This window comes from Brumicola blandensis, assembly GCF_031846165.1.
In the GTDB taxonomy this organism is placed as follows: Bacteria; Pseudomonadota; Gammaproteobacteria; order Enterobacterales; family Alteromonadaceae; genus Glaciecola; species Glaciecola blandensis.
Genome location: NZ_JAVRIE010000007.1, coordinates 173,015 through 288,357 on the forward strand (window position 1 = coordinate 173,015; position 115,343 = coordinate 288,357).

A 115,343-nucleotide genomic window follows, 5' to 3' on the forward strand; every position below is an offset into this window, starting at 1 on the left:
CTTGCGTGAATGAGCTCAACACCATCAACGAAACTAAACTGGCTATTTTAGACACCCGTGTACTTGAACTCATCGCCCTGCCCTCACTAACTTAATTCGAACTTCACTAGATTTTAGAATGAAATTATCTACGCCAGAGTTAAAATCAATCGCCCACGCACTTTGTGAACCTATTTCACTCACACCATCAACATTCGGTAGTGATGTCCAATACCAAAGTAGGTCAAGACTGATTGAACCCATGTCAGGAAAATATTCACTATCAACTAAAGGACCTTGTGACTGGCCAAAGTGAACGAGAGATAGAAGCTCTGTATGAGATGGCAAACGCCAGTCGAAAAACCCACACAAGCCTTGGGCATTTACTTGGTCTATATATGCTTGTGTATTGCAGGTACCTGAAGTGAGGTTGCAAGACAACGAATTCAAATTTTGGAAACCCGCAAAACCGCCATTATCAGCTTCAATAAACCAAGTAAACAGATTGTCTTGATAATGAAGGTCCGTAGGATCACTATTTTTGTTTTCCCATATCAGGCCGGTAGTATTGTCGCGTACACATCGCCAATTCGTGGTTTCTTGGTCAATTTCATCGCCATTTTGGTTCAGGCGAGTAAAGTCAAAACCAACTTCGCCGCGCCCGGCTTTGTCCAACACACCACTTTGTTCCATTCTATCGCGCCCTAGATGAGCATCTTGGCCAGCAAATTCGCCTTGATATGCGTCGCTCAGCTCAATATTTGTTGCATTAACCGTGACACCTGTATCATTTAATTTCGATTGAACAGGTGGCTTCACACGCATTGTTTGCGTTTCGACTTGCTGATTGCCATAGCTATCAGTTACTTGGAACTGATAAATAATCTCTGTTTCCTGGCTGACTAAAGGAGCCACACTGTAGGTGTTGAAGCTGTTAAAATCAGCAATCAAGGGAGCAAGAGATGAATCACTACTCCAAATCACTGAGTATGGAGCAGCCCCTCTTGCAGCGCTTGTTGCGCTTCCCGATAACGCTATGTAGTCGCCAGACGTATGAGTTTGTTGACCTACAATAGTGAGTTCTGGAATGGTTTGCGATTCGCTGAGTAAGAGGATGCTTTTTTCTTGCTGGCCAATAGCACCCTCCTGATCTGTCACGGTCAAAACGATGGTCGCTGTCTCATTAGATGCCAAAATGGGTGTTCGTACAGTTAAGCTAGAAGCTGTCACAATTTTGCCAGTGAGCAGGTCGGGGCCGGCAGTTTGTTGCCACAAATATTCAGTAATTTCTGCGTCATCTGTTTGAGGATCGGCATCAGAACTCTGCGACGCGTCAAAAACTACATCACTATTAATGGGAAAAGTGTCCACTTCATAGATATCGTTTTGCGAAACAACGATGTTAGCAATCGGGGAAATATTTACCGGATTAACGCTTAAAGTAATCGAGTCACTTCCCTGCACACCATTCTCATTGCTGACAGTTAGAGTAAGTATATACTCACTGACTTCGATTGTTACGGGAGTCGTTAGAGTAGCAACTGAGGAAGCGATATCCTCTTGAGTTATCGTCAAACTTGGAGTAGCCGACCAAGTATAAGTAAGCGTTGCTGCAGCATTTCCCGACTCTCTAGCGTCGCCAAGAAGGCTCACAGTGCTCTGTTCATTGGCAACAATATCCGGCCCGGCGTTAACTAGAACCGCGGTGGGTTCGGGTCTATCAGCATCACCTCCACCGCATGCTGAAACCGCAAGAAGGAGGAACGCGACGAGTATTAATAGACGAATGTGAGAAAGACGATTCATTTTTACGAACTGACCATAAAATCCTGCCAATAAAATAACGCTGGCGTAGTTAATTAACTGTTATGGTCTTCATTTAGCAATTATTGCACCAAAGCAGATAAGAATAGCGAATGCGTCTATTTGTTCTTATGCGTTGTGCTTTCTTGTTCGCTTTGTTTTACTTGTAAGGCTAATAGCTGTTTCTTGGCTGAAGCCGCATCGGTCATGTCATACACCATCATACAAATATGATCGACACTCCCCGTTGCTGATACTAGGGCCGAGAGAGCAATATTCTGGTACATAAAAGGCTCACTGCCAGTGATTGGCCTAAAATTTCTAAACTTAAATAAATAAGGTCTTTGTTCCCAAGTAACAAACGCGCGAGTTCTCAACTCAAATACCGCTTTCGCTTTACGTTCAAACCATGCTTCAGAAATATCTGGAAATAGTGAAAACAAACTTTTGTCTCTAGTATCACTGGGCAACAGGCCGCTGTGAGCTTCCATAAAACCGTTCCACACTTTTACTTCGAACTTCCTGTTTAAAACGACAATCCCAACATCCACTGTTTGTAACATATCCATCATCCAGTGGAATTCTAAAATTTCGTCTAATGCGTTGTCTGACATTTTTAGTCCTCCAAAAGGTGAGCAAGTTTTGAATTCAGCATATCCAATGAATCTTCAGTGAATAATAGTAAGAGGTCGCACTGTACGTTATAGCCTTCCAGGCCATAACTGAGTTCAATAGCTAAGGTTTTTCGCCAGTGACTTTTATTGGCTTTGATAAGTTCTTCTACGCTTTGATGCTGGCCTAATACCATTGGATGGCCTTGTCTAAACTGCATGTCTAACTGCTTTGCTAGACCAGATAGACAGGTCCCTATCAAGATACTCGCCACATCCATCAAGATTTCAAGTTGCATTTCATCATCAACGTTTTCGTGTATGTTCATGATTTTCGCGACATCACCAAAGCTAGAATCACTCAAAACACACAGTGCTTCACCACTAATACCGTCGCCTAAGAAGCCTTGACATACGCCAGATGTTTGCTCATGTTGCTCGATATCAGAAAGCATCATATGCAACTCTGACACCTCGATTAAATTGACGTTTGGAATAGGTAATTTCACGAAGACATTCATGATGCGCGCTAAATGATCTCCGGCTTGCCCCATTGCAACATTGGTAACCTCTTGATAGCAGTCGCGCAAATTCTCATCTAAGCCTTCTGGCTCATGGGGCATATCTTCAGCAAGAGCCAGAACGTTGTGTTTGCGAAGCACAGCAGTCAGTTCTTCTGAGTTAACAGGCTTTTGGATAAAGTCGACCGCGCCTAGAGCGAGCACTCTCGCTTTTGCTTCAGGCTGAATATCGCCTGATACCACAATCGTTTTTGTCAGTAGTTGCTGAGCCTGGATGGCTTTTAGTGTTTCGTAACCGTCCATCACTGGCATATTGAGGTCGAGCAGAAGCACTTGGCCTTTGCCTTCGCACAGTGCCTCAATGGCTTCTTCACCGTGTTTTGCAAAATGCACGTTTACTTCCCAGTCTTGGGGAAGACATTTCGCTACTTGTTTTCGAGCTACTAGTGAGTCGTCACATATTAATACTGAAATCATCGGTCAACCAAAAAAAGAAGTTTAAAGCGGTACTTTATTTTCTTACAAGCATCGGAGCTAGTTAAACATAAGTCTATTGACTGATAACGGCAACATCGCCGCTTTCTTGAGCGCTATTAAGCAAATAGTAAAGGCAAAACAATGGCTGTCGCAATACCATTTATACACAAGCCTAAGGTTGCAAAAGCACCACAGGTTTCGCTAATGCTTAACGCCTTGGTGGTTCCGACAACATGCGCGACTGAGCCCAGCGCAAGACCCATTGCATATTCAGAGCGCGTATTTGTGAGCATGATTAGCCAAGGTGCGAACGTTGCTCCGACAATACCGGTTAAAATAACAAACACAGCTGCTAACTCGGGTAAACCGCCAATTAACGCAGTTGTTTCCATCGCCAGAGGTGTCGTTATCGATTTAACGAGCATCGTCATTTGGAGTGTTTCGCTTGTATCAAGAAGATACATTGTGCCCCAACCTAGTATAGGAGCAATGGTACCCGCAATAATTATTGGCGCCAACACTCTGACACCTAAGCGCTGGATCACAGGGATTTGATTATATAGCGGAACAGCCAAGGCCACGGTTGCAGGGCCTAACAACAAATCCAACAAGCTCAGCGATGAAGTGAATTGTGTTACATCAAAGTCTAGTAGATATAAAGCGCTACAAATAATTACTGTGCACGTGACCAACGGATTCAGTAAGGCATTTTGCTTACTAAATGCATAAAGCCTTCTGGCCAAAATATACACTAACAATGTAATACAAAGTACACCGAGTGTTTGCAACAACGGTTCTGCCCATAGTGCGATAAATAGTTGATTAATGTTATCCAAGCCGCTATTCATCCGGATCAGGCACCTGCTTTAATCTCAACTCAACACGTTTGAGTATTTTCTGGCTAAGAAAAAATGCGCAGACCAAGCTAAGTAAGGTGCTCCCAACGATTGCTAATAGCAATACCACGGCGTGTTGATTAAAAACGTCCAAAAACAATAGCACTGAGATCATGGGAGGAAGCAGAAATAAGCCCATATGTGCGAGCAAGGGCCGCGCAGCAATGGTGATGGATAGAGGCACTTTTTTTATTACCAATAACACAAGTAATAGAATGAGAATGCCAACTAGTGCAGGCGGCACTGGCAATGATAAAGCGTGAAAAAGAAAAACGGCGAAGAGATATATGAGCGTAAGAACCAAGAATCCAAAAGCCCCACGAAGCATCGTCGTCATCATGGGAGTGGGAACTTAAAAAGTACTGTCTTGGTGTACTGTAATAAAGAAATCGGTGCCCGCTTTACTGTAGTCGATTTTATACTCTTTGTTGTTTAATGTTTGAATAAACAACATGGGACGATAATCACCGAAATTGTCACCGGAGGCAATATCTACCTTTGCCATATCCATGCGTTTTGCGTCGAGTTTATTTTGCGGGATCTTACCCTCATAAACTTCGATTTCGTTATGCATGACAAGCAATACTGGATCACGGCGACCATTGATGATTAACAAATCTAACTTACGTAATTTGTGAATAATGGTATTTCGACCGCTGATTAAGTATGGTGCATCAGCCATTTACCGCTCCTGACAAGTGAAAATAATGTTTACACGCGAAATATACCAAAGGTATGACATATTTGCACGTTTAGTACTAAGCTTAGTGCATTTTACTGGCTTATATGCCAATTATCGGCTTTTTTAAAAAAATATTTACCGCTTTGATGACATACCCGCAAAAAAAATTTATACTGCACGCCGTTTTTCCGGATGGCCCTTTAGCTCAGTTGGTTAGAGCACCCGACTCATAATCGGTAGGTCCCCAGTTCAAGTCTGGGAGGGGCCACCATCTCCATCCTGCTTATATTGTAGCCACTGCGCACTTACATCCAAGACCGCTTATCACTCACAAGCTTATCTAAGGCCCGATTAATCTGTTGCCTAACCACGTCTTCAGGTAGGTACGGGATGGTTTGTGAACCCGATGCCAAGATCATACGCAAGCTCGCCAGTTTGTATGGTTTGATAAAAGCGTTTTGCTTGAATTGAGCTTGTTGGATTTTGTGGATCGGGAAGCAGTAATAATTTACTCCCAAAAATCCTTTGCGAATATAGATGAATTCATCGTCAAAGCTATATCCCCAGCGCCACCAGCGTAGACTCACTATTGCAAAAAACATCGCTAACAAACCCACACTCATTGCCATTCCGGCCAAGCCATTTTTATCTATCAAGCCAAAGGTAATAGCGCCAAGCGGAATAGCAAACAGCATGGTGTTTTTCAAGATGAGACGCTTTGAAATCGGCGCAAAAACTTGCTCGCTCAAACGCTGGCTTGGCATCGCGTCTAACATTAACGCTTTTGATTCTTCTAATGTCACGGACGGCACCAACAAGGTATTCGACATTTGTTGGCCCGGTTTATTGGCATTCGCAGAGCCTGTCTTGTTTTGCTCAAAGTGCAGATTTACTCGCTTTAGCAGCACATCAAGCCAGTCTTGTGCTTGATACATTATCTGAAGGCGACGTAACTTCATACTCACTTCTTGCTTGGTCAACAGACCTGAGCGACGAATATAACGATTATCTATTTTGCTTAGTGTGTACTTGTAGAACATTAAAATAGAGCCAATCACAGACAAGATAACGACTATCAGCATCAATAACATGGCTACTGACAGTACATGTAAGCCAAACTCCCACCACGCTTGTGTTTCCAAGCTGAAGTATGCTTCCGCATCAAAACCAACGGCTGCAAACACTTCCTGAAGAATATCAGCAAGTGAATTATAAAATGGTGCCAAGGCCCCTAGAAAAATCCAAACTCGGTTATTTGAAATGCCATGAATAACAAGGTCTTTCATACTGCGTCGATTAAGCACAACTTCTTGACTAGCGTCGGCTGCCTCAGAGTCACTTTCCCCAAGCTCTTGATTAATAGCCGCGTGCTGCTTAGTATTTTCAACGACGATTTGCCGCAGCGCTTCTGCTTGCTGCATTTTCAAAGCAACAATTTTAGCTTCCTGCTTTGCACTACCTGCGGTATCTAACTCAACACAAGCGTAATTGTTAAAGCGATAATAAAGTGGCTGCTCAAGTTTCACGTTTTGAATGCGCTCAAAAGGTAAGTCAATGTGGGACTTCTTGAAAATACCTTGTTTAATTTCAACTCGACCGGCTTCTAGCCGAAACCGATAGAAAAAGTAATTCAAAAAACCGATGACGGAAAAGAGCAATAAAAAACCACCTGCAGCAAACGCTAAAATTAAAGGGTTTTCCTTTATTTTGGATAAGTTAAACGCCACTGCTGGTAGCAAATAGAATAGAGTATTGGCCATCGCATAGAACGACTTCACCATGAAGTACAATATACTGATGGGCGATAATCGTTGCCAATCTGTGTAGTCACTGACAACCTGTGCTTCGGCCTTCTTATTGATCACGTTGTTCTGTGCATCATTCGAGTGTTCTAGCTCTTCAAGCGACTTATCCATCCTCTCGAACATCCTTGTGATCTAAGATGAATTGCCGAAGTTCTATGGCTTTTTCATGCACCAAACCAGGGATTTCGAAAGTGTGATTGGCCCCACCGGCACTGAAAACTTGTAAGGTTGCCAAGCCCGCTTTTCGTTCAATTGGTCCACGCTCAATTTCGATATGTTGAATGCGCATAATGGGTTGGCTTGTTCGCTTTTGAAAAATCCAACCGGTTTGAAAGTGGATATCGTGCTCACGGATCGCGTATTTCTTTTTCGGATCGGCGAAATAGTGATAAATCACAGACCAAATCATGAGAAAAAGTAACACACTGATTGCTATCCACGCATGTTCATTGAAGAAAGTAGGTAAATCAAAAAAAGGCTGGAGCAATACCAGAGCGATAATGGCAGCAAAACCTCCCCAAAAAGCAAAGGAAATTTGGATATTAAGGCGCCGATACTTAGGAGAGAGAGCCTTCATATCCATGCTCTCTACCTCTGTTAAGCCATCCAATTCGACTTGTCTATTACTGGTAATTGTTTCCATTACTTACCCTTTTATCGCGAAGATTCTGATGTTCAATTTGTCTGTTTATAAAATACACGATCATGAAATAGCCCTATTTGTCGTATACTGCCAAATACCTTAATACATATAGTGAGCTTGGAACATGTTTATTTGCAGGAATATGTTTCAAACGTTTACGTGTATTTATACTTGTTACTATTTTTTCATACCCTCAGGCGACAGTAAGTCCTTTCAATAGCCGGGGGCATCTTTATAATTAAGTAATATGATTTTTAAAACAATACGCTCAACCCTCACCGTCTTCAACAGCTTGGCGATAGCAGGCTTGTGTGCTGCCGTTTTGGCTTTTTCAATTTTCACTCATGAAGATCTATACCGAGAAGCTGTAACCGGCGATTTAGATGGCCTATCAAACAATTTGTCAGTCGACCTTTTCGCGGTGCTCGCTGAAGAGGGCGATGACCTCGACACTGTGGCTATTCGCACCTTGTTACTTCGCTTAGGCGAATATGAGAATGTTAAGTTTGCAGTAGTATTTGATCGAGACTTTAATCAGATAGACACCTACCGTGGCCCCACTTTGCAAGTCGAAGGCGAACTCGAGATTGTCGTGGACACAGAGCAGCTAAACCAAATCCCTTTAGGTATGTCGAACAAAAATGGCGAACTCTTCGCATACAAAATTGTTGGCGATGAAGAGCTCCCGTTTGGTTACCTTCTGATTGTGAATGATTTAGAAAAGCCACTAACTGGCAGCAAAATGCATTTATTAACGCGTGTTTTGCCATTGACATTTATTATCATTGGTATCGGTATTGCTCTCTCTTTATGGCTTAACAGTCGCATGTTACTGCCTTTACAAAAGCTTGCTCGCTTAGCGCATCAAATTAAAGAAACCAACGATTATTCCATCGATATCAATGTTGAAGGTAAAAAAGAAGTAGTCGATTTAAGTAATGAAATCGGCAGTATGATGGACACCATCCATGAAGAAGAAATAAAGAACAAACGCTACACACAGCAATTAATGCAGCAACGTAAAGATATGGAGCGCTTGGCCAATTTTGATAGTTTGACCGGCCTACCTAACAGACAGTTTTTTATGGAAACCTTACGTAAGTCTCTGAGCACGGCTGAGCGTGAAGGTGATAATTTAGTATTGATGTATTTCGACCTCGATGGCTTTAAAGGCGTCAACGACACCTACGGTCACGAAGTTGGTGATAAGCTGCTTATCGAAGCAAGCAAACGCACTCAACGATTCTTACGCCACGGTGATTTAATTGCTCGCTTGGGCGGCGATGAATTCCTTATTTTGTTGTACAACGATCCAAATGACTTCGTCGTAACTGATATCTCTGAACGTATCATTAAAGAAATAAGCAAACCATTCGACATCAATGACTGGGAAATACTCATTAGTGCTAGCATTGGTATTGCTAGGGCTAAAGATGCGCAATTCAATCTTAGCGACTTCGTTAGCAACGCCGACGTGGCCATGTACAAGTCAAAAGTAGAAGGGAAAAACACCCATACTATTTTTGTCCCTGAAATGATGGAAGACAATAAGCGTAAGCTGTTGTTAGCTAACAAAATTATACCTGGTTTGAAAGACGGTGAATTTAGCTTGTACTATCAACCAAAAGTCAATCCATATGAAGAAATCGTCGGCTTTGAAGCACTCCTGCGTTGGAATAGTCCTGAATTTGGTTTTGTTTCCCCTGTAGAGTTTATTTCTATTGCGGAACAAAGCGGCAAAATAAACGAAATCACATACTGGGTACTAGAAAGTGTGCTGCGCGATTCTGCTACCTTGATTGAGCATTTTGGTTCTAAACTGAGTATTTCCCTCAATTTATCGGTACATGATTTACGTAATCCAAAGCTCTTTGAAGATATCGTTAGGCTATATAAAGAGTTAGATATAGACGCTAGATGCATCGAATATGAGGTAACAGAGTCTACTTATTTAGAAAACTTCGATATGGCAAACGAGTTCTTTGGCAAAATAAAAGACTTAGGCTCATTCATTGCTCTGGATGACTTTGGCACTGGTTACTCAAGCTTAAGCTACTTAACTCAAATTGAGTTGCATACCCTTAAAATTGACAAGCAATTTGTTGACAACCTTGGGGTATCTAAACGAAGCACTCTGGTAACAAAAACAATCATAGAGATGGCAAAACAGTTGAATCTTAATATTTGTGCTGAAGGTGTTGAAACAAGAGAGCAAACCGATTTCTTGATAGCGAACGGATGTCATCAATTACAAGGTTATTTGTTTGGTAAACCTGCTCCCTTGAAAGCAATCTTAAATACCTTCACTAAGCGATAAACTAGTTCACACTATAAATAACCCTCAAGCCATCCGGCAGTTTATCCGCTTTGCTTTCATCCAAATAAGCCGCTGCGCCCTGATTATTCTGTAGATATTCCAATACCGCTTGTTCAGATTCTAACTCTTGTGGGGGCTTACTCTTTCCGGAAAAGCGCATTTGCGCCCAATAACTTTGAACTCTCGATTCAGTTAATCCTAAAACACTCGCATTGAACTGCATTCTCGACTTGTGTTTTGGTTTTAATGCGACCGCTTTCAAATTATAAGAAACTGCACCGCCCATAAACAAGGCCTTCACCTCTTGTCGCGTCAGTTTAATGACTTCATCAGTGTTCGCTACAACAATGACTTTGGCATTTACAGTTGAGCATATCAATGAACTTGCGATAATCGAGGAGTACAGTAGGGATTTTCGAACGAAGCCCATCATTAAAACACCCACTCTATAGCTAATTGATAGAGTGTTGACTGGCGATCGCCACTGTCGTTTGGGAACTCATCAAAGAAACCTCTTTCTCCATCTTCTGCATTCAGGAAAGATAATTCAGCTTTAACTGCTATGTTTGTGGAATAGTCATACCGGGCGCCAACAGTAAGAGAATCTAATGAATCCACGGGTAGAGAATTGACAACTTGCTGGTAACCAAATGCAAGTGCATCTAGTTGAGGGGCAATACCAATAGGTATTTCATCTGGAAATTCGTTATATTCGGCATCACTCGTTGCATAAGTCGCATGCAATAGTACGTTTGATAAATGGTAACCAACACTCACATACGCTGCGCTGACTTTAGGTACAAAGTGAACTTTAGAATCTATTTGCGTCCACTCTGTTCTGAAGTAGTAATCAAACGTTTCATAGGCAAGCCCAAGCTTGGCGAAAGTTGCCTCCCCATCAATTTCGAGAGCCAATGCGCTATTGTTGAAACCGAGTTGGCGAAGCGAGTCGATAAAAGGTTCGAGCCCAGGGTTTTTCACCGCAACTTCTCCCTGATGATATGCAGCTGAGAAGTCAAAGCCAGACCAAGACGCCTCTACTGCCACACCCGCTATATATTTAACATCAGCTTGTCGACGATCATTGGAAACATAAATATCACCATCAAAAGCACCGTAATAAGCGGTAACAGCGCCTGAAGCCGAGTTATTGATAAAATCGTAGCGACTGCTCAAACCTTCAAAATCTGAGAATACATAATTAGTATAAACTTGGGTCGGTGGGCTTATCCAAGGATAAGCAAACCCCACATCAATAACGTCACTGTAATTGAAAAATGGTATGCGCTGGCGACCCAACTTAAGTGACCAATTACTCGTTGCTTGATAATTCAAATATAACCATTGAATGCCGCTATCTCTTGTATCTGCGCTGTGTCCAATGACTTGACCGACAAACGAAATATCGTCAGTAAAAGTATAGTCTGCTCTAAGTGCAATTAAACTTTGTTGATCTAAACTGAGATTCTTGTCATAGCCGTTGAAACTCAGGTCTTTATCTGAAATAGCGCCACCTACAACCCTACCAAACCCAGAAAACTCTATGTCTTGCGTAGCGTTTGCTGCTGTGCAAATAGACAAACTTGACAGCATTAGAAATACACAGTTCAGTCTTTTAACGTTTATCAATTTATTCACTAATTATCCAGATCAATAGTCAACATGACTAACCTATCTCTCAGCGTAGTGAGGTTATCCTCAACGTGCATACCCTCATCGATATGGGATATGATCTTCGCTGCCTTCGTATTAACCAACTCAGAAATCGTATTTTCCTGAGTCTCAATTAACCCCAATTTAAAAAAACTGTCACCCAATTCGTTTTGCATATCTTCGAGTATATGCATACTTTTCTGTTTATGCGTGGTTTGCATTTGAATAATCATCTCCATAGTGGACTGAATATCCTGAAGTTCTTCTCGGAGAGTAGCTAGCCGAGTATCTGGTAATGGAGACTCCATAATTTCGCCTGACGACGTACCCATTTTTTTATTCAATGCATCGGTATCTTCGATGATCATCATGAGATTGTCGCGCAGTTCACCCCGCTCCATTTCATCATCGGGCATATTCTTGATAATCACAGACACACTTTCAAAATTCACAATGTAGCGACTTCCCTTTTCAAGGAATCGCCCTTGCATGTTTGCTGCTCGATACAATAAATCTTGCTCAAGTGGCGTAATCATCATTTGACTGGAACGATTAATGACCCTCTTTTCCATCCGAAGTTGTACGCATGCATCAATATTTAAGCCATCAAATACGTCAAACAAAGCGCTAACAAGCGCCTCGGGCGTTCTAATTTTTAAACCGCTTCGTAAGAAGCCCAAAACAGTCCCTAGATGTCCAGCGCTCGCAATAACCGACATCACCATATCTGTCGTTGACTTATTCTCGTCTGACAACTCTGCTATACGAGCTCTATCTTCAATGACCACCTTTACTTTTCTGGCAACGAGCGTTGCATCGATAGGCTTGGTCAAATAATCTAAACCACCAACATCGAAGCCTCGCAATATTTCTTCAGTGTGAGTGTTTCCAGAAACGAACATAATTGGAATATGAGGAGCGATTTCGAGTATTTTCTGGCAAGTTTCATAACCGTCCATATCTGGCATGACAACATCTAACAAAACCAGCTCAATATCTTGATCATCCTTAATCATTTGTAACGCTTGAAAGCCACTCGTCGCGGCCACTATTGCATATTTATCTTTCAAGACTTCCATCAAAATGCGTAATTCATTTGGTGAATCGTCAACAAGTAGAATTCTGTTCTTAGCCATTATCTATCCTAGTTGCACCAATGCTGCCGCAATCGCTGCCGACACCATTGGTGTATCAAACTGATTCATTGCATTTTGCGCATTTTTTAGCTCTTCTAGCACACCCTCTGAAAGCTCACAATCCAATAAATCTTTCAAAATATCCTCTGCAGCGAACAAGTCTTTATTTACCAAGTTTTGTAAATCTTTTAGCTGTTGCAATACATAGCCTTGCGACTCTTGCCGCAGCGTTGACTTTTGGTTTTCGTTGCTAGGGTTATCGACCGTTTGCATCGATTTATTAAGATTATCGACCATCATTTGTAAGCTTGAAAAAGCAGATTCATCTGGCCAATTCTGCTGCTTTGCTAATAGTGTTTCATAATCGCCCGCTAGCGATGACAATTCGGCAATTCCTAAATTTGCAGCGCCTCCCTTCACTTTATGCAGCAAAATAATCGCGTTAGTTTGATCGTTATCTGCGAGATACCGCTTCAAGGTATTCCCTAGATTTGTGTTTTCAGTCAAAAAGCGTGCGATTAATGAATATAACAAAGGCCAATCTCCGTTCACTCTTTCCAAAGCGCTGGCTAGATCGATACCAGGGATACGTAAACTGTTGTCTACTGCTATTTCGTCTGACTCTTGTATGTCATTGCTCACACTTAAATATTGTAAAACGACTGCCTGCAGACTGTCCCGCTCAATTGGTTTAGAAATATGGTGCTGCATGCCAGCGTCATAACACTCCTGCATATGCTCTTTACTATTGTGGGCTGTCATTGCCACGATAGGTATGTTGGCAAACTTTTCTTTAGAAGCTCGAATGCGTTTTGTCGCCTCGATTCCTCCCATATTCGGCATTTGAAGGTCCATTAACACGAGTTGGTAATCCTTGGTCTCAAGCATTTGTAATGCACAAAGGCCATCGTCTGCCAAATCAACATGACAATCCCACTTCGAAAGCATCTTCATCGCTACCATTTGGTTAACAGGGTTATCCTCAACAAGCAGTATATTACTCTCGGCAAGCGGGTTTTCTCCCGCGTCTATTAAAGGAAGTATATCGCTGTTCTCTTCGCCTTGAGCAAATGAGATATCTACATGGAAGGTTGTTCCTTCGCCTAGTTCGCTTTCAACTAGGATTTGCCCCTTGAACATCTCAACGAGATTCTTAGTAATATTCATTCCTAGGCCTGTGCCGCCAAAGTCTCTAGTAATACTATTGTCCGCCTGTTCAAACGCGGCAAAAACACTATCAATATGTTCCTGACCAATACCAATACCTGAATCGGCTACCGTCAAGCGATAAACGCCTTTTGAATTAAAGGGAGTGAAGGATAAAAACACACCGCCGTTGTCGGTGAATTTAATAGCATTTGAGAGCAAGTTACTGATTATTTGTGTAAAGCGCAGCGGGTCGGTCACCAATGCTTTGGGCACGCCTATATCAATATCGTATCGGAATTCGATGCCTTTTTTCTTGGCATCCAATGCAAAAGGTGCACACACAGAGTGAAAATACGGTTCAATTTGAACTGAGCTTAATTCTAGCTCTAACTTCTTGGCCTCTATTTTTGAGAAATCTAATATGTCATTAATCACGCCAAGTAAGTGCTTACCTGACGACAAGGCAACACGAACCAGCTCTTGCTGTTCTTGACTTAATTTTTCGTCGGACAATAGGGTAAGAACACCTAAAACCCCGTTCATTGGGGTCCTAAGTTCGTGACTCATGTTAGCGATAAAATCAGATTTGACCTGCAAGGCTGTTAACGCTTCGTCCCTCGCTTTTTGCATCTGCGAAGTACGTTTAGCCACCAGCTTTTCTAAACTGTTACTTAATTTTTCAAGCTCTCTGTTTTTTTCAAACAGTTCTCGACTTTTTAACTCAAGTAAATGCTCCGCTTCCTGCCTTGCTTTTTGTTCCCGAGCATGGCGCCTTTCTAGACGCGCCAATTCAGTAGGCACTATACTTCGGTCGCTTCGATCGGCGTAATATAAAAAATGCAGTGGTGTACTTCGCCTTCAACCCAATCTTTACGCTTGAGCTCGAATTTTTCATTGTAATAACTGGAGGTCGATTGTATGAGCCCCTCAGCCAAGTCAGCGAATCCCCGAGTAGAACTGTAGTGAAGTTCGAAAGGTTCGTTTGGAGTGGATGGTTCAGTATAGCTAAAACCGGGCAGCTCAGCATCAGGGTATAACTTACGCACTTCCACATGTATGTGGTTATCGATTTGTTTCAAAAAGGCGAGAGTGTTACCCGCCTCCTCAAAAAAACTAGAGAATTTTTCAGAGAATGTGCGACCGAGATGCTCGCCAAAAGTATAGATGAGTTTTGCAACCGGGACGTCGGTCCGGTTGTGAAGCTCAACCACCATGTCAACCAACTCTTTGTGGTCATAAGTGCCTACACTGGTGTAAGCGCCACCTGAAGCTGGATCCGTTGCGTCGAGCAAATCGTCTAGCATGTCTTCGCCAAAGAGGCTCTCGACCATAGTGGAAAACTCAGTAAAAACAATACCTTTCATGAAATCGCCTTATAAATAATTAGTAGAACGATCCCTGTTGAGCAGCACTCAATGAGTTCCTTACTTCCTAAACAGCATAATACACAAACAAACATCGCAAAAGTAGTTTACTCAGAATTTAAAAATTAGGTAGCAATATAAGTATGACTTTTCACACCTGATTATTGTGACTTAAACGGTATCAACATGGTTATTTGGTATTCTATGTATCCTAATGACTACCAGTAGAGGTTAGATTGCAGACCAGACGACGTTATTCCCATTCTTTTTTCTTTGCGGCTGTCGCGACTTTTTCACTTTTACTAGGCTCTTCAGTATCGCTCGCAAATGAATACGACATCATGGTGGTGGATCAGGCGGGTAAATCAGTACCAAATGCAGTAGTGACATTCCCAGATTTCAAAGCGAAAAAGGATGAGCGAACAGCCGTAATGGACCAGGTAGACCAACAATTTAAACCTGAAGTACTGGCTATCCAAAAGACTCAGAGCGTAGATTTTCCAAATAGTGACAATATTCGACACCACGTATATAGCTTTTCAAGACCAAATCATTTCGAAATAAAACTATTCAGCGGCAGCGAATCTAAGGCTGTCACTTTCGAACATAATGGCGTAGCTGTTCTTGGCTGTAATATTCATGACAATATGATTGGCTTTATTTACATAAGTGATGGGGAAATTCTTGGCGTAACCGATAACAATGGAAAGGTAAGTATCGAATTGCCTAAAGAAGCTGAAACAAGCGAGCAACTGATGCTAAAAGTCTGGCATTCGAAGCTTTCACCATTGAGTAACGAGCATATTGAAGCCAAGGTGAACGGAAAAGAAATGAAACACACCGTGACATTACCGATGACTATTGAAGACAAACCTGAAAATTCAGAGTCGATGCCTCCCGAGTCATCTGGCTTTAAGAAAAAATTCGGTAAATAGAGACACAATGCAAAAGACGCTGAACCAACGTATTAATCGCCTAATCATTCGTATCCTAGTGATAACGATGGTGACTTTGTTGATTTTCATCTGGAAATCGACCAGCGATCAAGCGTCTGCACAATTAAAAAATGACTTAGAAGTCGCGAGAAATGTACTATCCCAAGTGCTCGATACCAGACAGAAACAACTCGCTAACTCTGCCACAGTATTAACAGATGACTTTGGCTTTAAAGGAACTGTTGCTAGTCGAGACAAGCTCACCATTGATAGTGCCCTATCAAACCATGGACAACGCATTAACGCTGATCTAATGGCTCTCTTTTCCTTACGCGGCGATACGATCACTAGCGTCCCAGAAAAGTTCATCCCAGGCGCGAATTTTATCTACCCTAAGCTGATTGAAGAAGCCGTGAACCAAGGCAACTCTGATTCTATTTTGTCGCTTGACGGTGAACTTTATCAAGTTCTGTTTTCAAGTGTAAAAGCACCGCGGCCTATGGCTGTAGCCATGATGGGTTTCAAAATAGATAAGAGCATTGCTGAACAGCTGAAACGTATTACGCAACTAGAGACGAGTATTGTGGTCACACCTGGCGATGCACAAAGTTACCGTGTGAGTACTATCGATAGCGATGCCAACATGATGAATATCCAGATTGAAAATATGGATGCATTGGCCTGGTTTACCTTATCTTTTAATTCCAAGAATAAGCTCATCTCCACATCCTTTACTTTACTCGAAAAAGACGGACTCAAAGTAGAGATCATGTTGTCTAATCAGGTTGAGAGCTTACTGGCAGATTTTATATCCTTACAGATTAGTATTGGCTTGATTGCCTTAGCGGCAGTACTCATCGCGATTATGTTTGGCGCAATGCTTTCTAAAAAACTGGTGAAACCCATTGAAGCGCTTACCGTGCATGCAAAAAAAATTGCTGATGGTGAATACGATGAAGGGGTGAACGTTGATGGACATTCATCTGAACTTACCACCCTTTCTACAGCATTTGAAACAATGCAACGTAATGTTAAAGACAGAGAGCAAAAGGTCATTTATCAGGCACAACATGATGTGCTTACCACGCTTTATAACCGAAACCATGTTGAGAAGTTACTCAGTGAAAAGTTTGAACGACAAGAGTGCTTCCAAGCTATCGGCATTAACATATTTGGATTTAGAGGCGTCAACGATACCTTCGGTTATCACAATGGCGATCTATGCCTGACTGAACTTGCTCGCAGAGTCGATTCTCTTGGCGGCCTCTCTGCGCGTTTAACCGGCGGTGAGCTGTTGTGGGTACCCGAAAAAGAGTTGTCCAAAGATGAGTTAGTACAAATCAAAGGTAAGCTGGACGGCGAAGTTGCCGCTCAAGGTGTTAGTATTCCCATGACAGTCGCAATGGGTGTTATTAATTGTCCCTCGGACACTCATTCGCCTAGCGATCTATTTAGAAAAATGAATATTGTCATCGACGAAGCACAAATAACGCGCCAGTTTATTCTTGAGTTTAGCGACGAGTTAGAAGAAAAGTATACACGTCGCCTTTCAATTATTACCGAGCTGAAGAAGGAACTGCGTGAGAATAACGGCGAACTTGCATTGTTCTATCAGCCAAAGTTAAACCTTATCCAAAATAAAGTCCTATCGGTTGAAGCTCTGATTCGATGGAATAACAAAGAGTTAGGTTTTGTATCACCCGAAGACTTTATTGCTGTTGCGGAACATGCGGGTTTCATTGGTGAAGTGACAACATGGGTATACCAACAGGCTATCAGAGATATTATCAGCTTTAGAGATCACGATATTGATGTCATGGTTGCCATAAATATTTCAGCGCAAGATGTGATGAACCCAGAACTATTGTCGATGGTAATGGCGCTGCTAAGGGTAAATGAGCTACCTCCTAGTGTTCTTTCTTTCGAGATGACCGAAGGCCATTTGGTGAAAGATCTTGGTAAAGCGGTGCAACAACTTGCGATAATGCGCGAGGCTGGATTCAAAATTGCTATTGATGACTTTGGAACCGGCTACTCTTCATTGTCTTACTTAAGCAAGCTTCCCGCTGACATACTAAAAATTGATAAGAGCTTTGTCCTCAAACTTGACCAACAAGAGTCGGATCGCAAAATTGTTCGAACCGTTGCCAAACTCGCACACGATTTCAATATGGAGATTGTTGCAGAAGGTGTAGAAAACCAAGAGTCGCTCGAGATTCTGCGCAATTATGGTTGTGAGTACGCACAAGGCTATCACATCTGTCGTCCTATCGATGCTGCGAAGTATATTGAGTGGCACAAAACATTTTCATTGCCTAACTAACCTTGTTCCTTGGTAATCACTAGGCCAATTACATATAACTTACTCAAGATGACCCACTTTTATGATGAAGATAAAACTAACGAAATACATTTTATTACTTTTTAGCCTGCTGAGTTTTCACAGTGTAGCAAGTGACGGCAAATTGATTGGTACAGCCGGCCTTAGTCAAGTTGAGGGCGCCGGTGGTGGCGGCCTAGTTCCTTGGGCGATTCTATCGGGCTATGACAGCCAAGATGAAATATCCGTTTCAGCAGCTTTATCTCAAGCGGATTTAAAGGATTATCGGCTGAATGTTCAAGCAATTAGTGCTTCATTTTATGACCAAGTAGAACTGAGCATAGCTCAACAGCGCTTCGATTTGTTGAGCTTAGGCGGTGAAATTAAGATGAATATCTTTGGTGCAAAATACAAAGTTTTTGGCGACGCCGTTTATTCCCCTATCGGACAAATTAGTGTCGGCTTGCAACACAAAGCACTTGAAGACAAGGCCGTGGCAAATTTACTCGGCGCGGAAGGAACTTCTGGAACTGATTTTTACGTCGCAATGAGCAAGATACACTTAGGTGCTATTGCCGGTTACAACGCCGTATGGAATGTGACAGCAAGAGCAACAAAAGCAAATGAAATGGGATTGCTAGGTTTTGGTAGTAACAATCAGAACAGCTACGAACTCATGTTAGAAGCCTCTGCTGGCGTTTTATTTTCTCGCCACTTTGCAGTGGGCGTAGAGTATCGACAAAAACCAGATAACTTAGGGCTAGGTGAAGACGATTGGTTTGATTTCTTTGCCACTTATATTCCAAGTAAATCCGTGTCTTTCACCGCTGCGTGGACAGAATTAGGCACTATCGCAGGAGCTGAAGGGCAAAGCGGACTCTATTTATCTATTAATGGGCACTTCTAATGACAAATAAAACTGACTTTTCAATCAATAAAAAGCTAAAAACATTGAGTCTAATTGCCATCATTTTCACGACCCTTAGTCTTGCCTCATGCGCCAACCAACAAAGTACAACGTTATACGAACAGTTAGGTGGAATGGAAAAACTTGAACTCATTGCAAATAACTTTGTGAACGAAATTGCATTTAACGAAGAAATATATAGTTACTTCGAAGAAACAAACATCGAACGTTTTACTGAAAAGCTAGTAGAGCAGCTTTGCGTTATGAGTAATGGCCCGTGCACATACACTGGCGACTCGATGGCGCAAGTTCATGCTGGCATGCAAATCACCGAAAACCACTTTAATCTCACTGTCGATTTATTTGTCGCGGCTATGGATAAGGCTGAAGTGCCTCACCGTTTGCAGAATCAACTGTTGAAAGAGATGGCGAAGACTCGTGATGAAATGCTCTACAAATAAAAAGCAGATTAACGATAGACTCTATGTGTAATATAATGGTGGTATCAAAGGAATTAGCGACTATCAGGGAATAGCGTGATATCTCACCAATACCAATGCATTTTTGTACACATTCCAAAGTGTGCAGGCACTAGCGTAGAAAGTGCACTAGGCCACTTTGATGGTCATCAAGGGCGCAGTGGACAGGATCATCGTAGTATTCGAATGATACAGAAACCATTACCCGTAACCAAAGTATTGCGCTCTCGAGAGAACATTAAAGATCTAGTTAGACGTTTTCGAGAGTACACTCGCCCACATGCAAACCCCAACAACGCCATACAAGTCACACACATCCAATACGAACAATACTTTAAGTTTACGATTGTACGAGACCCGGTGAGCCGCGCTTTTTCTTGGTATAAAAACGCCATGCGCGATCCTATACATCAAAAAAACTATCAAATCCCCAGTGATATTGACTTTGACAATTTCATCCGACGGTTTGCTGGACAAGGTTTTTTGCGTCCGCAAACGTATTGGTTGCAAGAATATTCTGGCCTTATCAACATGGATCTGATTATTAAGTTTGAATCCTTAGAAGATGGATTTAACACTTTGCGGAAACAGCTCGGTGTAGAAGATTTACAGTTTCCTCACAAACTGGAGAGTGCGCCTAGCAGAGACCACCAAATCGATGAAAATACGATAACATTTATTAAAGATTTTTATGCGAGTGACTATGAAGCGTTTGGGTATTGAAAGATGAATAAAAGCATAGAGTAAGCGCGAGACCCAGCATGATATTCACGTCAATAGAGTTTGCTGCTTTTTTTATCGTTGTTTTTATTACGTATTGGACTGTCCAACGCAAAATTAAAGTCAGAAATGCAGTAATACTGGCAGCCAGCTTTTTCTTCTATGGATATTGGGATCCTAGGTTTCTGTTCTTAATTGCTCTATCAATAAGTATCGATTTTTACTGTGGAATGCTTATCGATAAAGGAAAAAGCGAGAAGAATGCTGGACTGCAAAGCCTGACTTTCCTCGCGCTTAGCGCCTTACTATTCTTAGTTTTCCCACAGCTAGATTTTGCACTTAAGATAATTCGAGAGCACATGTTCTTGAGTTTGAGCTCAGTCTTGTTGGCGCTGTTTGGTGTGCCACTCCTGTTTAGGTACTTTGCTAACTTTGAGTTTAGTAAACGTCGCAAAGCTTTCTTAATTTTTAGTATATTTTCTAACTTAACAATCCTCGGATTCTTTAAGTATTTTAATTTTTTTGCAGACTCATTTGCACAATTAAGCGAATCGCTTTTTGATATTACTCCAACAGCACTCACTTTAGACATCATTCTTCCGGTAGGCATTTCCTTTTACACTTTTCAAACTATTAGTTATTCCGTCGATATTTACCGAAAAGAGCTGACACATACAAACAACATCATAGACTTCGGTGCATTCGTTTCATTCTTTCCACAGCTTGTGGCAGGACCAATAGAAAGAGGTAAAAACTTACTCCCTCAATTCCAAACGGTTAAGCAATTCCCAAGAGGAGAGCAATTGAGTAATGCACTTTGGCTGATCACTTGGGGAATTTTCAAAAAAGTAGTTGTTGCCGATAATATGGCGAAGATTGTAGATAGTACTTTTCATCCATTTGATATTGGCAATGCAGCAGCTGGCGCAACTGATGGCTTAACCCTCCTCGTAGGTGTGTATGCCTTTGCCATCCAAATTTACTGTGACTTTTCTGGTTATACCGATATAGCGAGAGGGATAGCAAAGCTATTTGGCTTTGAGCTCATGGTCAATTTTAAGCTTCCATATTTTGCGACAGATCCTTCATCATTTTGGAGAAGGTGGCATATTAGTCTGTCTTCCTGGTTACGAGACTACTTATATATTCCATTGGGAGGCAATAGAGGTGGATCTTTCTTTGTTTACCGAAATTTAAGTATCACAATGCTATTAGGTGGCTTATGGCACGGTGCATCTTGGAACTTTATAATATGGGGAGCCTACCATGGTTTCCTGCTCAGCTTTTACAAAGCATGTAAACTAGAGAGCCCAGAACGAGTTAAAATCTCAGGAAAGGTAATCTTGAAAGTATTTATTTTCTTTCACTTGACCTGTTTAGGATGGTTAATATTTAGAGCTCAGAATGTTGAGACAATCTCGCATTTTATGTATTACATTGTCACATCGCCTACTTACTCTGCAATCACGATAGAAAACTTATCCACTGTTCTTTTTTATTCTTGGTTTTTAGTCGCTTTTCAATGTTGGCAAGCATTGTCAAAAAGCCTGACACCGGTCAGTAAATCGCATTGGTTTGTATCCTTAAATATCTGGCTCTTTGTGTTAATGAGTATTTTGGTATTAGCCTCGAACAAACCTTCGGAGTTTATTTACTTTGCGTTTTAAACTGTTGATTAAAATAATTTTTGTTTGTACTTGGATGGCCGTTTTTTTCGAGGGCTATATACGCCTATTTAAAGTCCAACCAATAAACCCTAGAAATATTACCAAAGGTGAATATGGAATTCGCGTAAACAAAGCCTTGGCGAACTATACGCACAAGACATATGATTACACAGTAAACTTCAAGACTAACGCTAAAGGCTTAAGAGCTGATGATGAAATACCGTATAAAAAATCTGACAACACATTTCGACTTCTGCTTTTAGGTGACTCATTTGGTATGGGATATGGTGCTACTTTAGAAGAATCATTCATACACCAAGCAGCTACTATTGTCTCTAAAAATATTAGTAAAAAAGTTGAAGTCATTAATCTTTCTGTATCAGGTTATAGCACCGCAGAACAACTCATCGCGTTACAGCAGGAAGGCATTAAGTATTCGCCAGATCTGATTGTGTCTACATGGCACCATACCGATCTAGATGAAAATAAGTGGAGTCAACTCTTTCACTTAGAGAATGGCGGTTTGAGCCGTAAGGCAATTAGCTATTTACCTGGAGTTAGGCAACGCGAAATACTCGAACATATCCCGTTTTACACTTTTCTTTCTGAAAATAGTCAAGCATATAGTTTTATTAGGGAAAGATCAGCACTAATGATTAAGTCGTTGCTGCGAAACAAAAACAATACATCAAAGCATTCTGGAGCAGGGCCTGAAAAGGCTAAGCTAGCCTTTGCACTCTACAAGGAGCTCGAGAAGACAGCAGGGCTAAGTGATGTTCCACTTATTGTACTGAACATACCTAAGAAACTTGAAAAACGGGCTTACGAGAATACGATGCCACTAACAATCAAAGAAAACTTCGTTGTTGTTGATCCTACTGGAACTTTTGAACAAAATAGTGAAAAACTGCTTTACTGGGAGCGTTCACAAGGTCACTTTACGCCAGTTGGGAATGCCTTGGTTGGACAATTGCTAGCACGTCGGGTTATCGACGTTATACAAAACGAGAATACGCCAAAATGAAAAAAAACTGGCAGTTTAAAAGAGCAGTCAATATCGCTTTTTATAAGTTACGGAAACTTCCGCGCCTTGCCCGTCTTTTTGTCCGGCTTACATATTTGCTGCGCTACTGTCTTCGAGCAGGAGTGGCGCCGACTGCAGATAACATAGGAACGGTCATCATATGTGATGAACTGAAAGCAATTCACGCAGGAAACCCTAAAGTGGCTTCAAGCAGTGTAAGGAGCTTTTTTCGTACACTCCCTTTTAGCTATCAATTAGAAACCAAACTCTCATATGCTGAAGTATTACAAACCAATGCAAAGCTTTCAGACTATTATCAATTCGCATTTGTGAGAGATCCTTGGAGCAGAGTTTATTCTTGTTGGAATGATAAAATAAGCAACAATGGGAAGTTTGCCGACATTTTCATAATAACTCGCTATCGAGGTTTATACCCAGACATGCCGTTTGCTGAGTTTGTCCATTGGCTAGCTAGTGAGGAAGGCGCAGACCAATTTTCTGATAGGCATTGGATTTCGCAATATCGAATACTTAACAACAATGAAGGCGGACTTCGTTTTGACTCTTTAGGCTATATGTCTTCGTTGACAGAAGACTTTGCAAAGATTCAAAGTGAACTTGGTGTAGAAAGTTTCTCACTGCCGCATTCTAATCAGCAGCAAGACGAAAACTCATTTTTAAACGCATACACAGATAAATTACTAGCGATAGTAAGTGAAAGATATCAAAGGGATATCACAATATTTGGTTTCAAAGTGCCGCAACTTTAGCTTGTGTGTCAGCTTTTTTAACACCTTTTCTAAACTCATTGGACCAACAGTATTTTAACCATAATATTCAACAACTTAAATAAATGGCGCAATTATTGCTTTGTATTGAGACTAACTCGTAACTGAAACATGGTTACACTTTTCGCGCAAATGCGCATTATTATTGAGGTTTTATGAATTCTATTAAGCTGGTTTTCATTTTTATCGCTTTATCCATAAGCACATTGGCTAACGCGTCTTTTATTACCAATGACGATATTGATGTCATTAATGTTTATATTCCAGATGGTTATGTGCTTGATACCACCCCAACTAGCACTACGACTGACTCGACTGTTTTATTGTTCGACAGTGTAGTTCAGAGAAAACTCTCTAAAGGTGGCACTGGCGCTTTTCGAGTAACCCGTGACAAAGACGGTGCAGTTATCTCCGATACTAACGCGGTGTTTATTGAAATTGAATTAAACAGACTAGTCAATATCAAGACATTCTCTATCTTTAATGATGGTTTAGCTAATCCGAATGAGCAAGTTACGGAAATTGGTTTAAAGCTTTTAAAAGACGTTGAAGTTTTATTCATGGACATATTTAACAACTTCTACGTAGCACCTACCCCAGATGGCAGTGGTCCAAACCCTTGGCTTGAGCAAAGCATTGCAAATTTCGGTGACGGCATTAATGGCGTAAACAAAATAATGATTGCACTAACTGACGCTCAAAATGATAGAGAGATTGAGATCCGTGAACTACGCTTCTCTATAGAAGAGTACAAAGCCAGCGCTCCAGCCGCAGTGTTGTTATTCATGGCCTCTTTGTTGTTTATGCTAAGACGTAAGAAATAATAAGTACATCAAAGAAATAACAAAGCCGCCTGATGCAAATCATGGCGGCTTTTTTGTATGCTCACTTTAGCCTCTAGCTACTCAGACACGAATCTTCTTATTCTTTTTATTATGGTTGGATCTAAAGCAAGTACACTGCCTAAATAAACAAAACCACCAATATTAACAATCAAAGTAATATCGATGACGTCTTGTAATGGTAAGTATGTGATATATGCCAATAAACTTCCGCATAAGACGCCACATGCTAATACAGGCTTTAAGAGCACCAGCAAATAGCGTTTGACCGAGAACACACAAATACTAGTGATAACCTGAGTGTTGATAGGCAACATAATTGCCAATTTAATAATAAGTGCCCATACAGCACTCATCAAGCCGTAGTGTTCAGATGTCATAAACACGAAAAGAATAGCCATTATGGTTGTGATAATTTCTGGTATTAACGCTTTCTTCGTCACCTTCTTCGCCACCAGAATGCTTGGTAAGAAAGTTAAAGAAAAACTGATGGCCGCCATGACACTAATAGGCAATATTAAACTAGCCGCGGCGGCCCAACGCTCTGGAAAAATCACGCCGACTAATGCCTCACCAATTATCGCAAACCCAATAAAAATAGGAGCAGCAAGGTAAACCGCTATCTGTGTTGCATCTAAGAAGAAATTTGAAAGCAATTTTTCCGCATCTGGGCTTTCACTTTTCGCTTTCCTACTAAACACAGGATGACCGTAAGTCATTAAAGCGCTGTGAATGGCTTTCTTTGGTAATTGCACCAAGCGATTAGCAAAGTTGAAAAAGCCCACTGCTGCCGAGCCTAGAGTAATATCTAGGGCAAATATCAAACCTTTTTCTACGAAGTTACTGCTTATTGACTTCACAGCAGCAGGCACACCAACTAGACTCAAATCTTTTATCAAATCGATGTCGAAGGTGAAAGGAACTGATCTACGACAAGTTAACATTAGCAAACTTGCAGAAGTAAATGACATCACAATTGCTTGAGTCACTAAACCCCATGCTCCATAGCCAATATAGGCTACGTAGATACCGCAGCACAAGCCCAATAGTTTACCGAGAAGCGTTCGCTGAGCTAATGATTTGAACTCCCCTGCCCGCCTTAAGTGGATAATATGGATACGTGAGAGTGATTGTAAGGGTAAAAATAGTAAAGCCACCATTAATATCGAAGATTCAGCTTCTTGGAAGTAGAAGGTGCTAAGTAATACCCACAAAACACATGCAAGTATCGATGTACTAATAAGGCCGGTCCAAAATACTGTTCCATCGTCAGACTTTGAAATCTTTTTCATTCCTATCATCGAATTATCAATGGTTGATGAAAAGAAGAATGAAAACAACTCAGCAATCGCTAATAAAAGCACAGCTAAGCCCAATTCATTTGGTGTTAGCAGTAAGGCGAACGCAAAGAATGAAAATATTGAAAGGAAAATTAGGCCGAACTTTTCAATAAACAACCAGGCTAACCTTGCCATCCTTTGTCTAGCCGGGGAGACTTGCATGTTACTTACTCACTTTTTTTGAGGGCCGAAATTTTCTAAATAGGGCAGATACCGTACTTTTCCAGCCTATAAACTCAGCACACACTTTGACCCATGATAGCTTGTACTTTTTCCCCATCAAATTAGTTAAGGTTTGCGAAATAATGCGCTCTCTAAATGCTTCTTCACCTAGCCAAGCTCGATGTTTAAGTGCTGCATCAAGTCGATAAAGTGCTTGTGTTGGCTGAATTATTTGCGTGCTTTTAGTAATACCAGAGTTAACTTCTGTACGGTAGAGATATAGAGGTAAAGAAATGTTCTTAACGCACATTCCAGATTGAAAAAAGCGAATGTAGATATCCCAATCTTGTGCGTTTTTTAATTCCTCATCAAAAGGAATCTGTTTTAGGTACTCTTTTTTTGCAGTAAAACCACTGACACCACAGTACGTATTGCCTTTTTGTAACTCTGCTTTAGTAAGGAAGCCTTCGGAGTTCACTTTTTCAATATGTTGACGCTCCATGATCCGCTTACCACAGAGGGTGGCGACCACTTTTCTATCTTCAGCGTATGCTTGAACTACCTTTGATAAATATTCTGGAAGCCAAATGTCATCATCATCTAAAAAAGCGATGACATCGCCACTTGCAACATTCGCGCCTGTGTTCCGGGCGTGATTAGCCCCTTTTGAGCCATCGGTACTGATTAATTTGGCATTACTCAAGTTAACTAATTCATCACAGCTTGTGTAGTCATCGCTAGGACTATCGTTGACCACAATAATCTCCGATGCTTGAGCGGATTGAGCTAAAACGCAAGACAAAGCGCTCTGCAGATACTCTGGCCGTTGATAAGTGGCTATTACGACAGAAATACTCGGTAGGCTATTCATCTTATTATTCATGACTTGTTGTACTCATGAGAACCCACCAAATTAGCCACACAGAAAAAGCAAAGCATAAATAAGAACATATCGAAGCTATTATGATTGAGAATAATATAACCTATATAATTGGTAATAAGCTGTACTGACAGAAGCGTTATCGCGAAAGAAGCAAAGATACGATGTTCGCTACCAATATAGAGTTTAATTGCTCGCGCAGCGTTAACAAAAATAAGGACAAAGAAAAGCCCCATACCAACTACGCCAGCATGCAACATGATCTCAAAGTAGCCGCTATGCGCGTTACCAATAAACCCCCACCTTTCAATAAAATCTGCCACAGCACTACTTGCCCAAAAACTACCAAAGCCATATCCATATAAGTATTTTTCTTCCAAATAGGGCTTTAGTAATTCCCAGATAATTGCACGATTTGTTAAATTAGCGTCACGACCTAAGAGTGAGAGTAGGTATTCGTACAAATTAATAATTACCAATCCGGCGATCATTAAAAGCAAAACTAGCATAATAAAGCGAAGTATACTCTCAGACTTGTTTCTACCTCGAAATATACGAAGTGCAATAGTGAGACCGACACCCACCACCGCTATTACAACAGCTGATGCTGATTGCGAGGCGAAAAGGGCAAGAGTCAATAGTGCTAGGAGCGATCTATCCCATCCTGTTCTGTAACGCCCAAGTGCACAAAAAAGTAAAAGACCATAAGCATATATTCTAGCGGCACTGTTTTTATCAGCAAACATTCCTCTAAAACCTGACTCTCGCTCACCCAGGCCAAAATTAATCGTACTCCCGCTTAAAAAGGTATAAAACAAGCCAACAATAGTAGCCAGAGCAATAGCGTTTGCCAAAAAATACAACAAAGAACGAGGAGAAAAAACTTGAGCCAAAACGAAGGTACTGATTATCAAAGTGAAAAATGCAACACATCGCCTAAACGTTATATTCGGTACATCAGACCAAGTTATGGATAATAAGAAGAAACATACAATCAATAATATGGGCCATGCTGACATCAGGAATGCCTTAATACCTTGAAGCTTGCTAGTCAGAAAGTATGTAAGTGAAAGCAAAAGTAAAAGTATCCCTATTATTTGATTAAGGATATTTCCACCAGCAACAACTTCGAATGAAGCGCTATCACCCGCTCCAGTAATTACTCGCTCAAAAAAGCGAAAGAAACTCAAATAAAAGCCAACGGCAATAAGTAAAAAGACTCTGTAATAATTTGTGGTTGAAATACTCATTTTGCTAACATGAAGTCCAAATATATCTTGGCAGATTCGGCTGCCTCAAAACGAGAAATGATTGCAGGGTAAATATCTATATTAGTTTTTTGTTGCAAAGCCGTCTCCATTCTTGAACTCAAAGCCTTAATGTCAAGGTAAGGAACCAACGCTTCTTTTTCTACCGCTGCAAGGATTTCTTTTGGCCCGTGAGGACAATCAAATGCTACCACAGGTAGTTTAGCCGCCATCGCCTCTACCAAAACATTAGGGCTCCCTTCAAACCTAGAGGGTAGAACGAACAGATCAGCGGCTTGCATTTCAGCGACGGGATTCTCGGCGTATCCAGGCAGTGATACATAAGGACCTAAGTTCAGATCTAGCACCCTTTGCTCTAGTTGAGGTCTTAATTCCCCTTCTCCAAAAATAATCAATCGATACTGCTCTTTGTTCGCCTCTTTGTCCACTAGAATCGAAAACGCTTTTAAAAGCAAGTCGAAACCTTTCTGCTCGCATAAACGACCGATTGCTATGATGACTCGACCTTGTTTATTTAATAGCCATGGGTGAGTTGCGGTTGAATTAAGTTGCAACAAAAAGTCGGTCGCAACGACAGGGTTAGGTGCCACAACAACATCTTTACTTCTAGCAATGCTCGTAGCAACGAGATCGTTTGCCACGCCTTTAGATACTGCAATAACTGGTTTGGATGCAAACCGATAACACCAAGGTGCTAATGCATATGCTAGTTTCATCACAGCACCTTTGTTGACTAACTTGTCATGAGAAAAAGTATTGCGTTCACTCATACTTAATTTGTGTCTCATGCCCAAACTCATGCAAACGAGGAATGTCAAAACGTTAATGTGTGTTAGCGCTGACAGAATTGCATCTGCCTTGAGGGCTTTGAGCTGTATTCGAAGCGGCATAAATGCAGACAATGTGCGATCACAGGCTAATTGGATTACCTTAACTTCTGGCGAAACAATGGCAAGATTAGCACCTCCTTTCGCGACTAAAAGTAAAGTCACAGTATGCCCTCGCATGGACATTGCGTTTGCGAGTCGCACCATCATTTTTTCGGCACCACCGCCTCGTAGGTCATGAATGACAATCACTATCTTAGACATTCGCTTTACCGCCTAATAGCTTCAAATAATGTTGGCAAACACTGCTTTGTGAGAATTCAGCGACACTTTCGACTAGTCCAGTTTTTGGTACAGACTGATAGTTCGATAAGGCATCTGCAAGCGCGTCTATGTCTCCGTTTGCGACTAAAAAGCCATTTTCGTTGTGTCGAATAATTTCGCTCGGGCCCGTTGGGCAATCAAAAGCAATACAAGCAGTACCGAGAGACAAGGCTTCTATCAGAACCGTAGGCATACCCTCATGGCGAGAAGACAAAACAAAACACTCTGCTTGCGCCATAGGATAATATGGATTCCGCAGAAAGCCTGCAAAAGTGACATGCTCTTCCAGCTTGAGCTCAGAAACGAGCGCTTTGAGTTTCGCCTCATCTTCACCTTGCCCCGCAATCACTAACGAGGGTAGATTTTTGTTTTTATTAACAGCTAGGCTGTATGCTGTGATCAACATATCAAAACCTTTCTGTTCGACCAGTCGACCAATGGCTAGGAAATACTGTTTATGAGGCCAGTGTTCTGTATTTTGTTGAGCTAAAGCTTGATTTTCTTGGGTAGCAGCAGCATTTGGTATGTAGTGTAAACGACTTTTATGAATCCAAGTCTGCCTTTTCGTCTGTGTGACTAGCTCCCTTGACACAGCAACGACTGTGCCAAACCAAGGATAGATTGAATACAGTGATTTAATTGCACTTGGCCCTAGTTTCTGACCGCTGACATCAAAAGCACAATGACGAGTAAAAATAATCTTAAGGCTCGGAAACCTTATTTTGCAAAAAATCGCCAGCATGTTGGCAGTTTCAGTGGCAGCAATGACACTGGTAATTTCCTCTTGGCGGATCAGTTTAGATAAGACTGAAAATTTCCGGTTAAGGGAATCATTATCAAACGTAAAGGAAACACTGAAAGACTGAGCAAGTTTTTTAATCCCTTCTGAATGCTCCGCGCTAGCTGAGATGATATGGAAGAAAACATTTTGTTCGCTGGCAACGAAGCCGGCAGCTAGGTTCGAGTGCACCTTTTCAATCCCCCCTCCTAGTTCGAAGGTTTTCTGCAGAAACAACACTTTTTCGTTCATGAGGCCTCTGATGGAAAATACTTATGCTTCAACACGCAGTATATTGCATGCGGATTAGTGGTGAGATAGCGCCAGAACAGTTTTCTTGGCTCACTTAGCATTCTATGTAGCCACTCTAATCCCCAATTTTGCATCCATTGTGGGGCTCTTTTATAGTCACCTGTAATGTAATTAAAACAACCTCCACAGCTAATAATAACGGGGACTCGCAATTTGTGTTTATTTTGCATAATCCAATATTGTTCAATAGGTTTTCCCAAACCTACCCATAAAATATCGGCCTGTGTCGCATTGATCTGCTCAATAATGTCATCGCTATTTTGCTTATCAAAATAACCGTGATGCTTACCCGCAACCAAAAAATTAGGATACTTTTCAGTCATAATGTCTGCGCAAGCATCAACAACTTGAGCTTCGCCACCTAACAGAAAATGTTGTAGCTTTGCGTCGCTCCGATTCGGTATGTCGTGGATAGTATCAGTTGTGGCCGTTCTTTCTGGGATATCTGCGCCCTTTAGCCAGCGAGAAAATGATACAACGCTTTGGCCATCTGCGTGAATTAGATCAGCTTGATTCAAACAATGCATAAAGTCAGCATCTGAATTAGCTAAAGAGATAGCGTGCCCATTAGAATCGAAAATCACCATTGGCGTCGATTGTCTTGTTGCCCTTTCAATTCGACTCACAATGACTGAAACCATTCCTGTGCGGTCGATACAGGCAGTTTTGATACCACCTACATTGATAAGTGGATATTGAGCTAAGCCGTTTTGCAAGAACCTAATACTCCCTATTATGCTAACTTTCCGTAAATGCTTTGGAATTAAGCAGTATTACTGCCAATAAGTAAGTATTAATAGTACCAAAAAGCACAGCTGCGTATAAATAACTAACATCATAAATATGAAACTTTAAGTTATGATGCAAATCTATCGATATAGTAAGTGCAAAAGCATAAACGAGCATTAATGACATCATGAACAGCGCATGCTGGAACAATTACATGTGGCTTATAAAGGTATCGCAATAGAATGAAAAAGGTCATTCTCTATTGCTGCGTTGCCCTGCTTGCTATTCAGCATTCTCCTCTCTATTCAAAAATTGAAATTAATGAAAATTTGCTATCGCGAATAAGCGAACAATATGGTCAAGACGCGTATAAACGAATCATCAAATGGCAAGCCCTACTTGAAGCTCAACAAAGCGAACCTATTGATGAACAATTAAAAGAAATTAATGACTTTTTTAATCGACTAGATTTTATAGATGACAAAAAACACTGGGGAAAAGAAGACTATTGGGCAACACCAATAGAGTTTCTATCCACATCTGGTGGTGACTGCGAAGACTTTACTATCGCCAAATATTTCAGCTTAGTCGAGTTAGGTGTAGATAAGTCTAAACTAAGGCTAATGTACGTTACGGCTACCAAGCCACCACAAGCCCATATGGTGTTAGCCTACTATGAGAATCCAAATTCTATCCCCTTGGTACTAGACAATTTAAATAAACGCATTCTCCCGGCAAGCCAAAGAAAAGATTTACTCCCTATATATAGTTTTAATGGCGATGGCCTATGGCTTGCCAAAACTCAAGGCCGAGGCAGAATGATGCAAAATCGAGGGAACAACAGCTTGTGGGATGAGCTAAATGAGCGAATGAAAAATGGCTTTTAATAAGATACGCCTTATAATCTCAGCTAAGAGTATAAGTCGTGGCTTGTCGACGACATTCAAACGGAGCAGATATGTCACTCTCTAAACAGTTAGGATTAGGGTTTTTCCTAGTGTTGTTTATCGTATTTATGTCATCCATTTGGGTGAATGTCAGCAATACCCGTGAATACATAGAATACCAGCTTTCCTCTCACGCTCAGGATACTGCTACCTCGTTGGGTTTATCGATCATGCCTCACTTAGAGAGCGAAGAAGGCTTACCAATTATCGATACAATGACGAACGCAATTTTCGATCGTGGTTATTATCAAGAGATTACACTATATAACGGTGAAGATGAGGTATTGATTAGAAAAATAAACACGCAAACACTTGATGATGTTCCCGCTTGGTTTGTTGATTTATTTACTATCGAGGCCCCCAAATCAAATACAGAACTAAACACTGGCTGGACTATTGCTGGGCGATTAGAAGTCATTAGTAATCCTGGGTTTGGGTATCAGCAACTATGGTCTAATGCAAAAGCCACATTTTCAGTCATCAGTATTATTTTTGTTTTTGGATTATTTTTTGTCTATGCATTAGTAAAAATGATTACGCGTCCTCTTAAAGATGTTGCTCTGCAAGCTGAAAAAATGAGTGATAAACACTTTGAGAAAGTGAGTAGAGTCCCAAAAACTAAAGAGCTAAAACAGTTTGTTTTAGCCATCAATGTTATGTCTACTAAGCTAGGTAAGTTGTTCATGCAGTTGAACAAACAGTCTGAGCAATATAGACGATTCGCTTATTCCGATGTAGTAACTGAAGTCGGCAATCGTCGCGCTTTCGATTTAGCTTTTGAACAACTGCTGCGAGATGAGCAACATCATTCACAAGGTTTTCTATTAATCATTCGTGGCACGAGCCTACAAAATATCAATGAACATATTGGGATCAACGAAGGCGATTCGTATTTAAAGAAAATCTGTGAGGAAACTAAACAAATTTGCTCTCAGCATTTTAGTCATTTCTCTATCTACCGAATTGCAGGAGCCGATTTTGCAGTGCTTTTAGAGGATATTGAAAAACCTAAATGTGAGAGCTTAGTGGAAGCGCTTGCTGCTAACTTTAAACGCATTGAAAAAAGTGAATACCAACTTGGTACTGCCCACATAGGCGCTACAGAGTTTCAGTATTCAGACAATTATCATGCTGCTATGGAGCGCGCCGATAGTGCCCTAGCCATCGCAGCTACGTTGCCGTCACAATGGCAATTTGCATCTAATATCACAATTAAGCAAAGCAATAGTGAGTGGCGAGGTCAAATCTTACAGCTTATTGATGAAGCAAAAGCAGATTTTGCGGCACAGCCTTTGATAATGCCTAACAGCAAGGTTGAGTATTCTGAGTGGTTTGCACGAATGAAGCGAAAAGATACCGGTGAAATGGTACCGATGTCACAACTGATACCGGCCTCAGTCAGATTAAATTACTCTGAAGAATTGGACAAAATGCTATTCTCTAACGCGTTTGCGTTATTGAAAGCTAAGAATGGACGTGTTGGCCTAAACGTTTCTCGCTTATCCTCACTCTCTCCGAATTTTCAATCTTGGCTGCTTAGCAAGTTAAATGAAGAACCTGACATCGCGAAACGTTTGGTTTTGGAAATACCCGAACGAGCCTTAGTCAATTCTGCGCAAACACTCAATATGTTTGCTCAGCAGTTAAAAGCATTAGGTGTCAGCATCACCTTAGAACATTATGGCGCTCAACTGGCTGGCTTTATTCACTTAAAAGAACTGCAACCAGACTACTTAAAGTTAGATGGTCGCTTCACTGCCAACATCCATGAGCAACAAGATAATCAATTATTTGTGGAGTCTTTGCTTGCGATTGCTCATGGTTTAAATATAAAAATAATTGCAGAAATGGTTGAGAGCTCGGCAGAGTCAGACTGGTTAAAAGACGCCGGCGTTGATTTCCAACAAGGTTACTTCATCGCAGCTCCCAGGTTGGTCCAAGATGAGCAATAAACTACTGTCGCTTATTTGCTAATAAATGAATTACTGAGTAAAATGTAAACAAAGCATGTGTTCGGCGTATGCTAGTAATAAATTGTCACTATTATCAAACGATTTGGAAAATTAAAATGCGCAGACTCGCCACCTTTATCTTTGTTTGTTTTGCTTCATTCGCCTCGGTCGCGGCGCAAGATGTTGCAACAAGGTCTCTATTCGGTGATGAAGTGCAACCAGGAAATCGACTTCATGAGAATGTTATTGAATTAGTGAATAGCGGTAACACCTCTGTTCAAGCTATTGCCATGGCAATAGCTTCATCGATGACAGAAGAAGATACAACGCTTAATCCTGACGCAAAATCCGCCATCGCTTTTAATGTGCCGCTGTCGAATGATTTTTATCGTGAAATGATTGTCGTAAACAGCTTGATTGATGTCACGAAAGTGCTCATTGAAGAATATCCCGCAAAAGTCATTGAGGTCATTACACTTGGTGTTGTGCTTTACCCTGACTTCGCCCAAGAAGTGCTTGATGGCGCAGCCCTTACCGGCGCTATTACCCCAGAGAATGCTTTAGTTGCGGCTTTGCAAGCAGGCGCTGATCCCTCTTTGGTATCAACAGCAACAGCGGCTGGCGTAATTAGCACAGGTCCTATTTCACCTGTTGGTATTGGCATTGGTGCTGGCGGCGCTGGCGGCGGCGATACAACGGTCTCTAGCAATTAAGAAATAATCATAAAAAATTGCCGCTAGCTTAACGCGAACAACCCAACGAGCACTCGTGAATTTAAAACTTCAATCATTACTGTATTATTCACTGTTGTTTGTTATTTTTGCCTTACCTATACCTTTGGGTGCTAACCGCCCTTGGGCTTGGAATTTTTTCCAGATCGCTATTTTTGCTCTCACCTTTGTTGCAGCCCTATCTCACAAAGACAAACCTTGGCTGGGTTTGCTGCCCTACCTGCGAATGATCTACTTATGGTTAGCCTTAATAGTAGTTGCTGCATTGCAACTCGTTCCCCTACCAGCAGTCTTTGTTGAGTTCATTTCGCCAAGCGCTTTTGCTATTCAACAACTAGCCTCTGTGGAAAGTTTTTACTTATCCTTAGATACCGGTCAAAGCGGTATTAGTTTTTACAAGCTCTTGTCTTTTTTCTGTTTATTTTGCTTAATCTTGATGTTGGTAAATACTGAGCAACGGCTCAAACTTCTGCTCATGACCATGTTGGCAGCCGGTACTTTTCAAGCCTTATATGGTGCATTAGAAGTCTTGTTGCAAAGCCATAGAAGTCTAATATTTCAGTTAGAAGTCACTTCAATTGCCACTGGTAGTTTCGTTTATAAGAACCATTTCGCCAACTTCCTTATGTTAACCTTAGCGGCAGGTCTGGGTTTATTGATCACTAGTTTACAGAAAGACCAAATGTCATCACCAAAGGACTTGTTGCGTTCAATAGCAACCACGATGCTGGGAAGTAAAGCACTCATTAGAATTTGTTTAGCCATTATGGTCATTGCCTTGGTGATGAGCAGAAGTCGAATGGGAAACACCGCGTTTTTCTTAGCAATGACCTTGACCGGCATCTTGGCTCTGTTAATCATCAAACAACGTAGTAAAGGTCTGAGCGTCCTAATAATTAGCATATTTATTATTGACCTCTTTATTGTGAGCACCTATTTCGGCCTAGAGAATGTGAAAAATCGACTTGCTGAAACCAGTCTTAGTGAAGAGACGCGTGACGAGGTCATTACTGATGCCATGCCAATGCTTAGCGACTTTGCTATCACTGGATCTGGCGCTGGCAGCTTCTACTCCGTGTTTCCGAAATACCAGAAAACTGACGTCATGTCGTTTTATGATCATGCTCATAATGATTATTTACAATTCGCAATTGAATACGGCTTGCCTGCCTTTACGTTATTAGCGGGGATTGTTGTCTTTGCGTTCTACAAGTCAATAAGAGCAATGCGAAAGCGTCGGAACTCTATATTTAAAGGCGTTTCGTTCGCCTGTTGCATGGCGATCATCGGCATGTGTCTTCACATGGCAGTAGATTTTCCGCTGCAAGCGTATGCAAATGCCTGCTATTTCGTGATATTCATCTCACTTTGTATGCTAAGCAATAATTTGAAAATTCGAGCAAGAGGCCCTCTTTAAGCCATTCTTAGAAAGATGTAGAGTCTACTGCACGCATTTTAAAGCATTCTTGACCACCCAAGGATCCTGTTTGTTCATCCATCGACAAACTGTTTTAAGGCTTTGATAATAATCAATTATAGCAAGCGTTGAGATTCGTGTTTCTTGATTGCGCAATGCCAGTGAAAGATACTTTGGTAAGGCATCTCGTACATGAGCATAGAACGGGTGATTTTCAGCATAAGTTGCTAAACCGAAACGAATAATGATTGCATGTACTTCTGGTTTTTTAGCGCCTAAGGTTTGCACCATTTTAATACTTTCAATCAATTCCTCGTCAAATTCACCCAATCGCCATTTCACTAAGATTAAGGATGCGTAAGTCACTGGCCAGGTTGGTCGTTGTTGTATAGCTGCACTGTAAAGGGCCTTCGCTTGTTGTAGGTCTCCAATTTCATTGCTGCTTCCGGATAAAGCACCCCATTCAAATACCTGACCAAGCATGTCAGTATAAACTGGATGCGCAGGGTGAAGTGCTTTTGCTCTTTCTAAATGAGATTTTGCTCTTGCTATGTCTTCAGTGTTTTTTACTGACTCGGTTTCTTGCCATTGAGAAATGAGATTTTTAACTGCATAGAAGTCTAAACTAGATAGCGCAAAACGTGCGCTATGGAAAATACCCACTAAAGATATAAGCAACACGAGTATTAACATTAGATTTGTTCGAATTAACTCTAAGGCTTTTTGTAACATAGCAATATTCCCTACCGCCACTGCAAATCAGCAGTAATCAGAGCAGGTGTTGTATGCGTTAAACGTTTAACATCTTCAGCACTGAGTAAACTGTCTAGCTCGACTCGAGCTGCTTTCATATCGTTCGGTCGCCGGTGAATGCTATGCATATCTGAAGCAATATAATCAATCAGACCATCGCTTAACATTTTAACAGCTAAATCTTTCACGCGCTCATTAAACCGATTGGTAAATGCGCCGGCAGTAACTTGGAATAAACAGCCTTGTTTCTTCAAGCTTGTTGCTTTTCGGTAATCCGCAATGATATCCCTGTTTCTCTCTGGGTGTGGAATAACAGGCTGTATTCCCGACTTCAACAACCACTTGATCAGATTTTCGACGCCCGGTGGAATATGGCTATGAGGTAGCTCCAGTAATAACACAGAACGCCCTTCCCATGAGCCTAAAAAGGGTAGTTGTTTATTCGCAACCCAAGATACAATTTCTGGGCATATTCTAACTTCACCAGAATACGCTAATTTTATAGGTATTGCTTTGGACTTTACTTCATAGCACAATAGGTCGTATGCATTTAGGATAGTCGATAGGTCATTATCATATACACCTTGATGAATATGTGGCGTACAGACAATATGAGTCACATCAGCAGCAATCGATTGTTCAATAAGCGCAATGGCATCATCCATGGTTTTAGCACCATCATCAATGCCGGGTAGGATGTGGCTGTGTAAATCTATCAACTCTTCGCGTCGTCTGATGGGTAACTGTTGTAACCATATTGGTCATAGAAACCAGAATATTCACCCGTTTTCTTGGCCTTTTTCAAATCAACCTGGTTTAGTACAACACCGTCGACCCGATTTCCAATCTGTAAGAACCGACTTAAACCTGTATTGATCACTTTATGACTAGTGCTGTCCGCTCGAACGACATAAACGACCGAATCACAGAGCTTAGAAACGACCACTGCGTCGCTCACAGCTTGGGTAGGTGCACTATCAACAATAATATAGTCATACATTGTCTTTAAAGCTGACATTAACTCTTTGAATTGATCAGATGCCAGTAACTCTTGAGGGTTTGGGGGCACTGAACCTGAGCATATTAAATCTACCCCAGACTGTTCATCAGTCACAATGCACTCATCTAAACTATGGGTACCCGCTATCAAGTTTGCTAAGCCCGGCTGAAAACCTGGAAGGTCGAACTGTTTAGCAAGCGTTGGGCGTCTCAAATCGGTATCTAACAACAACACTTTATTCAGTTGCCCGATAGCAAATGCGAGATTGATTGATACGGTACTTTTACCCTCTTTGGGCACACTAGAGGTAACCAATATCGTTTGTGAAGGTTTATCTAAATTCAGTAACTGTAAACTCGTACGTAGTGTCCTTACTGCCTCACTGAACATATGATGCTGTTTATCGAAGAAGTGCCTCAGCGCTAAGTTTTCAGACTTTTTGTGGGCTTGCCATGGAATAATCCCTAGCATACGCTGCCCCAACTTTCTTTCCACATCATCTACTGAGCGAATCCCAGCATTCAATGCTTCTAATGCCAACGCAAGAAAAACACCAAAGCCCATACTAAGAACGAACGCAGCAACAATAATAAGGGCTTTTTTTGGTTTAGCAGCTTGTGTTGGCGCAACTGCAGCATCAAGTACACGCGCATTTGCTGACTCAAAGCCACCTAATTGATCAGTTTCTTTTAAACGGGTGAAGAAGGAGTTATACAGCTGTTGGTTAGTATCGACTTCACGCTGTAGCCCTTTTCTCTGATTCTCTAAACTTGAGAGCTTTCTAAACTCAGCCTTTGCTTGCTCAACATCTTGAGTCAATTTCTTCACTTTTGATTGAGCGCTTCGATATTCCGTATTAATGCCAGAAATCAACACCGCAACTTGTTTCTGAATACTTTGCTGAATTGAGTTTAATTCTGCATTGGCGGCTATCATTTTGGGATGCTTTGGACCGTAAACTTCTCTGAGTTCAGAAACCTTACTCTGAGCAACCACTTCTTCTCGTTTGATAGACTGAATAGAGGGATGATTTAATACTTCAGGCAGGCTTGAAAGTTCTTCTATTCCTACGCCAGCCTGATTTACTTGTTCATAAATACTACGAGTTCTTTGAAGTAAAACTTGAGCTTCAATCAGCTGATCACTAAGTTGTTGCAGTTGCTCAGATGCCAAACCAACTACGCCATCGATATCAACAAGTTGTTCTCTTTCGTAAAAGTCAGATAAGTTCTTTTCTGCCTCATTCAGCTTAAGCCTTAAGCCCTGAAGGCTTTCGTTTAACCATGAGGTTGCTTTTGACGTCATATCAAGTTTGGCTTCAAGGTAGCTTTCAATATAAACATCTGCGAAGGTATTTGCGATTTGAGCTGCTAACTGAGCATCCTCACTTTCGAAAGAAATTTCAACGACCTGTGTGTTCTTGAGAGGTTTAATAGTGACGTTATTCATAAGCTGCAAAACAGCATAATTCAAACGTCTGTTAAACGCTTGTTCCTCTGAAACTATACCTTCTTCGGCTTGCGGTAAAAACGGTAACAGTCCCTTGAGAGAGTCTAGAGTATTCGATAAACCAGATTTATTCTGTTGAAGCAGCTCAACGTTAAATAAAGGATTGTCATATAAGCCTAGTTCTCTAGCAACTTTGGTCGCTATTTGTCTAGACCTCAGTATTTCGAACTGTGTCTCAAAGTACTCTTTGCGGCTAGAATCTAAACCATAAACTTCTTCGATCGAGAGCACATTTGCTTGTTCTGCTTCAATGAGCAAGGACGCTGTTGCGATGTACCTTGGGGTAATTGAAAGCACCAGTAAAGCAACTAATATAGTTAAAAAAAAGGCAAGACCCAGAATACGCCACAAATATCTTTTAACAGTGTTCCAATACTGAGCAAAGTCGATAATGTCCGCCCCTATCAACTTTGCTTCAATTTGTTCAACTTTTTCGATTGTCATCTATTACAACTCTGGCTTAAAAGAAGCGTTCTTTAACTGTGACGATGTCACCGGGAAAAATAATATCTATTTCGGTCGCTTCCAATTCAGTCTCGACACCAGAAATATTACGAATTATGAGTACTTTGGATGGGTTTGCACGTTCGGTATAGCCACCAGCAAGAGCGGCAGCTTTGTTAACTGAGAGGGCTGGCTGATAAGGGTAGCCACCAGGCTTATTAACTGCACCGTCGATGAAAAATGGACGATATTCAACGACTGTGACTGAGACCGAGGGATTTACTAAATAATCACCTCGCAAACCTTTATCAATGAGCGCTTCAACTTCATTCGCTGTAAGACCCACAAGGTTTATATCCCCTAAAAACGGGTAATTTATAACGCCAATATTTGATAGCTTAGTTTCTACCATTAGGTCTTGCTGACCAAATACACTTATCTTGATGACGTCGCCCGAACCAAGACGATATTGGTCGAACTGTTGCGCTGAATGCGCCTGAACAGCAATTATCATCGATAATGCGATTAAGAGCTTCGCAAATAAGCTAAAGCTAGTGGATATAGTCATTGCTATACAAAACCCTCTTTATAATCTTTAAATTAAAGCGTAAATAATGCGTTGATCAAAATTTGGTTACGATCATATACAATGGTCGCTCTGTTGCTGTCTCGCTCATCTCGAATATAACCTAACTCAAAATTTATCCAACGTCTGAATTGGTAGTACATAGATGCCCTAAACCGTGCTAAGTCGTCTTGTCTTACGCCAATATTCCCGACAGTTTGACCTTCATAGCGGTCATTGCCCCATGTGTAAGATACACGAGTTCTTAGCCTATCCAACCATTCATGGCGCCATTCAACTTGATAGTCACGACCGCGGATAAAGTTTCCTTCACCATTAGTCTCATTCGTGTTAGCGCCTGTTGTCAGTTCGACTGTAGAATATTCTACAGGTTCCCATAGGACACCCGCTTCCCAATCAACACCGTCAAAGTCTTCACGAAAGGGACTGTCGAAGTCTTTCTCTTGATAACCTATTTTTGCATAACCAGAAGTCTGTGCTGTTGCTTCCCAGTCTAGTCCGATTAAATACGAAACCTGGGTGCTATCCAAGGGAGAGTCTGCATTCAGGTCAAACTTGTAACGCACATCTGTATGGATGATGTCGAACACCAAATCTGTGGTTGCGCCAACACGATAGTAGAACGTACTACCCAGAGTAGAGAATGTGCGATCACGAGCCATGTACTGGGGTGTCGAAATATCGTAGTCTCGGTTAGTCACGTTAAAATTGAGGTCTAGACGACCGTCAGCGTTAAACGCACCGTACGAGTACAAAATATCAAACTCAGCTTGTTTAAATTGATCTGGTTTGTTTAAGTCATTACCACTTCCAATAGAGAAACCGGTACCTCGGTCCTCATGGGTGTCGCTAAAATCAATGCCTATATCTAAGCGATGACGAGAGTTAAGTTCATATTCTACACCTGCTTCAAAGAAGTGGTCGGTATAGTTATCAATTGGACTGCTAAAAAAACGCTCATTACGCAAACGGTAGCCCACCGTCACTTGACTGCTACCAAAGTTGGTAAGCATTACCGCTTGAGGAGAAATGATTTGAGACCAACTGCTCGTTTCATTTTGTGAGGCACGCGTGATATTGTCGTCATAGCGAAATCCAACATCTAGTGTTGGAGTGAGGTCAAAGCCACCAAATTCGATGCTTGAGGCATCTTCAAACTGCTGAGCATGAGCGAGTGCGCATGAACTTGTGAGTGCAACGATAAGTGCCGTTTTTGTGAATTTCATTCCTTTGCCTTTGTTATTCTGCTGGTGTTGACATGGCTATCTTTCCAAACGATTCTCTATCGCTTACGTAAGTAGCTCAACAACGTCACTCTGAGGCCTGATTGTAGCTCATCTTAGCGGTGAAGCACAATGCTCAAGTGCTCAGTTTCACGCTTTTTATTGACGCAGAAATGCGGCACTTCCGAATAAAAAAGAGAATAGTTACAAGTACCTAGTAATCACAAATTTTAGCGCGTACCATTAGCGCATATGTAAACGCCGACTCCATAGGTGAGTTTTTATAGTTGACCAAGCTCTTGGTTTCTATATGTGAGAAAAATGAACAAGCAAAAAACGAATCAAAGCCGTCGAACCGGCATTATTCAGTCCAACCAAAGTAGCTTCTCAACAATGTATCGCCTTGTTGACTTAATAGCGATTGCCTTCTTGTTTTTTTTGATTCTTGAGTCTAAGCAAGAAAAATTTGAAGCTGACAGTTGGATTCTCCTATCACTTGGGCTCATCGTATTTAATGTGACCGCTGAAGCACTCGACCTTTATCGATCTTGGCGAACACAATCAACAACGATCCTGATTAAGTACACAACAATTGCATGGCTAGTGACGTCTTCCGTCATCGTTGTCTTTTCCTACTTTTTCCCTGAATTAGCGAAATATGATGAAACCATTATATTGATTTGGATATTCTCTACTTTTCCCGCTCTTGCCGCGTGGCGTATCGTCTTTAGAGAAATCTTGTTTATACAAAGGAAACAAGGCCGCAATACTAGAAAAGCAGCCATTATTGGAGGAACTCCTGCGGGCTACCATCTGGCAACCCAGATTTTGGAAAATAACCATTTAGGAATAAAGCTAGATGGGATTTATGATGATAGAGACATGAATCGCTTACCCTTAGAGTTCCACGATCAAATTGTTGGCAATATTGAAGAGGCCATATCTAAAGCGAAGAAAGGCACGATTGACTTTATTTACGTTGCCATGCCCATGAGTGCAGAAGCGCGCATTATGGAAATTCTTAATCGTTGCAGCGATACTACCTGCTCTGTATACATCATTCCTAATTTCTTTATCTACAACCTTCTACACGCTCGCTGGCAAACTGTCGGTTCAGTGCAAACCTTGAGCGTTTTTGATACACCGTTTCAAGGTGCAAATAATGTATTGAAACGTATCGAAGATCTTATTTTTAGCTGCATTATTCTGAGCATTGTCGCGATTCCAATGTTATTCATCGCCCTAGGCATCAAACTTAGTTCAAAAGGCCCTGTTATCTTCAAACAAAACAGGTATGGCTTAGATGGTAAACAAATCAAGGTATATAAATTCAGGACGATGCGCACTGCTGACAATGGAGATGTTATTCAGCAAGCTACGAAAGGTGATAGCAGAGTAACGCCTTTTGGTGCTTTTCTAAGAAGACGCTCATTAGACGAATTACCTCAGTTTTTTAATGTGTTGCAAGGGCGCATGTCGATAGTAGGTCCTCGCCCACATGCAATTGCTCATAATGAGCAATATCGCGAGTTAATTGAAGGTTACATGCTACGTCATAAAGTGAAACCTGGTATCACCGGGTGGGCTCAAATCAATGGCTTCCGTGGAGAGACTGAAACGGTGAACAAAATGGTCAAACGTGTGGAGTATGACCTTGACTATATCCATCGCTGGTCAGTTTGGTTAGACGTGAAGATCATCTTAAAATCAATCATTAAAGGTTTCTCAGATAAAAACGCTTATTGAGCTTTCAGCCATTTATCTGCGTAACACATTGTTGATTCAATATTAGTTAAGGACATTGCTTGATACCTTTGGTCTTTCACCCTATTTATAGCCAGCTTGACCTGCCAGTCCGCCATCGATTTCCTATTGAAAAATATCAAGGGATCAAGAACGCACTGCTCGAAAAAGGTGTACCCGAGCAACAATTCTCTCGCCCAAACCCACTCGATACTAAAGCACTCTCTAGCGTTTATGACCCTAATTATGTGAGAGATTTGTGCGCAGGTAGTTTAGATCCTAAAGCTATGCGTCGAATTGGATTTCCTTGGTCAGAGCAATTAATACAACGGACCTTAACCGCAGCCGGCGGAACAGTATTAACCGCTGAGCTAGCGCTAAACTCCGGGAAAGCATTAAATTTAACGGGTGGTTATCACCACGCCTTCGCTAATTTTGGTTCCGGTTTTTGTATGATCAACGATTTATACTTAGCTGCCTTGCACATGCTTCAATCTCCAAACATAGATAAAGTGCTTATTTTTGATTGTGACGTTCATCAAGGGGATGGCACTGCAAAACTCGCTGAAAACAACCCGTCAGTTTATACCGTGTCTATTCATGGCGAAAAGAACTTTCCTTATCGTAAGCAGCGTAGCAACCTAGATTTCGGCTTAAGCAAAGGCACTGAAGATGATGAGTTTCTTACCACTGTGGAACAAGCCTGGCATATGGCGATCGCATACTTTCAACCAGACGCTGTGATTTATGATGCTGGAGTGGATGTGCATATAGATGATGATTTAGGTCATTTGAATATTACCACAGAAGGCGTTTATGCCCGAGACGCGTTTATTTTTCAGCAATGCAAGAACTTAGGCTTGCCTGTAGCAGCGGTTATCGGCGGCGGTTATCAGCGTAATATTGATGCCTTAGTTGATGTGCATTTACAGCTATTTAAAGCCGCGGGGGTGTTCAGTTAAACTTGTAAGCCACGCTAAAGTTCCGCTATTTTCACACTAAGCCTTATAGAATCATTTTGATTGCACACTGAGTATTTATACACTATTCTTATGCATCAAAAATGAGCTTGTCCTTTTGGGAGATTACAGGAAGTGAACAACACCGAAATCATCAACGAAATGCCTCATGCCCAGCGTGAGCGACTTGCATTCATTGACTTTTGTTTACAGTTTTTTGGACATATTTCGCGCAACGATTTGGTTACTCGGTTCCAAACTGGCCTCGCAGCCTGTACTCGAGACTTTGCTGCGTACAGAGATCTCGCAGCGAAAAACCTGTTGCTTGACCACTCAACCAAACAATATTACCGAACAAGTGAATTCCGGCCGTTATTTAAATATGAGCCAGATATCATTTTACATTCACTGAGTCGTGGTTTTGGAAACGGTATATCAAACTACACACAACCCTCCGAACAATGCTTTGATGCGGTTCAGTTAATTCACCCTGACAGCAGTATTATTGCAGCTCTCATGCGCGCAATTCATAATCAACAATTATGTGAAGTTGATTATGTCTCCATTAGCTCTGGTGAAAGTAAACGCCAATTGGTTCCCCACGCTTTAATCAATAATGGTCATCGTTGGCATGTAAGAGCTTACGACTGTAAGAATGAAAGCTTCAGAGACTTTGTATGTACACGTTTCACTTCGATCACGACACTCGAGAGCGAACCTGACGCGCATCAATTGTCCGGTGCTGATTCTCAGTTTCATCAAATGATTAATCTCGTTTTGATCCCGCACCCTAGTATTAAAAATCCGATGGCGATTGAAATGGATTTCGCTATGGCCAATGGACGTAAAATTATGCCGACAAGAGCCGCGCTCGCTGCATATATTTTAAGGCAATGGCAGGTCGACTGTTCCGAAGGACACAGAATTACTGGGCAAGGTTGTCAGTTAGCTTTGGAAAATACTGATGTGTTGCAGCGTATCGAAAACCCAAGCTTGGCACCTGGCTATTCAAGTACAAACTAAATCCCTCTTGATTTTGTCTTTTTGGCACTTAGATCCTCAGTGAAATGAACTACTTAGTTTATTCTCTGTAATAACTTTGTATAGCTCAGGAACTTTACTGAATAATCAAGGGTCTTTATAAAGCGTATATAGCGGCTACTTGATTTAGTACCTGTACTCTCTAACACTCATCGGTTTAAGGTAGATAACATGTCACAAATTCATCGATTAGAAGAACAGCAACACCAACAGCACAATGAAGCTTTGATTAAATTGACTGTTTTGTTATATCAAATCGATGGGAAAATCACCTTGAGTGAGCAGGATTATTTTGATGACTTGGTAGACGAAATGAGCTGGCATAGTGGTATTTCCAAAGAAGCTTTTATAAACGACGCAATTCATCAAGCTAGAGAGGCAATAGATGGCTTTGCGGCGCCCGACTTTATTCGTTCGCTATCAGACGAGCTCAATATTGACGCAGCGCGCTCACTCGAAGTCGCTATGGCGATCACCAAAGTTGATGGCGAGCGCAGCGAAGAGGAGGTCGAACTTCTTGCCTTGCTCGCTAACCGAGTATTAGCCCGGGGTCTTGTCGCTTAAACACTCGCTCTTGCGGCACTCTCGACTTGAAAGACCTTGCCATACTTTTTACACAGTATGGCTGAAGCGATTGTTCCAATCACACCTGGTGCGATCCAAAATACTAATTGCCAATAGCCTAGCTCCTCAAACATGGTTCTGCCGCCAAAAGCCAGAAATGCTGTATAGGCACCGATGCCTGAACCAATAAACGAACCAATATGCTCAAAAACCCACTTGCGTTCACCCATTTCGGCTTTTAGGCAATAACGCAGCATACTGCATGCTAAAAAGAACCCTAATATTCCGAACACAAGATGCAAGACACGACCCCCTGACACACCAAAGTAAATCATAATAGGACCACCTATCAACAGTGCTACTATAGGCGCAAGATAGGAAAACTTGCGTAAGGCACTTCTGTTTTCTTTCACTTTGATTACCGCAACAGCATGGCGAGTCACAGTGAAACTGAGAATACTTAAATACAGCAAATATGCCCAAAATATTCTTACCACATCTACCATTCTCTCTGGATCACTTGATTGCGCTATCATCTCTGCTTTCATTGTGTGTGGCATAGTGATAACCATCAGTGACATAACAAAACCACCTAACGCAACAATGTACATTGATGTCTTGTAAAAAAGGCCGAATTTAACGTGATTCAACTGACCTTTTTTCGTGAACAATGGCACCCAAAATAAGACAAGGGCGATACTGCCGAAGACAATATGAATAATAAATAACAAGGAATGAAAGTAGGTCATAGTAAACTCCGCATAAGTCGTTTGTTTGAATTGTTTTATCAGTGAATCCATACTAGCCGCTCAAAAAGAGATACGAGAGTGCCATTAGTCATGACGTAAAAAGTGACTTTTTACCTATCGCACTTGCAGGCAAAACACTGCTATTCTTTCAACAAGAAAAAACAGACAGTAATGAATAACATGACAATCACTACAGCACCTGTGCAAAAGAAACCTCTTTGGCAACGCCTTTCTATTTCCATAGAGAGCGCTTCTGCGTTGCTTACATGGGCCCTAGTCAGCGGAAGTGCATTGTACTTTATGTACGGTATGGAAAAGTTATCGGGCAGTGCGTTCCCAATAGCCGCTGCGTTATTTCTGACTTACATTGTGCTTTGGCTTGGCTTGATTAGAGAACGTCCGTACAAAAACGATGGCCGAGTGCGTGCTAGCTTTCTTTTCCTACTTTTTAGCACGGTAGTAGGTATCTACTTTGTGGTTCCTTTCGTCTATACCGCTATTTTCATGGTGATTTGGAGTGCGGCCTTACCCTACTTTATCAGCGCTCGATTGGCTTTCATGCTATCACCTTTGTGGTCTGCAGTTTTATGGGCAGTTTACGGGTATCATTGGGGTTTCAGCGGAATGATTGTTTCCGCCCTTTTATTCTGGACCTTTAACTTGTTTGCTTTGGTCATGGTCACCACCACAATCAAAGAGAAAAACACGAGAGAAACGGTAGAAACGATTAATCGAGAACTCGTTTCTACCCAACACCTATTGAGCCAAGCTGCTGAACAAGCAGAAAGAGTGCGGATTGCGCGCAACATACATGACTTATTGGGTCACCACTTAACGGCATTAACGATTAACTTGCAGGTTGCAGGGCGTCAACTTGACCAGCTCGATACAAACAAAGAACAAGCAAAGCAAAAACAAACGATCAAAGACTCCATCGAGCAATGTCACAGCTTGTCTAAATTATTATTGAGCGATGTGCGTGAGGCGGTGTCTGATATACGAGATAAATCATCGATTCGACTAGAAAGTGCAATAAAGGCGATTAGTGACAGACTACCTAGTATCGATATCACCGTGGACTACCCTGACAACATTAGCATCGAAGACGTTACGCTAGCTGATGTGCTGATCAAATGTATCCAAGAAAGCTTTACGAATAGTCTGAAGCATGGGAAAGCAAGCGAAGTTAAGGTCTCTTTTTCTCAACACTCAAATCATGTTCAAGTTGCTATTCAAGACAATGGCAATCATACTCAGAATAATCAATTAAAGGCCAACAAGCACGTTAGAGATGGCTTACAAAAAGATATCGAAATCCAACGAGGAAATGGCCTAACGGGTATCGAAGAGCGTCTAGCGTTAGTCGATGGCAAAGCAGAATTTCAACGCAACGAAAAAGGATTTTTAACTATGCTAAGTGTTCCGGTAATGTTACATGATTAAAGTATTGCTTGTAGATGACCAAACCCTCGTTCGACAAGGTATTCACAGCTTACTTTCGCTCTCTGATAAAGTTGAGGTTGTGGCGCAAGCCAGTGATGGACAAGAAGCCCTAAACGCCATCAATTTGGCCGCAAATGGCGGCATTGATATTGTGCTCATGGATATTCGTATGCCGAATTTAAACGGAATCGAAACTCTCAACAAACTCAAAGAAATGCAATGCACTATTCCAGTCATCATGCTGACCACTTTTGATGACCATGAATCTGTAATGAAAGCCCTTCAAGCCGGAGCGAAAGGCTACTTGCTTAAAGATGTTTCGTTGGAAACCTTGGTCGAAGCAATACAGACAGTAAATGCTGGCAACACCTTAATCCAACCCGCTATAACCGAACGCTTGATCCAAGGTTTACAAGGCGTGAAAGGTGAGTTTGAATCTAGCGAAATGCCCGAAGCGCTGTCTAACAGGGAAACCGAAATTTTACGTCTGCTCGCTGCTGGATGCAGTAATAGAGAAATGGCGGAAAGCCTGTTCAAATCAGAAGGGACAATTAAAAATCAAGTCAGCAGTATTTTGTCAAAGCTGGGCGTTAGAGACCGAACTCGAGCTGTTTTAAAAGCGATTGAACTAGGCATCATTTAAACGTTTACCGCACCAAAACGAACAGGCGGTTAATTGCGAAACAAACAGAACACGCTCAAGCAACAATCGCTTAGAAAGTAAGATACCAATATGAGTAATAACAAAACATGAAGTCGATTAACCTATTAGCATTCGGACTACTGTTTAGCCAACTAGCCTTCGCGCTAAATTTAGAAAAAGACGTCACACTACCCCTAGAGTGCCACTCCATACCAGAGCACAGTGACTCTCTGTGTATCGTCGATACTGCCTCACCAAGCATGCCCGTTAACGATGTCGTTTTTTATCGCCAAGATAAGTTCGGTAACTTCGTTTTACTGGAGGCTATCAAAGGAGATGTTGCACATGTGTTTATAAAAGACTTTTCTAAAGGTGGGAAATACACAGTCATTGGCTATGCTGAAGAAGGACATCCAAGCTTTATCATCTATGAAACTGACACCTTTCTCGCTCGTTCTCGTCCAGTTAAAAGCGTGGCTGTCATATCCAACTATTTTATTACCAATATCGTATCGCTAGATGATGAGGGCAATGCAATCCTTGAACTAATGGATTTGCCCAGTGACATCCAAAGTCAGGAAAGCTGTATACCGTCAGCGCAACTGCCCAAGCACACCGATACTGAGCTTTGCCACATCGCTTACTCAATATATCAACATTCTTCGCCGTACTAGTTGTTTGAGCAACAAACTCATTAATAATTATCTCTGCTGCGAAGCCAAAGAACTTTCAAATGGTCTAAAAATAAGGGGCCACCCTTAGGTGACCCCAATTTTTATTTGCATTTAATACTTGCTGAGTCTGCAGTATCGAATGAAAATTCAATATCACTTACGCTTAATTGAATATTGCCAGTACTTAGTAAGTGGAAGGGTACTACCAAGCCAGAAAAATCGACACCTTGCTGACTGAAGCACTGTAAATCAACGGATAGTGCGTGCCACTTATCTTTTTCCATTGCTTTCAAGTTCTCGGTAATATCAACACTGCCACGACAGCTGCCTGGAGCATCACCTTCGCTCTCGCAACTCATGTTTAACATCACCGCTTCCGTTATAGCCGACTCAGGTTTGATCATGAATGATAAACTGGACTTATTAAGAAGTTCATTGCTGATATCTTCGCGGAAGAAACTCTTACTTGCTATCTTAAGTCCTGAGGGAACTGTAGCGTCAGCGAGTGTCATTCTAATAGCGTCTTCTTGTACTTCCTTATCAATAGTGCGATAGCTCAGCGTTCCCAATGAAGCTGTACTAGCGACAACAAGCTCTTCCTTGTCACCTTCGCTAAGTAGCAAGACCCAAGGTTTTTGCATCGTCCCTGTGAAGATTTTCTTACCGGTCGAAAACGCCTCAAGCTCTTCGTATGTCTCACTCAAGTCATTTCCTAACGTGTCTTTCGAGTCATAACTTAAGCCATAACCGTAGGGGAATAATGGTGAATAATCCTCATCACCTTTGTTCAACACCGCATCATATGGTGAGTTAGGCCATGAAAATGACAAGCGGCCTGTGAAATCATATTGACGCTTTCCATCGGCATCAGTAAACAGTACATCCGCTACCGCACTACCTTCTGAGCCTGGCAGCCACAAAGCAACAAAAGCATCGCTGTTGTTGAGCTCTTGATTCACCCACATAGGTCGACCGCTAATAAATAGTGCCACGACAGGGATATCTTGCTTTTGTAGTTTCTTCAACAGTGCCAGATCAGACTTTTGACCTCGCTGATAATCTAAGTGCTCTCTGTCGCCATGACCTTCTGCATACGGCTCCTCACCAAAAACAACGATAGCAACATCAGGTTTCTTGAAAAAGTCACCATTTTCATTTAACTCAACACTACCATTTGCTGCACTAACTTGGGCTTTGACACCGTCATAAATAGAGGTGCCGCCCGGGAATTCTTCATTGGTATTGTTGGTGCCTTGCCAAGTGATTGTCCAACCGCCAGATTGTTTGCCAATGTTGTTGGCACCATCACCTGCAACTAAAATGTGCGTATTTGGATTAAGTGGTAATAGCGCCTCATTATTCTTCAGCATTACAAGCGATTCACGTACAGCTTGTTTGGCAATATCTCTATGCGCTTTTTGACCGATCAACTCGGTTTTACCTGAAAACTTCCTATTTGCTGGACTAGGCTTCTCAAACAGACCTGCTCTCAACTTTACTCGCAATATTCGAGTCACCGCATCATCAATACGAGACATTGGGATGATGCCTTCATTCACTTGGCGAACAAGATTTTCATATAGCGGTTTCCAGGCGCTTGTTGGCACCATGAAGATGTCCAAACCCGCATTTGCTGCTTGCGCACAATCACCGTTAGTGCAGCCTTTCACCTGTCCGTGTCCGTTCCAATCTCCGACAATGAAACCATCAAAGCCCATTTTTTCTTTCAATACATCGTTCAATAGATACTTATGGCCGTGAATTTTTTCACCGTGCCACGAGTTGAAAGACGCCATCACTGATTGAGCACCCGCTTCTAAACCACCCACATAGCCCTGCGCATGAATTTCGAAAAGTGCTTGTTCACTCGCAACATTATCACCTTGATCGTCGCCTCCTACAGTGCCACCATCTCCAACGAAATGTTTCACTGTGCTGATCACTCGATTGTCACTCAAGAAGTCTTGTCCGGCTCTGCCTTGCAAGCCTTTTACGATAGCTGCGGCATAATCACGTACAATCTCAGGATCTTCAGAATACGATTCGTAGGTGCGCCCCCAGCGGTCGTCTCGCACTGTGGCTACAGTCGGTGCAAAAACCCAATCGATTCCTGTCACCATCACTTCAGTCGCAGTAGCATTAGCAATTTTTTCAATTAGCTCGGGGTTGTTGGCAGCTCCCAAGCCAATATTGTGAGGAAATAAGGTCGCGCCAATCACATTATTGTGGCCATGTACGGCATCTGTGCCCCACATCGTAGGAATAGTCGAACCATCCAGACTATCGTCAATCGACGCTTGATAAAGATCTTCAGCTAACTTAATCCAATCTTCTGGTGTGGACTGTTTATTGCCCTGAGGAAATGAGCCGCCACCATTTAAATAGCTACCAAAACCATATTGGCGCATATCTTCAACCGTAATATCGCGAATTTCTGGTTGAATCATTTGTGCTACTTTTTGCTCCAATGTCATTGTTGCCATAATTTCTTGAATACGGCTTTCAATTTCATCGGTTTGTTTCACTTCAACGTTTAGCCTTGGCCAAATATCAATACCGTTTTTTTCTTGCATTGCAGGTTTCTCTTTTACTGGTTCAACAACTGACTCTTGGCTGCATGCCGATACTAAGCCCATAGCTAAACATAAAATTGGAAGATGCTTACGAAATGCCACGATCTGTTTTCCTCAAAACTATCAAAAATATAACGCGATTGACACAATCCAAACGCGCAATGTAAACGTTTACATTACATCATTTTAACAAGATTGCATACCATAGGTCGAAAAAATGCCGAGATTAGATTTTAACTATTTGAAATGAATGTAGAAATTGCAACGCGGAACGCATTACTCTACGAATAAGTTGAGATAACTCACTATCATCTGTTTGATTCGTTACCATTGCCTAACTGATTAAAAGTTGAGCCAGCCGATAAGCCGGGTTCTGTCGTGGGCAATCATTCGTCTAGGCCAACAATCACTCGTTGGCTCCAGCAACCTACCCGTTCCCAACGCGGGCCGCGCCATAAGGGAACCTATTTGGTCTTGCTCCGGGTGGAGTTTACCTTGCCATCCACTGTTACCAGCGATGCGGTGCGCTCTTACCGCACCCTTTCACCCTTACCAGTCGAAACTGGCGGTCTTCTCTCTGCTGCACTTGTCGTCGGCTTACGCCGCCCAGACGTTATCTGGCACCCTGCCCTGTGGAGCCCGGACTTTCCTCCCCTTGCAAACATGTAAACATGAAGAAAGCGGCGATTGCCTGGCTGGCTCAGGGCGGGAGTTTACACTAAACGTTAGCGTTGTGATATACGTTTTGCACGTCATCACAATCATTCAACATATCCATGAATTTTTCGTACATCGGCATGTCTTCTTCACTAATGTCTTTGGTGTCTTGAGGTACCCAAGTAATCTCCTCGAGATCTATTTCCAAGTCAGGAAATGCTTCATCAAGTGCTGTTTTACATTTGAAAAACTCTGTATGAGGCACAAACACAGTTACTGTGCCGTCATCGACTTCAACGTCAGATACATCTACGTCAGCTTCCATTAAGGCTTCAAGCACAACTTCATCGTCATCGCCCTTAAACCCGAAAACAGCAAAGTGATCAAACATAAAGGCTGCAGAGCCTTGCGCACCTATTTTACAATTGGTTTTGGTAAAACAGTTGCGCACATCAGTAATGGTCCGGTTAGCGTTGTCTGATAAACAGTCAACTATTACCATGCAACCACCTGGACCAAAACCTTCGTAACGCATTGGTACGAAGTCTTCTCCAGCGCCACCGGCTGCTTTGTCGATTGCTTTCTCGATAACATGGCTAGGTACTTGGTCTTTCTTTGCTTTTTCAATCAATCGACGAAGCTGCAAATTGGCCTCTGGGTCAGTACCACCGTTTTTTGCAACAACATAAATTTCTTTACCATAGCGTGAATATACTTTGGTCTTTGCTCCGGCAGTTTTTGCCATAGAGGCTTTTCTTACTTCAAACTTTCTACCCATTTTTAATTCTCTTTATATGGATTAATTCAATGTTTTGGATTTTATGCGCAAGATTGTACTGTTTTTCATGCCCGGTGTCAGCACGCGTCTGTTAGGCGATATGTTGTAGCCCCAAGTACTCTCTTGATTGCATCTCTTGAAGGCGACTTAAACAACGTTGAAATTCAAAATTGAGTCGTCCTTGGGAATAGAGTTTCTCAAGAGGCGTTTCGGCAGACATGATCAACTTTACTTTCCGTTCATAAAACTCATCTACCATCGCAATAAAACGACGAGCGATATCATCAGAGTTGCCCCCCATTTGCTCAACATTTGCAATCAGTACAGTGTGATAGCAACGACTAATCTCTATATAGTCTCTTTGACTGCGTGGACCATCACATATTGCTTTGAAATCGAACATCACAACACCATCAGCATCTCTCAAAGCGCTGATTTCACGACCTTCGACGCTAATTTTCACATCGCTTTTACCTTCTTCAGGGGCGAGTTGAGTAAAGTAGGTTTGCAAATTTGTTGTCGCTTCATCATCGAGTGGATAGTGGTAAATTTCAGCTTGCTCTAGGGTGCGCAATCGATAATCGACTCCGCTATCGACATTCACAACACGGGTGTTCTGATTAATCAGTTCAATCGCGGGCAAAAAGCGTGCACGTTGTAATCCGTTTCGATATAACTCGTCTGGAATGATATTGGACGTCGCAACAAGGACTATGCCATGGCTGAACAGTTCCTCCATCAGGGTTCCAAGGATCATAGCATCAGTGATATCTGACACAAAGAATTCATCGAAGCAGATAACTCTCGCTTCCTCCGATAATTTCTTAGCAATGATTTTTAGGGGATCTTCCTTCCCATCTAATATTTTGAGTTCAGAATGGACGCGATGCATAAAACGGTGGAAGTGCACACGCATTTTGCGTTCAAATGGCAGGCATTCATAGAAAGTGTCGACTAGGTAAGTTTTGCCTCTACCAACACCACCCCAAAAGTAAATCCCTTGAATACTGGGATTGTGCATGCCTTTTCCAAAGGCCTGTTTGATTTTGACACGCCAAGACGGCTTGCGTTCTGGGTGAGTCAATTCATCATATAGTCTTTGTAACTCTTTAACGGCATTCTCTTGTGCTTCATCGTACTGAAAGTCAATCAACGACAAGTCGTCTTGATATTTTTCCCAAGGGGTCATGAATTTTCCAAAAAATCTACATTTATTGGGTTGAAAAACCGAATTAAGGCCAAAAATACGCATTATATGGGCAGTGATGACACACCGTAATGAGTATCGCTTTAATCCCTGTGTCTAAGAAGTGAGGTAGTATACAGCGCTTGTGACAGCTTGAAAATCGAGATTAAAGTCTAATAACAATTTATTACCAATAAGCGCTTGCATGGATGAGTTGAATGTTTGATCATGCAAGGGAAGCAATCCTCAAGTTGGAGTTATCATGGAAATCGGCACCTTAGCCATCGGCATCATTATCGGTTTAGTTATTGGGGGCGCATTAGGCGCTGTGCTGTTTAAAAGCTTATCGGCTTCTTCAGAGAAAAAGCTTGGGCACAATGAACAAGAATTAAAAGCATTATTGGCTTTACAAGCCAGGCAGCATTTGGATTTAAGCCGTAACGCGCTGAATGAAATACAAAGTAAAACGGCTGAGCTAGCACGTCAACTTAATGACTATGAAGAATCATTGACTCAAGCGACGACAAGTAACGAAGATACAAAAGATACATTCTTTGGTGAACATGCAAGCTTGTTTCTACGTAACAATCTACAAAGCAACAAACATGATATTGCACTTGCTCAACCTGACGCTCAACCGAGAGACTTTGCAAATAGTGGTTCAGGCGTATTTGTCGGCGTTGAGGCCGAGGTAGAAAAAGAGAATAAATCACAAGCCTAGTGAACTAAAATCTCATTTCACTAGTCTTTGTAAGGTATTCAGTTAACTAATCATTATTGGAGTATCGAGATTAATGAAAGCAATTTTTCGTCAAATAGCTGTATGTATAACCGTAGGTTCCCTTGCATTGGGCGCTGCGACATCAGCATCAGCTTCTATCCCTTTCTTCTCTAGCAGTAAAGATGAGGTGCCGTCTCTGGCACCTATGATCGAGCGCACCTCTCCAGCCGTTGTCAGTATTGCCGTTGAAGGTACGCAAGTCACTCGTCGTCAAGTCCCAGAAATGTTTAGGGAGTTTTTCGGTGCGCCCGACGAACAAGTGAGCGAGAGACCCTTCAGAGGGATGGGCTCTGGCGTCATTATCAATGCAGCAGAAGGTTATGTAGTAACAAATAATCATGTTGTCGATAATGCTGATGAGATTATTGTCAAACTTACTGACGGAAGAGAATTTACAGCCAAGAAACTCGGCGCTGATAAACAAAGCGATATCGCTCTACTTAAAATTGAAGCAGATGACCTGTCTGAAGTTGCCTTGGCAAATTCTGATCAACTTCGTGTGGGTGACTTTGTAGTCGCTATTGGTAACCCCTTTGGCCTGGGTCAAACAGTGACATCAGGCATTGTGAGTGCGCTAGGTCGTTCTGGCTTGAATATTGGTGGTTTAGAGGATTTCATTCAGACCGACGCTGCTATAAACCGAGGAAACTCTGGCGGTGCACTCGTCAACTTAAATGGCGAACTGGTTGGCATTAATACGGCGATTTTCGGACCAAATGGTGGCAATGTCGGTATAGGATTCGCCATCCCAAGCAATATGATGAAAAGCTTAGTCAATCAGATCGTTGAATTTGGCGAAGTGCGCCGTGGCTTACTTGGTATTCTGGGTAGAGACGTTGACGCAGGTATCGCAGAAGCGATGCGCTCCAAGAGTAATAAAGGTGCATTTATTGAGGAAGTTGTGGCTGAATCTGCAGCTGCTAAAGCAGGCCTAAGTGCTGGCGATATCATTACTGAAATTAATGGCAACACACTTTCTAGTTTTGATGAGCTAAGAGCAAAAGTCGGAAGCATGGGTGCTGGTGCAGAAGTTGATTTAACCATCGTTCGCGATGGCGAAGAACAAGTGGTCGAAGTCACTCTTGGCGATGCTGGTATTACACCAGAGGTTGCGAAAGAAATGCACCCCGCATTTGAAGGTAGTGAACTCAATAATGGCCAAGATAATGCCGGCAATGCAGGTGTTGTTGTCACTAATGTAGAGGTACGTTCTCCAGCAGCCCGCATTGGTTTAAAGGATGACGACGTGATCATCGGTTTAAATCGCCAACGAGTAAACAATGTTGCTGACTTACGTCGCCTTATTGAGGCCAACGAAGGCAATGTTATGGCCTTAAATGTGAAACGAGGTAGTTCTACAATCTACGTTGTTATCCGACAGTAATCGTCATATAAATCGTAAAGGAGGTAGGTGCATACATGGGCTTACCTCCTTTTTTCATGGTTATTTCGAATAAAAACCGTTACTTAAGCTCCCCACCTAATCATTATTGGCTATATTAAGCGCATTTTGTTTGTTATTATTCGCGCATTCAAACACGTAAACCAGTGAATCATGTCAACATTGCAACGCTTTTTCATCGCGCTATTAAAACCTATTATTCTTGGGTTAACAGTTGCCGCTATTTTGTTGATTTTCATTCCTGAGTTTAGACAAGGTAGCGGCTTAAATGTGAAGTGGTTGAAGACCTCTGACAAAGCCCCAGAACGTGTTACCTACTATGAAGCTATTAGTCGTAGCGCACCCGCCGTTGTCAATATATACAGTGTCAGTATAGATAATCGAAACTCCATTTTCCGTAATCGTCCTAGCGAACGAACAAACCGCGGCTCTGGCGTAATCATGAATGAAGAAGGTTACTTGCTGACTTGTTATCATGTTATTAGAGAAGCCGATACCATTTACGTTCTGATACAAGACGGCAGGTCACTCGAAGCTCAAATTATCGGTTACGATACAATTACAGATTTAGCGGTGCTGAAAGTAGATGCCGATGACTTGCATGTCATGCCTCAGATACCAAAAACAGATGTTCGCGTTGGCGATGTGGTTATGGCTATCGGTAACCCTTTAGATTTGGGTCAAACAATTACGCAAGGAATCGTCAGTCGCACAGACCGCACTAACAATTTAGCTAACTATTTCGGTTTTATCCAAACAGATGCGGTGCTCAACCCTGGCAGCTCAGGTGGCGCCTTAATCGATAGTAATGGCTACTTAATGGGTATTACAAATGCAGAGTTTAAACGTATTGATAGAAACAGTCGCACGATTACTGAAGTAGATGGTGTTAATTTCGCAGTTCCCTATGAGCTAGCAAAACGCGTCATGGATGAAATCATCGTTTCAGGCACAGTCACCAGAGGCGAATTAGGATTCTCAGGAAATGTAGAACTTGGTAGTTCAGGTATGACTGTCACGCAAGTTGTTAGCGGGGGGCCTGCAGATCAAGCAGGCTTGCGTGTGGATGATGTCGTATTGTCCGTCAACGGAATTGCATTGAGTAATGCCAGTAAAGCCTTGGAGTTTGTCTCTGAAACAATGCCAGGTACTCAGCTTCAATTAGAAGTGAGTAGGAACAACCAAATCATCATTATGACCGTGACGGTTGGCGCCCTAGCTTCTTAAGCAAGCGGCGCTGTCTGTAGAAATATTATTCCGAAACCCGCTTAATATTAGCGCCTAAGCCACTTAGCTTATGCTCTATTGCTTCGTAACCACGGTCTAAGTGATATATCCTATTAACCGTTGTTTCACCTTCAGCAACTAAACCCGCAATAACTAGGCTAGCCGAGGCTCTTAAGTCAGTCGCCATAACTTGTGCACCGGTTAGTTGAGAATTACCTTTCGATAAAGCACTATTGCCCTCTAATTCAATATGAGCCCCCATCCTTTGGAGTTCAGGCACATGCATAAAGCGATTTTCAAAGATAGTTTCTGTGATCACGCCCGACCCTTCTGCTACCGAGTTGAGTGTCATAAACTGGGCCTGCATATCTGTTGGAAAACCTGGGTGAGGCACTGTCTTTAATTTCACCGCTTTGGGTGCCCGACCTTCCATATCCAACTCAATCCAGTCTTCGCCTACTTTAATGCTCGCACCAGCTTGTTCTAACTTGCTTAATACGGCGTCTAAAGTAGCTGGCGCTGCATGTTCACATCTCACACTGCCACGACTGACTGCTGCAGCGACCAAGAATGTGCCGGTTTCAATTCTGTCAGGTAGCACTGAATAGTGACAGCCTTGTAGATGTTTAACACCGGTAATTTTAATGCTGTCATTGCCCGCCCCTTCGATTTTAGCGCCCATGCTGTTTAGACAATTAGCTAGATCGACAATCTCAGGTTCTCTTGCTGCGTTTTCTAAAATTGTTTCACCATCAGCAAGCGATGCAGCCATCATTAAGTTTTCAGTTGCACCGACACTTACCATGTCCATGAATATGCGTGCGCCTCTTAAACGACCATCGACTTCCGCGCGAATATAGCCTTCTTCAACCTCAATTTTAGCGCCCATCTTTTCAAGGCCTGATAGATGAAGATTGACAGGTCTGGCACCTATCGCACAGCCGCCTGGCAACGATACATTTGCTTTACCATGTTTAGCCAATAGTGGACCTAAGACCAAAATAGATGCGCGCATCGTGCGCACTAGGTCATACGAAGCAGTAACACTATTTAATTGGCTAGCATCAATTTCAACATGATTTTTGGCTACTTGGTTGACGCTTGCACCGAAATCTTTTAACAAGAGCAAAGTCGTATTAATATCTCGTAAAGCGGGAACGTTCTCAAATGAGCAAGTAGAATCAGCAAGTAGACTTGCGATCAACAAAGGTAGTGCGGCGTTTTTAGCGCCTGATATAGTGACCGAACCTGATAATGGCGGGCTTTTCTTGATGACCAACTTGTCCACGGGTACTCTCTTATTCGTTTTTCTTATTAATATTATTAGTGCTTTTGATTACTTTTATACAGCGAGTTATCACTAATCAAAGTTAAGAGTGGAACATCTTTTCGCGCTTCCACTGCTCAGTTGTAAAGGTTTTAATCGTGATTGCATGCATTGTGCCGTCTGCTATTTTGTCGGACAGCGGCTTATAAATCAGTTGCTGTTTCTTTACGCGGGTCATGGTATCAAATCGGTCATCGACCGCAATGATCTGATAATGAGAGCCTTCGCTTTTCACTTTTACATCATTTAGCGAAAGTTCGCCTTTCAATAGATCCGCAATTTCTTCGTTTGTCATTCTATTCTCTGTTTACTCTATTAACTGTTCAGCGTTGCTTAACTTCGCCAACTCTATCAGCTTCGCAGGGGAGTTTTGAATGGTAACATCAACGCCGTGTTGTTTTAAATCTCGTTTCAAATTAATTAGCCAAGCGAGTCCAGCACTGTCGCCTCTGACCACGTCAGCAAGGTCAACTCGCAGCTTGCTCGCTTTTTGTAGACGCGCTTTATCTTTAGATGATGCCATCAACCAATAATCTTTGCTGAGCGTTAATTGATCAATATCGCCGCTGATGATTAAGCTAAGGTTTTGTGTTTCTTCACATGTCTGTAGATTTGCTTGCATTTGATGTTTTACTTTTCTTCAAGAACGATCGGTTGCTCAATACTTTCACGCATCAACTCAATCACTCGATCGATACCGTCCTGTCTCAACACCGACTCAAACTCGCTGCGCTTACTGGACAATAAACTGATGCCTTCAGCAACCATATCATAAGCTTGCCATTCGTTTGACTTTCTATCTTTGCGCACCTTGAAAGCCACTTTGATGTCAGGTCTCTCATCGTCTTTAATAACCGCACGAACAGTTACATCAGAACGCCCGTCAAAATCGATAGCTGGCGCAAATTCAACGAATTGATCATCATAGTAACCCAATGCTACTGCATAGCTGGTAATTAAGTATTCACGAAAAACTGATACAAACTCAAGAAGCTTTTCTCTCGGTACCTTTTGAGCGTATTTGCCCAAAACCTTGAAGGCTGAAAAACGGTAGTCGATATAAGGTAGCAACTCTTCTTCCATCACTTTACGCAAGAGTTCAGGGTCTTGCTTAATCGCATCCTTCTCTTTTTTCATGCGTTCAAAAGTTAAACCAGCCACTTCTTGGATCATTAAGTAGGGGTCGTCTTGCTTTGCCGCATGGGCACTAGATGCTGTCAATATGACCATCATCGCAGTCAACATTGTTAATAAGTACTTAAAACGACTATATGTTTTCACTTTCACACTCTTCCCCTTCTGCACACTGCGAGATTAATTATTCTGAATCTTTACCAAATAAGAATTGACCAATCAGGTCTTCCAATACCAAGGCTGATTTGGTATCTACGATAAACTGCGTTTCACCCTCTTTATCACCGAGGTAAATCGGATCTTCACCTGGGAAAATAAAGCCTGGTGTTAGACCCACATACTGCTCACCAAGTAAACCAGCGGTTAAAATGGATACCGAACTCGTTTCTGGAAAGGTCTGTGCATATTCGTCAGATATTTCCATTACGACAACAGGAATGAGCTCTTGTTCATCTAAATAGATACGAGAGACTCTGCCCACCACAACGCCACCGACTTTTACCGATGAGCGCGGTTTCAAACCACCAATGTTGTCAAACTTTGCATTGACGACATATGCTTCACCGCCTCCGCTCATTCCCTTATTGGCTACTTGTAATGCTAAAAGTAATGTTGCGGCTATCGCCAAGGCAACGAAAATACCTACCATTAATTCTGTTTTCTTGCTTGTCATCTCAATTCCTAATTAATTCCAAACATCAGTGCTGTTAGCACAAAATCTAATCCCAACACTGCGAGTGATGAAAACACCACAGTTTCGGTTGTTGCTTTGCTTATTCCTTCAGAAGTAGGAATTGCGTCATAGCCTTTGTAAAGAGCTATCCACACCACGACCAAAGCAAACACAATACTTTTTATTACGCCATTTATAACGTCTTTGTCCCATTCGACCGTGGCTTGCATTATTGACCAGTAGCTACCTGAATCAACGCCTAACCAATCTACCCCAACCAAATGACCGCCAAGAATACCAACGGCGCTGAATATTAGCGCGAGCAAGGGCATTGAAATAACACCCGCCCAAAAACGAGGACTGATTATACGGCGGAGCGGGTCAACAGCCATCATTTCCAAACTACTGAGCTGCTCGGTTGCTTTCATCAAGCCTATTTCAGCAGTCAGTGCCGAGCCTGCTCGCCCAGCAAATAGCAAGGCCGTCACAACCGGACCTAACTCTCTTAACAATGACAGAGCGACCATGGGGCCGAGACTGCCTTCGGCGCCATAATTGACCAAAATAGTGTAGCCCTGCAACGCCATTACCATGCCGATAAACAAACCAGATACAATAATAATTAACAAGCTTTGCACGCCAACGACGTATATTTGCTGAATAATCAAAGGAATGTTTTTCAATCGAGGTAAGGCAAACAAGCCACCCCAAAGCATCAACGAGGCATTTCCTATCGCACTCAAGCGGGATAAGGTTCCTGCCCCTAAATTGATTAGCCAATTCATTCCTTGCCTCCTAGGAAAGATGTTTCCATTGACTCAGAAGGGAAATGAAATGGGACAGGCCCATCGGCATTACCTTGTAAAAACTGCTGCACCAGCTCTGATTTAGATTCACGGATTTCGGAAGGCGTACCAGCACCAATTATCCGTTTATCAGCAAGAATATAGGCGTAATCTGCGATAGAAAGCACCTCATTGACGTCGTGAGTAACCACAATGCTAGTCAACCCCAAGGCAGAATTTAATTCTTTAATCAGCTTCACCAATACGCCCATTGAAATAGGATCTTGGCCTGCGAAAGGTTCGTCGTACATGATGAGTTCTGGATCGAGTGCGATAGCTCTTGCCAACGCCGCTCTTCTAGCCATACCGCCAGATAGCTCGCTAGGCATCAAATGTGCAGCGCCTCGCAAGCCAACGGCTTCTAATTTTAATAATACGATTGTCTCGATGATTGCCTCGGAGAGCTTGGTGTGTTCTCGGAGAGGAAATGCAACGTTGTCAAACACCGATATATTTGTAAACAGAGCACCGCTTTGAAATAGCATGCTCATTTTTCTGCGCACGTCATATAATCGTTTGCGGCTCATCTGATGAATATTTTCATCTTGAAACAACACTTCACCGCTTTCCGGGGTCAATTGGCCTCCGATCAACTTCAAAAGAGTCGTTTTACCAATACCACTAGGTCCCATGACCGCGGTAATTGCACCCTTTTGCACCTGCATCGAGATGCTATCGTAGATAACACGTTCGCCGCGCTCAAAATGCATTTTGTTAATATCAACTAAAATGTCTGACATTCTGTGTTCTTTATTCCTATTTTGTCTTGCATCTTAGCTGCATCCTTACATCGCTCTTACCGAGCTTTACGTTGTACAGAACACACAGCATGCATATAAAAATTGTATTAATTTTGCTGTTAACTACACTTTAACTGAGCAACCCACTTAAGGATTCGCTGATACCCTAGTAAAGACGAGTAATAGCGCTAAAAAGTTCATAAAATGAAGATTAACAAAGTTTAATGACTCTAAGCTGAACAAGACCATCAATTTCGACATTTTCTTCACATAAAAGGCTTTTATTTTCAAATTTCCCTAAGGAATCTTGAAAAACCTGCGATGTAGCCCTAAATTATAGCGTAATAAGGACAGCTATGTGGTTATAATTTTCGGTTTTTCAAGGCGATTAATAGTATTTATTCGTAACAAAATTTATAAATTGTAATGAAAACTTACAAAAAGTAGCCAAAGCCCATTTTGTTTTAGACATTTTAGTGTCAAATGGCCCTACTTTTTGCGACAATAGAAAAACTACTTAGAAGAGACTACTTACTCAGTGTTAATACAAATTGTTATATTTTTAATAGGCTTAGCAGTACTAAGTTGGAGTGCTGACAAGTTTGTTTACGGTGCCTCAGCATTAGCCAAGAACTTCGGCGTGTCGCCAATGATGATTGGTTTGACGATTGTCGCGATGGGCTCTAGCGCACCAGAAATTGTTGTTTCAGCCACTGCCTCGATTAATGGTAATCCCAACACTGCGGTAGGGAACGCCTTAGGCTCTAATATTACAAACATTGCTTTGGTTTTGGGCATTACAGCGCTTATTAAGCCTCTGCTTGTATCTTCTACCACGCTCAAGCGTGAACTCCCCGTCTTATTGCTAGTCACATTATTTGCTGTGTACTTTCTATCCGACAGTTATTTAAGCCCTGTTGAAGGCATTATCTTAATCACCATGTTTGTCATTGTATTAGGCGGAATGGCTTGGCTATCGTTTAAAGTCGATAAGAACGATCCTCTGATTGCTGAAACAGAAGACGAGATTCCAAATAACGTTCCGACAGTCAATGCGGTAACGTGGGTGATTGTTGGCTTAGTCATGTTGCCCCTTAGTGCGCACTTTTTAGTAGAAAGTGCCGTGTTTATTGCGCGCCATTTTGGTGTGAGTGATTTGGTTATTGGTCTCACCATCATTGCTTTAGGAACGAGCTTACCAGAACTTGCTGCAAGTATTGCCGGTGTGAGAAAGGGTGAAGATGATTTAGCCTTAGGCAACATCATCGGCTCGAACATATTTAATATTTTGGCTGTTCTCGCAATGCCAGGCTTGATAGCACCTGGGCTATTGGATGCCGACGCTTCAAGTCGAGACTCCTACGTTATGCTTGGCCTAACGATATTGTTATTTGTATTTTGCTTTAATCTGCGTGGTACACGACAGATCAATCGCTATGAAGGCGGTATTTTTGTGCTAGCGTTTTTAGCGTATCAATACTGGCTTTTCGCATAAAGTAACAGTTTAAACAGAATCTTGTGTTGTTCATGCCAGATTCAGGCATCGGTATTTATAGTCCTAAATAGGACAAAAGAAACGAGAAGATAATGAGCTTTTTGCAAACCGCAAATAAAGTATTCGAAAATGAAATTGCCGCTTTGACGCGCTTGCAAGGCCGACTCGACGAAAAATTTAATCAAGCTTGTGAGCTTATGTTGCATTGCGACGGAAAAGTCGTCGTCTGTGGTATGGGCAAATCGGGCCATATCGGTAACAAGATAGCAGCAACACTAGCTAGCACCGGGACTCCTTCATTCTTCATGCATCCAGGTGAAGCCAACCATGGCGATTTGGGTATGCTGGCCTCTGGCGATGTATTTATCGGTATTTCTAACTCTGGCGAAACGCAAGAACTCACCAGTCTACTTCCCGTCATCAAACGCAAAGGCATCCCGACGATTGCCATTACGAATAATGATGCCAGCTCACTTGCAAAGCATGCTGACGTCGCTCTCAACATACAAGTCACCAAAGAGGCTTGTTCTCTTGGTTTAGCACCAACCACAAGCACTACCTCAACCTTAGTACTTGGCGATGCACTGGCAGTTGCCTTACTCGAAGCTAAAGGGTTTACCGCTGACGACTTTGCCCTCTCTCATCCTGGAGGCTCTTTAGGCAAACGTTTGTTGCTAACAGTTGACGATATAATGGCACGAGATGACGAATTGCCTATCGTCTTAGAAACTGCCTCGGTCACCGAAGCGCTATTCGAGATATCTAACAAAGGCTTGGGGATGACTGGCGTTGTAGATGCTCAACAACAATTATTGGGTGTATTCACTGATGGTGACTTACGCAGAGCCTTAGATAAACATATCGACATTCATCACTCAATAGTTACTGAAGTAATGACCAAAGGCAGTATTACGATTGAACAGCATAAGTTAGCGGTGGATGCATTAAACGTTATGCAGCAACATAAAATCAATGCCTTGTTCGTTGTTGATGCTGACAGACACCCCGTGGGCGCGATTAAAATGCACACCTTGTTAAAAGCCGGAGTGGTGTAATGGCTAAAGTAAATACATTGTACGGACAGATAGACCAAAGCCTCATGAACAAATTTGCCAACATCAGGCTACTCGTATGTGACGTGGATGGTGTTTTCTCTGATGGTACGATTTTGTTGGGCAATCAAGGTGAAGAGCTAAAAGCATTTAACACCAAAGACGGATATGGCATCAAAGCACTCTCTAAAGTGGGTGTCGATGTAGCCGTAATTACTGGGCGGCAGTCGCAAATTGTTGCGAACCGTATGCAAGCCTTGAATGTGAAACACATTATGCAGAATCGGGAAGATAAGCAAGTCGCGATTAAGGAGTTGATTCGTGATTATGGATATACGAATTCTCAAATTGCGAGTGTCGGCGATGACATGCCCGACACAGGTATGTTTTTAGAAAGTGAAATTGGCATCGCAGTTGCTGATGCCCATCCAATGGTGAAGCAAAAGGCAACTTTTTGTACCAGCTTAGACGGTGGGCGTGGTGCTGTTCGTGAAATTTGTGATTTAATATTACAAGCAAAAGGAAAGCTGGAAGAAATCCATGGGGCTAGTGTATGAATCGACTAGCGCTCAGTATCATCCTTATTTTCAGTGCCGCACTTGCGCTGTACGTACCCATTTGGATGGAAGAAGAAGAACAAGTTGAGGTGAGCGATAAAGACGCGGCACTCGTGCCTAACTATCAGGCCCTAAATTTACGCAGTAAAATATTTGATAAAGATGGTCAGCTCACTCATCAAGTCAGTGCCGCAAAAATGGAACACTATGACCTACTTGAATATGTAAACTTTGAGCAGCCTGAATACACTATCTACTTAGCCGAGACCGGCGAGAGTTGGCAACTTGTCGCAAGTGAAGGAACGTTTTATGACAACAATCGACTAGAGCTTGCCTCGGATGTTGTGATCAGTAGTCAACAAACTAACGACTACATACAAACCATTTCTACTGACTACATTTCTTTTAGTTTAGACACTCAAGAATTGTCTTCAGATCAACCAGTCGCTATATCTGGTTCGAATTTTACGATTAATAGTATTGGGTTTAGCGCAAATCTAGAAACCCAACAATACGAGTTAAAAAAACATGTTGAAACTGAATACTTACCTACTCGCTAGTTGCTTAACGCTAGGTTTAGCGTTTTCGAGCACAGCGCAGGAAATCATTCAAAAGAGTGATTTTGAGCAACCCATTAGACTTGAGTCTGAAAATACCTTTGCCGATAGTAAAGAGAAAGTGCTGTTTTACGAGGGTAACGTCAAGATTACTCAAGGTAGCTTAAAAATTAGCGCCGATAAAATGGAAGTGATAGGCACCAATGGGGCTGGGCGTGAAATTTTTATTGCCACCGGCAAACCTGCTTCTTATATCCAACAATTGGCCGACGGCAGCATGGTCGAAGCCCGTGCGAATGAAATCAAATACATTAAAGCTGACCGCACCATTTCTTTGAAAGGCAATGCACAACTTCTGCAGAATGCCTTTACGATTGAAGGTGATTCAATTATTTTTGATATGCAAAAAGAACAGGTGCTGGCCAACACAAATGAGAAAAGTAACACGCCTACCGTGACAATTTTCAGTCCAGATACGATTCAGAAAACCAAAGACACCTTGAAAAATAAAGCAGAAGACGCAGATAAGAAGCAAGAGGACGATCAATAGTGAGTAAACTCGTTGCCAATCATCTCGCCAAGTCATACAAAGCTAGGCAAGTCGTTAGAGACGTCAGTATTGAGGTATCCACAGGCCAAATCGTTGGCTTGTTAGGCCCCAATGGCGCCGGTAAAACCACTACTTTTTACATGATCGTTGGGCTCGTACCTATCGATAAAGGTGAAATTTTCATTGATCAGCTAGATTTATCAATTCAGCCCATGCATGAGAGAGCAAGACACGGTATCGGTTATTTACCGCAAGAAGCTTCGATTTTCCGGAAACTAACGGTATATGAAAATCTAATGGCTATTTTGCAAACGAGAAAAGAACTCACAAAAGACCAGCGCGAGCAACAAGCCGATGATTTAATGGATGAATTTAATGTGAATCATATTCGAAACAATCTTGGGATGAGTTTGTCAGGCGGGGAGCGGCGTAGAGTCGAGATCGCGCGAGCTTTAGCAGCAAATCCTAAATTTATTTTGCTCGATGAACCCTTCGCCGGTGTTGACCCAATTTCTGTTAATGATATAAAGAAGATAATACAACAATTAAAAGAACGTGATATTGGTGTATTAATAACTGACCACAATGTTCGAGAAACCCTCGATGTTTGTGAACAAGCGTATATAGTAAGTCATGGCGAACTAATCGCCTCAGGCAGTGCTGAGGAAGTTCTCAGTAACCAAAAAGTGCGAGATGTTTATCTCGGTGAACAATTTGTCTTATAGGTATTCCGTATCATGTTTAGAATTCGGCACGTCTCGCCGTTAACATTAGGTCAAGGGCATCAATGAAGCCTTCATTGCAGTTAAAATTCAGTCAACAACTTACGATGACGCCTCAGTTGCAGCAGGCGATCAAGCTATTACAGTTATCTACGCTAGACCTGCAACAAGAAATCCAAGAAGCGCTTGACTCAAATCCCTTATTGGAAATTGATGAAAGTGAACACAATAATGACAAGCAGTCAGAAGAGAATAGTGCAAACGATAGAGAGCAAGCTGATTCTAGCGACCTCAATTCGGCAAATTCTGACAACATCGATAGTCATGACGCCTTAGAAAACAATCAACTCACTGATGATTTACCGATCGACAGTTCATGGGAAGAATACCTCAGTTCGTCTTCTGCACCAGCAACGATGACAGGTGGCTCAAGCCCCGACGACGACTACGTCTTTCAAGGTGAGACCTCAGAAAATATCCAAGACCACTTAATCTGGCAGATGGAATTAACGCCCTTCTCTGATATTGACCGTTCTATCGCTATCGCAATTATCGACAGTATCGACGAATCAGGCTATTTAACCGTCAGTTGCGAAGACATTTTGGATAGCTTACAAAACGAAGAGATTGAGCTTGATGAAGTGGAATGTGTTTTAAAACGCATTCAAATGTTTGACCCTATTGGCTCTGGGTCCCGCTCACCTCAAGAATGCTTGCTGGTGCAACTCAATCAGTTTGCTCCCGACACACCTTGGGTCGCTGAAACTAAACATTTGCTAAGCGAACACAGTGATTTACTAAGTAGTAAAGACTACCGCACTTTAATGCGTAAAACGAAGTTGAAAGAAGACCAACTGCGTGAAGTGATGCGTCTGCTACAAACACTCAATCCCCGTCCTGGGAGTGAGATAGCAACCAAAGAGCCGGAATATGTCATTCCAGATGTCACTGTGCTCAAGAAAAACGGTCGCTGGGTTGTTGAATTAAATAATGATTCACTGCCGCCATTAGTGGTTAATCAAGAGTATGCGGCCTTAAGTAAAAGTACAAAAAATTCGAACGATTCCCAATTTATTAAGTCTCATTTACAAGAGGCGAAATGGTTTATCAAAAGTTTAGAAAGCCGCAACGAAACACTCCTAAAGGTGTCTCATTGTATTGTGCAGCAACAAATGGGCTTTTTTGAACACGGCCCAGAAATGATGAAACCGATGGTACTAAATGACGTAGCTGAAATGGTGGATATGCACGAATCGACTATATCTCGAGTTACCACACAAAAGTATATGCACACGCCACGTGGCATTTATGAGTTAAAGTACTTTTTCTCTAGCCATGTTTCTACTGAGTCTGGAGGAGAGTGTTCATCTACTGCGATAAGAGCATTAATTAAGAAGTTAGTGGCTGCAGAGTTACCTAGCAAGCCATTAAGTGATAGCAAGATTGCGCAATTGTTAGCTGATCAAGGTATTCAAGTTGCACGGCGGACAATTGCGAAATATCGAGAGTCTCTCTCGATTCCCCCGTCGAACCAAAGAAAAAGTCTTTTATAAGACGACATTAGAGGACGTAACATTATGCAAATTAATCTAACAGGTCACCACGTAGATATTACAGATTCACTCAGAGCATATGTCGATACTAAGTTTGAGAAGTTAGAACGACACTTCGACCATATCAGCAACGTACACGTGGTGTTAAACGTCGAAAAGCTGAGCCAAAAAGCAGAAGCTACTGTGCATTTAAAGGGTGACGTTGTTCACGCAAATGCCGAGCATAATGACATGTATGCAGCCATTGATGGCCTTATCGATAAACTAGACAGACAGGTTATTAAACACAAGGAAAAACTAAAGCGACACTAGTTGCTTAAGAGTTAATATGATCATATCTGATATCATTTCTTTAGACCGCACTGAATGTGCGGTCGATTGTCACAGTAAAAAAAGAATTTTCGAAGTCATCAGCGAGATTGCGGCCAGAGAAAACCCATCATTAGCACTTGGCGATATACTCGCGAGTATAGTGAGCCGAGAAAAAATGGGCAGCACAGGTATTGGAAATGGCATTGCCATTCCTCATGGCCGTATCGACGGCATAGACGATATCGTAGCTGTTGTCGTCACGAGTGAAGAACCTATCGACTTTGACGCTATAGACGACAGACCCGTTGATATTTTCTTTGCACTATTAGTACCATCAGAGCAAACAGAAGAGCATCTTCAGACACTTTCTTCTATTGCACAAAAACTCAGTGATAAAGAAATCGTGAAAACGATTAGAAAAGCCACAAGTAAAGACCAAATAATCGCAGCGCTAGCATAACCAAAACCTAGAATAAGGGGCTCATCATTGAATCTAATCATCATTAGCGGACGCTCCGGTTCAGGCAAATCAATAGCATTGCGCGCCCTAGAAGACTTGGGCTACTACTGCGTAGACAATATTCCGGTCAGCTTACTCCCCACGCTAACGCATACCTTGGCCGATGAGAATGAAAAAGTAGCCGTTAGCATCGACGTACGAAACATTCCCAAAATGGCTAACGAAGTGTCTGAAATTGTCGACTTCTTACCAGATATTTGGGAAGTGACTATTTTATATCTGGATGCAAGTGACGATGTACTTATCAAACGCTATAGTGAGACGCGCCGCTTACATCCCTTGTTCAAACTGAACAAATCATTGTCGGAATCGATTGAGGCTGAGCGTGAAATCCTCGTGCCAGTATCAGAAAAAGCAGACTTGCATATCAATACCGATAATTTATCGCTACATGAGCTCTCTGAACTCATTAGAGAGCGCGTATTAGGGAAGAAGAGCACTAACCTCGTTATCGTCTTTGAGTCCTTTGGTTTTAAATACGGTATACCAAAAGATGCTGATTATGTGTTTGATGCCCGTTTTCTGCCCAACCCGCACTGGGAACCCGATCTTAAACCTCTGACTGGCTTAGATGGCCCTGTACAAGTATTCCTTGGCGGCCAACCTCTAGTGACCAAGTTCATTTGGCAAATCCAAAATCTTATTAGTACTTGGTTACCGCATTTAGAGCGTAATAATCGAAGTTACGTGACTGTTGCGATCGGCTGTACTGGTGGCCAACATCGCTCAGTTTTTGTGGCCGAGTCATTGTGTAGCAGTTTCCGTTCTAGCCACGGTGACGTGCAAGTGAGACACCGCGAGTTGAAAATCATTAAAGCGCTTGAAAATAAGCCTGAAGATGGCGACGAGGCTACTCGGCTATGACTCTTGAAAAACAACTTACCATCGTTAACAAGCTAGGTTTACACGCCAGAGCTGCAACACAGTTAGCCAAGCTTGCCAATCAGTTTGAATCCTCTATCACCCTTCATCAAGGCGATAAAGAAGCGTTTGCCAATAGTGTTTTAGCCTTGATGATGCTTGAAAGCAGTCAAGGCAAACAGGTTCTGCTGCGTTGCGATGGTCCAGACGCACAAGAAGCCATGGATGCTATCGCTAGCCTTATCGTAAACCGCTTTAACGAAGATGAATAAATTTCAATAAAATCAATAAGACAGATAACACTAATGAAAACTAGTGTTATACTTAGCGCATATTCGACCAAACTTAACATAGACAGTCCTGTATAGAGTGGCAACTCAGCCTCAATCTCTTTACAAAGACGACGAAAGGGTCTTATGGCGGAAACAGTAGAATCAAGCAACGTACAAAGTCAACTGGACTCGATTAGCCAATCACTAAGCGACGGTACCTTTGTGCAAGTCAGAAAACTACTGCATGATTTGCCATCCAGTGACGTTGCTTTACTACTTGAGTCCAGCCCCCTAAAAACGCGTAAAGAACTCTGGGAGCTATTAGACGCTGATTTTCATGGTGAAGTCCTCGAAGAATTATCAGAAGATGTCAGAAACGGTATTATCTCGAAGATGGTGCCATCAAGCGTTGTTGATGCGCTTGAAGACATGGATACCGATGACTTAGCTGAAACATTAAGTACCCTGCCCGATACTGTCCTGCAAAGCATCCTCAAGTCAATGGATGCGCAAGATAGACAACGTGCCGAGAAAGCACTCTCATACGGTGAGGATACCGCCGGCTTTATCATGAATACCGATACCATCACTTTGCGTCCTGACGTAACCGTTGATGTTGTATTACGTTACTTACGTTTAAAAGGTGAACTGCCAGAAAATACAGATACGCTTTATGTTGTTAATCGCCATGACAACCTCATCGGTACAGTGCTTGCTACAAAGCTACTGACCTCACCGCCTGAGGTCAGCGTTAGCGAAATCATGAATGAAGAAGCTGAAACCATTCCCGTTAACATGAGTGACAGCGAGGTCGCTAGCATGTTTGAAAGATACGATTGGCTTTCTGCACCTGTCATTGACGAGAATAAAACCTTAGTTGGTCGTATCACAATTGATGACGTGGTTGATATTATTCGTGAAGATGCGGAACACAGCATGATGAGTATGGCGGGCCTAGATGATGAAGAGGATACCTTTGCGCCAGTAGGCCAAAGTACAAAGCGACGCTCTATCTGGCTGGGAGTAAACCTTGTAACAGCGTTGTTAGCTGCGGCCGTGAGCGATTTGTTTGAGGCGACTTTGAGTCAATTAGCCGTGCTCGCTATCTTAAACACAATTGTGCCAAGTATGGGTGGTGTTGCTGGTAATCAAACGCTAACACTGGTTATTCGTGGTATGGCGCTAGGCCATGTTAGTGGTAGTAACTCGGTTTGGCTGGTCAGAAAAGAATTAGCGATAGGCTTTTTGAACGGTATTATCTGGGCGACCTTGATCGCCTCTGTTATCGCTATTTGGAAACAAGATTTCATGTTAGGCGGGGTTATCGCGTTCGCCATGATGATGAACATGATTGCTGCTGGTTTAGCCGGTGCAACACTGCCGATCATTATGAAACGGTTTAAGATTGATCCAGCCCTCGCTGGCAGTGTTATATTGACTACGATCACGGATGTGGTCGGAATATTTGCTTTTTTAGGTACAGCTACTTTATTCTTACTTTAGTTTAGGACTATTTAACTTGGAAGTTCAGTGAAGCCAGTTCGCTTGGAAACAAGCCCTTCTCCAACCTTACTCTATTTATTGCTAGCAATCATCACTGTGGTCAGCGTTATTCTGGCCTTAGTTCAACAAAATTATCTTCTTCTTATTATTGGTTTTTTCGGATTATTATCTGCTATCGCATTACGCCAATTTAGCACAACCTTCTGTGACCAAAAACGCAAACCATATTGCCAAGCGCAACCCCCTATTGACGACGACAAAGCCATACTCCAGCAAATTCAAGCGGTCGTAAACAAACTGCCCGTAGGTGTGCTGTTTTATAATCAACAGCGCCAATGCGTGTTCATCAACAAATACATGGCAAGTTCTGGCTTAGTGCTCGAACACGACTTCAGTTCAACACCCGAACTAAATGAATTATTCTGCTCCACTTTTCTAGCAACGTTCAGTGCTCAACTGGATAATCAATCTTCAGCAAGACCAGAGTTTATCGCTTCACAAGTCTTTGAATATAAGAATAAGTTCGATCGGCAGCGGTTTGTAGAAATCAAAATATACTCCCCTAATGCCGAAGCCTCTGGTATGAATGCCTTAGGGACTGTGATTGCTAGAGATATCACTGAAGCCTATGAGTCTACAAACCAATTGACCACGCTCAACGAAGAGCTGCGTAATCAAACAGACATTGCCATCGCTCATTCTCAGGCGAAGAGCCAGTTTTTAGCAAATATGAGTCATGAAATACGCACTCCAATGAACGGTATTTTTGGTATGTTAGAGCTATTGAAAATGACTGATTTAGCGGCGCAACAAAAACAATATATTTCAACCATAGATCAGTCATCGCAAGCGCTATTGAAAATACTGAACGATATTCTTGATCTATCAAAGCTTGAGTCTGGCAAGCTTACGTTTGAGTCAGAGCGTTTTGACCTCACTTTAATGGTTAAGCAGATTATTGATACCTACAATAAAAGCGCTGAAGACAAAAAACTCAAGTTGATAAGTACTTTGTCGAATGATTTGCCTCGTCATTTGATTGGTGATGAATTTCGCATTACACAGATTTTGAATAACTTTGTTTCAAACGCAATCAAGTTTACTGAGATCGGTAAAATTGAAATTGAGCTACGCTTAGTTGAACGTGATGACACAAACGCGATCATTGAATTCAGCGTGCAAGATAGTGGTCTGGGACTCAGCCCTGAACAACAATCCCGTATCTTCAATAGCTTTGAGCAAGCTGACAATTCAACAACGAGAGAGTTCGGCGGTACCGGGCTTGGATTAAGTATTTCCCGAGATCTAATTAAAAGAATGCATGGCCAGCTAGATGTAGACTCTGAGCTTGGAAAAGGCAGTCGTTTTTGGTTTCGCTTACCTTTAATGGTCTGCAACGAAACGGGCCAAATAGAACCATCCGAACTTAGTCACAAAAGCCAGAGTATCACTAGCCTACAGGGCAAAAACATCTTGATTGTAGACGACAATGAAATTAATCGCGCAGTTGCCGCGAGTATGCTTGAGCAGCATCGGGCGAAAACCTTTCAAGTTGATAACGGGAAAAAAGCGATAGAGTTAAATAAAAGTTTTACTTTCGACCTTATTTTAATGGATTATCAAATGCCGATCATGGATGGTATACAAGCGAGCAAAGCCCTTCGCGAAAATGGTCTTACCCTTCCAATAATAGCGATGACTGCTGCAGGTTTTAATGAAGATATTGAGGCTTATTTTGAGGCTGGAATGGATGGTGTAATCATTAAGCCCTTCCAATCAGATCAGCTTGTAAACGAAGTAGTTAAACACTTATCGATGAACAATCAGGAAACATGACTAAAAGCCAAGTACCAACTACATTGCGAGTTTGATTAAAATGAGCGACTATAATAATTAAGTATGAATACTCCTGAGAACATATGAGTCAAAAGTCGGCCTTAATAACCACCCTCAAGCGTTTGTTAAAACAACGAGGCATAACTTACAAAGAAGTCGCTTCGTCACTGCAGTTGTCGGAAGCCTCTGTTAAGCGCTTATTTTCAAAACAAGACTTTTCACTTCAACGCTTAGATGACATGTGTAAGTTACTCGATATTGAAATTTCAGATTTAAGTGACGAGATGCTAAAAGCGCAAAGCTTGACCAGTGAACTGAGCGTGGAACAAGAGTCCTTTCTGGTCTCAGATATTCGATTATTAATGCTTGCACAGTTGTTGATGGACCATTGGACCTGCGATCAGATCCTTCAGGTATATGACTTTGAGGCACTTGAGTTAGTCCAGTATCTGGCTAGCCTCGACAAACTCAAGATCATCGATCTTTATCCAAATAATAGAGTGAAGCTGAAAATTAGTCGTGATTTCTCTTGGCTAAAAGGTGGACCAATAGAAAAGTTCTTCAAGCAACATGTTCAGTCTGATTTTCTGAATAGTCACTTTAATGGACCTGGAGAAATCCGTATTTTCCAAACTGGGCTGCTCAGTAAGGCTTCGCATGCTGAACTAAGCAGGAAAATAAAACACTTATCGCTTGCGTTTGAAGATGCTCAACGCAGCGATGAAGCCGTCGAGTTCGACGATAAGTATGGCACCAGTATGGTTATCGCAATGCGACCTTGGAAGTTAGCGGTGTTTGAACAATTTAGGCGCTAGGGCCTAAGTGGGGAGAGACAAGTATGAACTATCAATTTACGAGAGATATAGACGGTGAACCCAGAGCTGAATTCGAAATGGGCTGCGAAACCTTTAGCTTGTGGTTCAATGAAGAACTAGGAAACAATCTCAACAAGATACGAAGCGTGCTAGACGGCATAGAGCAAGTGACATCAAAAACACTAAAAGAATATAAACTAGCTGGTAACGATATTGATTTGGTCTTAGATTGCGATGAGGTCGAAGTTAGGTCGAAGACTTTAGACATTGAGCTAGATGATGAATTGCCAGAAGGAACCGAGGCTTACGATCAGGAATCAATGGCTGGATGCGGTCTTGAAGACTTTAGTAGAGTGCTTCACTCTTGGCACGACTTCGTTGTTGAAAAATAGCGTGTTAATACCGCTTGGACAATTCGTCAAACGCCTCTCTTTGGCGTGCCTGTGAAAATACCCATTGATACCTTTGTCGCGCCTAAGTGTGAGCAAAACATTAATATTTTGCGTAACGACGAACACTTCTTATTAATAAATAAACCCAGTGGCTTGCTATCATTATCAGGTAAAAATCCATTAAATAAAGATTCTGTGCATTACCGCTTAGTACAGGATTTCCCACAAGCAAAACTTGTCCATCGCCTAGACTTTGGCACATCAGGTATTATGTTGGTAGCCTTAAGTAAGCTGGCAAACAAAGATTTCACTCAGCAATTTCAAACGCATGTGATCAATAAAACCTATATTGCTATCTTGTCAGGACAATTGTCACAGAATCAAGGAGATATTACTGCCCCTATTGCCAAAGATCCCAGTCTGTTCCCTCGGTTAAAAGTGTGCTTCAATACTGGGAAGTCATGTAGATCTGATTTTGAAGTATTGGAGCGGAATATCAGCTCAACTCGCGTACGTTATAAGCCAGTCACAGGAAGAACTCATCAGTTACGGATACATAGCCAATATATGGGCCATCCTATTCTAGGGTGCGATTTATACGGAACTGAAGAAACACAGAGTCAATCAACCAGGCTACTGTTGCATGCAGAGACCATCTCATTTAAGCACCCAATTACCGGGGATACCGTAGTAGGAAAAAGTCCATGTGAATTTTAGTTATCCTTCTGCTCCCTTCCTTAGGTGTCATCTTTTTTAAAAAACGACTTGGGCAGTTGTAAGTGAAACATAAGCTGATAATTACCAGTGACCCACCTACGTCATTACCAGTGACCCACCTACGTCATTACCAGTGAACCACCTACGTCATTACCAGTGAACCACCTACGTCATTACCAGTGAACCACCTACGTCATTGCCGCGAAGGCGGTAACCTCCAAAACAGCGTAGTAAATTAAAAAAACAGAATTATTTCAAAAATATAGAGCTAATTGCTATTGAAATATTTCTTGTGTGGCCGGAGGTTCCTGCCTGCGCAGGAATGACGTAGGAGGTATTGGCGATGACTCCTTGTGGATGATTGCTGACCTACGTCTTATCTTAGCGAAAGCATACTCAGGAGTTTTAGAACCGACACTGTTTCGCTTTCGTTCCAGTGTGCAAAAATTTGTTCGCATTTTTGCGATACTGTTAGATGAGCATTGTTAAAAATCTCCATTCCAGCGTCAGTTATTTTTACCAGACTAACTCTTGCGTCCTTCAGATTACTCTGTTTAACGATTAAGCCTGATTTTTCCATTGGAAGAAGAATTCTGGTTATACCTGACGCTGATTTACCTAATGAATCAGCAAGGTCAATTCTTCTTACGGTATATTCGTGTGCATTATTTAATTCATTAAGTACCATATATTCCGTTAGACCAATTCCATGTATTGCGCCGAGAGTACCGTCTAGCTTCTTAGTGAGTAAAGAGTTTGCCGCATTAATTGATAGTAAAAGACTTACTCGCTTTTCTGTTTTTTCCATAGTGTTACTTTCCGATTAATTTTTTAAACGTTTGTTGTCAGTAGACAAACATCATACTTCCAACATACTTGATAAGTCAAGCATATCAGAAGTACCTCTGAGACACTGAAAAGAATAACGAATGGTTCTAATACCAAGCAAATTGCGCGGGCAATTACGCTCATACAAACAGAGGTAAGCTATGGATCTAGGCTAGTTTTGATTAACTCAATCACAGTATTCATTCTTTTGAGAAGAGGCCTATTACGGTGGTAGCACACATATATATTTTCATTCACTGAATTCGCTAATTGATGCACGTTTATCAGTTCAGGTTTATTAAATGTACTTACCGCAGTTGCAGGTAAAACGGTAAAGCCTAAACCTAAGCATACAGGCTCGAGTATCAAGCTTATTTGATTGGAAAATCCAGTCTGCTTTATTTGGTCAATATGCTCGAATTCAGGGTAGTTTGCGCTAAATAGCAGCTGAGCATGGTGTTGGCCATCTGGGTGTGCAATAAAACCGGCATCACACAATGTTTGCCACGTCGGGTTGTTTATATTGCGTGCTGTGACTAACAGCAGACGTTCCGTGCCTATTTTATAGTTAGACACTTCCCCAAGGCTAGGCTCTTGAGTCATAAAGCCAATATCGGCTTGATGATTAGCAATTGCTTGTTCAACGCTAATATTTGGTGCAAAACGATAGTCTATGCTCAAGCTGCGATGCTTGGTTTGTAAAGCCAGTAACTGCTGATAAAATTGTAAACCACAACTGCCAGGCGATTGTATTTTGATCAAGCCACTAGTTGATGAGTCGTCTTTCAATTGTTGTTCCAAAAATTGCCATTCTTTTAATAATAAACGTCCTTTTTGATATAGGTTTTGTCCATGTATGGTGAGCGAAAATGTTTTGCCATGTCGCTCAAGTAAAGCGCAGCCAACTTGCTGCTCAAGTTTTTTAATATGCTGACTTACACCTGATTGTGTCATATACAAACGCTCAGCGGTTTGAGTGAAATGGTTTACCTCAACAAGTGTGCAAAACGTATTTAACCAGATTGGATTAATCATCACAAAATGTACTCAAAATAATAATTATTAATAATTTTAATTAATCAATAAGGCTAAGTAAACTCTGCGATTAGAATCAATCAGTCGATAGGAGACAATATGATGAATCAGAAATATCCGCGAAGCTTTTCCCATATCGGTATATCAGTGCCCAACGTTGAGAAGGCCGTGGAGTTTTATACCAAAGTAATGGGTTGGTATACCATAATGGAACCAACTGTAATTACTGAAGACGACAGCCCAATAGGCGAAATGTGTACAGAAGTATTTGGTGAAAAATGGGAAAAGTTCAAAATTGCGCATCTATCTACTGGAGACAGAATTGGCGTTGAGATTTTTGAATTCAAAAACCAAGAGAACCCAAAAGATAACTTTGAGTACTGGAAAACAGGCATCTTTCACTTTTGCGTTCAAGACCCTGATGTAGAAGGATTAGCTGAGCGCATTGTTGAGGCGGGCGGTAAAAAAAGAATGCAAGCGCCTCGATATTATTACCCAGATGAAAAACCATATCGAATGATTTATATGGAAGACCCGTTTGGTAACATTCTTGAGATTTACAGCCATAGCTATGAACTTATTTACAGTGCCGGCGCTTACTAACTTCTTACAATTTAATTTCAGGCCGGAGTATAATCTCCGGCTCTCTTGTTTTTTATTACTATCGTTTTTAGAGGACTTTGATAACAGGATTGACTATACGATAAGTAAATCTCACCTGTGTGCTTTTAGACAATATTTACCCTACAAAAACGCAGTTAAACCAACACTCAATCCTAGCCTAAAAAATATTATCCCACTTTTCGTCCAGCGCAGCTTTCGCTTCAGCTAAGTTCAAAGCCTCATATTTATCTTCTCGCTTTTTGATAATTCCGAAACGAGTTAACTTTGACAAAGCATCTTCAATTTCAAAATCGATTTCAAAATTAAACGTATCCTCAAACCACTGCTCAATGACTCTGTCTAACTCTAGCGCCGTATGCGGGGTCTTTGAGATATGCAAAAAGAAGTAAGCTAGTATTGCTTCTTTACATTCCTCTTCTTCTGCAGAGTCGAGCAAGTGATGAAACACACCCGCGTTATTATCGAGATTCTTAAAATACAAATTGTCAGCCAAGGCTTTCATGAACTTCAATTTACGGTTTTTAAATTTACTCCACTCTTTAAAAATAAACCCGCCTAAGACACCGGCACCGGCGGCTAAGGCAAGCAGTTCTTTCGTTGTGATGGTGACTTCTTTATCAGATAGGCCTATCCAATAAGCGAGTAAACCTGAAACTAGTAAAAGAGATGCACCGAGCTTGGTCACTAACATGATCGTTCCACCAATTAAGGCAGAGCCCCCAATAATAGCTTTATCAAGAGTGCGCATGCGCACTTCACTGTTCGGGAAAAGCATTTCCAAGTCCGCTTTAGGTACATTCTGAAAGAGTTTTATAATGGTTGAACTCGGTTCGAAGTTGTCTGTCTCTCGATCCTGAGCCTCAAAATAGTCTTTATCCTTAAAACGAATGTAAACCGCTACCTTGTCATAGTTAGTGAAGGTGATTTTTTGCTTCTTTAGCCCCCACCACTTTTTAACTATTTCGGTTTTTTGATATTCTCCGCGGCGATAAAAAACGACTTCCGCGAAATCATCAAATTCAACCGCTAATCTGACTTTAAATAAGGACTCTTCTTCCAGAGCTTCTCGAAGGTCTTGGTCGGTTACTTTTTCAAAATTTGCAGCATTTAGAATTTTTGCAAATGTGTTTGCAAATATTGCTTGCTTCTCTGTCAGTTCGCTTTGACTCAGTGGGTTTAATTTGAGGGTGTCACTGTTTGGGTCAAAAGGCGCATAATTATCTTTGAGAACCTCTAAATGCTGATGATATTCGAAGTGCAAGGTACTGACGATCAAACTGCACAGTTCGCCAAACTCGACTTTCTCATGCAAGTCTTGGTGTGCAAGGCAAGCGTTAACCAACTCTGACTTACGCAAGGGAATAAAGCGGTCTTTATTTATACTCTGCTGCATAACACTGCCGGCAGGTCGAACAGTTCTGTCATAGGGCCGTTTCCTTAAGTTCTTTTATCCTAGTCATCTATCTTATTTGCATTAACCCATTCAAGTAGATGTTCAACGTCTTGCTCAATCGCCATTTCAAGCTCTTCAACCCAATCATGTACGTTTTCCCACCATGTTGGGTGATCACCTTGCTGAATTTTATTCGCCGTTTTTTGTACTCTGGACAAACCAACAGATCCTGCGGCGCCTTTGATTTTATGAGCTTCAGAACAAACGTCTGATTTTTCATCAGCGGCAAGTGACACTTTTAATAATTCCATATATTCGGGGATCTTCTCCTGGAACACGCCAAGACTGGTTCGCACCATATCTTCCCCGATGGTATCGATTAACATTTGTAGCATATCAATATCGAGTATCTTGTCGACCTTAGGAATACTCACAACCTCACTCGCACTCGGCCGCTCAGATTGTAATTGATCTTCACCAAACAGTTCATTGAAGACTTCAATGACTCGGCTTTTCTTGATTGGTTTGGCAATAATGTCGTCCATACCGTTTTGTAAATACTCTTCTCGCTTCTTAATGACATTCGCCGTCAGTGCCACAATAGGTGTTTGTAGCACTAACTCTTCATCATGTAGCGTTCTTGCCACATCAAAACCAGTCATATCGGGTAATTGTATGTCTAACAGAATGAGGTCGTATTGTGTTTTCCTCGCCATTTCAATTGCAGCGGTTCCTGTCATAGCGACTTCAACCCGCTGACCTAGCTTTTCAAGTAGTGCTTTTGCAACCATGACATTCAACTCAATATCTTCCACCAATAGTATATTGAGATTGCTGACCTCCAACTCTGCCATTCTTGCTTGTTGCTTGCTGATTGCCACCGGCAATACAATTTCAAAACAGGTTCCTTGACCAACCACACTATGGACGCGAATGTCGCCATTCATTTTGTCAACCATCTGCTTACAGATGGCAAGACCAATACCCGTTCCGGTCGCAGACTGATGATCGGGATGATCAACCTGATAATACATCGCGAAAATTTTATCTATATCGTCCTGTGGTATTCCGACACCTGTATCGTTAATTCTGAAGGTAACCGTTGAGTTACCAGCCCCCTCATCTCTTGCTTCGACAACCAATGTCACTTCACCCTTTGGCGTAAACTTCAAAGCATTGAATAGAATATTCCACAAGACTTGGCGTAAACGTGTACCATCGGCTTCAATGGCAACAGGAATGGGTTCGATAATCTCAGATTGAAAGGTCAAATTCTTATCTTGCGCTAACAAGCGAATAATACTGCTAATTTCATTTGTGAAGTCACGTAAATTGACGGTCTTCAGGTCAATCTCAATTTTATCTCTATCAAGTTTGTCCAAATCGATAATATCGTTAAATATATTGCCCAGAGTGATGGCACTCGCATATATTGTGCTCACCCAATCAAACTGCTCTTTTGACAACTTGGTATCACGGAGCATTCTGCTCAGACCAACGATGCCATTCAACGGCGTTCTTAATTCGTGGCTAATTGTGGCGATAAATTTGGTTTTGTCCTTACTTGCCTGGGCTATGGCACTTTCCGCCTGCTTTCGCTCGGTCATGTCTCGTCCAAAAGCCAGTAGACCCAAGCGATGACCGTCTTGATCAAAGAAAGGAACCTTACGCATTTCGAAATAGCGGCTACGCCCATCTGCAAATTTTAACCAAAGTTCCTCGGTCAAACTGGCGTTAGTTTCAAGGACCTCGTTATCACTCGCGGCAACCTGCCTCGCCAAAGATTCATCATAGACTTGATGCGGTGTTAAGCCTAATAACTCTTCTTCTGTTTTACCTGTCACTTCCTCTGCAACACGGTTACAACCCGCAAATCGGCCTTCTTCATTTCGGTAGTATATTAAGTCTGGAGACGCATCAATGATTGAACGAGTTAGCGTAGATAGTCGTCGCGCTTGCATTTCTTGCTCAGACTTTTTCTTAATTTCTCGCTCCAGTTCTTCAAATACGCTTTCACGCTCTAGCTGCGCATTGCGCCTTTGTTCAATCTCGTAGTTCAACTGTCGAATGTTGTTCTGTAATTCACGATTCAATATGACATCGTGTTTTCTCAAACGCTCCAGTTGGCTGACAGCGTCCTCCAAATTAATGCGGCTGTGTTCGAGTTGTTTGATTAGCTCACTAAAGAAGTAGAGCAACCAGGGTGCACTGAGCATAGTTAGGATAAGTGCACTGATAAAATCATCAATTTCAATCTGACTGCCCATGCTGCTTCGAATAATGTACGAGCCAACGAGCGTAAAGAGGAGAGTAAACACAACAAAAAGGATACTGATCTTAAGCGTACCAAAACGATCAACAAATTGAGCAAACTTTATTGCCCAAGACTCATTAGGAGATTTTAGGTGCATGGTTTATGTAGTCTATTGCTATAATTGTTTTGCATGCTACCAAGAAAGCAAGTGAAGTGAAATTAATCTCATCATTCAAGCCCAATTAAAAAGCGACTTACTGAACCTTATGTAATAAGTATGCAGCTTTATATGAATTTACATTCATTCAAACCTCCCTTTTATTAAGACATTTTTTACCCTCGATAAAAGCGAAGTCAAGCATGCCATGAGCAAGAAACCGAACAGCAAGACCTTGAAATCATTAGATCATCACCTTTATTTTTAATATTTACAGGCGATATTCACCAAATAAATATTAATATTTATACTGCTTATAATTGCTTTTGATGTACAAAATAGGTATGTTGTTTTGCCGCTATAAAAGGTGAATAAAAATTCGGACCTTTGAATTCGTTATTTCACAACAACCATTCTGGCAACAACAGTAGATAGCGGCAAACAATACGACAAAACATTGGCCAACATACCAATGGCAAATTAATAACAATAATAATAAAAGAAATACAGCGACTGGTTCGCCTTATTTAACAAGTGTCACGTCTTGTTCAAGGACAGCGTGCTGCAGCGTTAAGCTGCGGAAGGAGAATAATATGAGTTTGTATCATCCTAATGATTCAAAAGACAACTGTGGCTTCGGTCTCATCGCCCACACATCGGGTGAAGCTAGCCATCAATTAGTATTAACAGCAATCGAAGGTCTAGACCGCATGCAACACCGTGGTGGTGTTGCCGCCGATGGTAAAACCGGTGACGGCTGTGGCTTATTACTACAAAAGCCAGACTCCTTTTTTCAAGGTATTGCTGAGCAAAGCGGTTGGAAGCTGAGTAAAAACTATGCCGTTGGCATGATATTTTTAAGTCAGAACCCAACACTCGCGGAACAGTCACGCCAAGTATTGAGCGAAGAAATTGAAAAAGAAATGTTGCCCGTTCTTGGTTGGCGAATCGTACCTGTAGACCACAGCATTCTTGGTGACTTAGCAAAAACAGGTGTACCGCAAATCGAACAGATTTTTGTCAACAGTCCTAGCGGCTGGCGCTCAGAAGATGTTGAACGTAGGCTGTATATGGCGCGTCGTCGTGCAGAAAAACGATTAGAAGACGATCCTGACTTTTATGTTGCCTGCCTATCTGGCTTGGTCACGGTCTATAAAGGTCTTGTCATGCCAAAAGATCTCCCTACTTTTTACCACGATCTTGCAGACGAAAACTTACAATCTAGTATCTGTGTGTTCCACCAGCGCTTTTCAACGAACACATTGCCCAAGTGGCCACTTGCTCAGCCCTTCCGGTTTTTAGCGCACAATGGCGAAATTAATACAATCAAAGCGAACCGCGATTGGGCAACGGCTCGCGCAGGAAAATTTGCAACCCCGCTAATACCAGACTTATTGCAGGCAGCCCCATTTGTAAACACCGAAGGCTCAGATTCTAGCTCGCTAGATAACATGCTAGAAGTCTTTTTAGCTGGCGGCATGGACTTGTTTAGAGCCATGCGCTTACTTGTCCCACCCGCATATCAGAACAACGAAACAATGGGCGACGACTTACGCTCATTCTACGAATTCAATTCAATGCACATGGAGCCATGGGATGGTCCTGCCGGGATCGTACTAACAAATGGTCGCCATGTTGCATGTAACCTGGACAGAAATGGCTTACGCCCTGCTCGTTATGTGATAACTAAAGACGGTTTAATCACGCTAGCATCTGAGATTGGTATCTGGGACTACAAGCAGGAAGATGTCCTTGAAAAAGGACGTGTTGGTCCAGGTGAAATGCTGGCAGTGGATACTTACACTGGAAAAATCTGGCGTACCAATGAAATCGACGAAGATTTACAAACACGTCACCCTTATAAAGAATGGTTAGAAAGCCATATCAAGCGACTTGTTCCAGTGGAACAGGCTGATGCCAGTCAAATTGGACAACGCGCCTTTGACGACAATACCATGGCGACTTATCACAAACTCTTCGGCTACAGTTACGAAGAGATGCAACAGGTGATTAAAGTATTAGCCAAAGACGGCCAAGAGGCGGTTGGCTCAATGGGTGACGACACGCCGATGGCGGTCATGTCATCAAACAACCGAACCCTGTATGATTATTTTAGACAACAGTTTGCTCAAGTAACTAATCCCCCAATTGATTCATTGCGTGAAAATCACGTTATGTCACTGGCAACTTGTATTGGCCGTGAACAAAACGTGTTCAACGAAACCAGAGGCTACGCTCATCGCGTTTTGTTTGAGTCACCGGTATTAATGTATACCGACTTAAAGCAACTTAAAGAACTGGATGATGAGCACTACCATCACGAAATAATTCCACTCAATTATAGTCTAGCAGAAGGCTTGTCCAATGCTATTCAGCGTATTTGTGATGAAGTTGAAGAAGCTGTAAGAGAGCGCTCTGCCGTATTTGTAGTATTGAGCGACCGTGATATCGAAGCGAATATGCTACCAGTGCCTGCCGCTATGGCAGTAGGTGCGGTACAACGCAGACTTGTTGATAATGCCTTGCGTTGTGATGCAAATATTGTTGTCGAAACAGCCTCTGCTCGCGACCCACATCACTTTGCTGTACTCATAGGCTTGGGCGCGACAGCTGTCTATCCGTTCTTAGCCTACGAAACGATTGAGCAACTGGTTGATAAGAAAGAACTTGATATCACACCAATGCAAGCGGTGCTGAATTACCGTAAAGGGATTAACAAAGGCTTGTACAAAATAATGTCGAAGATGGGAATTAGCACCATCGCCAGTTACCGAAGCTCGAAATTATTTGAAGCGGTTGGGATCAATAGTGATGTTGTGTCTCTTTGTTTTCGTGGTATCCCTTCTCGCATTCAAGGCGCCTCTTTTGCTGACTTCGAGCAAGATATCGTTAACTTATCAAGAATCGCTTGGTTGAAACGTAAAACGATTAGCCATGGTGGACTGCTTAAATACGTTCATGGCGGCGAATACCATGCTTACAACCCTGATGTAGTTACGTCGCTTCAAAAAGCAGTAGTTAGCGGTAGTTACGATGATTACCTCGTTTATAGTAACTTGGTGAATGATAGAGCACCGGCACACTTGAGAGACTTAATGGAAATTAAGAGTTTCAAAGAAGCCATTCATGTTGACCAAGTAGAATCTGCTGAAAACCTATACCCTAGGTTCGACACTGCTGCAATGTCTATCGGAGCACTCAGCCCAGAAGCGCATGAAGCATTAGCTATTGCGATGAATAGGCTCGGTGGGCAATCTAACTCTGGTGAAGGCGGTGAAGATCCAGCGCGCTTTAATACAGAGAAAAACAGTAAGATCAAACAAGTAGCATCAGGTCGATTCGGCGTAACGCCACACTATTTAATGAATGCGAGTGTTATTCAAATCAAAGTGGCTCAAGGCGCAAAACCCGGCGAAGGTGGCCAGCTTCCTGGTGACAAAGTCAACAAATACATTGCTGAGTTGCGTTTCTCAGTGCCTGGCGTGACGCTCATATCGCCTCCACCACATCATGACATTTACTCTATTGAAGATTTAGCTCAGCTGATATTCGACTTGAAACAGGTTAATCCGAAAGCGTTGATTTCGGTAAAACTCGTTTCTGAGCCTGGTGTCGGAACAATAGCGACTGGGGTTGCAAAAGCTTATGCCGACCTGATTACCATTTCTGGTTATGACGGTGGAACAGGCGCAAGCCCATTAACTTCAGTGAAATACGCTGGAAGCCCCTTTGAATTGGGACTATCAGAAACTCAGCAAGCGCTTGTTGAAAATGGCTTACGACACAAAGTACGTGTACAGACAGATGGCGGCTTAAAGACTGGTTTAGATGTTGTTAAAGCAGGTATTTTAGGCGCAGAGAGCTTTGGTTTTGGTACCGGCCCAATGGTAGCCTTAGGCTGTAAGTACTTGCGCATTTGTCATTTGAACAATTGTGCAACAGGTGTAGCCACGCAGGACAAATCACTGCGCGACAACTATTTCATCGGACTGCCTGATATGGTGATGAACTACTTTAAGTTCGTTGCCCAAGAAGTGCGTGAAATCATGGCAAGTATTGGTGTCACCAAGTTTGAAGACCTCGTGGGGCGCACAGAACTACTGACCTTACTCGACGGTCAAACGGCTAAGCAAGCAAGATTAGATTTATCACCCTTGTTGAAAAAGCCAGAAGCGGGCAAGCATACGCGCCTATTTTGTTCAGAAACGACCAATGAACCAATTGACAAAGGTGAGTTAAACAAGCGCATGCTTGCCGATTGTAAACAAGCCGTTGATAAAATGTCTGGCGCACAATATACCTATGCCGTTCGCAATACTGATCGTAGTGTTGGCGCAACGCTATCAGGCTATATCGCTAGCTTGCACGGTAACCAAGGTATGGACGATGAACCAGTTAAAATTACACTAACGGGTACTGTTGGCCAAAGTTTTGGTGTGTGGAATGCAGGCGGATTACATATGCGCTTAATTGGTGATGCTAACGACTACGTTGGTAAAGGTATGACGGGTGGTAAGCTAGTCATCCACCCTCCTCGCAATGTCAGTTTTGATGTTCATTCCAGTGCCATTATGGGTAACACTTGCTTATACGGTGCAACAGGCGGGAAGCTATATGCTGCAGGCCGCGCCGGTGAGCGTTTTGGGGTTAGAAACTCTGGCGCAGTAGCGGTTGTGGAAGGCATGGGTGACAATGGTTGTGAGTACATGACCGGCGGTATCGTTGCTTCCCTAGGTAGTATTGGCGTTAACTTCGGCGCAGGTATGACAGGCGGATTTGCTTACCTTTACGATGAGTTTGATGATATCGAAAACAGAGTCAATAGTGAGTTAGTCGAAATTATGAGTGTTGACGACAAAGTGATTCTTTCTGAACATTTACGTGGCCTAATCAATGGCCATTATGAAGAGACTGGTAGTGAGCATTCATTAAAGTTACTCACTGACTTCGCTGAAGAAAGTAAGCACTTTAAGCTTGTTAAACCGAAAACCAGCGACGTGAAAAACTTGCTTGGTCATATTAGCCGTTCCAGCGCGGAACTACGCGTTCAAGCGCAATAAGAGAAGGGAGAAGTATTATGGCTAAAAACGTATATCAATTTGTTGATGTAGAACGCATAGACCCGCCTAAAAAACCTATTTTAGTGCGTAAAGAAGATTTTGGTGAAATTTATCAACCACTATCTCAATCACAAACTGAAGGTCAAGCCGATCGTTGCTTAGACTGCGGAAACCCCTATTGCGAATGGAAATGTCCGGTACATAACTTCATTCCACAATGGCTAGCTTTAGCTAATGAAGGGAAGATATTGGAGGCTGCTGAATTATCTCATAAAACCAACAGCTTACCCGAGGTATGTGGTCGTGTTTGTCCACAAGACCGTCTATGTGAAGGTGCTTGTACATTAAATGACGACTTTGGCGCTGTTACTATCGGTAGTATTGAAAAGTACATCACTGATACCGCGTTCAAAATGGGCTGGCGTCCGGACATGTCTGACGTTGTTCCTACTGATAAAAAAGTCGCGATTGTAGGTGCAGGACCCGCTGGACTGGCATGCGCAGACATTTTAGTGCGCAATGGCGTAAAACCTGTCGTATTCGATAAATATGAAGAAATCGGGGGGTTGCTGACCTTCGGTATCCCTTCGTTTAAGTTAGAAAAAGAAGTGATTAAATTACGACGTCAAATTTTCACTGAAATGGGTGTTGAATTCGTACTGAATACCGAAGTAGGCAAAGACGTTCAGTTCCAAAGTCTAATCGATGACTATGATGCTGTTTTCCTAGGCATGGGAACATACAAATCAATGAAAGGTGGTTTTGATAACGAAAGTGCACCTGGCGTATACGAAGCCCTTCCCTTTCTCATCGCGAATATTAATAGAGTGATGGGGATTGAGAAAGACCCCGCTGACTTTGTCGATATGAAAGGTAAAAAGGTGGTGGTGTTAGGCGGTGGTGATACTACGATGGATTGTGTCAGAACCTCAATTCGCCAAGGCGCGCAAAGCGTCACATGTGCTTATCGTCGTGATGAAGAGAGTATGCCTGGTTCACGCAGAGAAGTTGTAAACGCGAAAGAAGAAGGCGTTGAGTTCCAGTTCAATTTGCAACCAATTGATATTGCAGTTGATGAGCGTGGCAGAACAATCGGTGTTCGTGTTGTTAAAACAGAAATGGGTGAACCGGACGCGGCTGGCAGAAGGCGACCTGTAGAAATTGAAGGTTCAGAACATATACTTGAAGCCGATGCCGTCATTATCGCTTTCGGTTTCCAACCCAGTCCAGCGCCTTGGTTTGGCGATTATGGCATTATTCTGGATGAGAAAGGCCGTGTTCGTGCTCCAGCAAAAGGTCGCTTTGCGTTCCAAACCTCTAACCCCAAGATATTTAGTGGCGGCGATATGGTGAGAGGCTCTGACCTTGTCGTCACTGCCATCGATGAGGGACGAAAAGCAGCTGAAGGTATGCTGGATTACATGGAAGTGTAATGCCTGCCTAACTAGCTTCTTTCCTATCATAATGGGCGTGATGACTTGATGTATCACGTCCATTTTTTCGTTCAAAACGCCCCAGAAACACCCACTTTGGTTATTTTTTAATATACCTAGCTATTATTAGACAGACTACACGACTGCAGTACAGCTAGTATCCTGCCGATATGGAAATTATATTTAGTATTCTTTTAAACGATATGTCAGCAGTTTAAAAGACACATACTCAGGCGGGTAGGATTTTGAATAAGTACAATCAAACACTGTTTAGTTCAGCGGCGAAGAACAAACCTTCGAGCGCACAGGCTATGACCAGAAACACTAGCAATAAAAAGACAAGCATCGTGATGCCTGCTGTAATTGCTGGTTTCATCTTTGCAACAGCTGCTAATGTTAGCATTGCAGAGGCTGCCGGAACGACGGTTAAAAGCCCGGACCAAGTCGAACAAGCACTAAGTGCTCTGCTTGATACGAGAAAAGGCAATGTTGATGGAGCTTTGGTAGCTCAAGTACCAACTACTTATAAAACACAAGCTGTTGCTGCACCGAAAGCAAGTGACAAACCAGATCATTCCGAGAGGTCAGTGGCTGAACTGATTATGGCTGGTTTAGCCATTACGAATGAAGCAAAGAGCGAGTTAGCGGCACAAGATGCTAGTACGGTTGAAAAGGCAAGTGTTGAAGCAAGTACGGAAAAAAGTAGCGATTTCCAAGTCAAAGATATTAAAACCGAAAGTGAACTTGCGGCACTCGAGCAACAAAGTATTGAAATGGCAGTTGAAACCACCGAAGAGGCCGCTGCAACTGAAGCACAAGTTGAAGCTGTCGTCGCAGAAGCAGAAGAAGAAGTACTCACTGAAACCGCTGAGGCGCTCGTTGCTGTTGAAATTCAAGACACTGCTGAACAGGTTGAAGAAGCGGTAGTGACAGAAGTGCAAGACGTTACTGATACCACTGAGATGCTTCTTGCTGTTGAAGTTCAAGACACTGCTGAACAGGTTGAAGAAGCGGTTGTGACAGAAGTGCAAGACGCTACTGATACCACTGAGGTGCTTCTTGCTGTTGAAGTTGAGGAAACTGCTGAACAGGCTGAAGCAGCAGCTGTAGCAGAAGCGCAAGACGCTACTGAAACCGCTAAAGCCACTGTTGTCGCCAAAACAGAATTGGCAGCCAAAGACGCTAACAAGACCGAAATCCCTGCATTGCCTAAAGTTGCAGCGTCACCTGAAGTGCCTGCTTTACCAGCCATTGCAAAAACCAAACAAACACCAAAACCTGTGGAAGACAAGGTAGTCTCTCCAAGCGTTGAAAATGAAGCGGCAGAAGACGACAACTATTCAATGATTGCTGTCAGCGAAAGTGCTGAAGAAGCTAACATAGAAGACCTATCTGATAACAATGCCAACCTTTACGCTGTAAGTGAATCTAGCGAAACAGTGAAGTCTCAACAAGACACTGTTGTAGATGAGACTGTTGTAGATGAGCTTGAAGCTAACGTTGAAGTTGCGGTAAGAGCAGCAGGTTGCCCTGAAACATTTAATCAGGTCGATATTCCGGTAAACGGCAAATTGTGCCAAATTTTTGCCGCTGATTACCCTGCTTCTATGATTTTATTCATCCCACAAACGCCAGAAGAGGTGGTTGAATACTACTTATCTTCATCTGTACAATTTGCTGAACCGAAAACAGTGAAGCAAAGAACAATGATCAAAAGTGCAGATAACAACACCACTTTGATTATCTCAAAAGACGGTGGTGGTACACAGGTAGATATCCTTGTAAAAGCGCCTCTTAGCTAAGAATTGCCGCCCTTTCCTTCACGATTTAGAACCATTAAAATCGTTCTAAATCGTGAATGTCTTCCCAAAAGCTAACAGCTAGTTAGCGACACTCCTCATTAAAAAAACACTTTCAAACTTCTGGTTGGCACAGCAATTGCTATCTCTTTGTATAAGTCAAAACACCGACTCGACGATCACGTCAAGTCAACAGACCAACTAGGAAAGAGTATGGAATTTGCGATTGTATTAGTGATGATTTTAATTGTAGTGGCTATCGTTGCAATTAAGTTCAGTGAAGATGAAGTGAGTTTCCCTTTTATGCGCAAAACGCAATTGTTCTCGCCAGTAGAGCACCAATTTTTAGATATGATTGAGCGCGCGGTTGGCAATGAGTTTAGGGTCATGTGTCGTGTGCGTCTTACAGATGTTTTGTCACTGCGACGCAACACCAACAAAAAAATGGCGAAATCAGCTCTGATCAAAGCAACGGGCAAGCAACTTGATTATGTGTTGGTGAGTAAAACCGACATGACACCTGTGCTAGCTCTCGACTTAGTGCATAATATGGGGCCCGAAGGACACAAAACTAAACGCGACTTCTTTGTCACTGGTGCTTTGGATTCAGCAGGCATACCGCATGCTCGAATCAAAGCCAGACACGGCTACAAAATTGAAGATATTCGAGCTTGTATCGAAGCAAAATTGGTCCCTTTGAGACGTCAACAGGGTAAACTACCATTGGCACCTGAACCAACAAACTCATCTCTATTTACACCATCTAAGCGCCCCACGAGACCTGTACGCTCATCTCGCCAAGTTGCAGCGTAAGTGCCTCTGAACGCATTAGTATAGTTAAGATTGTGACATCATAAAAGCGCAAGCCACTCCTTGAGTGCTTGCGTTTTAGTGTTTGCCAAGTACACTTCCCATAAAAATCAACGAGATTTCTAATGAAAATAGCAATACTCGGTGCGATGGACGAAGAGATCGCACTACTCAAAGCCTCAATCACCAATTTACAAGAGCAAAATCACGCTCACCTTACTTTTTATTGTGGCGAATTAAATGGTCACTCTGTTGTATTAGTAAAGTGTGGCATAGGTAAAGTCGCTGCCGCTGTTGCCACCAGCTTGATCATAGACCGTTTTGCGCCTGATTATGTGGTAAACACTGGCTCAGCAGGTGGTTTCGATCAAGATCTCGATATTGGTGATATTGTGATTAGCCAAGCAGTCACTCATCATGACGTAGATATTACACATTTTGGGTATAAGCTTGGTCAATGTGCTGGGATGCCTGAAAACTATGTGTGCAACGAACAGCTCATCGAGGCAGCTATCGCCTCGGCCAAATCACTTCCCGACGTTAAGACCAAAGTCGGTCTAATTTGCACAGGTGATAGCTTTATTGGCAGCGATGATGCAGCCATGGAAACCAAGCAACGCTTTCCTGAAATGACAGCTGTTGAGATGGAAGGCGCTGCGATTGCACAAACCGCATATTTGATGGGAACGCCATTTTTGGTAATTAGAAGCTTATCAGATATCGCTGGAAAAACATCCACGGTATCGTTTCAGGCTTATCTCGACAAAGCAGCAAAAAATAGCGCCAACCTCGTTATGGGTATGCTCAAAGTCATCGATTAAAATTAATGGACATATTGCTCAACATCATCACTCACCCAGCGCTTGAACCTTGGCTGATTCTGTGTGCTGTGGTTTGTTTTGAGAGAATATGGCCCTTGCCTACTAGGGTTGATCCAATGTCATTTGTTCGCTTTCTGGGCGAACGAATGGCCTCAAGAGTCAAACCAAAGACCAGTGCACCTAATAGTCAACATGTAATATCAGGTGCGCTTGCTGCGTTCATGATCATTGCACCCAACTTGGTGATCTTGATCATTTTCAGAGAGTTTGTATATTACCCAGCTCTATTTGATGCCTGCATTTTGTATGTTTGTTTGCAGTTCTCAAGCCATCTTCAACGAAGCCAACAGATTAAAAAAGCCCAAATATTGGAGAAGAAATCACTGAGTAAGTCTCTCCTCGCGCCCATGGTATTGAGAGAAACAGATATGTTATCTGAGGTAGGAGTAACGAAAGCCACAGTAGAAGGCTTGTTACTTCGCTTTCATTATCAATCTATCGTGACTTGGTTCTGGTTTATTCTTCTGGGCCCATTTACGGCGCTTACCTATCGAGTATGTTATGAGCTGCATCACAGCTGGAACACTAAACTGCCGCGGTATGAGTATTTTGGTAAGGCTGTTGCAAAATTTGTATTTATTCTGCAATGGTTGCCTATTCGACTAAGTGCATTCATTTCTGTATTCATCGCAAGAGGGGTAATGATCGTTACGTACATACGTCAACATAGAATTGCCCGTTCTATCTCCGAGACCCAGGGAGCTATTGTGCTGCGTGCATGTCATTACGCGCTTGATATCAACTTAAGCGGGCCCTTGTTTTATAGAAATACTAAACACCGTGACGCGAACAAATATCGCCGCACAAAATATATTGGTAAAGGTGAGCCACGAGCAATAGTCATCTCAAATACCATCGCATTGATAAATCGAATAAGCGTAGTGTTCCTTTTACTTTTACTACTATTTTGTTTAGCCTTGCATACTGCGATTACCTACTAACAAGCTTATTTTGAAGAATTCACTCATTTTTGTCATGTTTGCATGCTTTGGTTTCGCCCAAGCAAATAGCGAGGAAGACAAACGTATCATCAGCCTCTCTCCTCATCTAAGCGAAATTGTGTTTGCCTTGGAACAAGAAACATATCTCGTTGCTGTCAGTGATTTTAGCGACTATCCTTACGGCCAAGGCTGCCGAACAAAAAAATGTACCCAGCCCTTACCGTCTGTATCTAGCTATCAAGGTGCAGACATTGCTAGTATCGTTCGTTTAAAGCCAAGTATTATATTGGCTTGGGAAGGTGGGAATAAAGCACAAGACTTAGCTCGGTTAGAGCAGTTAGGTTTTACTGTGTACCGATCATCACCACAAGCATTTAACGATGTTATTACCGATATAGAACGCATTGGTAAGCTCCTTAATGCAACACAGCAGGCAAGTAAACTAACAAAGCAATTAACAAGCACTCTTGCCGACTTAACTCAACAGTATAAAGACCAAAACAGCACAGCCCTTTATTATATGAGCCAGCAACCTCTAAGTGGTGTTGGTAATGACAGGTGGATAAATAATTTATTGGCCATCTGTGGTATCCAAAATATATACGCTGACACGGCAAGCTCTTTTTCACAGTTTTCGTTAGCCGACATTATTCGCAAACAGCCTTCACACATTATTGCTGGATTGAGTTTACCAATGAAAGATATTGAGCTTTTTTGGGCCGCCCACACTGATGTATTCGCACCTAGTATTATTAAAGTTAATCCAGATGCATTGCATCGCTTTACACCGAGAGTATTACCTGAATTAGCAAAGTTATGTAAATCCGTCTATCTTTAGCTATAGTTAACTTTCAAACAACAGCCCTGATAACTAGTTAAGAACTCATGGCTTATTGATAAAGTCGATACAAGGACATAAAACGATGCGTCAAAACAAACAGTCACTTTTCTTCACAATTAACACATTTCTCAAAACTACACTTAGTCTATTGATGTTCTTATCTTTTTGCGCTTACAGTAGCCAAGATATTTCACCTGATGAATTGCTAAAGATGGATAAAGGTGAACGTTTACTTCTCGATGTAAGAACCATACAAGAATACAGTGAAGCACACATTCCGAACTCAGTGAATATTCCTGTGAATGAAATCGAAACAAGCTTGGATCGTTTGTCAGAATTCAAAGACTTCCCAATTGTCGTTTATTGTCGATCTGGTTTTCGCGCTGGAAAAGCCATAAAAATGCTGGAAGAAAACGGGTTTAATAAAGTATTTCATTTAGAAGGTGACATGTCTGGCTGGCAAGAAGATAAACGCGCCGTTAACTCTTTAAAATAACGATCACTTAAGTTGCGCAGGTTCTTGTAAAGTAAGCGCGCCAATTGGCAGTAGAAACAATATATGGCAATAACTCCTAGCCAGCGTTTGATCGCTGCGGCTAGAGAAAACATCGCTCCCGCCCTTATTCTGCAATCATTTGCATTGGTGGTCGTGCTTAGTTTTTTCTACTTAGAACAAGCGAAAAGCAGTTTTGAATATGTTGCACAAATAAAAACGCAGTTTGGTATTTTATATGCAATTGTGTCCACTGCTCTTTTTGGCGGCTTTCTTCCTTTTGTATTTCTTTATTTTAAACAGAAAATAAAAACACAAAAATTTCAGCATTTTATATTTTACATCCTGGTTTGGGCATTCATGGGGTGGCTCATAGATAGTTTTTATCAACTGCAAGCTGGGTGGTTTGGAGACCAAGCAGATGCCATCACGGTAATAAAGAAAACAGCCGTCGACCAATTTGTCTTTAGTGTGTTTATTACTAGTCCCCTGCTTACCGCGCTTTACATCTGGAAAGAAAGTGGCTTTAGGTGGGCCGTCACTCGGCAGTCTCTTTCTCGGCGCTTTTTTTACAGTCGATTGTCAGCCACAATCATTAGCACATGGTGTATTTGGTTGCCCGCAGTGAGCCTCATATATATGATGCCCAGTAGTCTGCAGATACCCTTATTCAATTGTGTATTATGCTTTTTTGTGCTGATTATTTCTGCTTTAGATAGAGACTAGCAAGAAGGCTATGGATGATTCTGCACAAAACAAGCCAAATTAGGCCAACTTGCTCTTTCTGGCTTTCATTTTCTGAAGAACAACACCCAGCACTACGCCCCAAAATGCGCCAGAGACACCAGCAAAGCTCATACCCGACGCACACACTAGAAACGTAACTAGCGCAGCTTCACGATTGTCGGGTTCAGCCAAAGCGCTATGTAAGCTACTTGCTATTGTGCCTAATAAGGCTAAACCAGCTAAAGCGCTGATAAATGCCATTGGGAAGCTAGCAAATATGCCAACCATCGAAACGGCCATTAGGCCGGCGAGTATATTGAATAGACCTGCGGAAATACCCGCAATGTAGCGCTTATTTAGATCGTGATGAGACTCTTCTCCTGTGCATATGGCAGCAGTAATCGCCGCAAGATTCAATGCAAAACAGCCAAAGGGTGCTAAAACCAACGTGACCACGTTTACGCTTCCAATGAGAGGGGAGATTGCTTGATCGTGATAGCCACTCGCTTTTAGTACTGCAATCCCTGGTAAGTTTTGTGCGCTCATTGTCACTATAAACAAAGGAATACCAACACCTATAATGGTACTTAACTCAAACTCTGGCATAACAAAGTATGGTTTAGCCATTCCCAGTCCAACGCCCTCGACTGACAGTTGCTCAGGTCCGAAGAATAGGTATAACGCACCGCTTACTAGCGTTAAGATGACTGCGTAACGAGGCGCAAAATACTTACTTCCAAAAAAAGTAATAAGCATAAGACCAATAAGCACCGGGGAAAGCTGAAACGACGTAAATATAGAAAAGCCGAACTTGATTAAAACACCGGCAAGTAGAGCTGCAGCGATGGGCATTGGGATCCACTGCGCCACTTTATTAAACGTTCCGGAAAGAGCAATAAGCAATGAAAGCGCAGCAACAAACAAGAAAACACCTGTTGCCTGTTCTATGCTGAGTCCTTGCAAACTAGTCGCCAATAGCGCGGCACCGGGTGTTGACCACGCAATAATAATTGGGTTTTTATAGTACCAAGAAAGACCGAGGCAACAAATCCCCATGCCTACGCCTAGCGCTAAAACCCAAGACTCAATAAGTGCAAGCGGCAAATCCATCGCATGAGCAGCCTGCAGCACAATCGCCAAAGAACTCGCAAAGCCCACCAAAACAGCAACAAAGCCGGCACTAAAGGCCGAAATACTAAAATCTTTTAGGACGTTACTGTTATGAGCGTTATGCTTCAATCTGGCCTATTACCTATTGTTGACCTTGAGTACCTTACTTCAGGGTTATTCGAGCGAATTTCCGTTTACCTACTTGATAAACAGCCTCTCCCGCTTGTTCGATTTTGAAACGTGTATCACTCACTTTTTCGCCATCAATTTTAACTGCACCTTGCTTAATCATTCGCATTGCATCAGATGTGGATGCAACTAGGTTTGCTTGTTTCAAAAGATTACCAATAGCGATCCCATCAACTTCTAAAGCAAATTCAAACTCTGGCATATCATCTGGAATCGCGTTCTTTTGGAAGCGCTGAATAAAGTCTTGTAGCGCAGCTTCTGCGTCCTGTTCAGTATGAAAACGAGCAATCAACTCTTGGGCTAGCGCAATTTTCACGTCTCTAGGGTTTTTACCGTTTGCTACCTCATCCTTTAGCAATTGGACTTCTTCAAGCGGTTTAAAACTTAACAGGTCGTAATAGCGCCACATCAAGTCATCAGAAATACTCATCACCTTACCAAACATTTCGGTAGGACTATCGGTAATACCAATGTAGTTATTCAAAGACTTTGACATCTTCTGAACGCCATCGAGGCCTTCTAGCAATGGCATCATTAATACTGTTTGCTGTTTCTGCCCCTGATCTTTTTGTAACTCACGCCCCATTAGCAAATTGAAGCGCTGATCGGTACCACCAAGCTCAACGTCAGCTTCTAATGCAACCGAATCCCAGCCTTGCACAAGCGGATACAAAAACTCATGAATAGCGATTGGCTGACCATTGGCATAACGCTTTTTAAAGTCATCTCGCTCCAGCATACGCGCCACCGTTTGGCTGGCCGCTAGCTTAATCATACCGGCCGCGCCCACTTCGTCAAACCACTCTGAATTGAAGCGGATAGTCGTGCGCTCTGGATCCAATATTTTAAAAACCTGTTCCTGATATGTTTTAGCGTTCTCCAGAACTTGCTCTTTGGTTAATGGTTTACGCGTGACATTTTTACCCGTTGGATCGCCGATTAAGCCAGTAAAGTCCCCAATCAAGAAAATCACTTCGTGACCTAAATTCTGAAAAGTGCGGAGTTTATTGATCAAAACCGTATGACCTAAGTGCAGGTCTGGTGCAGTTGGATCGAATCCAGCTTTAATTTTTAGCGGCTTGCCGCTTTTTAACCTTTCAATGAGTTCTTCTTCGATCAATATTTCGTCGGATCCGCGCTTTATCTCTGCGAACGCTGTTTGCCAGTCTGCCATTACTTATTCCTGTAGTACTGAAGGTATAAAAGAACGTCCTTTATAACTTCTTAATATGATTACATTTTAATCAGCTCTTTCGTTTGGATGAAGAAATTCCTCAGATTGAGGAGTAACAAACAAAGTGGAAATTGAACCTTTCCGCTGGATTCAAGACTAAAATCATTATATTCTGGTGTTTTAATAGAAAGCTATTTTACGGTCGTATGATTACGAATACAATAAAACAACTGCCAAAACCGCACCGATTTACGCTTGCCACTGTCGCAATCGTCATGCTCGGCTTCGTTTTATTCCCTGCCGACACTGTTGAAGCTTCAAGAAACCTTGAGGTTAAACAACTGCTTCCCGGCATAAAATACGATGTGCAGCTACCAAAATTAGCCTCAACAGTAGAAAGCGTTGAGCTCGAAGATGATGCGGATAACTGGCAAACTCATCAAGTAAAAAGTGGTGATACCCTCGCCAGTATTTTTTCACAACTTGGATTAAGCCCAAGAGACACTCACAATGTGAGCCGTGCCGGCAAATTAGCAAAGAATCTAGTCAAAATTAAGCCAGGCGATTTTCTCTACGTTCAAATGGATGAAGCAAAACAGTTTCAATCACTACGTTACCCCTTATCTAAAACCGAAACCCTTAGCATTAAGCGCGACAGCGACAATAAACTCACCAGTGACGTTTCTGTAAAGCAAGTCGATACCCTATTCAGTTTCGCACAAGGCGAAATACGCAGTAGTTTTTGGAACGCTGGTAGTGAAGCAGGGTTAACTGACAATCAAATTATGCGCTTAGCGGGCATTTTCGGTTGGGACATCGACTTTGCACAAGAGATAAGAGAAGGCGATACCTTCAATGTTATCTATGAAAAGCAATATATTGACGGCGAGTTTATTGGTTTCGGCGACATTGTTGCTGCTGAATTTATAAACCAAGGCGAACAATTCCAAGCAATAAAATATAGCGATGGTAATTTTTATACGCCAGACGGCAGAAGCATGCGTAAGAGCTTTTTGAGAGCACCTGTCTCATTTAAATATATTAGCTCAAGCTTTAAAAAACGTCGTTTCCATCCTGTGCAAAAGCGTTGGAAAGCACACCGAGGTGTGGATTACGCTGGCAAAGTAGGCACGCCAGTAATGGCTGCAGGTGACGGTAAAGTGATTAAATCAGCTTACGACAAATACAATGGACACCACGTGTTTATTCAACATGGTGAAAAGTACACCACCAAATATTTACACTTTACAAAACGCGCTGTGAAGCGCGGGCAAACTGTTAAACAGGGTCAAACTATTGGCTATTTAGGTTCTACGGGTCTAGCCTCTGGACCTCATTTACATTATGAGTTTCTAGTCAACGGCGTACACCGCAACCCTCGTACGGTAAAGCTGCCTCAGGCTGAGCCTATCGCAAAAGATCAAGCAGCTAAATTCTCTTTGGTGGCTCAAGAAAGAGTGGAACAGTTGAATAATAACAAGCGGATAATGTTGGCGTTTAATCGGTAAACGGTGGGAGATTGACTAGCAAGCCTGGTGTTTAAGCTACCATGGCTTGCTTACGAGTGACTAAACTCAGTTTTTCTAAAGATGCTATCCAGCCATATTGCTGGTGTAACATGTCCTCTTCACGCTTAAAACCACTTTGCGTTAGCCTGATTGACGTCGTGCTGTCATTATCACAGGTGAAAGAAATGTTCACTTTAGTAATGTCGTTTGTATCTTCCCAGCGCCAAGTAAAACAAAGCTCCTCATTCAGACTGATCGCTTCATAGCTACCAATGATGGTCTGTTGGAATCCATCAGGCGATTGCAATATCAGCCGATAGTTCCCACCTTCTATGAAGTTAGACATAAACTGAGACACCATCATATTGCCAGGGGCAAACCAACGCACTAGCACATTAGGATCGTGGAATGCAGTGTATACATCGGTCAAACCTGCGTTCAGCGTTCCATTAATGGTGAAATCATACATAGTAACTACTTCGCTTATTCTATTTATCTGTGATAAAAAAGGTATCGGCATTTTTACCAAATCCTGCACCTCTATTTGCAAAAACTAAGGAAGAATTTCTGTGTTAAAACTAGCAATTATTTCTCGAGACCATAAAGCGTATCAGCAAGCCTTTGAAATATTGAAAAATAGTGAAGGCTACACAGATATTGAGCTGTTTTGGGCTAATGAACATGCTGAAGGCCTTGAACTCTCTGAAGCAAATATCGTTCTAGGCAATCCCAATATTTGTTCTAAATTTATCGACCAGTGTTCCAACTTGATCTGGTTTCAATCAACCTGGGCTGGCGTTACACCTTTGATTAATAGCACGAAGCGGGACTATGTATTAACTGGCCTAAAAGGTGTTTTTGGTGCTCAAATGCGTGAGTATGTGATGGCATATGTTTTACTGTTTCAGCGCAAAGTAGAAGCATTTATGTCGCGACAATCGAACAGCCACTGGGAACAAGAGTTACTCCCAACACTGAAGGGAAAAGTAATGGGTATCATGGGCTTGGGCGATATTGGATATGATGTTGCGCTTGCGGCTAAAGGCTTCGGAATGCAAATACATAGCCTAAATGCCCGTTCGCGCCCTGAAGTGGCAGATAAACATTTTCATTTATCCACACTCGTGGATTTCGCGGAGAGTTGCGATGTTATTGTTAATTTACTGCCGCATACACCAGACACTAATGGCATTTGCAATGAGACTTTTTTCAATGCAACTAAACCCGAGTGTATTTTCATCAATGGCGGCCGCGGCAATGTTATTGCTGATGATGCAATGCTAGTAAAGGCCTTAGACGAAGGACGATTGAAAGCGGCTGTACTTGACGTTTTCAAACAAGAACCCCTGCCACAAGAACACCCATTTTGGACGACGAAACGACTCTATATGACGAACCATACTGCTGCATCCAGTATGCACGCTTCAGTATTCGAGTTATTTACCGAAAACTTAGCCCGCTTTAGGAGTAAACAAGGCCTGATTGGCAAAGTCGACTTTAACAAAGGGTATTAGTGCTCCCTGCACTTTCGTCATCCTCGTACTTTCGTCATCCTCGTACTTTCGTCATCCCCGCACTTCCGTCATCCCCGCGTAGGCGGGGACCTTGATCCCTACCTAAACAGAAATAACAACTAAGCTTTCGCTATTTTGGACGCGCTAAAGTAAAAACATCACCTAAGTTTGCATATTGATTCGCACCTAAACGCGCCAGAGGGTTTAGTACTTTTGCATCAACATGTAAACGTCCTTTGACTTCGCTAACCGCGGCATCATCAATGTAAATATCGACAATTTCAACAAAAATGAGTTGCTGTGGTGCATTGCCTAAAGTTTGAGTACTGTGAACGCGACATAAAAAAGCGGCGCCGCAATTGGCTACAAAAGGTAATGGCCAATCGTTTTGTTCTTTAAGCGCAATATCATTAATATCAATTTCGCTATTTCCGTAGTCCACAGTCGCAGCTGATGCTGTGACAAGTGCGGCTTGCTCAGCATTCGGAATATTGATCACGCAATACTTTCCCTGAGTCAGATTTACCGCTGTGTCTTTTGACGCGCCACCAGCGTTTTTACCAACAGACAACATACACAAAGGCGGATCGCTGCACACTGCGTTGAAGTAAGAAAACGGAGCAAGGTTATAGTCATCGCTGATTGGCGCTTTGTCTCTATCATTTTCAGACAATACCCATGCTATTGGCCTTGGTATTATTGTTTGTGTCATTAGATGATAAATAGCACTACTCGACATCCCATCTAAATTGATAATCATTTAGTCTTTCCTGTTCCACGAATTATTTCATTATGGGACACACCTTTTTCCGTTTTGAGACAAAAGTCAATGCCGAATTCTAAGTCAGCTCTGATTACCGCTCATATCGTTCTGGATAAGCACTCAATAGATGGATACACTTAGCGTCGGCGTCATTTTTATTACAGGGATTAAACATGGAATTAGTAGTCGACAAGGTTGTTAAAAAGTACGAAGAGATGATTGCAGTCAACGAACTTTCTTTTTCGGTGTCAGAAGGTGAAATTTTTGCTCTTTTGGGTCCAAATGGTGCAGGTAAATCCTCTATTATTCGCATGTTGACTGGATTTACACATGCTGACGAAGGCCGCATATCAGTCAATATAGACGGAACTTATCATCCATCAATCCCCTCTCATGAGCTTGGCTATTTGCCCGAAGACCGAGGCCTTTATCCAGAGAAGTCTCTGCTTAAAAATATCCTGTATTTTGCTCAGTTAAATGGCATGGAAAAACAGTCAGCGTTAAGTGCCACCGATAGCTGGCTCGATCGCTTTGAACTCATCGACCGTAAAGATGATCCCTTAAAGTCCCTATCAAAGGGTAACCAACAGAAAGTACAGCTAATTACCGCTGTTATTCATCAACCACGATGGGTCATTTTAGATGAGCCATTTTCCGGGCTCGACCCAGTGAATCAAGAGAAAGTCGTCACCTTTCTATCCGAACTGACTGCACAAGGCATGAGCGTAATTTTGAGCGCCCATCAAATGGCAATGATTGAAAAGTTGGCCGCTCGCATCTTGCTAATGAATAAAGGAAAAGCCGTATTCTACGGCAAACTGGCAGACTTCCGTTCAAAGCAGGAAGCCAATGCGAAAATTTCTGTTACATTTGTACAGTCTATTGCACCGGAACTACAAAGCAGTATTCCTGACAATGTTGAACATCAATGGCTTAAAGACAATAAACTGAGTTTAAGCATCTCGGCACAATTCACCATTAATCAACTATTAAATCTACTACCTTCAATTGGTGAGGTAAGTGATATTCAAAGCCAGCAGATGGATCTACACCAACTTTACTTGCAAGCAATCGAAGAACAGGGAGCGTCTACCCATGCATAAAAATACATTTCGCCAAGTAAGGCTAGTTACTGCGTGGGAGTTTATGCATTTTTTCAAATGGAAGCAGGAGGTTATTTCAAAACTTATCATGCTTGCTATTGCTGCCGTTGTTTTTGTTTGGCAAACGGTAAAGGACGACAAAGAACCAATGTATTGGATTGGGGTTGTAAGCGAAAGCAGTAATATCGCCATACCTAACTCTACAGGGCCATTTGAGTTTGAACCTGCACCAGGAGCGCTAGACTCTTTGATCGAACAACTTGAAGATGACGCGCTATATGATGCAATCATTGAAGTCAAAGTGGGGGCACTGGGAAAGCATGAGGTCAAAATTCATAGCAGTGAAAAGACTGAGTGGCTAATTACACTGCAGCAAACGGTGACGCAATACTACGCGCAACTTTATGCGCAACAACTTGGTCTACAACAAGAGCAACTAAGCTTGCTATCCGAACCCGTTTTATTTGAACAAAGCTATACTGACGACAATGTGAAAGAAGACGAGAATGAAAGTTCGCTCACAGCCATTGGTATGGCCTTTCTCCTAATGGCAGGTGTATTCACCTCATTTGCCCAGATCTTTGCGAGTATTACGGGTGAAAAGCAGCAAAGAGTGACTGAACAACTTTATTCCTGCATTAGCGCTCAGACTTGGATTGACGGCAAAATATTTGGCAACTTATTACATGGCCTAAAAGCCATGCTCACCATGAGTATTAGTGGGATTCTAGGTTACACTTTTATACGTGTCGTGATCGCCGGTGAACCTTTAAGTTTCGACTTTATCGATTGGTCGATGTTGCCTTGGCTCATTGTATTTGCCTTAGCGGGCTTATACTTTTGCACCGCCTTTATGGCGGCGATTGCAGCAGCTATCGATGACCCAAATCACAGTGCAAAGACGAGTTTGATGCTTCTCCCCTTGCTACCTGTCATTCTAACGATGATGACAATGGGTAATCCTAGTGGTCTTGCCTTTACTTTCCTCAGTTACTTTCCATTAACTGCATTTGCAGCAATGCCAATAAAAATGTCATTGATAGAAGTGGCTATATGGGAGCCTTTATTGGCACTTAGCTTAATACTATTGCTATGTTATTGGATTAGGGGCTCAGCGGGTCGCCTATTTAAAATGGGCATGATTATGTATGGCAAAGAGCCCACTTTAAAGGATATGGTCAAATGGGCATTTAAAGGTAATTAATATGTCACGTTGAGCTTCTACTATCTCTATTGATTTAGAAGCTTAGTCATTCCTTGATTGAATAAACGTAGCCATGAACCGCTTAATTGACCTTTGTAATCTTTATTCAACGAAATAACAGCGTCTCGTTTCGACAGTTTGCTCGCATTTTTAGGGTTAATTAGGCTATCGTAACGATCCAAAATACCAAGTAGTTTGGCACCTTCACAGATTTGATCTCGCTTAAGACCTAGTGGATACCCGGAACCATCCATGCATTCATGGTGTTCCATAACGATTTTTCGAGCTTCATCCCACAAACTTAGATTCTCAAGCAAACGTGCACTCTTGTAGACATGCGAACGCATTAGGTTTTGCTCTAAACTCGTTAACGCGCTTTCTTTATTCACGATGTCTGCTGGCATAAATGACATACCAAAATCATGCACGTAACAAGCAACGGCCAACTGAGCCTCATCAATAGGCGTGGGACTGAGTTCGTTAATATAGAAAGCTAACTTTGCAATTCGATCGCCCCGCCCCTCTTGATATCCAATACGTTTTTCAATTGGTTTCATCAATTCACGGAAGAACAGTAAATCGACTTGTTGCTCAGGACTGAGGTTTTGTGGAATACCCGTACGCGCTAATCGAACAGGGACTTCATCAAAACCTTCCTCTCCCTGCTCTAAGTTCCGCGTAGGATCAATTAAATTGACTGCATTGGCAAACAGAAACTCATGCCGATTTTGATTCGTCGGATTAATTTTACTGATCACATCAATGACTGCGTTGTTTAACTTTTCGTCATACTCGGCGTAACCATTCTTCATACAGCTTTCGACAAAGACCTTAACCTTGTCCATAAGCAATAGAACCAAATCACTCATGTTACTGGTGTAATCAATTTCGCCTTTCCGTAACAGATCTAATAAATCTTCAAGATGCTGCAATATAGCAATCATCGGAGTAAACGAGACTAAACCCAAATCACCCTTAATGGTATGTACAGAACGGAATAACGCGCGCTGAAGTTCATTGTCTTTAGGTGTTAGCTCCAATTCGATAAGCGTTTGCTCACTAGCCTCGTACAGCTCGTTAATCTCTTCGATTAAGTCATGAAGAATATCGTCCTCTAGTTCTTCGTGCTTAAATACAGGCATACTGGCTCACTAAATGAAATTGGAAGTAGTGATAGTATATCGACACATTCAAGAAATTCATTCATATTTTCGACTGGTAAGCTATCTTCGCGAAAAAATCTCCGTATAATTGCGCCCATAGATTGTCACCTGGAATTTCTGTGTTAGCTATTATTCGTTTTATCACCTTACTTATCTATTTTATAGGTTTGAATGCCGTCCTCTTCCTTATCTTTTTGACGCGCCCATTTCATAGAAATAACGTTGCTTTAGCAGGTAGAATGTACTCGACAATGGCGCGCATTGTCGGACTGAAAATTGTAATGAGAGTTTCAAGCGAAGTAGACACTAATAACAATTACGTATTTGTCGCCAATCACCAGAATAGCTATGACCTGATCACAATTTGTAAAGCCGCATTACCCGGAGTCGTCACAGTCGGCAAAAAGAGTTTGAAGTGGATCCCTATCTTTGGCGTTATTTACTGGTTATCAGCAAACATCATGATCGACCGTAAAAACAAAGGTAGAGCTCGTGATACACTCACCGGTACCTTAGACAAAATGCGCGAAAAGAACCTAAGTATTTGGTTTTTCCCGGAAGGAACAAGAAGTAATGGCAGAGGTTTGTTGCCGTTTAAAACCGGTGCATTCCGATTAGCCCTCGCAGCAAAAGAACAGATTGTCCCTGTATGTGCGAGTGAGTTACACAATAAAGTGCATTTTAACCGCTGGAATAACGGTACTGTCGTCATTGAAGTCATGCCGCCGGTTGCCATTCCTGATGGAATGAATGCCAAACAATTAGCCGAACATTTTCACTCGATCATGTCGGACAAAATCAAGCAGCTCAATATTGAAGCTGAAAAACTAGATAACGCTTGAACATTGAGGAAGGTCAATTATGAGTGAACATGATGCAAATGAATGGTATGAATTCAACAAAGAGACAATTGAAGCCTTAATTGCTGACGGCAGTGATGTGTCACAAGCACACCAAATCGAGCACCACCTAGCTAGCTCGGATTTTGATGCTTTAGAGAAAGCGGCAGTTGATGCCTTCAAGGCAGGCTTTGAAGTCACTGATGCTGAAGAATTAGTGCTTGACGATGGTGGCACAGTCTTTTGCTTCGACGCTGTTGTAGAGAAAAAATTAGATGTTGACGTTTTTAACGCCGATGCCGATAAGCTGATAGCTATCGCAGATAAACACAAGGTCTATTACGATGGTTGGGGCACATACTTTATCGGCGAAGGTGCGTTAGAGCGCGATGAAGTTGGCCAAATCGATTATGACGACGATTATTAACGCCATAGCTTCATGGTAATCGCTAATTAGATCGACGGCAGCGCCACTTTTACAGATAGAGCCATATATATCAGCCTGTTGCCTAGGACAGCTTGATGTTTTACCCTAAGACGGGTCAGTAGTCATAAAGGTCGGGAATGCACGGGACAGTCGGAAACTCAAAGTTTACTCAATCAATTCTTGATATCGTTAATCTTATTGATGGCAAGTCGCCTTTGCAAGATTCACTTTTTGAAGAAGCCTCTGTATTTTTTGAGAACCAAGAAACGGACCAAAAGCGCCTGACGACACTCGATACCGAAATACAAAGACTCACCAAAGCTGTTCAGTCTTCAAATAAAAAGACCGCTAGCTTGTCAACGGACGCGCTAAAAAAAGCAAAACTGAAGTTCAAGAAAGAAAAGGATCTGCAGGAACAAGAAAGGCTGAAACGCCTGCGTCGAGTGTCGGAAATTGGTGAGAAGATCATACGCCTTTCGGAAAGTGAAGACTGGGAGAAAACACAAACATCAAGTGCCCGAATGTTGGGAACTTTACACCTATTGTGCCCCACTGAAGGCTTTAAGGTATTACAAACTAAACAACGTTTTAAGCCGGCTTACAAATCAATTTTGGCAATGCGCTTATTAGATAAGCTACTGGATAAAAATCAAATTGATTCTAGCTACATTTCTGCTCGCTATGATCCTAATGCAAGATACACCGATGCTAGAACTGAACTCACGCCGTTTCAAATTGACGTCGCCATCCCAATAATCACCGCTGCTATATTCCAAGATATTGGCTTACTGCACCCTAAGGCTCAAGAAATATTGAAGGGGCGAGATGGTAAACGCGACGAATATGCTGTCCTTGATAAAGAAACACGGATTGAATTATTAAAAACCAATTACAAGTACACCTTAGAATATGTGAAATATGGCCTAGGAATGGAGCAGTACGTCGGAAATTCAAAGCCCGAAAGAGCAGAGTTTATTGCTAAGGAAGAACAAAAGCTCAAATTAACAGTGGACTTATTAGTGGGTGCACAAAAGCCCAAAAATGGGATCGGTAACTTAATCAAAATCCCACAAATTTATGCTTCTTTTATTTTTTCAGCGAAACCCGACCAAACTCTATTTGATTTGCCTAAGGCTGGTTTGCTCATTACCAAGGCAGCAAAACAGTCATCACTAAGTGAATTAGCCGTTGATAGTTTATTGAAAATTTTAGGCCACTTTCCACAAGGATACGGCGTCACCTATATTGCTGAAAATCCTGATGGTACTAAATCTGATTCATTTGAATATGCGATTGTAGTTGAACTCAATCCAGAAAATATATTTGAGCCTGTCTGCCGAATTGCGACCAAAAACCTTACCTTTGTCGGAAATGGATCGACTATGGTCATCCCCGCAAAGCGCAATCTTTATTATCCCGAACCCAGAAAGCAATTAGAAAGAATCGATCCGGAAAGGCTTAAGTTGATACTGAAAAAGCTTGTGTCGAACTATGAAGAGCGCAAGGATCTTGAATTGATTCCAAGCCATTGGGACCCTCACACCTTTTTCCAGTATGAAAAATTACAAAACCTTTGGAAAAACTAATATAGCCAAAAAACGCTGTTTGTTACAAGCTAGAAGCAAAAAGCCAATCAACAACATGTGATTGGCTTTCTATATCTCAAAGCTTTATAGCCAAGCTTATGCTTTACGCTTTCTTGTCATGTAAACGCCACCTAATAGCACCAAGGAAAACAATACAATTGTTGAAGGTGCTGGCACTGGTTTAGAGTCGTAAGAAATACTGCCTGATAACACGTTAATAGTACCGCAACAGTTTACCCTGCTTGAAGAGTCAAAAGAGAGGTTCAATAAACCGTCACTGATAAGCGCAGCAAAATCTGCTGCTGAGATTATAGCAACACCAGTTAAAGTTGATCTAGATTGATTGCCAATATCACCAGCAAAATTAAATAAGTCATTGGCAGTGTTGCCATCAAATACTCTTCCTAGACTGAAAGCGTCAAAAAGAATATCGAGGTACTCAAAATTACTGTTAAAATCACCATTTACAGAAAGCGTAACAGTTGCATTACCCGTAATAGTGGAAGGAACAACTAGATTATTGAACGAGATTGTCGGCCCAGAACCAGAGGCTGATGAAGGTCCAAACGTTATTAACGCAGCGTTAGCTGAACCACCAACAAGCAAAAACATACATACAATCAACAGTTTTTTCATAAATATTTCCCTAATTTACTTTTTACAATCTGAATGCAATAGTTAGGCCACACATTTAATATAACAATATCAATAACTTAAGGTGGGTGGAAATAAAAATGTAAAATAACCTGACGGAAGTATTGTCATCAAAATAGATCAAACGTCACATAAAGCTTGCTCCACATCATCAAGAATATCTTCCGTCCGCTCACAACCCACGCTAAATCGAATCACACCTTCAGCAATGTTATCGGTTCCCCATCGTGCCCGTCTCTCAGCCATACTATGCACACCACCAAAACTGGTTGCTTCGTATACCAATTTGCACGCATTGAGAAAATTCTCTGCAGCTTCTTTATCAGATAGTTCAAAGCTGATTATAAAGCCGAATAAATCTTGTTGCTTCTTGGCTATCTTATATGAGGGATCAGAAACTAAACCTGGATAACGGACAGACACCACTTTTTGATGTTCTGACAAGTATTCAGCCAAACGCATAGCATTCTCACACATACGTTGTAATCGCATATCGAGTGTTGACAGACTACGGTGAACCAGCCAAGTTTCCATCGGCCCTGGAATATTGCCAGAGTACTTTCGCCACTCTCTTATTTTATCGCTCAGCGCGCTGTTTTTTGTTGAAACATGGCCAAATACAACATCTGAATGGCCATTCACTGATTTTGTATCAGCACATAAACTGATGTCTGCACCTAAGGCCAAGGGTTGTTGGCCGAGAAACGTCAGTGTTGTATTATCGATTGCTAGTAAACAATTTTGAGTGTGCGCACGCTCAGCCGCTTCTCGGATATCAAAAGTGTCTAGCATCGGATTGCTGGGAGTTTCGAGTAAAGCAAGATCAACCCCTGCAAAATCGAAGTGTTCAATATCTTTCGTTGCAATTGTCTGTAAATTCACGCCAAAACGAACCAAGTATTGTTCAGTATAATAGCGCACAGGAGCATAGCCATCGCTTGGTAATAATATAGTATCCCCTGGCTTCACTAAACTTGTCAGGATCGCGGCTGCAGCGGCCATGCCAGAAGGAAATATACTCGTCTCACCTCCCTCAAGTTGAGATAAACCAAGTTCCAGATCCCGCCAAGTTGGATGATCAAAGCGTCCATACTGAAACGCTGTAGGGTCCACATCACCTGAGAGGTGAAAGGTGCTGGCAAACTCTGGACCTCGTCTAAAACTTTTTCCTTGTTCAGGTGGTGGTGCACCAGCATTAATGCTCAGTGTGGCTAAGCTTGGCTTCTTCGTCATAGCAAACTCAATAAATAAGGTATGTTAAACAGGATATTAGCACACACTTCGACAAAATTTAGCAGTTCATAAAGCAACAAATACTTCAGTTTGCAACAAACCTAGTCAGCTAAGGTTCAGGTAAATTTCAGTTTCGGTTCAGCTTCACCCTTGCATACTGACTATCAAGCATTACACCTAAGGGCTTACATTATGAAATTTATAACTAGCAAAACACTTTTTTCCATCGCGATGGTAAGCAGCATAGTATTTACTGGTGATCTGTTTGCTAATCAAGACACATCATCAGCATTGGTGAAGTCGAAAGAGTATCAACCCAACATAGTGGATGCTGCTGGCGAAAAACAAATTAAATATAAAACCGCTGAGCAAGGAAAAATCACAAATAGCGCAGCAACAAAAGCAGAACTAAACCTAAAGAAAAATGTAGCTCCTTTAACAAGAGAAACGGCAAGAAGCTATGATGATCCAGATTTTTGGATTTACGATAGCTACGTTACTTTAGACAATGACATCGATTATGACGGCTACTATTCATCGTTCACGATAGAGTTTGACGTAGACACAATATACCAACGTGCAGCGATTTATGCAGAAATATACTCAAGCACAAATGATACATTTACACCTTTTTATACCACCGACATCTATTATATCAACGGTGACAATACGCAAGATGCAATTGTGGTGGAAAACTCATTAATCACCGGCTTTCCAAGCAATGATTATGAAATAATGATTGTGATTTACGATGCTGATACAGATGAAGTTGTGGCGGTATCGGATGGTACGGACGATGCAGATTTAGCGTTTATCAGCTTGGAAAGTGAAAACTATGAGTATGTTGAACCTGTTGATGTGATTGTTGTGGAGAACGGCGGTTCATTTGGTAGCTGGTTACTCGCAGGGCTAGGTCTTGTTGCCTTGAGACGCGCTATTAAATAATATGTCAGAAAAGACAATAAAAAGCCCTGATTGCATTTCATCTAAAAGAATCGTCACAATCAGGGCTTTTTCAATACATTTGTAAAGTAGCTACCTTACTCTTCAATCCCGTGTGATAGAAGCGTAAATGCGTACTCTTCAGCATAGTCACGCAAGCGACCATAACGACCACTATTCGAGAAATGCCCCGCACCCATGTTGATGCGCATGACCAAGAGGTTATTGTCAGTCTTCAACTCACGCATTTTCGCTGTCCATTTGGCAGGCTCCCAATAAGTCACACGAGGATCATTCAGACCGCCAGTCACCAACATTGGCGGATAATCTCTCGCAACGATATTGTCATATGGCGAATAGCTTTTTATGTAGTCGAATGCAACGGGATCTTCGATTGGGTTGCCCCACTCTGACCACTCCGGTGGCGTCAACGGTAAACTTGCGTCCAACATAGTGTTAAGTACATCGACAAACGGCACGCCCAAATTTACAGAGCTCCACAATTCCGGAGCCTGAATCACAACGGCACCCATTAATTCGCCACCTGCGCTACGACCCGAAATGCTAATATTCCCTTCTGCAACATAGTCTTCACTGATCAAGTGACGAGCGACATCCACAAAATCATTGAAGGTATTCATGCGTTTATCTAGTTTCCCGTCAAGATACCATTGATGTCCTAACATATCGCTGCCACGCACATGCGCAATAGCGTATGAAAAGCCTCTATCCAATAAGCTTAATCTTAATGTTGAAAAGCGCGGTGTGACAGTTGAGCCATACGCACCATAACCGTACAACATCATCGGCTGACTACCATCCTTTTTAAAGTCCTTGTGATACACCAAGGTAACGGGGACTTCGATACCATCACGACTTGGTGCCATTATGCGCTCTGTACGATATTGAGACTTATCATATCCCGACGGTATCTCTTGAACTTTTTTAGTTTGCAGCTCTTTCTTGCCGACATGATAGTCAAACACGGTGTTTGGCGTAATCATTGACGTGTAGTTTAAACGCACAAAGTCTTGTGAAAACTCTGGGTTGTTGCCCAAGCTGATGGTGAACACATTTTCTGGAAACGCAATATCGTGTGAACTGTCTTTGTAGTCGCTGATAGTCACTTTCTCAATCCCTTTCTCGCGGAATGAGATAACCATAAACTCCTTAAATACAGACATGCCTTTTAGATAAAGATCGTTTGAACCTGCGATAACTGTTTCCCACTTATCATAGCTAGGGTCGGCATCCGATACCTTGGCCATGCGTGAATTCACGTGAGTATCGTTGGCAATGATATAGAAATAACCATTGGCATGATCTACATTATTGAGAAAACCTTGCTCTCTCGATACGAGTTTAGTGGGTGTCGCGAATAAATCATTGGCGGGAACCACAAAAGTTTCGACCGTTTCACTTTGTCCACTAGCAATGATCAAGTATTCTTCGCTTGAGGACATATCAAACTGAATAAAGAAACCGTCGTCATTTTCAGTATGAATGATTTTATCTTCAGATGAATTTGTCCCCAAAGAATGCACGTTGACACTCTTTGTAAACCAACGCTCGTCATCTAACCGCCCGTAAACTAGAGTTTTATTATCAGCGCCAAAAACCAAATCGCCATTGGTATCGCTTAATTCATCAGATAAAAGCTCACCCGTATTTAAGTCTTTAATGACTATTTTATAGCGTTCATCACCGTTCGTATTATATGAGTAGGCTAAAAATTGATTATTTGGGCTAATTTCCCAATCACCCATTGTGTAATAATCATGCGGCTTAGCCAACTCAGTCACACTCATAAAAACTTCTTCTTTGTCGCTGTCCAACTTTCGACGACTATAGGTACGATACTCTTCACCTTCCTTGTAGAAGGATTTATATTCGTAACCGTTTTCGACCCAAGGAACTGATGAATCTTGATCGTTGGTTCGCCCTTTAAACTCCTCGAAAATAGTGTCGACAAGGGCTTTTTTGGGCTCTAGGAAAGCATTAAAATATGCATTTTCTTCATTTAAGTAGTCAATAACTGGCTGGTCGTTTACTTCTGGGTAGCCTTGGTCTTTTAGCCAGTTGTATGGGTCAGATAAAGTCTTACCATGATATTCTGCGGTATATTCTACTTTTTTTGCCGTTGGCGCAGGAATAGGTAATTCTTTTAAACGCTCAAAGGTAGGTGAAGTTGCTTTCTTTGTTTCTTGTTTTTCCATTGAACCTTCTTCTGATGGTGTGCAAGCCGCTAATAAAGTCATGCCTGCGAGCATGGCTATGGGGCCAAATTTTAAAAATCGCATGGTATCTCCTTTTTTTTACTGTTGCTTTCTTGCGGAATAAACAAAAAAGCCAACACATGTTGGCTTTTCTTACTTATACATATCGTTAGATAGCTTCTATTTCTGCTTTTTGAGCACTAATTTTACTCAATTGCATTTCCATATCTGCAAGCTTAGCTCGCTCCTTTTCAATGACAGCTTCAGGAGCTTTGCTCACAAAGTTTTCATTACTCAATTTACCTTTCGTACGCTGTGCATCCTTCTCAATTTTTTCAGCAGCTTTATTTAAGCGTGCCAATTCAGCATCCTTATCAATTAGGCCAGCCATCGGTATTAAGATTTCCATCTCCCCCACCATCGCGGTAGCGGAAGCGGGTGCTTTTTCACCCTCGGTCAACAAAACAACGGACTCTAGTTTCGCCAATTTCGCTAGATAATCGCCACTGCTATCGAGCTTTGCTTTATCTGAGGCACTTACATTCTTGAGTAAAACCGGTAAAGGTTTTGAAGGCGCGATATCCATCTCACCACGGATATTACGGATACCTACAATAAATGATTTCACCCATTCAATATCGTCTAGCGCTACCTGATCTACTTTACTCTGATCAAACACAGGGAAAGCGTCAACCATGATGCTTTCAGCACTCGTCTGGTTTGTAGAGAGAGGGACTATTTTCTGCCAAATCTCATCCGTAATGTAAGGCATGAAAGGATGTAATAAACGCATCATATGCTCTAGTACATTGATTAAGGTATGACGAGTACCTCGTTTTTCTGCTTCACTACTGTTTTCTGAATTTAATATAGGCTTTGATAGCTCCAAGTACCAATCACAGAATTGGTTCCAGGTGAATTCATATAAGTGTTGAGCTGCAATATCGAATCGATACTGGGCCATAGCTTGTTCGTAGGCTTTCAAAGTCTCTTGGAATTGAGACCAAATCCAACGATCGAACACGCTCAATTGCAATTCACCACCGTTTTTACCTGCATCGAACTCTTCGGTATTCATTAACACAAAACGAGTCGCGTTCCATATCTTGTTACAGAAGTTTCGATAGCCTTCAACACGTCCCATATCAAAATTAATATCACGACTTGTTGATGCCATTGCTGCGAAAGTGAAACGTAAAGCATCAGTACCAAAAGCATTAATCCCATCTGGGAACTGCTTTTTAGTTGCCTTACCTATCTTTTCTGCCATTTTAGGCTGCATCATACCCGACGTGCGTTTGTTAAGGAGTGTATCGAGGTCAATACCATCGATAAGATCGATAGGATCCAGCACATTCCCCTTCGACTTTGACATTTTGTCGCCGTTTTCATCTCGGATCAGGCCAGTAATATAAATGTCCTTAAACGGGATCTTGCCGGTAAACTTCTTAGTCATCATGATCATTCTGGCAACCCAGAAAAAGATAATATCAAAGCCGGTGACCAACACTGAACTTGGTACAAACGTTTCTAGCTCAGGCGTTTCTTTTGGCCAACCCATCGTTGCGAAAGGCCATAAGGCCGATGAAAACCAAGTATCTAGCACGTCTTCATCTTGTCTTAACGCAACACTCGCATCGATATTATGCTTCGCTCTTACCTCGGCCTCATTGCGACCCACAAATATATT

Annotated in this window: 107 protein-coding genes, 1 tRNA gene and 1 other RNA gene (2 of these 109 running past the window's edge); 59 read left to right on the forward strand and 50 right to left on the reverse strand. The window is 42.1% G+C overall.

Annotated elements, in window-relative coordinates:
• The 7 genes from RM544_RS15950 to RM544_RS15980 all read right to left on the reverse strand — a co-directional run.
• Positions 1–73, reverse strand: partial view of an Lcl C-terminal domain-containing protein gene (locus tag RM544_RS15950; protein ID WP_311362809.1) — the 5' end (the start) only. 482 nt of this gene lie to the left of the window's left edge; 73 of the gene's 555 nt are visible here — the first part of the coding sequence; it begins with the start codon at positions 71–73; its stop codon lies beyond the left edge, outside the window.
• Positions 70–1,785, reverse strand: a complete 1,716-nt coding sequence (locus tag RM544_RS15955; RefSeq protein WP_311362810.1) for an Lcl C-terminal domain-containing protein — start codon at positions 1,783–1,785, stop codon at positions 70–72. The genes RM544_RS15950 and RM544_RS15955 overlap by 4 nt, the downstream gene beginning before the upstream one ends.
• A gap of 116 nt (positions 1,786–1,901) precedes the next feature.
• Complete coding sequence (locus RM544_RS15960) at positions 1,902–2,396, reverse strand: PAS domain-containing protein (protein ID WP_311362811.1); 495 nt, start codon at positions 2,394–2,396, stop codon at positions 1,902–1,904.
• 2 nt (positions 2,397–2,398) lie between these two features.
• Positions 2,399–3,391 (reverse strand): response regulator, encoded by a 993-nt coding sequence (locus RM544_RS15965; RefSeq protein WP_311362812.1) that lies wholly within the window; start codon positions 3,389–3,391, stop codon positions 2,399–2,401.
• Positions 3,392–3,507: 116 nt separating this feature from the next.
• Complete coding sequence (locus RM544_RS15970) at positions 3,508–4,239, reverse strand: LrgB family protein (RefSeq protein WP_311362813.1); 732 nt, start codon at positions 4,237–4,239, stop codon at positions 3,508–3,510.
• On the reverse strand, positions 4,232–4,627 hold the full coding sequence (locus tag RM544_RS15975; RefSeq protein WP_311362814.1) for a CidA/LrgA family protein: 396 nt from the start codon (positions 4,625–4,627) through the stop codon (positions 4,232–4,234). The genes RM544_RS15970 and RM544_RS15975 overlap by 8 nt, the downstream gene beginning before the upstream one ends.
• A 12-nt stretch (positions 4,628–4,639) precedes the next feature.
• Complete coding sequence (locus RM544_RS15980) at positions 4,640–4,969, reverse strand: hypothetical protein (RefSeq protein WP_311362815.1); 330 nt, start codon at positions 4,967–4,969, stop codon at positions 4,640–4,642.
• A 194-nt stretch (positions 4,970–5,163) separates the two neighbouring features.
• Between RM544_RS15980 and RM544_RS15985 the strand changes: the two genes are divergently transcribed.
• Positions 5,164–5,240: transfer RNA gene (locus tag RM544_RS15985), tRNA-Ile, on the forward strand.
• Between the two features lie 34 nt (positions 5,241–5,274).
• Here RM544_RS15985 and RM544_RS15990 read toward each other — a convergent pair.
• Both RM544_RS15990 and RM544_RS15995 read right to left on the reverse strand, forming a co-directional pair.
• Positions 5,275–6,885, reverse strand: a complete 1,611-nt coding sequence (locus tag RM544_RS15990; protein ID WP_311362816.1) for a PH domain-containing protein — start codon at positions 6,883–6,885, stop codon at positions 5,275–5,277.
• Positions 6,878–7,417, reverse strand: coding sequence for a PH domain-containing protein (locus RM544_RS15995; RefSeq protein ID WP_311362817.1), 540 nt, complete (start codon positions 7,415–7,417; stop codon positions 6,878–6,880). The genes RM544_RS15990 and RM544_RS15995 overlap by 8 nt, the downstream gene beginning before the upstream one ends.
• Positions 7,418–7,664: 247 nt before the next feature.
• On the opposite strand from RM544_RS15995, the gene RM544_RS16000 reads away from it, so the two are divergent.
• Positions 7,665–9,734, forward strand: a complete 2,070-nt coding sequence (locus RM544_RS16000) for a putative bifunctional diguanylate cyclase/phosphodiesterase (RefSeq protein WP_311362818.1) — start codon at positions 7,665–7,667, stop codon at positions 9,732–9,734.
• A 1-nt stretch (position 9,735) separates the two neighbouring features.
• Here RM544_RS16000 and RM544_RS16005 read toward each other — a convergent pair whose 3' ends face one another.
• Genes RM544_RS16005 through RM544_RS16025 form a run of 5 tightly spaced genes read right to left on the reverse strand, consistent with a single transcriptional unit; the run spans position 9,736 to position 15,036 of the window.
• Positions 9,736–10,167, reverse strand: coding sequence for a hypothetical protein (locus tag RM544_RS16005; RefSeq protein ID WP_311362819.1), 432 nt, complete (start codon positions 10,165–10,167; stop codon positions 9,736–9,738).
• Positions 10,167–11,372: a hypothetical protein gene (locus RM544_RS16010; protein ID WP_311362820.1), complete on the reverse strand. Its 1,206-nt coding sequence runs from the start codon at positions 11,370–11,372 to the stop codon at positions 10,167–10,169. Before RM544_RS16010 ends, RM544_RS16005 begins: the two co-directional genes overlap by 1 nt.
• Positions 11,372–12,523, reverse strand: a complete 1,152-nt coding sequence (locus RM544_RS16015; RefSeq protein ID WP_311362821.1) for a response regulator — start codon at positions 12,521–12,523, stop codon at positions 11,372–11,374. The genes RM544_RS16010 and RM544_RS16015 overlap by 1 nt, the downstream gene beginning before the upstream one ends.
• Positions 12,524–12,526: 3 nt before the next feature.
• Complete coding sequence (locus RM544_RS16020) at positions 12,527–14,473, reverse strand: response regulator (protein ID WP_311362822.1); 1,947 nt, start codon at positions 14,471–14,473, stop codon at positions 12,527–12,529.
• Positions 14,473–15,036, reverse strand: a complete 564-nt coding sequence (locus RM544_RS16025; protein ID WP_311362823.1) for a heme NO-binding domain-containing protein — start codon at positions 15,034–15,036, stop codon at positions 14,473–14,475. Before RM544_RS16025 ends, RM544_RS16020 begins: the two co-directional genes overlap by 1 nt.
• 236 nt (positions 15,037–15,272) lie before the next feature.
• On the opposite strand from RM544_RS16025, the gene RM544_RS16030 reads away from it, so the two are divergent.
• The 9 genes from RM544_RS16030 to RM544_RS16070 all read left to right on the forward strand — a co-directional run bounded on the left by RM544_RS16030 (position 15,273) and on the right by RM544_RS16070 (position 24,700).
• Positions 15,273–15,971, forward strand: a complete 699-nt coding sequence (locus RM544_RS16030; RefSeq protein ID WP_311362824.1) for a cupredoxin domain-containing protein — start codon at positions 15,273–15,275, stop codon at positions 15,969–15,971.
• A gap of 7 nt (positions 15,972–15,978) precedes the next feature.
• Positions 15,979–18,294, forward strand: coding sequence for an EAL domain-containing protein (locus tag RM544_RS16035; protein WP_311362825.1), 2,316 nt, complete (start codon positions 15,979–15,981; stop codon positions 18,292–18,294).
• A gap of 61 nt (positions 18,295–18,355) precedes the next feature.
• The gene (locus RM544_RS16040) at positions 18,356–19,198 is read left to right on the forward strand and encodes a DUF3034 family protein (protein WP_311362826.1); all 843 of its coding nucleotides are present in this window, start codon (positions 18,356–18,358) and stop codon (positions 19,196–19,198) included.
• A complete protein-coding gene (locus RM544_RS16045) occupies positions 19,198–19,659 on the forward strand; it encodes a group I truncated hemoglobin (RefSeq protein WP_311362827.1) in 462 nt (153 codons plus the stop codon). The genes RM544_RS16040 and RM544_RS16045 overlap by 1 nt, the downstream gene beginning before the upstream one ends.
• Positions 19,660–19,734: 75 nt before the next feature.
• Positions 19,735–20,400 carry a sulfotransferase family 2 domain-containing protein gene (locus tag RM544_RS16050; protein ID WP_311362828.1) on the forward strand — a complete coding sequence of 222 codons (666 nt, stop codon included), beginning with the start codon at positions 19,735–19,737 and terminating at the stop codon, positions 20,398–20,400.
• 38 nt (positions 20,401–20,438) lie between these two features.
• Positions 20,439–22,064 (forward strand): MBOAT family O-acyltransferase, encoded by a 1,626-nt coding sequence (locus RM544_RS16055; protein ID WP_311362829.1) that lies wholly within the window; start codon positions 20,439–20,441, stop codon positions 22,062–22,064.
• A 34-nt stretch (positions 22,065–22,098) separates the two neighbouring features.
• Positions 22,099–23,088: an SGNH/GDSL hydrolase family protein gene (locus RM544_RS16060; RefSeq protein WP_311362830.1), complete on the forward strand. Its 990-nt coding sequence runs from the start codon at positions 22,099–22,101 to the stop codon at positions 23,086–23,088.
• Positions 23,085–23,858 (forward strand): sulfotransferase family 2 domain-containing protein, encoded by a 774-nt coding sequence (locus tag RM544_RS16065; protein WP_311362831.1) that lies wholly within the window; start codon positions 23,085–23,087, stop codon positions 23,856–23,858. Before RM544_RS16060 ends, RM544_RS16065 begins: the two co-directional genes overlap by 4 nt.
• A 173-nt stretch (positions 23,859–24,031) precedes the next feature.
• Positions 24,032–24,700: a hypothetical protein gene (locus tag RM544_RS16070; RefSeq protein WP_311362832.1), complete on the forward strand. Its 669-nt coding sequence runs from the start codon at positions 24,032–24,034 to the stop codon at positions 24,698–24,700.
• Between the two features lie 77 nt (positions 24,701–24,777).
• Here RM544_RS16070 and RM544_RS16075 read toward each other — a convergent pair whose 3' ends face one another.
• Genes RM544_RS16075 through RM544_RS16100 form a run of 6 tightly spaced genes read right to left on the reverse strand, consistent with a single transcriptional unit; the run spans position 24,778 to position 31,325 of the window.
• On the reverse strand, positions 24,778–26,220 hold the full coding sequence (locus RM544_RS16075) for an oligosaccharide flippase family protein (protein ID WP_311362833.1): 1,443 nt from the start codon (positions 26,218–26,220) through the stop codon (positions 24,778–24,780).
• A 1-nt stretch (position 26,221) separates the two neighbouring features.
• Entirely contained in the window at positions 26,222–27,103 is an 882-nt protein-coding gene (locus RM544_RS16080; RefSeq protein ID WP_311362834.1) for a glycosyltransferase family 2 protein, read from the reverse strand.
• Entirely contained in the window at positions 27,100–28,350 is a 1,251-nt protein-coding gene (locus RM544_RS16085) for an O-antigen ligase family protein (protein WP_311362835.1), read from the reverse strand. Before RM544_RS16085 ends, RM544_RS16080 begins: the two co-directional genes overlap by 4 nt.
• Positions 28,347–29,459 carry a glycosyltransferase gene (locus RM544_RS16090; protein ID WP_311362836.1) on the reverse strand — a complete coding sequence of 371 codons (1,113 nt, stop codon included), beginning with the start codon at positions 29,457–29,459 and terminating at the stop codon, positions 28,347–28,349. Before RM544_RS16090 ends, RM544_RS16085 begins: the two co-directional genes overlap by 4 nt.
• Positions 29,452–30,549 carry a glycosyltransferase gene (locus RM544_RS16095; RefSeq protein ID WP_311362837.1) on the reverse strand — a complete coding sequence of 366 codons (1,098 nt, stop codon included), beginning with the start codon at positions 30,547–30,549 and terminating at the stop codon, positions 29,452–29,454. Before RM544_RS16095 ends, RM544_RS16090 begins: the two co-directional genes overlap by 8 nt.
• Positions 30,546–31,325: a WecB/TagA/CpsF family glycosyltransferase gene (locus RM544_RS16100; RefSeq protein ID WP_311362838.1), complete on the reverse strand. Its 780-nt coding sequence runs from the start codon at positions 31,323–31,325 to the stop codon at positions 30,546–30,548. Before RM544_RS16100 ends, RM544_RS16095 begins: the two co-directional genes overlap by 4 nt.
• Positions 31,326–31,580: 255 nt before the next feature.
• Between RM544_RS16100 and RM544_RS16105 the strand changes: the two genes are divergently transcribed.
• The 4 genes from RM544_RS16105 to RM544_RS16120 all read left to right on the forward strand — a co-directional run bounded on the left by RM544_RS16105 (position 31,581) and on the right by RM544_RS16120 (position 36,385).
• Positions 31,581–32,225 (forward strand): transglutaminase-like cysteine peptidase, encoded by a 645-nt coding sequence (locus RM544_RS16105; protein ID WP_311362839.1) that lies wholly within the window; start codon positions 31,581–31,583, stop codon positions 32,223–32,225.
• Positions 32,226–32,296: 71 nt separating this feature from the next.
• Positions 32,297–34,237 carry a bifunctional diguanylate cyclase/phosphodiesterase gene (locus tag RM544_RS16110; RefSeq protein ID WP_311362840.1) on the forward strand — a complete coding sequence of 647 codons (1,941 nt, stop codon included), beginning with the start codon at positions 32,297–32,299 and terminating at the stop codon, positions 34,235–34,237.
• 116 nt (positions 34,238–34,353) lie between these two features.
• Positions 34,354–34,950, forward strand: a complete 597-nt coding sequence (locus tag RM544_RS16115; protein WP_311362841.1) for a hypothetical protein — start codon at positions 34,354–34,356, stop codon at positions 34,948–34,950.
• Positions 34,951–35,005: 55 nt separating this feature from the next.
• Positions 35,006–36,385, forward strand: a complete 1,380-nt coding sequence (locus RM544_RS16120; RefSeq protein ID WP_311362842.1) for an O-antigen ligase family protein — start codon at positions 35,006–35,008, stop codon at positions 36,383–36,385.
• Between the two features lie 24 nt (positions 36,386–36,409).
• Here the strand turns inward: RM544_RS16120 and RM544_RS16125 are convergent, their stop codons facing one another.
• The 5 genes from RM544_RS16125 to RM544_RS16145 all read right to left on the reverse strand — a co-directional run bounded on the left by RM544_RS16125 (position 36,410) and on the right by RM544_RS16145 (position 41,903).
• Positions 36,410–37,117, reverse strand: a complete 708-nt coding sequence (locus RM544_RS16125; protein WP_311362843.1) for a VpsP family polysaccharide biosynthesis protein — start codon at positions 37,115–37,117, stop codon at positions 36,410–36,412.
• Positions 37,118–37,128: 11 nt separating this feature from the next.
• Positions 37,129–37,857, reverse strand: coding sequence for a tyrosine-protein phosphatase (locus RM544_RS16130; protein ID WP_311362844.1), 729 nt, complete (start codon positions 37,855–37,857; stop codon positions 37,129–37,131).
• Positions 37,854–40,091, reverse strand: a complete 2,238-nt coding sequence (locus tag RM544_RS16135; RefSeq protein WP_311362845.1) for a GumC family protein — start codon at positions 40,089–40,091, stop codon at positions 37,854–37,856. The genes RM544_RS16130 and RM544_RS16135 overlap by 4 nt, the downstream gene beginning before the upstream one ends.
• A gap of 16 nt (positions 40,092–40,107) precedes the next feature.
• Positions 40,108–40,605, reverse strand: coding sequence for a polysaccharide biosynthesis/export family protein (locus RM544_RS16140; protein ID WP_311362928.1), 498 nt, complete (start codon positions 40,603–40,605; stop codon positions 40,108–40,110).
• Positions 40,606–40,691: 86 nt separating this feature from the next.
• Positions 40,692–41,903 carry an outer membrane beta-barrel protein gene (locus RM544_RS16145; protein WP_311362846.1) on the reverse strand — a complete coding sequence of 404 codons (1,212 nt, stop codon included), beginning with the start codon at positions 41,901–41,903 and terminating at the stop codon, positions 40,692–40,694.
• Between the two features lie 318 nt (positions 41,904–42,221).
• Here RM544_RS16145 and RM544_RS16150 point away from each other — a divergent pair, with 318 nt between their 5' ends.
• The 4 genes from RM544_RS16150 (at position 42,222) to RM544_RS16165 (ending at position 46,207) form a co-directional block, all read left to right on the forward strand.
• Positions 42,222–43,646, forward strand: coding sequence for an undecaprenyl-phosphate glucose phosphotransferase (locus RM544_RS16150; protein ID WP_311362847.1), 1,425 nt, complete (start codon positions 42,222–42,224; stop codon positions 43,644–43,646).
• A gap of 59 nt (positions 43,647–43,705) precedes the next feature.
• A complete protein-coding gene (locus RM544_RS16155; RefSeq protein WP_311362848.1) occupies positions 43,706–44,605 on the forward strand; it encodes a histone deacetylase family protein in 900 nt (299 codons plus the stop codon).
• A 132-nt stretch (positions 44,606–44,737) separates the two neighbouring features.
• Positions 44,738–45,625: a WYL domain-containing protein gene (locus tag RM544_RS16160; protein WP_311362849.1), complete on the forward strand. Its 888-nt coding sequence runs from the start codon at positions 44,738–44,740 to the stop codon at positions 45,623–45,625.
• Between the two features lie 189 nt (positions 45,626–45,814).
• Positions 45,815–46,207: a TerB family tellurite resistance protein gene (locus RM544_RS16165; RefSeq protein ID WP_311362850.1), complete on the forward strand. Its 393-nt coding sequence runs from the start codon at positions 45,815–45,817 to the stop codon at positions 46,205–46,207.
• Here RM544_RS16165 and RM544_RS16170 read toward each other — a convergent pair.
• Complete coding sequence (locus tag RM544_RS16170) at positions 46,204–46,956, reverse strand: hypothetical protein (RefSeq protein ID WP_311362851.1); 753 nt, start codon at positions 46,954–46,956, stop codon at positions 46,204–46,206. The two genes, RM544_RS16165 and RM544_RS16170, sit on opposite strands and share 4 nt — an antisense overlap.
• Before the next feature lie 180 nt (positions 46,957–47,136).
• Between RM544_RS16170 and RM544_RS16175 the strand changes: the two genes are divergently transcribed.
• The 3 genes from RM544_RS16175 (at position 47,137) to RM544_RS16185 (ending at position 49,716) form a co-directional block, all read left to right on the forward strand.
• The gene (locus RM544_RS16175) at positions 47,137–48,399 is read left to right on the forward strand and encodes a histidine kinase (RefSeq protein ID WP_311362852.1); all 1,263 of its coding nucleotides are present in this window, start codon (positions 47,137–47,139) and stop codon (positions 48,397–48,399) included.
• On the forward strand, positions 48,392–49,042 hold the full coding sequence (locus tag RM544_RS16180) for a response regulator (RefSeq protein ID WP_311362853.1): 651 nt from the start codon (positions 48,392–48,394) through the stop codon (positions 49,040–49,042). Before RM544_RS16175 ends, RM544_RS16180 begins: the two co-directional genes overlap by 8 nt.
• Positions 49,043–49,149: 107 nt before the next feature.
• The gene (locus RM544_RS16185; RefSeq protein WP_311362854.1) at positions 49,150–49,716 is read left to right on the forward strand and encodes a hypothetical protein; all 567 of its coding nucleotides are present in this window, start codon (positions 49,150–49,152) and stop codon (positions 49,714–49,716) included.
• Positions 49,717–49,817: 101 nt separating this feature from the next.
• Here RM544_RS16185 and RM544_RS16190 read toward each other — a convergent pair whose 3' ends face one another.
• From RM544_RS16190 to zapE, 4 genes are all read right to left on the reverse strand, one after another.
• Positions 49,818–52,352, reverse strand: coding sequence for a glycoside hydrolase family 3 protein (locus RM544_RS16190; protein ID WP_311362929.1), 2,535 nt, complete (start codon positions 52,350–52,352; stop codon positions 49,818–49,820).
• Positions 52,353–52,635: 283 nt separating this feature from the next.
• Positions 52,636–52,992: RNase P RNA component class A (gene rnpB, locus RM544_RS16195), an RNA gene on the reverse strand.
• A 15-nt stretch (positions 52,993–53,007) separates the two neighbouring features.
• On the reverse strand, positions 53,008–53,724 hold the full coding sequence (locus RM544_RS16200) for a YebC/PmpR family DNA-binding transcriptional regulator (protein ID WP_311362855.1): 717 nt from the start codon (positions 53,722–53,724) through the stop codon (positions 53,008–53,010).
• Between the two features lie 91 nt (positions 53,725–53,815).
• On the reverse strand, positions 53,816–54,913 hold the full coding sequence (gene zapE / locus RM544_RS16205; RefSeq protein WP_311362856.1) for a cell division protein ZapE: 1,098 nt from the start codon (positions 54,911–54,913) through the stop codon (positions 53,816–53,818).
• 259 nt (positions 54,914–55,172) lie between these two features.
• On the opposite strand from zapE, the gene RM544_RS16210 reads away from it, so the two are divergent.
• From RM544_RS16210 to RM544_RS16220, 3 genes are all read left to right on the forward strand, one after another.
• Entirely contained in the window at positions 55,173–55,631 is a 459-nt protein-coding gene (locus RM544_RS16210; protein ID WP_311362857.1) for a ZapG family protein, read from the forward strand.
• A gap of 73 nt (positions 55,632–55,704) precedes the next feature.
• Positions 55,705–57,075, forward strand: coding sequence for a DegQ family serine endoprotease (locus tag RM544_RS16215; protein ID WP_311362858.1), 1,371 nt, complete (start codon positions 55,705–55,707; stop codon positions 57,073–57,075).
• A 171-nt stretch (positions 57,076–57,246) separates the two neighbouring features.
• The gene (locus RM544_RS16220) at positions 57,247–58,320 is read left to right on the forward strand and encodes a trypsin-like peptidase domain-containing protein (protein ID WP_311362859.1); all 1,074 of its coding nucleotides are present in this window, start codon (positions 57,247–57,249) and stop codon (positions 58,318–58,320) included.
• Between the two features lie 25 nt (positions 58,321–58,345).
• Here the strand turns inward: RM544_RS16220 and murA are convergent, their stop codons facing one another.
• The 7 genes from murA to mlaF all read right to left on the reverse strand — a co-directional run bounded on the left by murA (position 58,346) and on the right by mlaF (position 63,039).
• Entirely contained in the window at positions 58,346–59,608 is a 1,263-nt protein-coding gene (gene murA, locus RM544_RS16225; RefSeq protein ID WP_311362860.1) for a UDP-N-acetylglucosamine 1-carboxyvinyltransferase, read from the reverse strand.
• A gap of 82 nt (positions 59,609–59,690) precedes the next feature.
• Positions 59,691–59,942, reverse strand: coding sequence for a BolA family protein (locus RM544_RS16230; protein WP_311362861.1), 252 nt, complete (start codon positions 59,940–59,942; stop codon positions 59,691–59,693).
• Between the two features lie 12 nt (positions 59,943–59,954).
• Positions 59,955–60,269 (reverse strand): STAS domain-containing protein, encoded by a 315-nt coding sequence (locus RM544_RS16235; RefSeq protein ID WP_311362862.1) that lies wholly within the window; start codon positions 60,267–60,269, stop codon positions 59,955–59,957.
• Positions 60,270–60,277: 8 nt separating this feature from the next.
• The gene (locus tag RM544_RS16240) at positions 60,278–60,892 is read right to left on the reverse strand and encodes an ABC transporter substrate-binding protein (protein ID WP_311362930.1); all 615 of its coding nucleotides are present in this window, start codon (positions 60,890–60,892) and stop codon (positions 60,278–60,280) included.
• Positions 60,893–60,965: 73 nt separating this feature from the next.
• Positions 60,966–61,454, reverse strand: a complete 489-nt coding sequence (mlaD, locus tag RM544_RS16245) for an outer membrane lipid asymmetry maintenance protein MlaD (protein WP_311362863.1) — start codon at positions 61,452–61,454, stop codon at positions 60,966–60,968.
• A gap of 8 nt (positions 61,455–61,462) precedes the next feature.
• Entirely contained in the window at positions 61,463–62,239 is a 777-nt protein-coding gene (mlaE, locus tag RM544_RS16250; protein ID WP_311362864.1) for a lipid asymmetry maintenance ABC transporter permease subunit MlaE, read from the reverse strand.
• Positions 62,236–63,039: a phospholipid ABC transporter ATP-binding protein MlaF gene (mlaF, locus tag RM544_RS16255; protein WP_311362865.1), complete on the reverse strand. Its 804-nt coding sequence runs from the start codon at positions 63,037–63,039 to the stop codon at positions 62,236–62,238. Before mlaF ends, mlaE begins: the two co-directional genes overlap by 4 nt.
• 538 nt (positions 63,040–63,577) lie before the next feature.
• Between mlaF and RM544_RS16260 the strand changes: the two genes are divergently transcribed.
• From RM544_RS16260 to RM544_RS16335, 16 genes are all read left to right on the forward strand, one after another.
• Positions 63,578–64,534 carry a calcium/sodium antiporter gene (locus RM544_RS16260; protein ID WP_311362866.1) on the forward strand — a complete coding sequence of 319 codons (957 nt, stop codon included), beginning with the start codon at positions 63,578–63,580 and terminating at the stop codon, positions 64,532–64,534.
• Between the two features lie 92 nt (positions 64,535–64,626).
• Positions 64,627–65,589: a KpsF/GutQ family sugar-phosphate isomerase gene (locus RM544_RS16265; RefSeq protein ID WP_311362867.1), complete on the forward strand. Its 963-nt coding sequence runs from the start codon at positions 64,627–64,629 to the stop codon at positions 65,587–65,589.
• Entirely contained in the window at positions 65,589–66,143 is a 555-nt protein-coding gene (kdsC, locus tag RM544_RS16270; protein WP_311362868.1) for a 3-deoxy-manno-octulosonate-8-phosphatase KdsC, read from the forward strand. Before RM544_RS16265 ends, kdsC begins: the two co-directional genes overlap by 1 nt.
• Positions 66,140–66,703, forward strand: coding sequence for an LPS export ABC transporter periplasmic protein LptC (gene lptC / locus RM544_RS16275; RefSeq protein ID WP_311362869.1), 564 nt, complete (start codon positions 66,140–66,142; stop codon positions 66,701–66,703). The genes kdsC and lptC overlap by 4 nt, the downstream gene beginning before the upstream one ends.
• Positions 66,672–67,250 carry a lipopolysaccharide transport periplasmic protein LptA gene (lptA, locus tag RM544_RS16280; protein ID WP_311362870.1) on the forward strand — a complete coding sequence of 193 codons (579 nt, stop codon included), beginning with the start codon at positions 66,672–66,674 and terminating at the stop codon, positions 67,248–67,250. The genes lptC and lptA overlap by 32 nt, the downstream gene beginning before the upstream one ends.
• The gene (lptB, locus tag RM544_RS16285) at positions 67,250–67,975 is read left to right on the forward strand and encodes an LPS export ABC transporter ATP-binding protein (protein WP_311362871.1); all 726 of its coding nucleotides are present in this window, start codon (positions 67,250–67,252) and stop codon (positions 67,973–67,975) included. The genes lptA and lptB overlap by 1 nt, the downstream gene beginning before the upstream one ends.
• A 62-nt stretch (positions 67,976–68,037) precedes the next feature.
• Positions 68,038–69,525 (forward strand): RNA polymerase factor sigma-54, encoded by a 1,488-nt coding sequence (locus RM544_RS16290; protein WP_311362872.1) that lies wholly within the window; start codon positions 68,038–68,040, stop codon positions 69,523–69,525.
• Positions 69,526–69,549: 24 nt separating this feature from the next.
• Positions 69,550–69,837, forward strand: a complete 288-nt coding sequence (hpf, locus tag RM544_RS16295) for a ribosome hibernation promoting factor (protein WP_311362873.1) — start codon at positions 69,550–69,552, stop codon at positions 69,835–69,837.
• Positions 69,838–69,853: 16 nt separating this feature from the next.
• On the forward strand, positions 69,854–70,297 hold the full coding sequence (ptsN, locus tag RM544_RS16300; protein ID WP_311362874.1) for a PTS IIA-like nitrogen regulatory protein PtsN: 444 nt from the start codon (positions 69,854–69,856) through the stop codon (positions 70,295–70,297).
• Positions 70,298–70,324: 27 nt separating this feature from the next.
• Positions 70,325–71,221: an RNase adapter RapZ gene (rapZ, locus tag RM544_RS16305; protein WP_311362875.1), complete on the forward strand. Its 897-nt coding sequence runs from the start codon at positions 70,325–70,327 to the stop codon at positions 71,219–71,221.
• Positions 71,218–71,490, forward strand: a complete 273-nt coding sequence (locus tag RM544_RS16310; protein ID WP_311362876.1) for an HPr family phosphocarrier protein — start codon at positions 71,218–71,220, stop codon at positions 71,488–71,490. Before rapZ ends, RM544_RS16310 begins: the two co-directional genes overlap by 4 nt.
• 144 nt (positions 71,491–71,634) lie before the next feature.
• Positions 71,635–72,993 carry a magnesium transporter gene (mgtE, locus tag RM544_RS16315; protein WP_311362877.1) on the forward strand — a complete coding sequence of 453 codons (1,359 nt, stop codon included), beginning with the start codon at positions 71,635–71,637 and terminating at the stop codon, positions 72,991–72,993.
• A gap of 27 nt (positions 72,994–73,020) precedes the next feature.
• Positions 73,021–74,829 carry an ATP-binding protein gene (locus tag RM544_RS16320; protein WP_311362878.1) on the forward strand — a complete coding sequence of 603 codons (1,809 nt, stop codon included), beginning with the start codon at positions 73,021–73,023 and terminating at the stop codon, positions 74,827–74,829.
• A gap of 83 nt (positions 74,830–74,912) precedes the next feature.
• A complete protein-coding gene (locus tag RM544_RS16325; protein WP_311362879.1) occupies positions 74,913–75,644 on the forward strand; it encodes a helix-turn-helix domain-containing protein in 732 nt (243 codons plus the stop codon).
• A gap of 23 nt (positions 75,645–75,667) precedes the next feature.
• Positions 75,668–76,036 (forward strand): YacL family protein, encoded by a 369-nt coding sequence (locus RM544_RS16330; RefSeq protein ID WP_311362880.1) that lies wholly within the window; start codon positions 75,668–75,670, stop codon positions 76,034–76,036.
• 51 nt (positions 76,037–76,087) lie between these two features.
• Entirely contained in the window at positions 76,088–76,753 is a 666-nt protein-coding gene (locus tag RM544_RS16335; RefSeq protein WP_311362881.1) for a pseudouridine synthase, read from the forward strand.
• A gap of 376 nt (positions 76,754–77,129) precedes the next feature.
• Here RM544_RS16335 and RM544_RS16340 read toward each other — a convergent pair whose 3' ends face one another.
• Both RM544_RS16340 and RM544_RS16345 read right to left on the reverse strand, forming a co-directional pair.
• Positions 77,130–77,561: a MarR family winged helix-turn-helix transcriptional regulator gene (locus RM544_RS16340; protein WP_311362882.1), complete on the reverse strand. Its 432-nt coding sequence runs from the start codon at positions 77,559–77,561 to the stop codon at positions 77,130–77,132.
• A gap of 179 nt (positions 77,562–77,740) precedes the next feature.
• Positions 77,741–78,616 carry a LysR family transcriptional regulator gene (locus tag RM544_RS16345; RefSeq protein ID WP_311362931.1) on the reverse strand — a complete coding sequence of 292 codons (876 nt, stop codon included), beginning with the start codon at positions 78,614–78,616 and terminating at the stop codon, positions 77,741–77,743.
• A 102-nt stretch (positions 78,617–78,718) separates the two neighbouring features.
• Here RM544_RS16345 and RM544_RS16350 point away from each other — a divergent pair, with 102 nt between their 5' ends.
• Positions 78,719–79,219, forward strand: a complete 501-nt coding sequence (locus tag RM544_RS16350; protein ID WP_311362932.1) for a lactoylglutathione lyase family protein — start codon at positions 78,719–78,721, stop codon at positions 79,217–79,219.
• A gap of 178 nt (positions 79,220–79,397) precedes the next feature.
• On the opposite strand, the gene RM544_RS16355 is transcribed toward RM544_RS16350, so the two are convergent.
• Both RM544_RS16355 and arcB read right to left on the reverse strand, forming a co-directional pair.
• Positions 79,398–80,621 carry a TMEM143 family protein gene (locus RM544_RS16355; protein ID WP_311362933.1) on the reverse strand — a complete coding sequence of 408 codons (1,224 nt, stop codon included), beginning with the start codon at positions 80,619–80,621 and terminating at the stop codon, positions 79,398–79,400.
• A gap of 71 nt (positions 80,622–80,692) precedes the next feature.
• Positions 80,693–83,044: an aerobic respiration two-component sensor histidine kinase ArcB gene (gene arcB / locus RM544_RS16360; RefSeq protein WP_311362883.1), complete on the reverse strand. Its 2,352-nt coding sequence runs from the start codon at positions 83,042–83,044 to the stop codon at positions 80,693–80,695.
• Positions 83,045–83,637: 593 nt separating this feature from the next.
• Here arcB and gltB point away from each other — a divergent pair.
• The 9 genes from gltB (at position 83,638) to RM544_RS16405 (ending at position 96,028) form a co-directional block, all read left to right on the forward strand.
• The gene (gltB, locus tag RM544_RS16365) at positions 83,638–88,104 is read left to right on the forward strand and encodes a glutamate synthase large subunit (RefSeq protein WP_311362884.1); all 4,467 of its coding nucleotides are present in this window, start codon (positions 83,638–83,640) and stop codon (positions 88,102–88,104) included.
• A gap of 17 nt (positions 88,105–88,121) precedes the next feature.
• Positions 88,122–89,537 (forward strand): FAD-dependent oxidoreductase, encoded by a 1,416-nt coding sequence (locus tag RM544_RS16370; RefSeq protein ID WP_311362885.1) that lies wholly within the window; start codon positions 88,122–88,124, stop codon positions 89,535–89,537.
• 245 nt (positions 89,538–89,782) lie between these two features.
• Positions 89,783–91,339, forward strand: a complete 1,557-nt coding sequence (locus tag RM544_RS16375; RefSeq protein WP_311362886.1) for a hypothetical protein — start codon at positions 89,783–89,785, stop codon at positions 91,337–91,339.
• A gap of 210 nt (positions 91,340–91,549) precedes the next feature.
• Positions 91,550–92,149 (forward strand): DUF2726 domain-containing protein, encoded by a 600-nt coding sequence (locus RM544_RS16380; RefSeq protein WP_311362887.1) that lies wholly within the window; start codon positions 91,550–91,552, stop codon positions 92,147–92,149.
• Positions 92,150–92,271: 122 nt separating this feature from the next.
• Positions 92,272–92,967 (forward strand): 5'-methylthioadenosine/adenosylhomocysteine nucleosidase, encoded by a 696-nt coding sequence (locus RM544_RS16385; protein WP_311362888.1) that lies wholly within the window; start codon positions 92,272–92,274, stop codon positions 92,965–92,967.
• A 5-nt stretch (positions 92,968–92,972) separates the two neighbouring features.
• Entirely contained in the window at positions 92,973–93,968 is a 996-nt protein-coding gene (locus tag RM544_RS16390; protein ID WP_311362889.1) for a cobalamin biosynthesis protein CobD/CbiB, read from the forward strand.
• A 10-nt stretch (positions 93,969–93,978) separates the two neighbouring features.
• Positions 93,979–94,806, forward strand: a complete 828-nt coding sequence (locus RM544_RS16395) for a helical backbone metal receptor (RefSeq protein WP_311362890.1) — start codon at positions 93,979–93,981, stop codon at positions 94,804–94,806.
• A gap of 85 nt (positions 94,807–94,891) precedes the next feature.
• On the forward strand, positions 94,892–95,305 hold the full coding sequence (locus RM544_RS16400; protein ID WP_311362891.1) for a rhodanese-like domain-containing protein: 414 nt from the start codon (positions 94,892–94,894) through the stop codon (positions 95,303–95,305).
• A gap of 63 nt (positions 95,306–95,368) precedes the next feature.
• Positions 95,369–96,028 carry a hypothetical protein gene (locus RM544_RS16405; protein WP_311362892.1) on the forward strand — a complete coding sequence of 220 codons (660 nt, stop codon included), beginning with the start codon at positions 95,369–95,371 and terminating at the stop codon, positions 96,026–96,028.
• 39 nt (positions 96,029–96,067) lie between these two features.
• Here the strand turns inward: RM544_RS16405 and RM544_RS16410 are convergent, their stop codons facing one another.
• A complete protein-coding gene (locus RM544_RS16410; RefSeq protein ID WP_311362893.1) occupies positions 96,068–97,267 on the reverse strand; it encodes a benzoate/H(+) symporter BenE family transporter in 1,200 nt (399 codons plus the stop codon).
• Positions 97,268–97,301: 34 nt separating this feature from the next.
• Positions 97,302–98,501, reverse strand: coding sequence for a tyrosine--tRNA ligase (gene tyrS, locus RM544_RS16415; protein ID WP_311362894.1), 1,200 nt, complete (start codon positions 98,499–98,501; stop codon positions 97,302–97,304).
• 206 nt (positions 98,502–98,707) lie between these two features.
• Between tyrS and RM544_RS16420 the strand changes: the two genes are divergently transcribed.
• On the forward strand, positions 98,708–100,009 hold the full coding sequence (locus RM544_RS16420; RefSeq protein WP_311362895.1) for a peptidoglycan DD-metalloendopeptidase family protein: 1,302 nt from the start codon (positions 98,708–98,710) through the stop codon (positions 100,007–100,009).
• Between the two features lie 31 nt (positions 100,010–100,040).
• On the opposite strand, the gene RM544_RS16425 is transcribed toward RM544_RS16420, so the two are convergent.
• Positions 100,041–100,478: an SRPBCC family protein gene (locus RM544_RS16425; RefSeq protein ID WP_311362896.1), complete on the reverse strand. Its 438-nt coding sequence runs from the start codon at positions 100,476–100,478 to the stop codon at positions 100,041–100,043.
• 100 nt (positions 100,479–100,578) lie between these two features.
• Between RM544_RS16425 and RM544_RS16430 the strand changes: the two genes are divergently transcribed.
• Complete coding sequence (locus RM544_RS16430; RefSeq protein WP_311362897.1) at positions 100,579–101,523, forward strand: D-2-hydroxyacid dehydrogenase; 945 nt, start codon at positions 100,579–100,581, stop codon at positions 101,521–101,523.
• 130 nt (positions 101,524–101,653) lie between these two features.
• On the opposite strand, the gene RM544_RS16435 is transcribed toward RM544_RS16430, so the two are convergent.
• The gene (locus RM544_RS16435) at positions 101,654–102,283 is read right to left on the reverse strand and encodes a flavin reductase family protein (protein WP_311362898.1); all 630 of its coding nucleotides are present in this window, start codon (positions 102,281–102,283) and stop codon (positions 101,654–101,656) included.
• 176 nt (positions 102,284–102,459) lie between these two features.
• Here RM544_RS16435 and RM544_RS16440 point away from each other — a divergent pair, with 176 nt between their 5' ends.
• Both RM544_RS16440 and RM544_RS16445 read left to right on the forward strand, forming a co-directional pair.
• Entirely contained in the window at positions 102,460–103,389 is a 930-nt protein-coding gene (locus RM544_RS16440) for an ABC transporter ATP-binding protein (RefSeq protein ID WP_311362899.1), read from the forward strand.
• The gene (locus tag RM544_RS16445) at positions 103,382–104,593 is read left to right on the forward strand and encodes an ABC transporter permease (RefSeq protein ID WP_311362900.1); all 1,212 of its coding nucleotides are present in this window, start codon (positions 103,382–103,384) and stop codon (positions 104,591–104,593) included. The genes RM544_RS16440 and RM544_RS16445 overlap by 8 nt, the downstream gene beginning before the upstream one ends.
• A 26-nt stretch (positions 104,594–104,619) precedes the next feature.
• Here the strand turns inward: RM544_RS16445 and RM544_RS16450 are convergent, their stop codons facing one another.
• Positions 104,620–105,735, reverse strand: coding sequence for an HD-GYP domain-containing protein (locus RM544_RS16450; RefSeq protein WP_311362901.1), 1,116 nt, complete (start codon positions 105,733–105,735; stop codon positions 104,620–104,622).
• 140 nt (positions 105,736–105,875) lie between these two features.
• Between RM544_RS16450 and RM544_RS16455 the strand changes: the two genes are divergently transcribed.
• The 3 genes from RM544_RS16455 (at position 105,876) to RM544_RS16465 (ending at position 108,608) form a co-directional block, all read left to right on the forward strand.
• Positions 105,876–106,598 (forward strand): 1-acylglycerol-3-phosphate O-acyltransferase, encoded by a 723-nt coding sequence (locus RM544_RS16455; protein ID WP_311362902.1) that lies wholly within the window; start codon positions 105,876–105,878, stop codon positions 106,596–106,598.
• Between the two features lie 19 nt (positions 106,599–106,617).
• Entirely contained in the window at positions 106,618–107,022 is a 405-nt protein-coding gene (rraB, locus tag RM544_RS16460; protein ID WP_311362903.1) for a ribonuclease E inhibitor RraB, read from the forward strand.
• A 137-nt stretch (positions 107,023–107,159) separates the two neighbouring features.
• Entirely contained in the window at positions 107,160–108,608 is a 1,449-nt protein-coding gene (locus RM544_RS16465) for a hypothetical protein (RefSeq protein WP_311362904.1), read from the forward strand.
• A 96-nt stretch (positions 108,609–108,704) separates the two neighbouring features.
• On the opposite strand, the gene RM544_RS16470 is transcribed toward RM544_RS16465, so the two are convergent.
• Positions 108,705–109,244 carry a PEP-CTERM sorting domain-containing protein gene (locus tag RM544_RS16470; protein ID WP_311362905.1) on the reverse strand — a complete coding sequence of 180 codons (540 nt, stop codon included), beginning with the start codon at positions 109,242–109,244 and terminating at the stop codon, positions 108,705–108,707.
• A gap of 138 nt (positions 109,245–109,382) precedes the next feature.
• Positions 109,383–110,495, reverse strand: coding sequence for a cystathionine gamma-lyase (locus RM544_RS16475; protein ID WP_311362906.1), 1,113 nt, complete (start codon positions 110,493–110,495; stop codon positions 109,383–109,385).
• A 192-nt stretch (positions 110,496–110,687) separates the two neighbouring features.
• On the opposite strand from RM544_RS16475, the gene RM544_RS16480 reads away from it, so the two are divergent.
• Positions 110,688–111,440 carry a choice-of-anchor H family protein gene (locus RM544_RS16480; RefSeq protein WP_311362907.1) on the forward strand — a complete coding sequence of 251 codons (753 nt, stop codon included), beginning with the start codon at positions 110,688–110,690 and terminating at the stop codon, positions 111,438–111,440.
• A 95-nt stretch (positions 111,441–111,535) separates the two neighbouring features.
• Here RM544_RS16480 and RM544_RS16485 read toward each other — a convergent pair whose 3' ends face one another.
• Positions 111,536–113,737, reverse strand: a complete 2,202-nt coding sequence (locus RM544_RS16485) for a S9 family peptidase (RefSeq protein ID WP_311362908.1) — start codon at positions 113,735–113,737, stop codon at positions 111,536–111,538.
• 85 nt (positions 113,738–113,822) lie between these two features.
• A protein-coding gene (locus RM544_RS16490) for a valine--tRNA ligase (RefSeq protein WP_311362909.1) crosses the window boundary here: on the reverse strand, positions 113,823–115,343 show its 3' portion. 1,251 nt of this gene lie beyond the right edge of the window; only the last 1,521 of its 2,772 coding nucleotides appear in the window; its start codon lies off the right edge, out of view — the gene reads right to left on this strand; its stop codon occupies positions 113,823–113,825.

Excerpts from the sequence above, each read along its gene's own strand:
- RM544_RS15960 (WP_311362811.1), bottom strand. The coding sequence starts at position 2,396 with ATGTCAGACAACGCATTAGACGAAATTTTAGAATTCCACTGGATGATG.
- RM544_RS16370 (WP_311362885.1), top strand. The coding sequence starts at position 88,122 with ATGGCTAAAAACGTATATCAATTTGTTGATGTAGAACGCATAGACCCG.
- RM544_RS16055 (WP_311362829.1), top strand. The coding sequence starts at position 20,439 with ATGATATTCACGTCAATAGAGTTTGCTGCTTTTTTTATCGTTGTTTTT.
- RM544_RS16385 (WP_311362888.1), top strand. The coding sequence starts at position 92,272 with ATGAAAATAGCAATACTCGGTGCGATGGACGAAGAGATCGCACTACTC.
- hpf (WP_311362873.1), top strand. The coding sequence starts at position 69,550 with ATGCAAATTAATCTAACAGGTCACCACGTAGATATTACAGATTCACTC.
- RM544_RS16180 (WP_311362853.1), top strand. The coding sequence starts at position 48,392 with ATGATTAAAGTATTGCTTGTAGATGACCAAACCCTCGTTCGACAAGGT.
- RM544_RS15955 (WP_311362810.1), bottom strand. The coding sequence starts at position 1,785 with ATGAATCGTCTTTCTCACATTCGTCTATTAATACTCGTCGCGTTCCTC.
- RM544_RS16310 (WP_311362876.1), top strand. The coding sequence starts at position 71,218 with ATGACTCTTGAAAAACAACTTACCATCGTTAACAAGCTAGGTTTACAC.
- tyrS (WP_311362894.1), bottom strand. The coding sequence starts at position 98,501 with ATGGCAGACTGGCAAACAGCGTTCGCAGAGATAAAGCGCGGATCCGAC.
- RM544_RS16240 (WP_311362930.1), bottom strand. The coding sequence starts at position 60,892 with ATGTTGACTGCGATGATGGTCATATTGACAGCATCTAGTGCCCATGCG.
- RM544_RS16265 (WP_311362867.1), top strand. The coding sequence starts at position 64,627 with ATGAGCTTTTTGCAAACCGCAAATAAAGTATTCGAAAATGAAATTGCC.
- RM544_RS16405 (WP_311362892.1), top strand. The coding sequence starts at position 95,369 with ATGGCAATAACTCCTAGCCAGCGTTTGATCGCTGCGGCTAGAGAAAAC.
- RM544_RS16390 (WP_311362889.1), top strand. The coding sequence starts at position 92,973 with ATGGACATATTGCTCAACATCATCACTCACCCAGCGCTTGAACCTTGG.
- RM544_RS16125 (WP_311362843.1), bottom strand. The coding sequence starts at position 37,117 with ATGTTACAAAAAGCCTTAGAGTTAATTCGAACAAATCTAATGTTAATA.
- RM544_RS16340 (WP_311362882.1), bottom strand. The coding sequence starts at position 77,561 with ATGGAAAAAACAGAAAAGCGAGTAAGTCTTTTACTATCAATTAATGCG.
- RM544_RS16035 (WP_311362825.1), top strand. The coding sequence starts at position 15,979 with ATGCAAAAGACGCTGAACCAACGTATTAATCGCCTAATCATTCGTATC.
- RM544_RS16210 (WP_311362857.1), top strand. The coding sequence starts at position 55,173 with ATGGAAATCGGCACCTTAGCCATCGGCATCATTATCGGTTTAGTTATT.
- RM544_RS16185 (WP_311362854.1), top strand. The coding sequence starts at position 49,150 with ATGAAGTCGATTAACCTATTAGCATTCGGACTACTGTTTAGCCAACTA.
- RM544_RS16135 (WP_311362845.1), bottom strand. The coding sequence starts at position 40,091 with ATGACAATCGAAAAAGTTGAACAAATTGAAGCAAAGTTGATAGGGGCG.
- RM544_RS16015 (WP_311362821.1), bottom strand. The coding sequence starts at position 12,523 with ATGGCTAAGAACAGAATTCTACTTGTTGACGATTCACCAAATGAATTA.
- RM544_RS16445 (WP_311362900.1), top strand. The coding sequence starts at position 103,382 with ATGCATAAAAATACATTTCGCCAAGTAAGGCTAGTTACTGCGTGGGAG.
- RM544_RS16400 (WP_311362891.1), top strand. The coding sequence starts at position 94,892 with ATGCGTCAAAACAAACAGTCACTTTTCTTCACAATTAACACATTTCTC.
- lptA (WP_311362870.1), top strand. The coding sequence starts at position 66,672 with ATGTTGAAACTGAATACTTACCTACTCGCTAGTTGCTTAACGCTAGGT.
- RM544_RS15975 (WP_311362814.1), bottom strand. The coding sequence starts at position 4,627 with ATGATGACGACGATGCTTCGTGGGGCTTTTGGATTCTTGGTTCTTACG.
- mlaE (WP_311362864.1), bottom strand. The coding sequence starts at position 62,239 with ATGAATTGGCTAATCAATTTAGGGGCAGGAACCTTATCCCGCTTGAGT.
- RM544_RS16095 (WP_311362837.1), bottom strand. The coding sequence starts at position 30,549 with ATGAACGAAAAAGTGTTGTTTCTGCAGAAAACCTTCGAACTAGGAGGG.
- RM544_RS16090 (WP_311362836.1), bottom strand. The coding sequence starts at position 29,459 with ATGTCTAAGATAGTGATTGTCATTCATGACCTACGAGGCGGTGGTGCC.
- RM544_RS16000 (WP_311362818.1), top strand. The coding sequence starts at position 7,665 with ATGATTTTTAAAACAATACGCTCAACCCTCACCGTCTTCAACAGCTTG.
- RM544_RS16215 (WP_311362858.1), top strand. The coding sequence starts at position 55,705 with ATGAAAGCAATTTTTCGTCAAATAGCTGTATGTATAACCGTAGGTTCC.
- RM544_RS16075 (WP_311362833.1), bottom strand. The coding sequence starts at position 26,220 with ATGCAAGTCTCCCCGGCTAGACAAAGGATGGCAAGGTTAGCCTGGTTG.
- RM544_RS16325 (WP_311362879.1), top strand. The coding sequence starts at position 74,913 with ATGAGTCAAAAGTCGGCCTTAATAACCACCCTCAAGCGTTTGTTAAAA.
- RM544_RS16040 (WP_311362826.1), top strand. The coding sequence starts at position 18,356 with ATGATGAAGATAAAACTAACGAAATACATTTTATTACTTTTTAGCCTG.
- RM544_RS16110 (WP_311362840.1), top strand. The coding sequence starts at position 32,297 with ATGTCACTCTCTAAACAGTTAGGATTAGGGTTTTTCCTAGTGTTGTTT.
- RM544_RS15995 (WP_311362817.1), bottom strand. The coding sequence starts at position 7,417 with ATGGAAACAATTACCAGTAATAGACAAGTCGAATTGGATGGCTTAACA.
- RM544_RS16470 (WP_311362905.1), bottom strand. The coding sequence starts at position 109,244 with ATGAAAAAACTGTTGATTGTATGTATGTTTTTGCTTGTTGGTGGTTCA.
- arcB (WP_311362883.1), bottom strand. The coding sequence starts at position 83,044 with ATGCACCTAAAATCTCCTAATGAGTCTTGGGCAATAAAGTTTGCTCAA.
- RM544_RS16330 (WP_311362880.1), top strand. The coding sequence starts at position 75,668 with ATGAACTATCAATTTACGAGAGATATAGACGGTGAACCCAGAGCTGAA.
- RM544_RS16480 (WP_311362907.1), top strand. The coding sequence starts at position 110,688 with ATGAAATTTATAACTAGCAAAACACTTTTTTCCATCGCGATGGTAAGC.
- RM544_RS16025 (WP_311362823.1), bottom strand. The coding sequence starts at position 15,036 with ATGAAAGGTATTGTTTTTACTGAGTTTTCCACTATGGTCGAGAGCCTC.
- RM544_RS16140 (WP_311362928.1), bottom strand. The coding sequence starts at position 40,605 with ATGATAATTGCTGTTCAGGCGCATTCAGCGCAACAGTTCGACCAATAT.
- RM544_RS16070 (WP_311362832.1), top strand. The coding sequence starts at position 24,032 with ATGAATTCTATTAAGCTGGTTTTCATTTTTATCGCTTTATCCATAAGC.
- RM544_RS16085 (WP_311362835.1), bottom strand. The coding sequence starts at position 28,350 with ATGAGTATTTCAACCACAAATTATTACAGAGTCTTTTTACTTATTGCC.
- RM544_RS16145 (WP_311362846.1), bottom strand. The coding sequence starts at position 41,903 with ATGAAATTCACAAAAACGGCACTTATCGTTGCACTCACAAGTTCATGC.
- RM544_RS16080 (WP_311362834.1), bottom strand. The coding sequence starts at position 27,103 with ATGAATAATAAGATGAATAGCCTACCGAGTATTTCTGTCGTAATAGCC.
- RM544_RS15980 (WP_311362815.1), bottom strand. The coding sequence starts at position 4,969 with ATGGCTGATGCACCATACTTAATCAGCGGTCGAAATACCATTATTCAC.
- RM544_RS16235 (WP_311362862.1), bottom strand. The coding sequence starts at position 60,269 with ATGCAAGCAAATCTACAGACATGTGAAGAAACACAAAACCTTAGCTTA.
- mgtE (WP_311362877.1), top strand. The coding sequence starts at position 71,635 with ATGGCGGAAACAGTAGAATCAAGCAACGTACAAAGTCAACTGGACTCG.
- RM544_RS16190 (WP_311362929.1), bottom strand. The coding sequence starts at position 52,352 with ATGGGCTTAGTATCGGCATGCAGCCAAGAGTCAGTTGTTGAACCAGTA.
- RM544_RS16150 (WP_311362847.1), top strand. The coding sequence starts at position 42,222 with ATGAACAAGCAAAAAACGAATCAAAGCCGTCGAACCGGCATTATTCAG.
- RM544_RS16005 (WP_311362819.1), bottom strand. The coding sequence starts at position 10,167 with ATGATGGGCTTCGTTCGAAAATCCCTACTGTACTCCTCGATTATCGCA.
- RM544_RS16200 (WP_311362855.1), bottom strand. The coding sequence starts at position 53,724 with ATGGGTAGAAAGTTTGAAGTAAGAAAAGCCTCTATGGCAAAAACTGCC.
- RM544_RS15990 (WP_311362816.1), bottom strand. The coding sequence starts at position 6,885 with ATGGATAAGTCGCTTGAAGAGCTAGAACACTCGAATGATGCACAGAAC.
- RM544_RS16105 (WP_311362839.1), top strand. The coding sequence starts at position 31,581 with ATGAAAAAGGTCATTCTCTATTGCTGCGTTGCCCTGCTTGCTATTCAG.
- mlaF (WP_311362865.1), bottom strand. The coding sequence starts at position 63,039 with ATGTCAGACATTTTAGTTGATATTAACAAAATGCATTTTGAGCGCGGC.
- RM544_RS16165 (WP_311362850.1), top strand. The coding sequence starts at position 45,815 with ATGTCACAAATTCATCGATTAGAAGAACAGCAACACCAACAGCACAAT.
- RM544_RS16440 (WP_311362899.1), top strand. The coding sequence starts at position 102,460 with ATGGAATTAGTAGTCGACAAGGTTGTTAAAAAGTACGAAGAGATGATT.
- RM544_RS16230 (WP_311362861.1), bottom strand. The coding sequence starts at position 59,942 with ATGACAAACGAAGAAATTGCGGATCTATTGAAAGGCGAACTTTCGCTA.
- RM544_RS16350 (WP_311362932.1), top strand. The coding sequence starts at position 78,719 with ATGAATCAGAAATATCCGCGAAGCTTTTCCCATATCGGTATATCAGTG.
- RM544_RS16175 (WP_311362852.1), top strand. The coding sequence starts at position 47,137 with ATGACAATCACTACAGCACCTGTGCAAAAGAAACCTCTTTGGCAACGC.
- RM544_RS16420 (WP_311362895.1), top strand. The coding sequence starts at position 98,708 with ATGATTACGAATACAATAAAACAACTGCCAAAACCGCACCGATTTACG.
- gltB (WP_311362884.1), top strand. The coding sequence starts at position 83,638 with ATGAGTTTGTATCATCCTAATGATTCAAAAGACAACTGTGGCTTCGGT.
- RM544_RS15965 (WP_311362812.1), bottom strand. The coding sequence starts at position 3,391 with ATGATTTCAGTATTAATATGTGACGACTCACTAGTAGCTCGAAAACAA.
- RM544_RS16435 (WP_311362898.1), bottom strand. The coding sequence starts at position 102,283 with ATGATTATCAATTTAGATGGGATGTCGAGTAGTGCTATTTATCATCTA.
- zapE (WP_311362856.1), bottom strand. The coding sequence starts at position 54,913 with ATGACCCCTTGGGAAAAATATCAAGACGACTTGTCGTTGATTGACTTT.
- RM544_RS16485 (WP_311362908.1), bottom strand. The coding sequence starts at position 113,737 with ATGCGATTTTTAAAATTTGGCCCCATAGCCATGCTCGCAGGCATGACT.
- RM544_RS16060 (WP_311362830.1), top strand. The coding sequence starts at position 22,099 with ATGGCCGTTTTTTTCGAGGGCTATATACGCCTATTTAAAGTCCAACCA.
- RM544_RS16220 (WP_311362859.1), top strand. The coding sequence starts at position 57,247 with ATGTCAACATTGCAACGCTTTTTCATCGCGCTATTAAAACCTATTATT.
- RM544_RS16345 (WP_311362931.1), bottom strand. The coding sequence starts at position 78,616 with ATGATTAATCCAATCTGGTTAAATACGTTTTGCACACTTGTTGAGGTA.
- rraB (WP_311362903.1), top strand. The coding sequence starts at position 106,618 with ATGAGTGAACATGATGCAAATGAATGGTATGAATTCAACAAAGAGACA.
- RM544_RS16065 (WP_311362831.1), top strand. The coding sequence starts at position 23,085 with ATGAAAAAAAACTGGCAGTTTAAAAGAGCAGTCAATATCGCTTTTTAT.
- lptC (WP_311362869.1), top strand. The coding sequence starts at position 66,140 with ATGAATCGACTAGCGCTCAGTATCATCCTTATTTTCAGTGCCGCACTT.
- RM544_RS16115 (WP_311362841.1), top strand. The coding sequence starts at position 34,354 with ATGCGCAGACTCGCCACCTTTATCTTTGTTTGTTTTGCTTCATTCGCC.
- RM544_RS16290 (WP_311362872.1), top strand. The coding sequence starts at position 68,038 with ATGAAGCCTTCATTGCAGTTAAAATTCAGTCAACAACTTACGATGACG.
- kdsC (WP_311362868.1), top strand. The coding sequence starts at position 65,589 with ATGGCTAAAGTAAATACATTGTACGGACAGATAGACCAAAGCCTCATG.
- ptsN (WP_311362874.1), top strand. The coding sequence starts at position 69,854 with ATGATCATATCTGATATCATTTCTTTAGACCGCACTGAATGTGCGGTC.
- RM544_RS16475 (WP_311362906.1), bottom strand. The coding sequence starts at position 110,495 with ATGACGAAGAAGCCAAGCTTAGCCACACTGAGCATTAATGCTGGTGCA.
- RM544_RS16170 (WP_311362851.1), bottom strand. The coding sequence starts at position 46,956 with ATGACCTACTTTCATTCCTTGTTATTTATTATTCATATTGTCTTCGGC.
- RM544_RS15970 (WP_311362813.1), bottom strand. The coding sequence starts at position 4,239 with ATGAATAGCGGCTTGGATAACATTAATCAACTATTTATCGCACTATGG.
- RM544_RS16450 (WP_311362901.1), bottom strand. The coding sequence starts at position 105,735 with ATGCCTGTATTTAAGCACGAAGAACTAGAGGACGATATTCTTCATGAC.
- RM544_RS16045 (WP_311362827.1), top strand. The coding sequence starts at position 19,198 with ATGACAAATAAAACTGACTTTTCAATCAATAAAAAGCTAAAAACATTG.
- RM544_RS16465 (WP_311362904.1), top strand. The coding sequence starts at position 107,160 with ATGCACGGGACAGTCGGAAACTCAAAGTTTACTCAATCAATTCTTGAT.
- RM544_RS16425 (WP_311362896.1), bottom strand. The coding sequence starts at position 100,478 with ATGTATGATTTCACCATTAATGGAACGCTGAACGCAGGTTTGACCGAT.
- RM544_RS16380 (WP_311362887.1), top strand. The coding sequence starts at position 91,550 with ATGGAATTTGCGATTGTATTAGTGATGATTTTAATTGTAGTGGCTATC.
- mlaD (WP_311362863.1), bottom strand. The coding sequence starts at position 61,454 with ATGACAAGCAAGAAAACAGAATTAATGGTAGGTATTTTCGTTGCCTTG.